Genomic DNA, 113,343 nt, shown 5'->3' with positions numbered 1-113,343 from the left:
ACACGGGCCTAGCCGGAGCGTCGCCCTGTTGCGACTGACCCGGGCTTTGCAGAACTCACATGTTGTCGGCGTCACCACCAATCTCGACTTCCTCGGCAGACTGAGCGTGCAGGAGGAATTTACTGCTGGCCATCCGGATACCGGGCTGATCGATCGTAATCTTCAATCGCTGACCGCCATCGAGCCGCCAGCGGACACCGTCGTTGCTCTCGCTGCCGTCCTGTCGTTGGGCGCGCTTGCGCCATCATCGGATGGCGATCCATGGCTGACGCTGGGGCACTGGCAGCTGTGGAGTGAAATGCAGCGTATCGTCGCCCTGACCTATGAAGGCGGGCACTCAACCCTGCGGGTTGCCGCCAAAGGGTTCGATTTTTTTGCCGTGCATGACGGCAGGAGGGTCATTCCGGTGAAGATCGTCAGCCGGCAGGATGACGGATGCAGGGCGGAGGTCGATGGCCGACAGGTCCAGGTCAAGGCAAGTGCGGCAGCACATCACTTGGTGGTCAGCGTCGACCACAGGACGCATGTGTTTCATCTTGGCAACCCGCTCGATTTCAGCGCGGCTGACGTGGCGGATGGCAACAGGCTGATCGCCCCGATGCCGGGTTTCGTGAAGATCGTGCGCACGAGGTCGGGGGCGGAAGTCTCCAAGGGCGATGCGCTTGTCGTCATGGAGGCCATGAAGATGGAACTCACGCTTGTCGCTGCCCGCGACGGCACGGTGGAGGCTGTCGAGGTGAGCGAAGGACAGCAGGTCGATGAAGGCGCGGTGCTTCTGACACTCCGGGTAGAGGAGACGTGATTATGCAGCCCGGAGAATCCACACTGCTGCCGCGGGATGTCTCGATCGTCGAGATGGCGCCGCGCGATGGCCTCCAGAACGAGAAGGACCTGATACCGACGGCGACGAAGATCGCCCTGATAGATATGATCTCGGAATGCGGTTTCGAGCGAATCGAAGCGACGAGCTTTGTCAGCCCGAAGTGGGTGCCACAGCTTGCCGACGCCGCCGAGGTGATGGCTGGTATCAAGCGCAGGCCAGGGGTGCGCTATGCAGTTCTGACGCCGAATATGAAAGGGTTCGAGGCTGCAATGGCCGCGGGCGCGGACGAAGTCGCGATCTTCGCTTCCGCCTCGGAGAGCTTCTCGCAACAGAATATCAACTGTTCCATCGCCGAGAGCATCGAACGCTTTAAGCCGGTTGCCGAAGCAAGCCGTGCGCGCGCCATCCCGATGCGTGGCTATGTCAGCTGCGTCGTCGAATGTCCCTACGAGGGAGCCGTTTCGCCCGATGCGGCGGCACGCGTCGTCGAGAGCTTGCATGCATTGGGTTGCTACGAGATCAGCCTGGGCGATACGATTGGTAAAGGACGACCGGAAGAGGTCGATCAGATGCTGGTGACCGTCCTCTCGTATGCACCCGCGACGATGCTCGCCGGTCACTTCCACGATACCGATGGCTGGGCCCTCGACAATATCGATGTTTCCTTGAAGCACGGACTGCGGGTTTTCGATGCGTCGGTTGGCGGATTGGGCGGTTGCCCTTATGCACCGGGCGCAAAAGGCAATGTCGATACGCTGGAAGTCGCACAGTTCCTTTCCCGAAAGGGGTACCGAACCGGGCTCTCTCCGGAGAAGCTCGAAGAGGCTGCGCGTTTTGCCCAAAGCCTTAGGAGCGCAGGATAATGCCGGAAACGCTGATGATTTCGATCGACGAACGGGGTGTTGCTCGGCTTACGCTGAGCCGCGAAGACAAGCACAACGCAATGTCCGCCGAGATGATCGACGAATTGACCGAAGCTGCAAGCACTCTCGGGTCGGACAGGAATGTGCGCGTCATCGTGCTTGCCGGGGCGGGAAAGAGCTTCTGTGCCGGCGGCGATCTCGAGTGGATGAGAGTCCAGTTCAAGGCAAGCCGGGCGGAGAGAATCGCCGAAGCCCGACGACTGGCGATGATGTTCAAGGCATTGAACGAGGTTCCGAAGCCGCTCATTGGCAGCGTCCAGGGGAACGCTTTCGGCGGTGGGGTCGGGCTGATCAGTGTCTGTGACACGGTTATCGCTTCGGAGGCCGCACGTTTCGGTTTGACAGAGGTCCGGCTTGGCCTGATACCGGCAACGATCAGCCCTTATGTCGTGGCGCGGATCGGCAGCCCAGCCGCTAGATCCCTGTTCGTATCAGGGCGAACGTTTGATGCTGCCTACGCCAAGTCGATCGGTCTTGTCGTTTCCGTTGTTGCGCCCGCCGGTCTCGATCGCGCGGTCGACAAGGAAATCGATGAATTCATCGCGGCCTCGCCACAAGCTGCTGCACGCGCCAAGGCCCTCGCGCGTTCTCTCGCCTCGCCTATCACGGACGAGATCATCGACAGCGTGATTACTCAACTAGCAGACAGTTGGGAGACGGAAGAGGCACAGGCGGGCATTGCCGCCTTCTTCGAAAAGCGTCGATCGAATTCTTAAGCGGCAGCTCGGACTGTGGGAAGAGCTTGGGATCAAATTGAAAGCGACGCATTCTGTCCAATGGTTGAGAGGGGATTGCCGGCAAGGCCGACACAGGAGAAGCGAGATGATCAGGTCCGCACGTGACTTCGGAACTGCCGTCACAAAAAAACGCAAGGGACTCGGCAGGACTCAAGCCGAGCTTGCAACCCGCTCCGAGACGGGGGAGCGTTTCATCGTCAAACGTGAACCCGGCAAGCCGAGCTGCCGGCTTGAAAATGCTTTGATCGCCGCGCACACCGTCGGGATCGAGATTGGAGATCTCAACGCGACGCCACCGTCGCCGGTCGCTGCTTAAGGATGATCTCCGTTTCCTGTATAAAACTCCAAGCGAGCAACTTGTCTCGCCTCCATCCATCGTCAGCTTACCAAAAGTTCAATGGTGATCAAGTTCAGGATTTTAGCCTTCCCGATCGGGAGGATTCCCCAGATGGATGCGATTCCTTCCTCTTCGGTAAGTTTTCATGGATTCTTGAAAATTCTTCCTGTACGGTAAGCTCTACATAAGGAGAGCGTATCATGATCCGTTCGGCCGCGGAGTTCGGCGCACTTGTTCGAGAAAATAGGAAAAAACAGGGATGGACTCAAACCCAGCTAGCGGAACGCTGCGGGACCGGTGAACGCTTCATCGTCGATCTGGAAAACGGCAAGCCCAGTTGCCAACTCGAGAAATCCCTCATCGCGGCCCGAACGGTCGGCATCGATCTCGGCGACCTGAAAACCGCAGCACCGCCTGCTGCAACGGATGCCGATGACGATCTCGGCTATCTGCCCCGTTTCTCCTGATCAGGCGTCGCCGTGACCGCGATCTTCTACGAGACATTGCCCGTTGCCAATCTCATCGACCGCGATGGGATTTCGCTCACCTACGAGCCAAGCTGGGAACAACGCGCTTCGGCCTTCCCGATCTCGCTGACCATGCCCTTGCGATCCGGCACGTACGGTGCTGAGCGGGTTATGCCCTGGCTTGCCAATCTTCTTCCGGAAACACACCTCTCCGAGATCGGTCAGCAGTTGAAGGTCTCGCCTCAGGACATTGTCGGTCTTCTCATGCGTCTTGGCCGCGATACCGCAGGAGCCTTTTCGATCGGAGAACCACGCCGAGACGGAAATAATTTCCGCGTCGTGCCGGACGAGGCAGCGCTTGAGCGGATTCTGAATGAACTGCCCGAGCGACCTTTCCTGGTCGGAGAACAGGGCGTGTCGATGTCGCTCGCCGGAGTGCAGGATAAACTGCCTGTCTACCTTGCTGCAGATGGCAAGATCGCCATTCCCGTCGACGGCACGCCATCCACGCATATCCTGAAACCCGACATCAGACGCCTAACCTGCAGTGTTCAGAATGAAGCCTTCTGCATGACCCTCGCCAGGTTGTGTGAACTGGAGACCGCCGAGGTGACGACCGGTAGAGCCGGCAAGCGAGACTACCTGCTGGTCAAGCGCTATGACCGCATAGCCGACCCTCAAGGCACGATCCGCCGGATTCATCAGGAAGATTTCTGCCAGTTACTCGGCCTGTTCCCGTCGGAAAAATACGAGCGGACTGGACTTGGGCATCGGGGCGGTGCATCGCTCGTCCAGATGTTTGACGCGCTGGCGCGTTACGTGTCGCCCGCCGAACGACTGAAGCTCTTCGACGCCGTCATGTTCAACATCCTGATTTGCAACTCCGACTCCCACGCCAAGAACTATTCCGTTCTCGTCGGTGCCGCAGGGACAGCCAAACTCGCGCCGCTCTACGACCTGATGTGCGCGGCTGTCTATCAGCAGGTTGACCAGTCGCTTCCTCAGCAGATCGCGACAAAGAGCAATGCCAACGAACTTCACGGCAATGACTGGCGGCATTTCGCAACGGCCGTCGGCCTGAGTCCTGCTGTCGTGACAAAACGGATACGGGAGCTTTCCGACAGGGTTGCCTCAAAGCTCGAAGAGGCACTGGGGGAGACAGAGCGCTATCCCTCATTTCATCGAGATTTTGGGGCGAACATCGTGTTTCTCATTCGCAAGAGGTGCCAGCGGATCGGACGACAGGCTATCGGCTAGCCCGTATTCGCCCTGCCCCGAGCTTTGACGTCGATTGAGACAAGACAGAGGATGGACCTGATCTTGTTGGCTCCAAAAAGCTATTCCGCGCGTGTTGGGGTGGAACCGGATTTTCCGAAGCAGCGGTGACAAAAACAGGTTGTTTGGTCGTTGTCGATGAAAAGGTCTCGCGATCAATCGCGAGCTCGGCATTAGGGACGCGCTACCTGATTAGCGGAGGTGTCCGTGCATACTCACGAACACCCGACGGCAACTATGAAGTGCATCTGTCAGGAATTTACGAGGAAACCCAAGGGCTTGTGGGTAATTGGGGAAGAGTGACACCCAACGAATGGCGGAGAGGGTGGGATTTGAACCCACGATACCCTTGCAGGTATGCCGCATTTCGAGTGCGGTGCATTCGACCACTCTGCCACCTCTCCGCGGTTTGGTCGGCGCTTGTTCGGCGCGGTGGGCTACATAGCGACAGAATGACGGGCTGGCAAATTGTCTCTCCGGAACCGGCAGTGTGGCCGAGGCGTGCCGTCTCAAGAGATAGGAACGCCTCGAAGCTTTGCAGCCGAAATCAACCGCTCATGAACGCCACCAATCGCCGGCGAAATCATATAGCCATCCCGCAGGTCGCCGATCATCACCGATTGGTCTCGCGGAGCCACTAGCCAATGCAATCCGATCAGCCCGCAGATCAATGCATCGAGCTTGTCTTGATCCGACTTCCTTGGCGCTTCGTGGCTCGCCACAACCGAACACCATTCGTCAACATTCCGCAGTGAGTTCGACACGCCGAAGCGCCTGACGGCCTCCACGACTGCCTGCCAATCGTTAATTCTGAAACGCTTCCGGTTAGCCGGGTTGTATTTCGGAGCAGCCAACCTTGAGCAGAAAGCACGTTCGATAGATGCGAGCGCCAGCGCCGGAAAGACTTCGAGCAAAAACGTGCCACTCGATGCTATTCGTGCCAACTCGGGATCCTCCGCCGCACCCAAGGTCTGCTTAAAGCTCCAAATTGGTGCGACGTCATCGAACATACCTATTTTCGACCGGCTTGCAGGTTGGACGCCGCCTCCGATCCAAGAAATCAACGATCCCGCGACTTTGTCTACCGGGCGTGATCCGGTAAGATTCGGAACAATCGTCGGCTGATCGAGAGCGATCACGCACCTTTGCGCTTCATTGGCTTCGTCTTTGATGACAGAGAGCGCTTCCGCAAACGATGCAAGCCTAGGCGCAAGACGAAGGTGCGCGCTGCCATGATCCAGACGAATAACACATACCGCTCCGCGAGCTTTGGGATTATCGGTCCAGGCAGAATCAAAGCCGACGATGGATGTTTTCACAATCATAGCCTATGACCATCTAAGCTTGGGGGGAATCGATGGGGATACCACTACAATATAGCTTGGACATTCCGAGACGCTGCCTTGATCTGCTCGATGTGTGCGAACAGCAAATAGCACGAAACGAAGTGCATGCCCGCCGATACGGTGGTCCGCTCGACACAACCCTCCTTCTTGCACTCGCGTCCCAGATGATACTCTTGCCAATAGAGCGCATCACGAAGCACCTGGGCGGCGACGTGCTGGGCTATACAGATGATCGGCAGCTATTGCCAAAAGTGGGCGAGTCTCTGCGTGAGAAAATCCGCAAACGAAGTCTTCGTGACAATGCACAGCTCGCGGGATTCGATTGGTCATTCATAGCCAACAGTGAAGTGTTCCCAACGTCACAAGGCGTCCCCCACCGCATTGCGGAGGTGTTGGTCGAGGAGCGCGCGCATCAAGCTGCGCAGCACATGCCTATGGATCAGTTCATGTCCTGCCTGCGTAATTCACTGGCGCACGGAGGCGTTATGTATCTCGACGGAAACGGCTACACCTCGCACTCAACAGCTGAGATGTTGCTTTTTGTCAGCGCCAAACAATCACGCCCTGAGCCGTTTGTTGATGAAAGCACCGGGAAAATTGTGGTTCCGCAACCCGTCACCGAAGCGCTGCGGTTGTTGAGAATCTCGACCAAGGACTTCCGCAATTTTCTGTATGCCTGGAATGAATGGCTGGACGAAACAGGAGTCTCGCAGGAGATTGCCGCGTAACGTGTTCTCTACTGACTGCACAGATGTTTGGATTTAAATAATGGCTACACTCACTCTCTCGCAGCTGGAAACCCATCTCTGGCGGGCGGCGGATATTTTGCGGGGATCGATCGATTCTGGAGATTACAAGCATTACATCTTCGGTCTCCTCTTCTTCAAACGCCTGTCCGATGTTTGGGAGGAAGAGTATGAGGAGCGGCTGGCGCGTTACCACGATGCCGATCTTGCGGCCGATCCGGACGAGCACCGCTTCGATATTCCCAAGGGTCATTTCTGGAAGAATGTGCGCAAGCACACGACCGATATCGGCACGCATCTGAACGCTGCCTTCCGCGCCATTGAAGACGCGAACATGAAGCTGCGCGGCGTCTTCCAGGATGTCGATTTCAACAACAAGGAGCGCTTTCCGGATGCCATGCTGGAAAAGCTGCTGCAGCATTTCGAGACCTATCGGCTGCGGAATTCCGATGTCGAGCCGGATGTGTTGGGCCAGGCCTACGAATATCTGATCGCGCAGTTTGCCGATGACGCCGGCAAGAAGGGTGGCGAGTTCTACACGCCAAAAATGGTCGTGCGGCTGATCGTCGAGTGCCTGAAGCCGGACGAAGGCATGTCGATCTATGACCCGACCTGCGGCTCCGGCGGCATGCTGCTGGAGGCCGTGCATCATCTGGAACGGCAGGGCAAAAACCCCAAAAGCCTGTCGCTGTTCGGCCAGGAGCGCAACCTCAACACTTGGGCCATCTGCCAGATGAACCTGTTCCTGCATGATATCGATGACGCCGCTGTGGCGCGCGGCGATACACTGCTGGAGCCGAAACACCTGACGGGTGACAGTGTGAAGGCCATCCGCACTTTTGACCGGGTGCTGGCCAATCCGCCGTTTTCGCTGAAAAGCTGGGGCCATGATGTCTGGTCGAAGGGCGACGCCTATGGCCGTGACCGGTATGGCTGCCCGCCGAAATCCTACGGCGACCTCGCCTTCGTGCAGCATATGGTGGCGAGCCTGAAGGAGGACGGCGTCTGCGGCGTGGTGCTGCCGCATGGCGTGCTGTTTCGCGGCGGTGCCGAAGGCAAGATCCGCGAGGGGCTGATCAAGGATGATCTGGTGGAGGCGGTCATCGGCCTGGCGCCCAACCTGTTTTACGGCGCGGGCATTCCGGCTTGCGTCCTGATCCTGCGCAAGCAGAAACCGGCGGCGCGCAAGGGACAGATCCTAATCGTCAACGGCGCCGAGCATTTCATTGAAGGCAAGGCGCAGAACCATCTCTCGCAGGATAATGTCGCCACGCTGGCGAGGGCCTACAGCGACTTTGCCAATATCGAACGTCTGGCACGAGTGGTGCCATCAATGGAAATCGAGGCGAATGACTTCAACCTCAACATCAGCCGCTATGTGCATCTGGGCGAAGAGTCCGAGGAGGTCGACGTCGCGGCGGAAGTGGAAAAGCTGGTCGAGCTGCAGGCAGAGCGGGATGCGGTGGAAGCGCGCATGATGGGCTTTTTGCGGGAGCTTGGTTATGTCGCGTGAGGTGCCGGAGGGGTGGACACCAGCAAGGCTTGGCGAGATTTGTCGTCCGAGACAATGGCCAACTATTCCCAAGAGTTCGTTCACTGACGTTGGATACACCGTCTATGGAGCTAACGGCCCAATTGGAAAATATCACTCATTTACTCATGAGCGAGAGACAATAGCCGTCACTTGCCGTGGTGCTACTTGCGGGGTCGTGAATCTAGTTCCCGCGTATTCATATATCACCGGTAACGCTATGGCGTTGGACGATATCGACGCCTCGACGGCAGAGCAACGATACCTCTATCAACTGCTCATCTATATTGGTTTTGATGGCGTAATATCCGGTTCAGCGCAGCCACAGATCACCGGGCAAGCCATATCTGCGGTGGAGATCTTACTTCCCCCGCTCTACGAACAGCGTCGCATCGCCGAGATCCTTTCCTGCATCGATGACGCCATTGCGGCAACGCGGGCGGTGATCGAACAGATCAGAAAGGTCAAGCAGGGCGTGCTGGAACGCCTTCTCACGAAAGGCATCGGCCACACGCGCTTCAAGCAGACGGAGATCGGGGAGATCCCCGAGGGGTGGCGGATCGGAACTCTGGGTTCAATAGCGCTGGGACTGGAAGCCGGTGTCAGCGTCAATTCTGAAAATAGGCCGAAGCAGCCTGGCGAGATCGGGATTCTCAAAACGAGTTGCGTATCGGCAGGAATCTTCGATCCAGAAGAACATAAGACAGTTCTGCTCGGCGAGCGTGATCGCGTCAAAATTCCCGTTAGGGGCAACCGGATCATCATCAGTCGCATGAACACACCGAATCTTGTCGGAGCAAATGGCTATGTCGAGAACGATATCGATGATCTGTTCTTGCCGGATCGATTGTGGCAGTTGAGCACAAGCGAAAATGCCCGTTGGCTCGCATGCTTACTTGCCTCTGATCAAAGCCGCGAGAGACTTTCTGCGATCGCAACCGGCACCAGCGGGTCGATGAAAAATATCTCAAAATCCAAGCTTCTTGATCTTCCTTTTGCGATCCCGAGCCAAGCTGAGCAGCAGGAGATTGCGTCGATCATGCAGGAAATTGATGCCTCAATCGAGGCAGGCAACCGAACATTGGAAGGCCAAATCGCCACGAAATCCGCCCTCATGTCCGACCTCCTCACCGGTCGCAAGCGCGTCACCGACGCCCTGCCCATGGCAGCGGAGTAAGCGCCCCATGAGCCACGGTCCCGAATGGCATTTTGCCGAGCGCCCGACGATCGAACATCTGGAGGTCATGGGCTATGGCTTCGTGGCGCCGGTCGAGCACGCAGCTCTTCGCGAAGGCGAGAACCAGGTTCTGTTTCGCCCGCACCTCATCGAAGCGCTGATGCGCATCAACGGGATCGACCGCGCCTCTGCCGAGGCAGCCTATGGCGAGCTTGCAGCGATGAGCGACAACGAGGCCTGGCTGAAAGTGCTGCGCGGTGACTATGCCCGCAAAGTGACCGGCCAGGAAACCCGCCAGACGCTGCGGGTGATCGATTTTCTGGAGCCCAGCAACAACCAGTTTTTCGTCACGCATCAGCTGCGCGTGAAGGCGGAGAATACGCGTAAGCCCGATGTCGTGATCTATGTGAACGGCATTCCGCTGGTGGTGATTGAGGCGAAAAGCCCGCTGAATGTGAAGGACAAAACCGGCGAGGCCTTCGAGCAGATCAGGCAATATGAGCAGGACATTCCGCGCCTGTTCTTCTCCAACGTCTTCAACATCGTCACCGACGGTGCGCTGGTGCTCTATGGCACGACCGGCTCCGGCTCCAAATATTACGCAGAATGGCGGGATCCTTGGCCGAAGGTGGAGGGTGATTTTCCCGACACGCTGGCCAAGGGTCTCTGGTGCCTGCTGGAGCCCAGCCGACTGCTCGACCTCATCGCGCATTATGTCGTGTTCGAAAAGACAGAGACCGGCACGATCAAGAAAATCTGCCGCTACCAGCAATTCCGCGCCGTCAACCGCATCGTCGAACGCGTGATCGAGGGCAAGCATCGTCAGGGGCTGATCTGGCACACCCAGGGCAGCGGCAAATCGCTGACCATGGTGTTTGCCGCGCTTAAGCTGAAGACGCACCGGACAATCCAGTCCGAGGCGCTGACGAACCCGAACATTCTGGTGCTGACCGACCGGGTGGATCTGCACAGCCAGATCAGCGGCACCTTTGTCGCCTGCGGCTTACCGAACCCGGCAGCGATCGAGAGCATTAGGGATCTGCACGCGCTGATCCGAAGCGGCAAGGACGGGCACACGGCGCTTTCCACCATCTTCAAGTTCCAGGGTTCGAAGGAGGCGATTGCCGACTCTGAAAACTGGATCGTGATGGTGGACGAGGCTCACCGGACCCAGGAAAAGGATCTCGGCGCCTATCTACGCGCCACACTGCCGAACGCCCGCTTCTTCGGCTTTACCGGCACGCCGGTGAAAAAGGACGACAAAGACACCTACCGGAATTTCGGCGTGGTCGGCGAAGGCTATCTCGACAAATACGGCATCGATGACGCCGTGGCCGATGGCGCGACGGTGCCGATCTATTATACCGGCCGCAAGACCGACTGGCACATCGACGAGGCAAAGATCGACATCCTGTTCGACACCTGGTTTGCCGAGCTGGACGACAACAAGCTGAACGAGATCAAGAAGCGCGGCGTGCAGATCGAGGATCTGGTCAAGCATCCGCGCCGCATCGAACTGATCGCCTACGATATCTGGACACATTTCAAGCAATATGCCCGGCCTGACGGTTTCAAGGCACAGATCGTCGCCATCGATCGCGAGGCGGTGATCCTCTACAAACAGGCGCTGACCAAGGTCATTGCCGAGGATCTTCAAGCCGAAGGCATGGAGCCCGCCGAGGCATTGGTCCGGGCCGATGCCATGTCGGCCTGCGTCTATTCGATCAACCAGGAAGACAGCAAGCCGAGCGAGGACGCCCACAAGCAGGCGATCCGCACCGAACTGAAGGCGCACTACCTGGATGCCGAAGCGGAAAAGCTGACGAAGAAGGCCTTTGGCCGCAAGGGCGATGACCCGCAATTCCTGATCGTCTGCGACAAGCTGCTGACCGGTTTCGACTGCCCGATCGAAAGCGTGATGTATCTCGACAAGCCGCTGAAGGAACACGGGTTGTTGCAGGCGATCGCCCGCACCAACCGCGTTTCCGACGCCAGGAAGCGCAACGGGTTGATCGTCGATTACATCGGTGTCTCCGGTCATCTGGAGGCGGCACTCTCCTCTTACCGCGCCGATGACGTGAAGAACGCCATGCGCGATCTGGATGACCTGCGCAACCAGCTGCGCGCCGCCCACTCCGCCGTCGCGGCTCTCATGAAGCCTCTCAAACGCAAGGCGAGCGACAAGGATGCGCTGAAGGCGGAATATGATGCCTTCGTGAAGCTGCTAGGCACCGAGGACAAGTGGTTCGACTTCAAGGCGAAGGCCCGCAGCTTCATCACGCTCTATGAGACGCTGAGCCCGGATCCGAGCGTTCTGGAGTTCACCGCCGATCTGAAATGGGTCGCGAACTTCCTGCTCTATGGCACGCAGCACTTCGAGAAGCGTCAGGCCTTAGACCAGATGAATTACAGCGAGAAGATCCGCGAGATGCTGGAGAAGCATCTGGAGGCGACGGGTCTCAGCGTGACGGTCAAGCTGCGCCACATCACCGATCCGGAGTTCTGGGAGGATTTCGATCCCACGGCCAAGACCGAGGAAGACCTGATGACGGCGGCGATCCGCAAGACGACGGAGCTGCGCAAGACCGTCACCGAGCGAATCGACGACAGCCCGCATCAATATGGCAAGTTCTCCGAGCGCCTGCGTCAGCTCTTGGAAAAGCTGGAAAGCGCGCAGCTCTCCTGGTCGGAAAAGCTGAAGGCAGCGGAAGAGCTGGCGAAGGACATCACGGCTGAGGACGCCGCCCATGTCGAAGCGGGTCTTTCTCCCGGCGCCTATGGCATCCTGCAGATCCTCAAAGGCTTCACCTCCGGGCCGGAGGGCGAGGCTCTGGCGATCCGCCTGGAAGGGCTCTACACAGACCCCGTCACCGCTCCATCAGGCTGGTGGGAGAAGGACGGACTGCGCAAGAGCCTGCGCCAGCAGGTGCGCTCAATGGCGCATCTGGCGGGTCTTACGCAGCTCAGGGAGATCCCGGAGGAAGTCGAGGCTTACGCGCTCAAGCATTTTGCGGAGCTGTGACATGGCCGTCTACCGCATCGGCGCCCAAGAGATCGAATACACCGTGCGGCGATCGCCCAAGGCCCGCAAGGCGAGCCTCAGCGTCACACCAAAATCCTTCGAACTCCTGGTGCCTGACAGCGCCACCGACGAACAGATCAGCGCCGTGCTGGACCGCCGGCGCGCCTGGATCATTGAAACCATTCAACACATGGCAGAACGCGCCAAGGCGCAAACGCGCGTCTACCACTTCGTCACCGGCGCCAAGATCCCCTATCGTGGTCGGATGACGAGGCTCACGATCGATCCCTTCGACGGCTCCCTCGTCGAGGTCAACTTCCGCAACGGCTTCCAGATCCGCAAGCCCGTCGACTTGTCGCCGGAGTCATCCGACACGATCATCGAGAGCGCGCTCAGGCTATGGCTGAAGCGCCGCGTGCGCGACGACGCCCGCGATTTTGTCCGCAAGCATGGCGAACGCCACGGATTGAAGCCACGCGGTGTGCAGATTAAGGACCAGAAGCACATGTGGGGCAGCTGCGGCCAGGATCGGCAGATCAACCTCAATTGGCACCTGATCTTCGCCCCGAAGCCCGTCTTGGAATACGCCGTGGTCCACGAGATGTGCCATCTGACGCACCGCAACCACGAGCCGGAGTTCTGGGATCTCGTCGGGCGCGTTCTGCCGGACTGGCAGGAGCGCAAGGCCTGGCTCGACAAGAACGAGCACATGCTGGGGTGGGAGAAGGTGGAGCCATCGGTATAACAGGCAGTATGCATTCTGTGACTCGAGGATGGTCACTGGCTGGCTCGGCGGTCGTAAGTGCTGCTTCGCAGCTCTCGACATGCCGAACGCTCAGGTGAGTCTCTCTGTCGATCCCGACCTACTATTCGATCCGGGCACTCCGCAGAACACGAGCCAGTGTTTTTGGATGGACCTGATACCTTGCAGCGACCTCAGAGATGGGCTCCAGGTCGATCTCGACAGCATGCCTTGCAGCGTCGGTCTGCACTTCGGTCATCGACGGGCGGCGTCCTATACGAGATCCTCGTGCTCTTGCCGCTTCCATCCCAGCCTTGGTGCGCTCGCTTATGATGGCTCGTTCAAATTCTGCCATCGCAGCCATCATGTGAAAAACCAACCGCCCGCCCGACGACGACGTATCAATACTCTCGGTCAGCGATCGGAAATCACATCCCCGCTTCGATAGCCCGTTCACGGTCTGAATTAGGTCGACAAGGGATCGTCCGAGCCGGTCAAGGCGCCAAACGACAAGCATATCACCGCGCTCGATTTGTCTGAGAGCCTTGCGAAGGCCAGGACGCTGGAAGTCAGCACCGGACAGTCCGTGATCGGTGAAGATCTCTGAGCAACCCGCCGCCTTCAACGCAGCAATCTGCATATCGAGGTTCTGCTCGACCGTTGAAACACGGGCGTAACCGACCAGCTTCATTTCCAATATCCTCACGCTCCGATCGCTGCTAAGCAATTGACATAAAGGAACCTTTTCGCTCTGTCGGTCATTAAATGGAGCTACTCCGGAAGCCCTTGAAACCGTAGGATGCGACCGGATCAGCAGTTACAGCTGATCTCTATCGGACAAAGGTTCCCTTTCGTTCTATCGGCTCGTCACCACTTGTCTGATAGGAAGAATCCCTTTGCTGCTGATCATTGGAGTTACCGGCGTCATATTAGGAGGCGCATGCGCCATTATCGCATCGAACAAGAACCGCGATGTCTTCGGCTGGTTCGTCCTCGGTTTCCTTTTCAACTTGATCGCCTTGATCGTCATCGCGGCGCTGACGCCATTGGACATAGCTAAGGCAGCGAAGGACGCTAGCTACAATCGTCGCTACGACAATGAGGTGTTGGAAAAGGATGAGCTTCGCAGAAAATCGGCCGACCTAGCTGCTTCGCTTGCACAGTCGCGCGCGAAGCTCAACAGCTGAAGCAAGCGGAGCATCAACACCTAACAACCATCAAGGACCAGATGGATCAAATACGCTCGACCAACTGGCCAACCCGTTCGAGCTCTATCTCCCTTTCGGTCGGGGACATAGACTTGGTTCGTTCGAGACCATCAGCGATCATAACCATCGCCTGACGGGCGGCACGATATGGCGGCCATTCGTTCGTTCGACATTGCTCCCATTCGCCGTCGTCGCCGATCCGGTAGAAAATATGGCTTTGTTCGTCGTCGCGTTGCATCAGGTCGAATCCTCTATCGATCTTCCAATTGCCGATAGATAGTCTGTAAGACGGAGGTTTGCGTGCTTTTTTTCGGCAGGAACTACAGAGACCATTGCGCAGGAATTCTACAAGTTTTTCCTACTGAACAGCATCATGTCTGCTCGCCATCGTGCCAGGCGCTGTTCCTGAGAATTCGATATTTGCTGGTCGCGCAAAGTGTATCAATCCTAATAACTTCTATATAGGTTATTTAATCTAGCAACTCTCAACCTGCTGCTTACCCTTTCCGACGATGTAAGCCGAAAAGCCGGCGGCCGCGCGTTCTCCGAGGTGTCTCAATGCAACGGTGACGCGGTCGTTTAGTTCATCGTAGGCGACGAGAGTTCCCCATTGCCCGCCGGCTACACGTGGAATTGGACGCAGGTTCAATCCACGTGCTTTCAGATCCAACCGTGCTTTCTTACGCACCTCTCTGAACCTGCGTGCAAGCATGTCATCCATAGTCTTCAATCCGATGACGCCCGCATTGGAAAACTTAGCTGTTCGTTGCCGGTCTTGCCACATGGCGATAGCTGCGCGCCTCCCCGGTCCCATCCTGGTTGCGTCTTCAAACGTAGGCAGCATGAAGCGAAAATAGCGTCCCTGGAGACGCGAGAAGTTTAAACGTTCCAGATCTCCGAGAGAGTGCACGCCCAGAGCCACCAATTCGGGCTGATCCAACGTCACCTCGATCCGCACGCGCTTTTTCTGCTCCTCCAACCGGTCAGCTGTCCCAGCGGCGATGTTTTGGGTGTCGATGACTTTGTCCATGATCCTCCACCGCGCCGCCGCCTCTTTTGCTCCCACGTAGTAGTTCGAGTCCACAAAGGGCGCGCGGTCTCGGTCATCGGAGACTAGAAAGTGCTCATTGATGCGATCAGGGACCCCAATCCGGCTATAGATCACGGACCTGGTAGCTTTAGGACCTCGACCAAAAGCAAAGCGAGGTCGGTCCCTGAGATTCATGATCACATCCCGACCGGTGACGAAATGCCTGGTCAGCGCGGTGAAAAGCTTAGCCCGCAAGACTTCGTCTGGTGTCTTCGGGGTGAAATCCACGCTGATCTCTATGGCACCGATGAGAACTGTCTCGCTGAGCGTGAATTTCTCATCCAGTTTCCTGCACACCTCGAGAAGGGTCTCTATGTCCGGCTCTTGGATGCGCACGTCGAAGCGATCTGACACTCCGCCCGGCTGTTCATTCGTTGGCTCGACGTGGGGCAAGCGGTTCAGGACGGCTGCTGCTTCCTTCTGCACCCATTGGAACTGGGTCTTCCGGGCGAATACGAAGCTGAGTTGCATCCAGTCGATGACTGCGGAAGTTGTGAACTGGGCAAACGAGATGACTGGGGCGAGCGCATATCTGCCCACCAGGCGCCGCTGAGTGTTCGCCAACGCGGTGCGTTGATAGTCCAGATGACCGACTAGCCGTTGTGATTTTACCGCGACGAGTGGGATCGAGAGCGCAGGATGGGTGTTTTCTTGAAGGTTCATTTCGATTTTGCCAGACGATTGGTCGGTGCAGGCGAGTGCCGGCGCTCTCTGTAGCATCGCCGCCGCATGGGTGGGAATGCCGATCTTTGTCGGACAGCAGTCTGCTGCAAGTAGCTGCTCGTGGCAGCACCCTCCGACATGTCACAGCACACTAGGACACACATGCGTCGCCTTTGACTCGAGGAGCGTTGCCAGCGCGCTCCGTTGGCTCGGTGCAAGTTCCATCTGCTTTTTCAACGGTGAGCGCTGGTGACGTTCTATGCCATCTTCTGACCGAGCGAGGTGACGAGAGCCCAACACGCCGGCATGGGTAGTCAGTGCCTTTGCTAGTCGTCAAATATGAGTCGCGCCGACCCTGGAGTAGAAGCTAACTGGTTTCCAGCGATGGGCTCGTCATTTACAAGTGCCCAGATCGTTACAACGCCACGGTGATTGCGCCGCTAAGGGTGCTCTTCCGTGCCATTGAGGAAAGATCTCATCGATCGCACGCTCGTGGTTGGACGACCAGCTGCTCGACTGTGTTTTTCGTGTTGCTCAGCAAGGCCTTCAGCGAGCCGAAGCGGGGCGCACGACACGGATCTTGTGAGATTGGTCTGAAGATCAAGTTGATCTGGTTGCGAGTGATACGCGCTCTCTGGTGTTACCTGCCGACGTCGTCAACGACTTCGCGGGAACACTCCCGGCTATGTTGACAGCTCAGAAAAATCTGAATTTCGAGAGATTTTTGTCAACGTAGCGTTAACTTACGTCAACATCAGTGTCCTTATTAGGATGGTCATTAGACAAAAAGCGGGGTTTTCGGCCGGGTTATGTTGACGGCTGTCAACATTGAGACTGTGTATGTTGACAGGCGTCAACATATTCGCGTGCAGAGGATGGGTAGTTTTGGAGGCGGATTGCTCAGCCAGCAGGCGGCATCATGTAGAGCGTCCAACGTATTTTCTAGGACTTCAATTTGCTGCTGACTGAGCGGAGAGGTGAGTATTACGCGAGCCGGGCGACCAGGTTATCAGCACTCAGGTGTGTATATCGCTTCAGCATTCGAAGTTCTTTGTGTCCCGAGATGCTACTGACTTCGATCACGTTCAGCCCGCGTTCGAATAGGCGGCTGACGCCCTCGTGGCGAAGATCATGAAACCTCAGTCCGGTTATATGTGCGCGTTTCAGAAGACGACGCCAAACCTGTTCAAATGAACCGGGAGCGATAGGAAAGACCGTAGTTTTATCTACCAGCGCGTTTTCCTTCCACCGAGACAGCGCGTCGAACGCACGCTGCGACATCGGCACCTCTCGATCCGTCCCATTCTTCGTCATCTCCAGTGTGATGACGCGTCGGTTGTGAGAAATGTCGGTCCACTTCAGACCGAGAATCTCGCTGCGGCGCATCCCAGTCTCGATGGCGACGATTAGCAAAGTCTTCATAAACGCTATCTTGCCACTGTCGCATCCGTCGAGGAGACGCTGCTCCTCGTCACCTTCCAAGCGGCGCTTACGTTCGTTCCGGATGATGGGGCGTCGAACCAGCTTGACCACGTTGCGGCTGAGAGGAAAGCCCCAGTCCCGCATTGCGACTTCGATGACGTGACTAAGAATTGCCATTTCGCGAACCGCGGTAGATGGAGCTACGCTGCTGAGGCGCTCGTCGCGGAACGATGCGACATCCGGTTGTGAAAGCCCCACAAGCGTCCGGTGTGTGATCTCGTGACGCTCAAGCACGTCGATGCGCTGGATCTCTTGCAGGCACCCACGCTTTGTTGGCGATACTTCGATCTTGTAACGTTTGAGCAAGTCGCCCAGTGTTGTGGTCTCCAGGATCTTAGTATCGGGTGCGGCTCCGAAGCGATCAACCTGGCTTTCTAGCTCACGTGCCCATTTCTCGGCTTCAGTTTTGCTGTCAAAGCTTTTTGCCCGGGGCTTCATACCGCGTCGCCGAACCTGTGCTTGCCAGCGGCCTCTAAGTTTTCTGATCGTCGCCATTTTGGTCCTCATGTGATGCTGTCGACCAATGCGTAGGACGCCCCGCAAGGGGTGCCAAGGATCATTCCGGCAACGCGAAGGCGCGGCGATGAACCGCTACCCGAGATCGAGATCGCCTGTGCCTTGCTCCCGTGAAGCCAATATCGTCTGATGTCGCGCAGGTGCCGGGCGTTTCATTCAGTTTGAGCTAGTAACAGCAGGAGCTTCAAGACGTGCTAACTCTACTTTCAAGGCTACAGGCTGGAACACTCGGCGAACTGCTCACCGTAGCAAAGCTGAACAGTCTCGGACACGCCGCCTATATCAGCCCTGAAGGCGCACCCGGTCACGACGTCATCGTAGTTATTGCTGGCCTGGCTAAGTCAATCGAGGTGAAGACCAGGCAATTCAGAACAAGCCCAGCGCAGGACATCACCCGCTGGCCAGTGAACATGACAACGAAGGGTGGCGCGGACTTCTTCATCTTCATCGAGCTGGATCTCAGAACTCTCACACCAACGTTCTACGTGCTGACTAACGCCCAGGCGCGCGCCACGTTTCGAGACTACATAGGCGGTGGGAATTGCTACCCGCCGGAAGTCAGGCGTCTGATCACGCCAAACGACTTCTCGGCCGTCCTTTGAGCCTTCTGAACGTCGCCATGTGATCTCGGGTGATTTCGATCAAGCGTAGGATCCAACGGGGAGCCAAGGATTATCTCGGCATCCGGACAGCGCGCCGGCAAAGATCCGCTTTAGGCGAACAGTCGTTCTGCTGCGAGCCAGCAAATTGTTGCACCTTCGCGAAGCACGAAGGCGCAAAGTTTGCGGTTCGCGGAACTTCAGCACTTCGAGTTCCATCGGTCGCGCTTTGAGTGTAAAGCGAAGCGACACAATTGCTGAATATTCGGAGACATAATGGCCAGAGCACCACAATACTACCTGGAAGGCGAAGAACTTACAGCTTCCCAGTTTCGGCGTCTGTCCAGAGCAAGAAAGATCCAGTCGATGGTCGAGTGGTTTTTCGACAACTTTGAAGATCCCGCAGAAAAGACGCCACACGTTTCGGCCGATGGCGGCTATCAATACATCTGGGGTGGCCCATACGAAGCGTCGGAAGAGCTTTATAGCCATTTTGGCGATGTCGCGAGCGAGGAACTGATCCAAGCGGCGGTAGACGAGGTGCAGAAGGATGGCCTTTTTGATTGGGCGCCAAAGCATATCGGTGACGATCTGCCGCCTGAGGACGAGGATCTGAACGGTCCGGGTGAAGACGAGGACTACAACAGGCCAGACGACGAAACTGCGGCGTTCCAGCTCGACGCTTTCCAGGATGATTTCGTCAATCCCACCCAGGTGGTAGCCACGCCCGAGCAGGCGGAAGCGCTGCGGCGCGAAATGCTTGCCCGGTTCGACCACCTGGAAGTGCTCGTGCGGGGCGAGAGAGAGCGTGCGCATCGATCGCATAATCACCCACCCGAACTGCTGGAGCGAGATCCACCGCTAACGGAAGGGCAGCAGCAGCAAGTGCTGGATCTGATCGCCGAGGCACGCCAGGAAGCGAACGCGGTGACACCCGATCCAGCAGTGGTTGTCCAAAAGGCGTCCATACTCCGCCACCTCGCTGGTATGTTTGCGAAGGGAATCGCATGGGCGATCGGCGGAAGCATTACGACCTTCGTCGGCAATCACGGTGCCGAGATCCTCGACAATGCGACAGCCTATGTGTCAACTCATCGCGGCGAGATTATCCATGCTCTACATGCGGCGGCTGATGCAGCAATCGCTTGGGCACAGCAGCTTCCAGCGCCCTTTTGAGGAAGGGAAGGATAGAAATCCGGCAGCGTTTTCCAGATTTCGAAATATACAGATTCCAGAGCGGAGATTTTTCTGGCATTGCAGGTCGGCAGAACGGCATACACGTCTCACCAACGTTCATGATCGACGGTCTGGTGGACAATCGGACATGAGAGTAGCGACGAAGTCGCAACCTGGGTAGAGCGATTATCGTAGTGCCACAACGCCACCACCCATACCATATATGGTAGTTGCTTGACTCTTGTCTCAAAAAGAGTCCGTCAGATTGATTCGCTCTTTACTTTCTGTAAGCAAATCACATATAGATTGCTGATTAATCCCGTCGTGGCTACGGCCGCGACGCTTCCCCCGGGCCACGGCTCGGGGGTTCGCATTTTAGGGGTCCTGATGGGGGAAAGAGCGCGAATTCAGTGCTTTGTCGATGGGTTCAACCTTTATCACGCAATCGATAATCTCAAATTGCCGCACCTAAAATGGCTGGATTTGAGAAAACTCATCGAAGGATTCACCGACCCCACATTGCAAGAAGTGCAGTCGATATTCTATTTCTCCGCTTTTGCAACCTGGCGACCTGATGCTCACCGACGACATCAGCAGTATGTTGAAGCGCTGAAAACAGTCGCTGTGACGCCGGTAATGGGGCGCTTCAAGGAAAAAGACGCATACTGCCGCATTTGCAAAACACCTTATAAAACACACGAGGAAAAAGAGACGGACGTCAACATCGCTTTATGGCTGCTCAACGAAGCCTATAAGGACAACTTCGATGAGGCCTTTATCATCAGCCGCGACAGTGATCTGACGCCAGCGATTCGGATGGTGCTGAACGAATTCCCCCACAAGAAAATCAAAGTCATCTCGCCGCCGAACGCAGGACACAGCAAAGAAATCGGTCAACTTGTCGGGTCGAAAAAGCTCGCTTCGATTAAACAGATCCACCTCGAACGGACACTATTCCCGGCGACTGTCACTGACCCCGATAGCGGGCTTGTGGTAGCGAGACGCCCGGCAGCTTACGATCCTCCCGCCTGATTCGAAAGCGACAGCCAGAGCACAGAAGCCACCGCCGCAATCGAGCGTTAACGGACGCACTTTTAGATATGCAAGCTTGTGACGTCGCAGGCGTCGATCCGCCGGAGCTCCTAGACCGAGCCGCACGGGAAGCGTTTCAGTAGTTCGCCGAGCGTTGTAGTTTCAAGGATCTTGGCATCGGGTGCGGCACCGAAGCGATCGACCTGGATCCCCAGTTGCGTGCCCACTTCTCGGCTTCGAGCTTGCTGTCGAACGACTGTAGCGAGGCTTCATACCGTGCCGACGCACTTGGCTTGCCAGCGTCCTCTGAGCTTTCTGATCGTCGCCACGTGATCTCCCTTTATATCGAAGATCAGGGGTAGGATGCCCTGGAGGTGCCACGAAAGCGATTTGCTCGCCTCCACAACAGAAATTTAGGATCCCGGCACTACGTTCCCGTTCATAAAAAAGACGGAGACAGTAGTGCGTAAACGCGTTCACCAAGGTCACGCAGTCCCAGACTTCGTGGATCGATTCGGAATAGCAATAGCTCATTTCTCTCTAAGGATTCGCGAGACAAAGAATATTAAACATCGCGGCGCTAAAGGGACGGAGCGCGAAACGGATATCAGACACTTCTTAAAAGAACTCCTCCCTTCGCGATATGAAGTAGTTGTCGGCGAGGCCGTTGATCTATTCGGCAATAAAAGTCCGCAGATGGACGTAATTATCTTCGATAGAGACAAGAATTTCCCTTTTTACGCAGGCGATTACTTTGTAATTCCCGCGGAAGCGCTTCTTGTGAGCATAGAAGTTAAGTCGAAATTGACCGCCGCAGAAGCTGAAAAATGCATCAAGTCAGCTACAGACCTGAAGGATCTACGCCCAGGAAAACAGAGAATCGTTCGAAATGTCGGAACAGAAACCGACAAGTTCCGGTATTTCCACGTCGTATTTGCTTATGACACTGATATTGGCAAAACGGATTGGGCAACGAAGGAAGCAGATAGGCTTACCAACGGAGGCTCAACGGCTATCGATTTCGTATATGTCCTGGACCGAGGACTAATCAATCTAAAGGATCGGAAGGTGATGCCAGAAGACAACGAAACCGGTCAGGCACTGGTCGCTCTGCATTTCGCAATCAACAATTTCCTCGACCGAGAAAATGGCAGACGGGATCCGGCTCCGTATTTCAGCTACGCCACAGATCTGAATAGGTTTTGGAAAAAGACTTAGGCCGCCAGCAATGAATGCGCCTTCAGTGTGGCCCTAGCCAATTCGGCAACAGCATTCAAGGTCGACTGAAACCAGAGGACAGTGGGGAACGATTGGCAATCCAGGATTCAGTGGCGGAGAGGGTGGGATTTGAACCCACGATACCCTTGCAGGTATGCCGCATTTCGAGTGCGGTGCATTCGACCACTCTGCCACCTCTCCGCGGTCAGGTCGGCGCGTGTTCGGCGCGGGGGGCTACATAGCGACAGAATGGCGGGCTGGCAAGACGAAATCTCAAAGCTTTTCATCCTTTTGCCTTGACAGTGTTTTGGGCCTCGCGTATCTCGGCTTCGCAATAGGTGTGGATAAGTCCGTGCCTGCCCGTCTTGCGCTCGCGCGGGCGGATCACCGGCAGCGAGAGTTCTGGGCGAAAGCCTCTGAAATCCCTGCTTAACCTCGACTGATAAAAAGACGGCCACCTGCTTGTTTGGCGGGTATGAGCCGGAACGAACATGAAAGGATAAAAAATGTTCGCAGTCATCAAGACCGGCGGTAAGCAGTACCGTGTGGCGGCAAACGACGTGCTGACCATCGAGAAGCTTGAAGCAACCGCTGGCGACGCAATTGAATTCACCGAAGTCCTCGTAATCGGCGAAGGCGCCGACGCTGCGATTGGTGCTCCCTTTGTCAAGGGCGCTTCCGTCAAGGCTGAAGTGGTCGAGCATAACCGCGGCGAGAAGGTCATTGCCTTCAAGAAGCGCCGTCGTCAGAACTCGAAGCGTTCGCGCGGCCATCGTCAGCATCACACCGTTGTCCGCATCACGGACATCGTGGCTGCTAAGTAAGATCACGGGACTGAAGGTTTAAAGGAGAACACCAATGGCACACAAAAAAGCTGGCGGTTCGTCGCGCAACGGTCGTGATTCCGAATCCAAGCGCCTTGGCGTGAAGAAGTTTGGCGGCGAAGCCGTCATCGCAGGCAACATTATCGTGCGTCAGCGCGGTACGCAGTGGCATCCGGGTTCCAACGTCGGCCTCGGCAAGGATCACACGATCTTTGCTCTCACCGCCGGCAATGTGAACTACCGAACGAAGGCCAACGGTCGCGTATACGTGTCTGTAATGCCGAAAGCGGAAGCAGCGGAATAAGCCGGTAGCGCTCTAAAACAGCCGGCGTCTCATCGACCCGGCTGAGCGTATCAGGTTCAGTCCAGAAAACAGGGGAGATGGGGCGCCATCTCCCCTTTTTTCTTGTCCAACGAAGGAGGACTGAACATGCAAGGCGAATTGTTGAGGGAAGGCCAATCGTGGTCTCCCCGGGAAGACCAGCGGTCTCCCAAGGAACGGCTGAGGCCGGAGCGGTTAAGGACCGATTGCCCTGTCTTACTATCGGAGCGACTCGTTATGCGCGCGCCGCACGAAGAAGACATTGACGCCCTTGCCCATCTTGCCAACAATGCCAAAGTCGCCACCATGGTGTCGCGTATGCCGCACCCGTACACGGCCAATGATGCCGCCGACTTCGTGCGACGCACGAAAAACGGCGAGATTGGCAAGTGCGTCTATGCGATCACCAAGGCCGAGAACGGCGCCTTTATCGGGTGCTGTGGGGTCGAACCACATCTCGACGGGCGGACCGTCGAGATCGGTTACTGGCTTGGAGAACATTACTGGAATCAAGGCTTTATGACCGAGGCATGCCATGCTCTGGTCGATATGGTCTTCCGCACGCGGCAGGATGTCGACCAGATCGATGCCCGGTGCCGGGTGATGAACGTCGCTTCGCGGCGAGTCATCCAGAAGTGCGGTTTCCAGTTCCAGGGATCGGGGCTGGCGGCATCGCTTGCGCTTGGAAGCAACGTGCCAGTCGAGTGGTACAGACTCGACCGCAAGACCTGGATGTCGCTGAGAAGCTGGGGGAGCGTCTTATGAACGCTATCAGTCTTCAAAGAGCCAGGAGCCAGTCGATGACGCCCGGTCCGTTGCCGGTCATTACAACGGACCGGCTGGTGCTGCGCCCGCACAGACTGAGCGATGCAGATGCGATCGCCGACACGCTGTCCGACTTCGCCGTTACCCGCATGCTCGCGCGTGTCCCTGCGCCTTACGACAGGCAGGACGCGCTCGACTGGCTGGTGCCGGTGACGGCGGGCGGCATGCCCGACTGGCAGTTTGCCATCACCGCCGGTGACGACGCCCATATCGGCGTCGTCGCCATCGAGCTTCGCCATGGTCTTTGGCACCTCGGTTACTGGCTGAACCGCTACTACTGGCGGCGCGGCTATATGAGCGAGGCGGTATTGGCTGTGCTTGAGCGGTTTTCGCGCCGTATGCCTGAGACGGTGGTTCATTCCGGCGTCTTCGCCGATAACCCGGCTTCGCTGAAACTGCAGGAAAAGCTCGGCTTCCGCATGATCGGCTGCAGCGAAATCTACAGCTACGCACGCAACACCATGGTTACACATGTCGAGACGATGCTGAAGCCGGGCGCCCTACAACAGGCCAGGATCGCTTGAGATGAAAAGGAGGCGTCCCGATGTGTCGGGACGCCTCAACCCTAGCCATCGATCTCTGCCCAGACAGGGAAGTGATCGGAGCCGACCGAATTTGTGTCGATCTTCACGGATTTCAGGCGGCCCGTGAGGCCGCAGCTGACGAAACAGTAGTCGAGATGCATGCGTTTGCCGTGGTCCTTGGGATCCATCCAGCTGTAGCTGCCGGGCGTGTAGGCCTTCAACACGGCAAATGCGTCAACCGGCGTGCCGATACGCTGGACACGGCCGTAATAGCCGTCGCTGGCGCCGGCAAAAATGCAATATTCCGGCGATTCCGGCGTCATGTTGAAGTCGCCCATCACGACGTAATCCTCGGTCAACGGCGGATCGCTGATATCGAACTCTTCGCCACCCGTAAGCGATCCGCCTTCGGACACGAAGGCGTTGATACGCTCGTTCAGATGAGAAAGCTGCCGGCTGCGCTCGTCGATGGAGACATGATCGAGATGCACCGAATAGACGCGCAGCGCGCCGGCAGGCGTCTCGATAACGGCCTCGGTCGCGCCACGCTGGAGATTGATCTTGGAGATCGTTCGGCTGCGCGGCAGATGCAGCGTTCGGGTCGAGAGGATCGGCCAACGCGAGAGCACCATGTTTCCGAACTGGAAGCGGGTTCCGCGCAGCGGCCAGCCTTCCGAGGCTTCCTCGACATGCAGGTCGCAAGCCGGTCCATAGACCCAGAAGTGGTTGGGAAAAAGCGCTGCGAGATCCGCGGCCATGTCGGCATAATCGTTGCGGACGAAGCCCCGGGTCACCTCCTGGAGTGCGATGATGTCGGCGCCCTTAAGGCTCGCAGCGATTCGGTCGAGGTCGTAGATGCCATCAAGACCGAAGCCGTACTGTATGTTATAGCTCGCAAACTTCACGATAATCCTTTGACCTCCGATTGAACCGCCTATATCGAAAGCGGCAAGAGGGGCGATGAACTGCCACCGCACAATGGAAGTAAGATGAAATTTCTCGACGAAGCAAAGGTCTATATCAAGTCCGGAGACGGCGGCGCGGGCAGTGTCTCGTTCCGGCGCGAGAAGTTCATCGAGTTCGGCGGCCCTGACGGTGGCGACGGCGGACGCGGCGGTGATGTCTGGGTCGAGGCGGTCAATGGTCTCAATACGCTGATCGACTTCCGCTATCAGCAGCACTTCAAGGCCAAGATCGGCATGCATGGCATGGGCAAGAACCGCACCGGCGCGAACGGCGACGACGTGGCGCTCAAGGTGCCTGTCGGCACGCAGATCTTCGAGGAAGACAGGGAGACGTTGATCTGCGATCTGACCGAAGAAGGACAGCGCTTCCGGCTCGCCGCAGGCGGCAATGGCGGCTTCGGCAATGCGCACTTTAAATCCTCGGTCAATCAGGCGCCGGACTGGGCCAATCCCGGTCTCCCCGGCGAGGAAAAGACGATCTGGCTGCATCTGAAGTTGATTGCCGATGCGGGCCTTGTTGGATTGCCGAATGCCGGTAAGTCCACGTTCCTCGCAGCCGTCACCCGCGCCCGACCGAAGATTGCGAACTATCCTTTTACGACGCTGCACCCGAACCTCGGTGTCGCGACCGTCGACGGGCAGGAATTCGTCCTTGCCGATATTCCGGGGCTGATCGAAGGCGCACATGAGGGTGTCGGCATCGGGGACCGCTTCCTCGGCCACGTCGAGCGCACACGCGTACTGCTGCATCTCGTGTCCTCGCAGGAGGAAAAGGTTGGCAAAGCCTACACGACCGTCCGCCGCGAACTCGAGGCATATGGCGGCGACCTTGGCGACAAGGTTGAGATTGTCGCTCTGTCGCAGATCGATGTTCTCGATGACGTCACGTTGAAGAAGAAGACGAAGGAACTTGCCAAGGCCTGCGGCAGGGCGCCGTTCCAGATTTCCGCGGCGACGGGCAAGGGCATGACGGAAGTGTTGCGTGCCCTGCGCGATATCATCGTCGAGGCGAATGCCGGCGCGGCGGAAAAGCTCGCCAAGGCACCAAAACTTCGTCACCGCGACATGGTGTCGGAAGATGAAGGCGAGGCCAATGACGACGCGTAAGTCGCTTGGGCGTTATCGCCGCGTCGTTATCAAGATTGGCTCGGCTCTCCTTGTCGATCGCAAGACGGGTCTGAAAAAGGCATGGCTGGATGCAATGTGCCGCGATATTGCGGCGCTGAAAGCCAAGGGCGTTGACGTCCTCGTCGTTTCCTCGGGTGCCATCGCACTTGGTCGTTCGGTCCTCGACCTGCCTTCTGGCGCGCTGAAGCTGGAGGAAAGCCAGGCGTCGGCGGCCGTCGGCCAGATCGCCTTGGCGCGCGCCTGGTCAGAAAGCTTGTCGCGCGACGAGATCGTCGCGGGCCAGATTCTGCTGACGCTCGGCGACACCGAAGAGCGTCGCCGCTATCTGAACGCGCGCGCCACCATCAACCAACTTTTGAAGATCGGTGCCGTGCCGATCATCAACGAGAACGACACTGTTGCTACCAGCGAAATCCGCTATGGCGACAATGATCGCCTGGCTGCGCGTGTCGCGACGATGGCCGGCGCCGATCTGCTGATTCTGCTGTCGGACATTGATGGCCTCTATACGGCGCCGCCGCACCTCGATCCGCAGGCGGAGTTTCTGGCCACGATTGCTGAGATCACGCCTGAAATTGAAGCCATGGCTGGCGGTGCCGCGTCCGAGCTGTCGCGTGGCGGCATGCGCACCAAGATCGATGCCGGCAAGATTGCGACGACGGCCGGCTGCGCAATGATCATTGCCTCCGGCAAGGCAGGTAGCCCGCTCTCGGCAATCGAGAATGGGGCACGGTCCTCATGGTTCGCCCCTTCAAGGACGCCCGTTACGGCACGAAAGACTTGGATTGCCGGACAGTTGCAGCCGGCAGGCGAACTTCACGTCGATGAGGGCGCTGCTGCTGCGCTCGGCGCCGGCAAGAGCCTGCTGCCAGCCGGTGTTCGCAAGGTTATCGGGCTTTTCAGCCGTGGCGATACGGTGGCGATTGTGGGCCCTCAGGGCCGCGAAATCGCGCGCGGGCTTGCTGGCTATGATGCCGAAGAGGCCCGGCAGATTACTGGTCGCAAATCGACCGAGATCGAGGCAATCCTCGGTTACGCGGGACGCGCGGCAATGATCCATCGCGACGACATGGTGATGACGTCGCAGATCGGTTCGAAATCGGAAAGGCAGAAGAAGGACACAAGCTATGCTTGATACTGTTGCGCAGAGCCCTGACATTGACGCGCTGATGAATGACATCGGCCGCAAGGCCAAGGCTGCGGCGCGACCGTTGGGCTTCGCGTCCACCGAAGCTAAGAACAGGGCATTGAATGCTATGGCCGATGCGATCCTCGCCAACAAGGATCATATCCTCTCCGAAAATGCCAAGGATCTGAAGGATGTTGCCGGCACGGAGATGCTCGCGTCCTTCGTCGATCGTCTGACACTGACCGACAAGCGCATCGCCGAGATGGCTGATGGCATCCGCGCAATTGCTGCTCTGAGGGACCCGGTCGGCGAGGTAATCGCGGCGTGGGAACGGCCGAATGGCCTGAAGATCGAGCGCGTCCGCACGCCGCTCGGCGTGATCGGCGTGATCTTCGAGAGCCGTCCGAACGTCACGGCAGATGCCGGTGCGCTCTGCTTGAAAGCCGGCAATGCGGTCATTTTGCGGTGCGGTTCGGATTCCCGGCGTTCATCGCAGGCAATCCATGCCTGCCTTGTGCAGGGCCTGAAGGCTGCCGGACTTCCGGAGCATGCAATTCAGCTCGTGCCGGTGACCGATCGCGCTGCTGTTGGCGCTATGTTGCGCGGATTGGATGGTACGATCGACGTTATCGTTCCGCGTGGCGGCAAAAGTCTTGTTGCACGAGTTCAGAACGAGGCGAGGGTACCCGTTTTCGCGCACCTTGAAGGACTTTGCCATATCTATGTGGACGCGTCGGCCGATCTCGGCATGGCCAAGGAGATCGTCGTCAACGCCAAGATGCGGCGCACCGGTATCTGCGGTGCGGTGGAAACGATTCTCGTAGACCGGGCTGTTGCCAAGACCCATCTTCGCCCGCTGCTGGAGGCCCTAGCAGGAGCCGGTTGCGAGATTCGCGGTTCGGCTGAGGTTGTTCAGGCAATGCCTGGCGCGAAGGCGGCCACCGAGGAGGATTGGTCGACGGAATATCTGGATGCGATCGTTTCGGTTGGCGTTGTCGACGGCATTTCCGGGGCGATCCAGCATATCCAGACTTATTCCTCCAACCACACCGAGGCAGTGATTGCCGACGATCCTGATGTAGTGGAGCGGTTCTTCACCGAGGTCGATTCCGCGATCCTGTTGCACAACGCATCGACCCAGTTTGCTGATGGCGGCGAGTTCGGAATGGGGGCCGAGATCGGCATCGCGACCGGCAAGATGCACGCCCGCGGCCCCGTCGGCGTCGAGCAGTTGACATCATTCAAGTATCGGGTGCACGGCACCGGACAGACCCGGCCCTGACGTGATCAACGACGAAGTCGATCGACGTTATCTTCGCATGCCGCATACGGAGCGCGGCATGGTCGTCGGTCTTTTCGGCGGCTCCTTCAATCCGCCGCATGACGGACACGCGCTAGTGGCCGAAATCGCGATCAAGCGGCTCGGCCTCGATCAGTTGTGGTGGATTGTCACGCCGGGCAATCCGCTCAAGGATCGACGCCATCTGTTGCCGCTTTCCGAACGCATAGCGCTGAGCGAGCGGCTTGCTCGCCATCCCTCGATCAAGATCACAGCATTCGAGCGCGATTTCGCGACAAGCTTCACGGCAAACACGCTGGCTCGTGTGAAGGCGCGCAATCCACATGTCCATTTTATCTGGATCATGGGGGCGGACAGCTTGAAGACTTTACATCAGTGGCAACGCTGGCAGGACATCGTCAACACATTCCCGATTGCGGTGATTGACCGCCCCGGTTCCACTTTGTCGTTCCTTTCATCGAAGATGGCGAGGACGTTTGATTTCGCCCGCGTTGACGAGGACGATTCCCGCGCGCTCTGGAAGCGCCAGGCGCCAGCCTGGACCTTCATACACGGTCCGCGCTCCGGCCACAGCTCGACCGCCATTCGCGCCACGAACGGTGCCATCAGATAATTCGATTTTTCCGGGGTTTGACAAATGAAAAGCCCGACGGGGGAGGAGATCCGTCGGGCTTTATAAACTTGATCGACAACTGGGAGGAGGAGTGTTGCCGATCCATATCCAACGGCTTTGGGAGGAGGAGATCGCCGTTCGATGAGTGTGTTGTATCATAGTCGCCGAATTTTTGAACCGGGTTCATTGCATTGCAGCAATGCGACACAAGCATGGCTCCGGGCCGAGACCTCTCCGTTCTTGCCTAATTATTTCGCAATCTTTGGCTACTTTTGCAGAAATTTCAAACCTTTGGATAATCTTACCCTAAAATCATAGGGCCATTTCTGCGATTTTGTGAGTCGATGGTGCTTAGATATGCGATTCACGAATGCGTGAAGTCTGAGATTGATGGGCGACTCGAAGGGTTATGCTTGGGAAAATATAGCGCTAGCCAAGGCACTGGCGACGTTATATCTCTACGAATATTTCGAACTCGGGGAGATATCAATGCAAAGTCGCCGCCAATGGATCAAATTCACTGCCGCCGCCATTTCGGCCGCCTTTCTGGGTGTTGCCGCGACACCTGCCGCGGCTGTGGAGAAGGTTACTGTTTTCGCAGCCGCCAGCCTGAAGAATGCTCTCGACGCGGCGAATGCCGCTTGGGCGAAAGAGGGCGGTAAGGAGGCTGTTGCTTCGTACGCTGCGAGCTCTGCACTTGCTAAGCAGATCGAAGGCGGCGCACCTGCGGACATCTTCATCTCCGCCGACCTGGACTGGATGGACTACCTTGCGAAAAAGAATCTGATCAAGTCCGACAGCCGGTCCAATCTGCTGGGTAACAAGATCGTGCTTGTCGCAGCCAAGGATCACGCCAAACCGGTCGAGATATTGAAGGGCTTCGATCTTGCCGCGTTGCTCGGAGACGGCAAGCTTGCCATGGGTGAGGTGAAGTCGGTTCCGGCCGGCAAGTACGGCAAGGCTGCGCTTGAAGCGCTTGGCGTGTGGCCCTCGGTTGAAGCCAAGGTCGCCGGCGCTGAAAGCGTTCGTGCCGCGCTCGCGTTGGTATCGCGCGGTGAGGCTCCCTATGGCATCGTCTATCAGACCGATGCCTCCGCGGACGCGGGCGTTGCCGTTGTCGGCACTTTCCCGGCCGATTCGCATCCGCCGATCATTTATCCGATCGCCATTCTCTCAGAGAGCAAGAATCCGGATGCTGCGGCCTACCTCAACTTCCTGAAGTCGGAAAAAGCCGCTCATTTCTTTACTGAGAAGGGCTTCACCATCTTGAAATGATTGCGATTTTTCGCATGAAGACATAGCGTGAGAAGGCCCGCTCGGACGGGCCTTATATTTTGGAGAGATGGCTTGGATGCACTCGGCCTGAGCAACGATGAATGGACGGCGATCTTGCTCAGCCTGCGCGTGTCAGTGGTCGCGATGCTGGCGAGTTTGCCATTCGGCATCGGAGTAGCCCTGTTGCTGGCGCGCGGACGGTTTTGGGGTAGGTCGATCCTGAATGTGGTCGTTCACTTGCCGTTGATCCTTCCTCCTGTCGTCACCGGTTTCATCTTGCTGATCCTCTTTGGACGTCGCGGACCGATCGGCAGTTTTCTCGACCAGCATTTCGGCGTCGTCTTTTCTTTTCGATGGACAGGTGCGGCGCTTGCCTGTGCCGTCATGGCCTTCCCCTTGATGGTGCGTAGCATCCGGCTCTCGATCGAAGCGGTCGATCGAAAACTGGAGGAGGCAGCTGGCACGCTGGGAGCCGCCCCACTCTGGGTTTTCATGACGATCACGTTGCCGCTGACGCTGCCCGGGATCATCGCCGGAATGATCCTTTCCTTCGCCAAGGCGATGGGGGAGTTCGGGGCAACCATCACGTTCGTCTCCAACATCCCCGGGGAAACACAGACCATTTCTTCGGCGATCTACTCCTTCACGCAGGTCCCGGGCGGTGATGCCGGTGCCCTGCGGCTGACGCTCGTCGCTGTCGCCATTTCGATGGTCGCTTTGCTTGCCTCGGAATTCCTCTCGCGCATCGCCGGCAGGAGGATTGATCCGGAATGACACTCGTCGTGAAAGCAAAGCAGCAGCTTGGCACCTTTTCCCTCGATGCCAGCTTCACCTCTGAGCGGGGGATCACTGCCCTTTTCGGTCGTTCGGGCTCCGGCAAGACATCGATCATTCGTATCATCGCTGGGCTAGCGAGGCCCGACAACGGGCAAGTGATCCTGGATGGCGATGTCATGACGGATACCGACAGGCGGATCTTTGTCCCTAAGCACCGCCGAAGATTCGGCTATGTGTTTCAGGAGGCGCGATTGTTTCCGCACCTCAGTGTCCGTCACAACCTGTCATACGGTCGGTGGTTTGGCAAAGTCGTCGGTCCGGCGGAGAGCCTGGATCGAATTGTCGCGCTGCTCGGTATCGAAAGCCTGCTCGAGCGCAGGCCGGAAAAACTCTCCGGTGGCGAGAAGCAACGCGTAGCAATCGGCCGGGCCCTACTCTCGACTCCCCGCCTCTTGCTGATGGACGAACCCTTAGCGGCATTGGATGATGCGCGAAAAGCAGAAGTCATGCCCTACCTCGAGTGCTTGCGCGACGAGATGGATATTCCGATCGTCTATGTCAGCCACTCGATCGCCGAAGTGGCGCGCCTCGCCAATCAGGTCGTGGTCATGCGGGATGGCGCGGTGGAGGCGGTCGGCCCAGCCGTGGATGTGTTGAACCATCCGCCTGCCTCGTTCGAGCGGCGTGATGCGGGTGCGCTCCTTGAGGGAAAGGTCGAAAGCGTCGATGCGCAGCATCGCATTGCCACGATTACACTGAAATCAACGCAGCTTCATGTCCCGGGCGCGGCGCTGACGCCTGGGAAGGCAGTTCGGGTCCGGATCCCCTCTCGCGATGTGATGCTCGCAATGAGAAGGCCCGAGGCGTTGAGCGCGCTGAACGTGCTTGAAGGCACTGTTCAGGACATGACGCAGGCCGATGACGCCACGATCGATGTGCTCGTCGATTGCGGTGGGGATATAATTCTCTCGCGGATCACGAGTTTTTCGGCGGAGCGGCTAGGTGTGTGCATCGGAGCCCCCGTTTTTGCCGTCATAAAGACCGTCGCGCTGGAACAGTGATCAACGACCGGTTTGGGGCGACCGGTTGGCCTCGAGCCAGGCCAGATCCTCCGCAAGGGTGAACTTCACCATCCGCTCCATCTTTCGAAAGCGGGCAAGGAGTTCATCACCGAACGGTGTCAGCGCTGCGCCCCCGCCCTTCTGGCCACCGCGCTGAGACTCGACCACCGGATCCCGGAACATCCGATTCAAGTCGCTGACAAGTAACCAGGCGCGACGATAGGACATGTCCATCGCCCTGCCTGCGGCGGAAATCGATCCGGTTTCTCTGATGTGTTCGAGCAGTTCCATCTTGCCGCGGCCGAGCCGGTCCTCGTGAGGAAAGCTGATGCGGAGTACAGGAATGAGCGTGTCTTCGGCGGGGTTTTTCATCGGACGGATCTTTGCGGTCGGAACGGAACTTACTTTACGTGTGGTGATAAGGACTGTACACAGCAGGCCGCATGCGCAGTCCTCCATTCAACAATGGTTTGTGATCAAGACGGACATTCACGCTTTGTGATTGCACACGTCTTGAAACGTTAATGGTTTGGTGCCTATCTTAATTATGATTTGGTCACCAAATCAGTGATGTGCATGTTTTGTCATTCCGAGAAAGGGAAAGCACTGACAACAGTACACGCCAAGGGAAAAACGCTTGCCGTTGTCCCGAAGAGCCCGGAACGTGGCGCCGATGCTGCCGCCCGCGCCCTGCACGCCGTCCTCACAAGCCTTGAGGACTCTAAGGCTGAAGATATCGTTACCATCGACATTGCTGGAAAATCGGCACTGGGAGACTTCATGGTCGTCGTCTCCGGGCGCTCGAACAGGCATGTCATGGCGATCTCCGACCACCTGCTGACTGATCTCAAAGACGAAGGGCTTGGAAGCGCCCGTGTCGAAGGTCAGGAAGGCGGTGATTGGATCCTGATCGACACCGGCGATGTCATCGTCCATGTCTTCCGTCCTGAAATACGCGAGTTCTACAACATCGAAAAGATGTGGGCCGCGCCCGATATGGACGAAGAAACGGTGCACTAACAGGCTGCTGGACGCTAGGTCCGCCGCCTGATAGACGGCATTTTATTGGCCGGACGAATCCGGCCGGCGGTAGGTGTGTGCCGCCCTATGCCGAACTGCAGGGAGCGGATGATGCGTGTTGGTCTTTTTGCAGTGGGGCGGCTGAAGTCCGGCCCCGAGAAGGATCTTGCGGCCCGCTATTTCGATCGTTTTGCCAAGGCCGGCCCGGCGGTCGGCCTCGAATTCTCCCGCGTGGCCGAAGTTGCCGAAAGTCGTGCGTCGAACGCCGATACCCGCAAGCGTGACGAAGCGGCGATGCTGCAGAAGTCGCTGGCGGACGGGAGTGTTCTCATTTTGTTGGACGAGCGAGGCAAGGCGCTGGACAGCGAAGGGTTTGCCAGTCTCCTCGGAAACTATCGCGACCAGGGCAAGCGCGACCTAATGATTGCCATCGGCGGCGCCGACGGTCTCGATCCGTCTTTGTACAACCTTGCCGATGCAACCCTTTGTCTCGGCAAGATGACTTGGCCGCATCAGTTGGTTCGTACGCTGATCGCCGAACAGCTTTATCGAGCCGTGACGATCCTTTCCGGCCATCCCTATCATCGCGTATGATGGGCTTTGCTGCTCACGCAGGCGTGTCTGTTGCGACGTGCGCTAACCCTCAATCGATCTGGCAAAGAACGCCAAATCAGCCTAATCTCCGCGCGATTTGAAAGGATTTCAAGGTTCGTATGCCGCCACGTGCGTTCAAGCCAAAATACGTCATTCTGACGGCCCTGGCCGTAGGCTTGGGTGTGTCTGTGGCAGCAGTTGAGAACCGCGCCGTCGCCCAGGATGCGCCGGAAGCTGCGCAGATGCCGCCGGCCGAAACACCTGCCGCCACGACTGGCACGGCCGCTGAGGAGCGGCCCGATCCGGCAGCTGATCTGGCAAGGAAGCGGGACGAGACGCGGGCTGTACTCGAAGCCTTGTCTAAAACGATCGACCTTTCATCAGATAAGGTTGCCGAGCTTCAGAAGAGCATTGCGGATCTGGACAAGAACAGCAGCAGTGTTCGTCAGGCGCTGATCGATTCAGCGACGCGGCGCAAGGCGCTTGAGAAACAAATCCTGGAAAGCGAGAAGAAGCTCGCCGATCTCGGCGTCAAGGAAGACGCGGTTCGCCGGTCGCTGCATGAACGGCGCGGCTTGCTGGCCGAGGTGCTGGGTGCCCTGCAGCGCATGGGCCGCAATCCGCCGCCGGCCCTCCTCGTGACACCCGACGATGCGCTCGCTTCGGTCCGAAGCGCAATCCTGCTTGGCGCAGTGGTTCCCGGTATCCGAAGGGAGACCGACAAGCTAGCCGCCGATCTTGCCAACCTGTCTTCGTTGCAGGCAGCCAGTGCTGCGGAGAAATCAGCCTTCACCGCAACGATGACGAACAGTATCGAGGAAGAGCGACGGATGGATTTGCTTCTCGCCGAGAACGAGAAGCTGAGCCGCAGCAGCACCGCGGAACTGGATGCACAAAAGAAGCGCTCGGAAGATCTTGCCAGCAAGGCGACAAGCCTGGAGGGGCTGGTCGCATCGATGGAAACCGAGATCGCATCGGTTCGCGACGCCGCCGCTGCAGCCCGCCAGGCCGAGGAGAACCGCAAGCTTCTCACCGACGAGCAGCGCGCCCACGCCAAGGCGCTCGCGGAAAGCGGTGTGCCTGATAAAAACCGCATTGCGCCCGCATATCCCTTCGGAGACTTGAAGGCGAAGCTGGAATTGCCTGTGGCAGGCGATGTGCTGCGCCAGTTCGGCGATGCCGACGGAACCGGCCATGAGGCGATGGGAATGACGCTTGCCACCAATCCGGAAACGGTGGTTACCGCTCCCGCTGACGGCCTTGTCGTCTATGCAGGTGCATTCCGCAGCTACGGCCAGATGATCATCCTCGACGCAGGCGACGGCTACCACCTTGTCCTTTCTGGAATGGAGACGATCAGCACGCGTCAGGGCAAGTTCGTTTTCGCCGGCGAGCCGCTTGCCGCCATGGGTGCAAAAAGAGTAGCGAGCGCGACTGCATTGGCGCTGGAAACCAACCGTCCAACGCTTTACATTGAATTTCGAAAAGATGGAAAACCGGTCGATTCCCGACCATGGTGGACCGCTAAAGACACTGGAAAGGCACGCAATGATTCGTAGGGCTTCTTTTGTTCTGGTCGGCGCATTGATGGGTGCGACCGCGATGAGCGTCATCTATTCGGCGGGCGTGCCTGCAGAAGCAGCCGGAGCCTCCACTTACAAGGAGCTTTCCGTTTTTGGTGACGTTTTTGAGCGTGTGCGCGCACAGTATGTGACGCCGCCGGCCGAAGACAAACTCATCGAAAACGCCATCAATGGCATGCTTTCTTCGCTGGATCCGCATTCGAGCTATATGAATGCCAAGGATGCAGCTGACATGCAGACCCAGACGAAGGGCGAATTCGGCGGCCTCGGTATCGAGGTCACCATGGAAGACGAGCTCGTCAAGGTCATTACGCCGATCGATGATACGCCTGCAGCCAAGGCCGGCGTTCTTGCTGGTGACTATATCTCCGAGATCGATGGTCAATCGGTTCGCGGCCTGAAGCTGGAAGACGCGGTCGAAAAGATGCGTGGTCCGGTCAACACACCGATCAAGCTGACGCTGATCCGCAAGGGTGCCGACAAGCCGATCGAGCTGACAATCGTCCGCGACGTCGTCGCGGTTCAGGCCGTGAAGTCGCGCGTCGAGGATGATGTCGGCTATCTGCGCGTCATCTCCTTTACCGAGAAGACTTACCCTGATCTCGAGAAGGCGATCGAGAAGATCAAGAAGACGGTCCCGGCTGACAAGCTGAAGGGCTACGTCCTCGATCTTCGTCTGAACCCGGGCGGTCTGCTCGATCAGGCAATCCAGGTTTCCGACGCGCTGCTGCAGCGTGGCGAAGTGGTATCCACCCGCGGTCGTAATCCGGACGAGACCCGCCGCTTCAATGCTGGTCCGGGTGATCTGACGGATGGCAAGCCGGTGATCGTGTTGATCAACGGCGGTTCGGCATCGGCCTCGGAGATCGTTGCTGGCGCGCTGCAGGATCTGCGTCGTGCAACTGTTCTCGGCACGCGTTCGTTCGGCAAGGGCTCGGTCCAGACGATCATACCGCTCGGCGAAAACGGCGCGTTGCGACTGACGACAGCGCTCTACTACACGCCGTCTGGCCGCTCCATCCAGGGCACGGGCATCACGCCTGACATCAAGGTCGATGAGCCGCTTCCCGATGACCTGAAAGGGAAGATGACCACGGAAGGCGAGTCGAGCCTGCGCGGGCACATCAAGGGCCAGAGCGAGACAGACGAAGGCTCCGGTTCGGTTGCCTATGTTCCGCCGGATCCCAAGGACGACGTCCAGCTCAACTACGCGCTTGACCTGCTTCGCGGCAAGAAGACCGATCCGGCCTTCCCGCCCAATCCGGACAAGGCCGTCAGCGCCAAGTAATTGCAATTTGAGGCGTCAGGCCGGATGGTATGTCCGGCCTGACGCCTTTTTGCTGTCCTGATTGTGAAGCGGAAAAGAAGTTTGAATACCGATCTGCACGCCCCCCTCGGACAGAGCCGCAAGGCCAAGCGGCAACGGCCGGGTATTTTGCGCACCGGGCGTGTTGTCGCCGGGATCTGCCTCGTGCTGATCGGGGCGACGTCGCTCTATACGGCGTTTCGCGGCGACGGATTGAAGCGAGAGAAGCCGCTGGCGCAGGACCAGACGGCTGTGCCACCTTCCGACACCGTCCAAAATCAGGCGCCGTCGCAGACTTCATCGGCTGCCGCTCCCAATGGCATGGTGCCATCCGATCCGAGATCGGGCGCAAATGTGGAGCGGATGGTTACCGGCGACGGATCTGTCGTCACGAAATACTCCCCCAGACAACGCGACGGAAATGGACCGGTGTTGGTCGATGCCTCGCAGGTCGGGCAGGATCCACGGATGGCGGCGCTACCGAACGACGCGCTTCTGGAAGACACGCCGTTGGGACGGCTACCGATCGTCGGGCCGGACGGACGTCGCCCGATGGACCAGTATGCGCGACCATGGTCCGGCGCTCACGGGACTCGTATCGCGATCGTCGTCAGCGGGCTCGGGCTTAGCCAGACGGGCACACAACGGGCCATCCAGCAGTTGCCGGAGGAAGTCACCTTCGCCTTTGCCGCCAGCGGCAACAGCTTGCAGCGCTGGATGCAGGAAGCGCGCCGTGGCGGCCACGAAATCCTGCTGCAGGTTCCGTTCGAGCCTTTTGATTACCCGGCAAATGATCCCGCCCCGGACACGCTGCTTACGTCAACGTCGGTTGCGAAGAATATCGAAAACCTGCACAGGGCGATGGGCGAGATCACGAATTATACCGGCATCATGAACTATCAGGGTGGGCGCTTCCTTTCCGACCCCAACGCTATGGAGCCGGTCATGCGGGATATCGGAAAACGCGGGCTGCTGTTCCTTGATGACGGAACGTCGGCCCAATCCAAGACCGCCGCGATCGCAAAGGGAACAGAGGCGCCCTACGCCTTCGCAGATGTGCAGTTGGACAAGCAGCTTGACGTGAACGCCATCATCCAGAAACTGGACGAACTGGAACGCGTCGCGAAGCGTAACGGCCAGGCGATCGGCGTCGCTGCCGCCTTCGATGAGAGCATTGACGCCATCGCGCAATGGACGCAGGAAGCGGCAATGCGAGGCATTGAGATTGTCGGTGTAGCAGCGCTGACCAATGATCCGAAAAGACCTTGAACAGAGAGAGCCTATGAGCAAGCCGATCGTCAAAGCCGAAGACCTGCCGTATCGCCCCTGCGTCGGTGTCATGATTCTCAACCGCCAGGGCCTTGTATGGGCAGGGCGACGGATTCCTGAAGAAAATTCCGAGTATGACGGATCGCCGCAGCTTTGGCAGATGCCGCAGGGCGGCATCGACAAGGGCGAGGATCCTCTTGAGGCGGCCTACCGCGAGCTTTACGAGGAGACAGGCATTCGCACCGTGACGCTGCTGGCCGAGGCGCATAATTGGATCAACTATGATTTACCGCCCCAGCTGATCGGCATCGGATTGAAGGGCAGGTTCCGCGGCCAGACGCAGCGCTGGTTTGCGTTCCGTTTCGATGGTGACGAGAGCGAGGTCGCGATCAATCCGCCGCCCGGTGGCCATGCGCCTGAGTTCGATGCCTGGGATTGGAAGCCGATGGAAAGCCTGCCCGGTCTCATCGTGCCCTTCAAGCGGGCCGTCTATGAGCAGGTGGTCGACGAGTTCAGGCATCTGGTTGGCCTGAGTGCCGCAGGGTAAATGACCGGCGGCTTTAGGGCTGCCGATCATGACAATCATTACTCGGCCTCGTTGGCGGAGTCGGCGTTGAGCTGGCCGTACTTCGATTCGCCGATCTTGCCGAGCAGCTCCAGCTGCGTTTCGAGGAAGTCGATGTGGCCCTCCTCGTCCGCCAGGAGTTCCTCAAAAAGCTTCATCGAGACATAGTCGCCGGCCTCGTGACAGATGTCGCGTGACTTCTTGTAAGCGGTGCGCGCATCGTATTCGCCGGCAAGATCGGCTTCCAGAACTTCCTTGACGTTCTGGCCGATGCGAAGCGGAGCAAGGGTCTGGAGGTTGGGGTGACCTTCGAGGAAGATGATGCGTGCGACCAAGCGGTCGGCGTGATGCATTTCCTCAATGGATTCTGCCCGTTCCTTCTTGGCGAGCTTGGTATAGCCCCAGTCTTCAAGAAGTCGGTAATGGACCCAGTATTGGTTTACGGCGCCGAGCTCGAGAAAGAGGGCCTCGTTAAGCCGCTCGATGACTTTTTTGTCGCCTTTCAATGTCCGCTCTCCTGTTTTCTTCATGGAATTTTCTCAGGCGGGACATGAAATCAAATATTTCGGCTTCCGTCGAGTGGTGACGGGCGTGATATTCCTCGGTCGTCTGGATGATAATATCGACCACGTTTGGGAAGCAGCCACAGCAGCGGCCGCGCTTTCCCATGGCGTGGTATACCTTTGCAGGCACGATCAGCTGCCAACAATCTTGCTCGAGAAGCTCGGTGATAACTTCCCGGATTTCATGATCAGTTATGTAATTGCAGCTGCAGACAAGCACGGCGTCATTCCAAACATGACATTCACTATCGTCTTTTCTGCAAAAGGAGACGGCGAGTGTCAAGAAAAATCGAGTGATGGACGAGGCCATTCATTGCATGTTGAAACGTAAGAGGCTCTTCGTGGGTGCTGCGATCCAGCAGGTCACGACCTGATGATCTCTCCTCAATGAAAATTACGACCTTTCGGCATGACTTGAGTTGTTTCTATCGCTCCGACATGGCTGCTTGAAATCAGCCTTTTCTCCATGACTGCCTTCTCAAGTGAATTTGCGAGTTTCCCTTGGCGCGGATCCATCGTTGGATTGAGCGCTTCATCCGAACGATCACTAACGCCGAAACGACGGGCTTCCTTCTGCAGGATGCCAAGTGCGGGCGTCATATCCTCGATATGATCGACGACTGTGTGGATCACGCCGCTCTGGCTTTGAAGCTTGCCATATATCTTCACGAGCCGTGCTCCCATGACGATCGGGCGGTACTTCTCGAATACCTTCTTCCAGACAATGGCATTGGCAACACCCGTCTCGTCTTCCAATGTCATGAAGATGACGCCCTTGGCCGAGCCGGGGCGCTGACGCACCAAAACCAGGCCGGCAATCGTCACCCTTCTGCCGTTCGGGACGGTGAGAAGATCGACATTCCGAACGACTCCTGCCTTGTGGAATTCTTTGCGCAGGAATGAAACCGGATGGCCCTTCAAGGAGAGCGAAAGGTAGCGGTAATCCTCAACGACTTGTTCACCAGCCAACATTTCCGGTAACCGTGTCTCAGGCTCGACCTGCAGGTCGATGTGGCTCACCTGGTCGAACAGAGGTAGCTTTTCCGCAGCGCTCTTCGCATCAAGCGCCCGCACAGCCCAGAGCGCATCCCGTCGCGACAGTTTTATGGAATGAAAAGCATCCGCATCAGCGAGCCGTTCTATATCCGCTTTCTGCAGGCCTGAACGCAGCCAGAGATCGCGGATGGAAGAATAGCCCTTGCCTCTATTGGCAACGAGCTGCTCCATGCTTGTTTCCGAAAGGCCCTTTATCTGCCTGAAGCCAAGCCGAACGGCTCGCTTTGTCTTGATGATATCCCGCATGCTGGCATGCCGGAAATCGACTGCGCGCTTGTTGAATTCGGCCTCCTCAAGCAAGCAGTCCCAGTTCGATTCATTGATGTCGACGGGCCTGATCTCAACACCATGCTCCCGGGCATCCCTGACAAGCTGCGCGGGGGCATAGAAGCCCATTGGCTGCGAATTCAGCATCGCAGCACAGAAAACGTCGGGATAGTAAGCCTTTACCCAGGAGGAGGCGTAGACGAGCAAGGCGAAAGAGGCGGCGTGGCTTTCCGGGAAGCCGTATTCGCCAAAACCTTTGATCTGGTTGAAGCATTGCTGGGCAAAATCGCGGGGGTAGTTCTTCGCGACCATGCCTTCGATGAACCGCGTTTCGAAATTGCCGATGGTGCCTGTTCGTTTGAAGGTCGCCATGGCGCGTCTAAGCTGATCCGCTTCAGCCGGCTTAAAACCCGCGGCTGTGATTGCGATCTGCATGGCCTGTTCCTGAAACAGCGGCACGCCGAGCGTTCGTTTGAGGACCTCTTTAAGCTCAGGGCTCGGGTATGTCGTCGGGATGCCACGTGCTTTTTCCTCCCTACGTTTCAGGTATGGGTGGACCATGTCACCCTGAATGGGGCCGGGCCTGACGATGGCAACCTCGATGACAAGGTCATAGAACGCCTTCGGCTTCAGACGCGGTAGCATGCTCATCTGCGCCCGGCTCTCGATCTGGAAGACGCCAAGCGTGTCGGCCCGGCACATCATCGCATAGACCGGTTCCTCGTCTTCATGCGTGGCGTTGCCAAGATCGGCGAGCGTCTTCTTGACGTCGTAGTGCAGGAGAAGCAGATCGAATGCCCGCCTCAATGCGGTCAGCATTCCGAGCGCCAGGATGTCGACCTTGAGGATCTTCAGATTGTCGAGGTCATCCTTGTCCCACTCGACCATGTAGCGCCCGGGCATTGCCGTCTTCATGATCGGAACGACTTCATCCAGCCTGTCCCTGGTGATGACGAAGCCGCCGACATGCTGGGTGAGGTGCCGGGGAAAACCGAGAAGCTCGGATGCATATTTCAGCACGTTCCTGGTCATGGGATCGGAAGTTTCGAGCCCGGCGGCCCTCGCTTCACGCTCGGACAGCTTTTCGTCCGACCAGCCCCAGACCAGGCTGCCGATCGCAGATTGGACGTCCTCGGAAAGACCGAAGGCCTTCGAGACTTCGCGCCCGGCGGACCTGGTGCGGTAGGTCGTTACCCCTGCCGTCAAGCCGGCATGTTCCTTGCCGTATTTTTCGTAGATATGCTGGATGACCTCCTCGCGCCTCTCGTGTTCGAAATCGACATCGATATCCGGCGGCTCGTCACGGTCCATCGAGAGGAAGCGGTCGAAGAGCAGGGTGCTCTTCTCCGGATTGACCTCGGTTATCTCGAGGCAATAGCAAATGACCGAGTTTGCCGCAGAGCCGCGACCCTGGCAGAGGATTTTCTTCTCGTGCCGGGCATGCTGGATGATCCTGTGGACCGTCAGGAAGTACGGTTCATATTGCTTCTGACGAACAAGGCTCAACTCGTACTCAATGTTCTTCCGAACTTTCTCAGGCACGCCGTCGGGGAAGCGCTTTGCGGCACCTGATCTGGTAAGACGTTCCAGTGTTTCATATGGCGTTTCCCCCTCGTCATTCTCGGGGGGGTAGTTGTGCTCCAGTTCGTCGAGTGAAAAGGAAAGGCTTCCAAAGAACTTGCCTGTGTTTGTTACGGCGTGCGGATAGTCTCTGAAAAGTCGCAGAATTTCGCTGCCACTCTTGAGATAGCGTTCGGCATTCGGAGCCAGGAGAAAGCCAGCCTCGGGAACGGGAACATGCTCCCTGATAGATGTCACGATATCGGCGAGAGGGCGGCGGGTCGTATCGTGATAGAGCGGCTGGTTGGTGGCGATCAGCCGGATACGGCTGCGGTCAGCCAGCATGGAGACGGTTGCAAACATGCGCTTATCGCGGCCGTCATAGGCGGGAGCGAGCGCCATGTGGATGTTTTTCTGGAAGCGCTTTCTGAAACGCTCCAGACAGGTTTCGAACGCGGCGTGATTGTTATCATCAGCAATGGAAGGGTGCGGAATGATCGCAAGCATCATGTCGTCGCCCCATTCCATTAGATCCGCTTCCGACAGAATGCATTTTCCCTTCTCGGCTCTCAGGTTTCCGGCGCTCAGCAACCGGCAAAGATACGCCCAACCTTGACGATTTCGGGGGTAGGCAAGGATGTCAGGGGTTCCATCCGAAAAGACTAGGCGGGCGCCCGGCTGGAAACGGATCGGATCGAGAATGACGTCACTCTTTTCGTGCTCCTCCAAAAGTCCGGCTCTCATTCGTTCGAACTTCTTTTGGATCGCCTTTGACTGGGCATGCGCCCGAACGACACCCGCAACCGAATTACGGTCAGCAATGCCAAGTCCTCCAAGCTTCAGAACGGCAGCCTGGACGATCATTTCCTCAGGCTTGGAGGCACCCTCCAGAAACGAGAAATTGCTCTTCGCGCCGATTTCGAAGAAGGCGGACATCAGGCGATGACCCCATGCATGTACCAGTTCTGTGCTGCGTCACGCTCATAATGGCCATGGCGATAGATCCAGAAGCGGCGTCCCTGATCGTCTTCGATCCGGAAGTAGTCTCGATCCTCAGCATCCGATCCATCGAGCCACCATTCCATTGCCAGCCGTTCCGGCCCCTCGCTCTTCAGGACACGGTGCTGCATTCGCCGCCAATGAAAGCTCGCCGGTGCGCCATCGGGGACTTCGACGGCAAAGGCGTCCATCGGCTCCGGTTTCCGCAATAGCCGGATGGGTCGCTCGTTCCTGGCCGGCGGCGGATGTCCTTCCCGGGTCTTCTGGGAGGATAGCTGATCGATTGCAGGCAGGGCAATGACGGCTCTTTCGGGTATGTGGCTCTCCCGCAATTGGAAGGTTTGCAAGCAGTCCTCCCCAAGGCGGGCGGAAACCCGATCCACGAAGGCAGCAAGCGACGCATCCTTCTGCTGGCGGTGTTCGAAATCACCCTGTGACGTCACGAAATCTTCGTGCAGGAGCACGTTGAGACGAAGGATCTCGAATCCGTAACCGGCATCGAAATCGTCGTGAATTGCCTGCAGGCGTTCGGCAAAGAGAGCGGCGATGCGCTTGGGCTCTCGCAAGGGCTGCGCGGTCCCGGCAGAAATCCGGAACACCTTGCCATCGACACGGAACAGGACCAGTTCGAAGATGCGGCCGCCGACGCCACGCGCTTCCAATGAGGGCTTCAGGGAGACGGCAATCTGATCGGTGAGCGCAAGGATATCGTCTTCGGCTCCGATCGGCTCAATCAGGCGACGTTCGACCGAGAGGCTCGCGACCGGAAGGCGTGGAGAGACTGGCTCCTCATCTGTTCCAAGCGCCTGATCGAGCCTCAAGAGCAATGCTCCTCCAAAGCGACGGGCAAGCGGGGCGCGTGGCGCACTCAGTAAATCGCCGACATATTTGAGTCCCATCTTATGCAGGGCGCTTACGGTTTCTTCTTCGAGACGCAGGGCCGCGACGGGCAAGGGCGCAAGCGCCTGCTCGGCCTCCCCATGTTCGATAATGCCGCCTTGGCCGAAACGGCTGATGGCCCAAGACAATCCCGGCGACGAGGAGATGGCGCCACGGGCGTCAATTCCCATCTGGAAGAGCCTTGCGAGAATATCCTTGAGAAGGGACGTCTCACCGCCGAACAGATGGGCGCAGCCGGTAATGTCGAGAAACAGGCCATCCACGCCGTCGAGAGCGACAAGCGGGGTATAGCGATCGCACCAGTCGGCGATCGCTTCCAGAAAGCGCCGGTTGGCGGCTGGGTCGTCCTCGATCACATCAAGCGTGGGGTAGATGGCGCGGGCTTCGGCGACGCCCATATGCTTTCGGAGATTGAGGGTTTCGGCTGCCTCGTCCAGCGCTGTCAGCCGCATCGTATTGTTGAGGCGGCTGGAACAGACGATTGGTGCGGCCTCAGGACGTCCGTGCGAACGCCAGGAGAGCCCCCATTTCTTTCTTGCGATCCGGTCGGTTGGAAGATGCGGAAAGTGGAGTGCCAGAATGCGCTGCGCGTTCGTCTGGAAGGCGAGGGTCGACTGATTGGGAGACGGCGAAAAAACGGCGGTCATGAGGGTTCCACTCCAGTAGAAAGGAGAGGGGAGCCGGGTTGCGGCTCTTCTCCAGGGTGAGATGAAAAATCGGATTGCCGATGCTACCGCCCAGCATCGTGCCATCCGGCAAGGGGCGCGCCTGTGCCGGCGCGGGTGCCGCAAGGAAGCGGAAATAAGCGCTGCTGGCCTCTTCCTCTCCAGCCTGCCGCAACAGCAAAAGCGGGCGTTTCGATGCTTTCGCCCGCAAGCTCAACCGGCGGCTTTCCGTCAGGCCGAAGGGCTTCGGATTGCCGCGAACCTCCAGAATTGTCGCAGGAAAGACGCCGCTTTCGACTGCGGCCTCGGCAAGCCACAGAGCGTCCTCAAGCTTGCGTGGACTGGCATAGAAGAACTGGTCCGACTTCAGACCGAAATCGCGCAGGCCCACCGCGTAAGGGGCGCCTGCTTCCATCGTGGAAACCATGTCCGCGATCCACAGGATCGGCAGCGATGCACTGGGGCTCTCTTCCACTTGGCGCTGCAGCATGGCGGCAAGTGCCAGCACAAAGCCGCTGCCGGCACCGGCTTCGCGCAAAAGATCGGAGCGAACCTCGGTGACCCCATCGAGCGGTAGACCGCCATCAATCGCCTCGTCAAGCGCGGGTATTCCAAGCGGAAGACGCAGGACGCTCTCGTTCTTCGCGGAGAGTCCCTTATCGACCAAGGCTTCGCTTTCCGCGGCAGCCAAGGCCGGCGCGGGCTTTCCTTCAAGCTTTGCAATGGTTTCGCGGAGCGCAAAAAGCCGCTCGCGCGTCACGGCCGACTGTGCCATGACGTTCTCCAAGTCTCATATGTTCCTGTTATGTTCTTATGGATTCCAGAGGTGGACGGAAGAGTCAACAGCCATTTGATGTGAATTTATTCCTGCCTTTGATTCCGCTCTCGAAAATCGTACGCAAAGGTTCTATATGGGCCGCAAAGGAAGGAATATTCATGGCCCGCATAGACCAGAGCGAGGATTGGCGGGATCGCCACGCGCCGACGATCAGCACTTTCGAGTCGTTGGCAATGGAGGCGTATAGCCACCTGCCGGAAGAGTTCCGCTCACTGACCACCAATCTGACGATCGAGATCGAGGATTTCCCCGACGACGACGTGTTCGAGGACATGGCTCTGGAAACGCCGTTCGATCTTCTCGGCCTCTTTGAGGGCCGAGGCATCTCGGAGCGTTTCACGATGGAAACCGGCGAATTGCCGAACCGTATCCGCCTCTACCGGCGGCCGATCCTCGATTACTGGGCAGAGAACGACGAGACGCTGGGCGATATCATCACTCACGTCCTCATCCATGAGATCGGCCACCATTTCGGTCTCAGCGACGACGACATGGAACGGATAGAGGCGAGCGCCGAAGAAGCGGGCGAACGCTAAGCTTTCGCTTACTGTTCGGACAGCTTCATGTCCGGTTGGTAGTCCTTGCCTTCGACTTCCTTGACGATCGCCTGAGCGCACATCACTTGGCCGGTCTGGGTGTTGAAGGTCAGCGACGGCGAGCCGTTCAGCGACCAGCCCTTGTTGAGGGCGTCGGTCACGCGGTGACAGAAAGCGGCATCATCCTGGCCGGTCAGAAGGCGATAAAGCTTCATCTAAAGTCGTCTTTCACTTCGCCGTTTGGCGTTCTGCAATCAGGCGGGCTTTATGAACCAGACTTTCCGCCTGGACAAGGTGCAGCCGCTCGATCATCCGACCGTTGACATTGATGACATTCAGGCCCTCGGCGGCAGGATCGGCAAAGGCGGCGATGATCGCCTCCGCCTCGGCAATTGCCGCCTCATCGGGGCCGAAATGCAGATTGGCGGCTTCGATCTGAGCCGGGTGGATCAGCATCTTGCCGTCGAAGCCCATGGCACGGGCATGTGCGCATTCGGCATCAAAGGCATCGGCATCCTTGAAATCGTTGAAGACGCTGTCGATCGCGTCGAGGCCATAGGCGCGCACGGCAAGTACCACCTGCATCAGCCAGGGCACGAGATAGGTGCGGCCCGGTTGCGGCAGGACGCCTGTTTCCTTGCGCAGGTCGTTGAGGCCGACGACGAAACAATCGAGTCTTGAGCCCGGTGTGCGCCCGGCTTCGGCAATCGCTGCCGCGTTCAGAATGCCGCGGGGCGTTTCGATCATCGCCCAGATGCGGAGGCTTTCCGGCGCGTCGGCATCGGCGAGCCGGTCGCTGATGGACATCACATCCTGAGGCTCGTCCACTTTCGGCAGGAGCACGGCATCCGGCTCCAGTGCCAGGACCAGTTCCATGTCCGCATTGCCGAATATGGAGTCAAGCGCATTGATGCGGATGATGCGCTCCTTGTTCAGAAGAGGAGCGCCTGAAAAAAAGGCCTTCAGATTTTCGCGGGCTTCCGCCTTTCGCTCCGGTGCCACGGAGTCCTCGAGATCGAAGATCACGGCGTCGCAATCGAGCGCACAGGTCTTTTCCAGTGCGCGTGCATTGATGGCCGGAACGCTCAGCACCGAACGGCGGAGATTCAAGGAGCGAGTCGGAGAATTGCGAGTCATCACAAATGTGTGCCAAGCTTTGTGATGGGTGGCAAGACAACAAAAAGCCATGCTCACCTTGCAGAGAAAGAAATGAAGGACCACATTCCTTTCCGAAGAAAGGTCTAAACTCATGCAAAGCATCCGTTCCGTCTTCCTCCTGCTCGCAGGCATCACCGCCTTCGTTGCGCTGGCGTTCGTCACCTTTTCCGTGACGCTCGCAGTCGGCGGTATTCTGACGGTACTCATGGTTGGCCGCGCGCTTTCGTTGAAGATGAAGCCGGCCCCGGTCCGCGCCACAGCGAAGGCGAAATCACATTCCGGCGAAAACATGCGCATCTGGAACGACGGGCGCGGTACGATCATCGACCTGTGACTTTCGCGTCGACTCCAGAAAAATTTCGACATTGCTGTCGGCTCGACTGATCTTCCCGCGTCTTTGAGAGGCCAGGGCTTCTGCCCGAACCAATCAAACGATGGAGGACAGTATGGATACCGCAACGGGAACCGGCACGATGAAGATGCCGCCGGTCAAGAATGGCTTGCTGCCGTATGTCACGGTCGATGGTGCGTTAAAGGCCGCGGAATTTTACGGGCGTGCGTTTGGCGCCGAGGAGGGGTTTGTTGTCCCTCCGGATGAAAACGGGCGCACGATGCATGTCCACCTTTACATCAACGGAAGCTCGTTGATGCTATGCGATGCCTATCCCGAGCATGGTCACCCGTTCGAAAAGCACCAGGGCTTCACCCTTCAGCTTGTTATCGACGATATCGATTTCTGGTGGGATCGTGCGGTTGCTGCCGGCGCAGAGGTGATCATGCCTGTTCAGCTGATGTTCTGGGGTGATCGATACGGCCAGCTCCGGGACCCGTTCGGGGTTCTCTGGGCGATGAATGCGCCAGCGAATGCAAACTGATCCCATGTCGACCATAGCCGGCTGCGCGTCGAATCCGCGCGCAGTCGCACCTACGATATAAATTTTCCTTCATTTCGGCGGCAATCTGGACTAAACGCTGATCAACAAAACTACGTCTGCTGATATTGGAGCCAGGCCATGGACAAATTCGTAAAGCTGACGGGCGTCGCAGCCCCTCTGCCGGTTGTCAACATCGATACCGACATGATCATCCCGAAGGACTACCTGAAGACGATCAAGCGCACCGGTCTTGGCAAGGGTCTTTTCGCCGAGGCTCGTTACAATGAAGATGGCTCGCCGAACCCGGATTTCGTGCTGAACAAGCCGGCCTATCAGAATGCGAAGATCCTCGTTGCCGGCGACAATTTCGGTTGCGGCTCCTCGCGCGAGCATGCGCCGTGGGCGCTCCTCGACTTCGGTATCCGTTGCGTCATCTCGACCAGCTTCGCCGACATCTTCTACAACAACTGTTTCAAGAACGGCATTCTGCCGATCAAGGTCAGCCAGGAAAACCTCGACAAGCTGATGGACGACGCTTCGCGCGGCTCCAACGCGATCCTGACGGTCGACCTGGAAAACCTCGAAATCACTGGACCGGACGGCGGTTCGATCAAGTTCGATCTCGATGAGTTCAAGCGCCACTGCCTGCTGAACGGCCTCGACGATATCGGCCTGACGCTCGAGAAGGGCAAGGCGATCGACAGCTTCGAAGCCAAGAACGCGGCATCCCGTCCTTGGGCTGCGTAAGTCTGACAAAACACAGCATTTCGTCAAAGCCGGGTTTTCGCCCGGCTTTTTCTTTGGCGGCTCACAACAGCCGTTCTTTCCAGACCTTGAGCTTCTCCAGTGAAACCCCGATGCCGCCGCAGACTTCGATCAGCGGATTGTTGAAGCGGGCGAGGATATCGGGATGCACGTCGGCCACCGCCAGGGCAGCCCCGCAGGCGGGTTCGACCAGAATACGATAGGCATCGGCGAACTTCAGGCAGGCGGTGACTGCCTGTGCGTCGGTAACCGTCACGCTCTCGATCGGGTGGTGCTTTGGCAGGTCGAAGACGTGCTGCGCCACCTGGCGCGCGCCGAGCGAGCTGGCGATGGAGGTAATACCAGGCAAGGTGATGCGCTTTCCTGCGGCAAGGCTGGCATGGAGGGACGCGGCCCCTTCGGTTTCGACGGTAATGACGGGCACATCAGACAAGCCGTTTCGCTGAAGGCCGGCAACAATGCCCGCAAGCAAACCGCCGCCGCCGACGCTCGTGATGACGCAATCGAAGTCGGCACCTTTGGCGACAACCTCGTCGATCAATGTGCCATGCCCTTCCCACAGAAGCGGATGGTCGAACGGGTGCACATAGGCCGCCTTGCTGGCTTTCGCCTGCTCGATCGCGAAAGCGTTGGCTTCATCAAAGACCGATCCGTGCACCAGAACAGTGGCGCCGGTTGCTTCGATCGATTGGCGCACTTCCAGCGACGTCGTCTCCGGTACGACGATCGTCACCGGAATGCCGAGTGCCCGTCCCGTATAAGCGGCGGCGATCCCGGCATTACCACCGGAGGCGCAGAAGATTTCCCGGGCGCCGTTCTCGATCTCGTGCTGACAAAGCCTGCCAACACCGCGAAGCTTGAAGCTTCCAGAGGGCTGCAGTGCGTCGAGCTTCAGCCAAAGCGGCTTGTTGCTTGCGCTGTAATCGGCGGAGGTACGGAAAAGCGGGGTGTCGAGGTGGAGCGGTGCAGATGACATGGCGGTATCCGATGAGCTTGGCGATGCTCTCCTTGTGGACCCGCTTGCGTTGACCGGTCAACGAGCGATCTCACAGTAATTCCGCAACCGTACCGAATCGGCCTTCCACTCGCTTGAAATGCCGTTTTTGCGGGTCTAATAAGCCGCAACTTGTTTTTCCGCGGAGGGTTTCATGACAGCGCGCAATCTTTTCCTGCTGCCGGGCGACGGCATCGGCCCAGAAGCCATGGGTGAGGTCCGCAAGATCATTGCCTATATGAACGAGGCGATGAATGCCGGCTTTGTCACCGACGAAGGCTTGGTCGGCGGCAGCGCCTATGACGCGCATGGTGCCGCGATCTCTGAAGCCGACATGCAGAAGGCGCTTGCCGCTGATGCGGTTCTCTTCGGCGCCGTCGGTGGCCCGAAGTGGGATGACGTTCCCTATGAAGTGCGCCCCGAAGCCGGCCTGCTGCGCCTGCGCAAGGATCTGGAGCTCTTCGCCAACCTGCGTCCGGCCATCTGCTACCCGGCGCTCGCTTCCGCTTCCTCACTGAAGCCGGAGCTGGTCGAAGGCCTCGATATCCTGATCATCCGCGAACTCACCGGCGGCGTCTATTTCGGCGAGCCGAAGACCATTACCGATCTCGGCAATGGCCAGAAACGTGCAATCGACACGCAGGTCTACGATACATACGAAATCGAACGCATCTCGGCCGTGGCCTTCGAAATGGCGCGCACGCGCCAGAATCGCGTCTGCTCGATGGAAAAGCGCAACGTCATGAAGTCGGGCGTGTTGTGGAACCAGGTCGTCACCGCGACGCACAAGGACAAGTATTCCGACGTCAAGCTCGAGCACATGCTAGCGGATGCCGGTGGCATGCAGCTGGTGCGCGCGCCGAAGCAGTTCGACGTCATCGTCACCGACAACTTGTTTGGCGACATGCTGTCCGACGTTGCAGCCATGCTGACGGGCTCGCTCGGCATGCTGCCGTCCGCTTCGCTCGGCGCCCCGGACGCCAAGACCGGCAAGCGCAAGGCACTCTACGAGCCGGTGCACGGTTCGGCTCCTGACATCGCCGGCAAGGGCATTGCCAATCCGATCGCGATGATCGCTTCGTTCGCCATGTGCCTGCGCTATTCCTTCAACCTCGTGAAGGAAGCCGACAACCTCGAGAAGGCGATCGCCAATGTGCTCGACAAGGGCATTCGCACCGGCGACATCATGGCCGAAGGCTGCACGAAGGTTGGAACCACGGAGATGGGCGACGCGATCCTCGCCGAGTTCAAGGCGCTTTCTGCCTGATATTTCACGTGAAACATGCTTTGGGCCTCTCGCATCGATCGATGCGGGAGGCCTTTGCTTGAAGGCAGTTGTTACCGCTCCTATCTCCCTTCTGCATTGAGGAAAGAGCGGAGTGGAATGAGCGAGACGGTCGATCGTAAGCCAAGTTTCTGGAGTTATCTGCGAAAGCGCTACGAGGCGCGGCGCACGATCCATCGGCGGGTTGCCTGGAAGGGATTTGCGTTTTCGGCAGTCAATGCCATTGCCATCGCCTTCTTCGTTTTCGATCGCCCGCTCGGCCTGGCAGCTAAGGATCTGGCGCCGCCACTGATCTCGATTGCCGGCGATGTTACCGATGTCGGCAGACTCGCCTGGATTCTTGCCGGCCTCTCTACGATCTTCGCCACGGGCTATCTTGTCCGTCGTCGACTTTGGAAGGTCCGGAGACGGTTTCGCATGGTCTATTTTGGGCAGATGACGGCCTATGTCGCTCTGAGCGTGCTATTCACCAGCATCGCCGCCAACCTCCTGAAGGTCGCGATCGGCCGGGCGCGACCATTGCTCTATGATCAGGAGGGGATTTTCAGCTTCGCGCCCTTCAACATGGATTTCCTGCACCAGAGCTTTCCCTCCGGACATTCGGCCAACATTGGTGCGCTGTTCGTGGCGCTCGCGCTTCTCTTCCCGCGTTTTCGTCTTGGTTTCATCGGTATAGGGCTCTGGCTCGGCGCCACGCGCATTATCATCGGCGTGCATTATCCAAGCGATGTTGTGGCTGGCCTTGCGCTGGGTGCCTGGTTTGCCTTTGCCACTTCCGTCCTCTTCGCGCGCTTCGGCTTGGTCTTCTCCATCGATCGCGATGGCGGCTGGCCGACACCCCGGCTAAGCCGCCTTCTCTGAGTCCCAGAAATGAAAAACCCGGCGCCTTGTGAGCGCCGGGTTCGCGTTTGCAACCTTCCCTCGTCTCAATCCATCGCGTGGATATCGCGGTCCTTGGTTTCCGGCAGGAAGATCAGGCCGATGACCAGCGTGATCGCCGCGAAGACGATCGGATACCAGAGGCCGAAGTAGATATCGCCGGTAGCGGCACTCATTGCGAAGGCCGTTGCCGGCAGCAGGCCACCGAACCAACCGTTGCCGATATGGTAAGGCAGCGACATGCCGGTGTAGCGGATGCGGGTCGGGAAGAGTTCGACCAGCAGGGCGGCGATGGGACCGTAGACCATTGTCACATAGAGAACGAGCACGAACAGAATGGCGATCGTGCCGATCCAATTGACGCGGGCCGGGTCAGCCGTCATCGCAAAGCTGCCGCCATTGGCGATGGTGTAGACCGCCATGTCGGTGGCGCTCTTAGCTTCGTCGGCCGTCAGAAGCTTGTCGGCGACAAGCTTGTCAGCAGGGACCGTCTGCTTGTCGCCGGCGCGTACCGCATCGGCGTTGAGGGCAAGTTCCGGGTTGGCCGCGATGAAGGCGTCCAGCTTTGCATCCGGAACTTTGACGGCGCCGCGTTTCAGCGGATAACCGGCATCATGCAGGGCGATATTGACGCTCTTTTCGAAAGCGCCGGTCATTGCCTTTGCCTTGTCGCCGGCTGCAACGGCATCTAAGCTGGTGATTGTCTCGTCGTTGATCTTGACTGTCGCAGGCTGTCCCGCCGGGCCTGGCACAACATCGTAAGGTACCGAGTTCTTGGTCAGGAAGGCCGTCGCCACGTCGCAGGAGCTGGTGAATTTCGATGTTCCTGTCGGGTTGAACTGGAATTTGCAGTCAGCAGCGTCGGCCGTCACGGTTGCTCGGACCGAGGCCTGGGCTTCAGCAAGCGCCGGATTGGCGGTCCAGGTCATTGCCTTGAACAGCGGGGTGTAGGTGACGGCCGCAATCAAGAGGCCGGCCATGAGGATCGGTTTGCGGCCGATCCTGTCGGACAGGCCGCCGAAGACGATGAAGAAGGGCGTGCCAAGGAAGAGTGCAATGGCGACCATGATGTTTGCCGCCTGCAGGTCGACCTTGAGCACGTTCTGCAGGAAGAACAACGCATAGAATTGGCCGCCGTACCAGACGACTGCCTGACCCATCGTCGCGCCGAGAAGCGCGATCAGCGCGATCTTGGCATTCTTCCACTGCCCGAAAGCTTCCGTCAGCGGTGCCTTAGACCCCTTGCCTTCGGCCTTCATACGCTGGAAAGCCGGAGATTCGTTCATCTTCAGTCGAATCCAGACGGAAACGCCGAGGAGCACGACGGATACGAGGAACGGAATGCGCCAGCCCCATGCCGCAAAGGCTTCCTTGCCCATCAAGAACTGGACGCCGACGATGACGAGAAGCGACAGGAAGAGGCCGAGCGTTGCCGTTGTCTGAATCCATGAGGTGAAGTAGCCACGGCGCCCATTTGGCGCATGCTCGGCCACGTATGTTGCCGCGCCGCCATATTCACCGCCGAGCGCAAGACCTTGCAGCAGGCGAAGTCCGATCAGGATGATGGGTGCTGCGATTCCGATCGTCGCTGCACCGGGAAGAACGCCGACGAGGAACGTCGAGAGGCCCATGATGAGGATCGTCACCAGGAACGTATACTTGCGCCCGACGAGATCGCCGAGGCGGCCGAAGACGAGCGCGCCGAACGGGCGCACCAGGAAGCCGGCGGCAAAGGCCAAAAGCGTGAAGATGTTTCGTGTTGCTTCCGGATACTGCGTGAAATAGGTCGCGCCAATATAGGTGGCGAGCGAACCGTAAAGATAGAAGTCGTACCATTCGAAAACGGTACCGAGCGACGAGGCGAAGATAACCTTCTTCTCTTCGCCCGTCATCGGGCCGGCTTTTGTGCCGTCGACGCTTGCGACATTTGCCATTTTCTGTCCTCCACAGAGCGATGTGAAACGCGGCGCGCGACCATACTCTCCTCAAAGCATACCCCGAGGTCGCGGTTCGCCTGACGAGAGTGTGACAGAAAAGCTCCCTCATACAGAGAGCGGCTTTGGGATTATGACTTTAGTCTAACGCCATCGCGCAGATTGTCGCAGGCAAGAACCGTCGAGCGCTTGCCGCGATGCAGGGAGCATTCAGGCCTTGTGGGAAAGGATATTCACCAGGGTTCCGAAGGGGTCGCGAACATAGAAGCGGCGTACGCCCCACGGCTCGTCGGTCGGGCCGTAGCAAATTTCGAAACCGGCAGTACGCATGGCTGCGTGTGCCTCATCGACGTCATCGACCTCGATCGACAGGCTTGGAACCGGCGTTCCAGCGCCGCCTTCGCTTGCGAAGCTGACCTGAACTGACATCTGCTGGCTCGAGCCGTAAGTTGCGATCCAGCCGTGATCCATCAGGAGATCCAGGCCGAGGATATCCCGATAGAATGCGCTTGCGACGGCCGGGCTGGGAGTTTGAAGATTGGCGACAATTCGTCTGACTTGCATACGACCTCCCCGCGGTTTCGTTTCCGATATTTAGAAAATGATCGCCGGTGGGCAAGAAAAAAGCCGGATGGCAGGACCATCCGGCTTCGATCAATCGATTTGCCTGCTTCCGATCAGGCGGCTTCTGTCGTGTGTGCCTTGCGAACTTCCTCATCCGTCAGGATGCCGCTCGCACGGAGCAACGCAGCGAAGCGACCGTTGCTCTGGCTGAGTTCTTCGAAGCTGCCTTCTTCGACGACACGGCCGCCATCCAAAAACAGGACCTTGTCTGCCTCACGAACCGTCGAAAGGCGGTGCGCAATAATGAAGGTCGTGCGGTTCTGGCGCAGGTTGTCGATTGCGGCCTTCACGCGGTTTTCCGTTTCGACGTCAAGCGCGCTCGTCGCTTCGTCCAGCACCAGGATCGGCGCATCCTTGAGGATGGCGCGGGCGATCGCAACACGCTGACGTTCACCGCCCGAAAGCTTGTTGCCGCGCTCGCCGACATGGGTGTCGTACTGATCTTCGCGTGTCTCGATAAAGTCGGCTGCGGCAGCAGCCTCGGCTGCGCGACGCATGTCTTCATCCGAAGCGCCTTCCCGGCCGAGGCGAATGTTGTCGCTGATCGAGCGGTTGAGCAGGCCGGCATCCTGGAAGACGGTTGCGATATAGCGGCGAAGCGACTTGCGGGTGATCTTCGTGGTATCGTGGCCATCGACCAGGATCTGGCCGCTGTCCGGATCGTAGACGCGTTGCAGCAGGTTGATCATCGTCGTCTTGCCCGAGCCGGTCGGGCCAACGATCGCAACCGTCTGGCCAGCCTTGGCGGTGAACGACACGTTGTGCAGGCCTTGTGCGGTATTGCCGAAGCGGAACGATACGTTGCGGAATTCGACTTCGCCCTTCACATCGGCGATATCGGCATTGCCGGCTGGCTCTTCGCGTTCACGGACCGAGTCTTCGAGCGAGTAGAAATCTTCGAGTTTCGAGCGGGCCTCGAAAATCTGCGTGGCGAATTGACGCATCTGGTCGAGACGCGAGATCAGCAGGTTCGCAAAGCCGATAAAGGCAATGACGTCACCGATGCGGAGTTCGCCGGACTGAACCATCAGCGTACCGATCACCAGGATGATCATCATGGCGATGGTCGATGCCATGCGGTTCATTGCGCCGGCCAGCGCCCACCAGTCGAGAACCGGATACTGAGCCTGCAGCAGGCGGTCGGCAAAGGACTTCAGCGCCTTGGTCTCCGCCTCGATGCGGTTGTAGCTGTGCAGAACCGACACGTTGCTGATCGAGTCGCTGACGTGCGAAAATACCGTATGGTAGTGGTTCTCGACCGACGCCTGGCCATCCTTGGTGCGGCTCATGACGAGACGGCCGATCAGCCAGTAGGCCACGCCAAGCACGACAAGCACGCCCGAAAGACGCAGGTCCATCGACATCGCGGTCGGCACCAGAAGCGCGATCGCTACGGCGGTCGCCAGGTGGTTGCGCATGAACTCGAGCCAAAGGCCGAAGAGCGTCTCGCATGCACGCAGCAGCGTATGCAGCGCATTCGACGTGCCGCGCTGATGATGCCAGGACAGCGGCATCGAGATGATGCGGCCGAACGCTTCCGTCAGCAGCGTGGCGCGGCGGCCATGAGCCAGCCGGTCCGCCTCACGCGCGACCAGAACAAATGCTATGGTGTTGAAGACAGCAAAACCGGCCCACATGAAAAGGATGGGTTTCACGTCGCCCTTGCCCGAGATCGCATCGATGATGCGGCCGAACAAAATGGGTTCGGCGATTGTGATCGCGGCAAGCACGATATTCGCGATAACGACCAGGGATACGCGGAGCTTGTAAGCGCCAAGATAGCGCAAAGCTCTTGCATAGACCTTGAATAGCGACACAGCGATACCTCTTGTGCATCTGCGAAATAGTGGATGTTGCGACGCTACAGAAAGATACCTGAACCGGCGATTAACGAAGCGTTCAGGGAGCTCTCGCAATGAAGATTCTTTGGGTCTCGAAGCGCAGGTAAATGCCTTGGTTCTAAAATTTTTTGGGGCGGTTTGGAAATTTCGCAATTTTCGCTTGCGTTGAACGACTACACTGGCACACGATAATACATATTCTAGATTGATGTTTTGATTGCATCGAAAGGCGTCCCACCATCGGGGCATGGCCTGCTATTCGATGTGAAGCCCAGTTGGGGTGGGGGCGCCTTGGTGAATATTCATTCGTTAATTCAATTGCTTGTGGTTCTAGAGGAGTGCCGGAAGGCGGAGGGCGTCATCGCGGAGCTCGAGGATGTCGTCCACTCCTATGGCTTCCAGTATTATGGTCTTATGCGGCACCTCAGAGCGACTGAAGATCCGGTCAGCCTTATGTTTGCTGGCCATTGGCCCGAGAAGTGGGCACAAATCTATCTTTCGAAGAAGTACGTTCTGACCGACCCGACGGTGCGCTATCTCGCATATGCGCAAAGACCGTTTCGTTGGAAAGACAGCCTGACGGCTTTCCGCAAGGATCCGCATCACCGGCGCATGGAGCAGATGATGGCTGACGCCCATAGCCATGGTCTGAAGGACGGTTACATTTTTCCTATCCATGGTCGAAACGGTATCCTCGGCAACATGAGCATGGGGGGAATGCCCGTGGATCTTTCTCCCGTCGAGATCTCGCTCTTTGGCGCCGTCGCTCGAAAGGCTTTCTGGCGTCTCCTTGATCTCAAGGGAGAGGCTCCGGCACTGGAGGAAGTTTCCGGCATCGACACGCGCTTGACGCGCCGAGAGATGGAGATCCTTCAGTATCTTGCCGAAGGGATGACCTCCGTCGAGATCGGGAAACGTCTGAAGATTTCGAACCACACCGTCGACTGGTACATGAATGGCCTCCAAGACAAGCTGAAGGCAAAAAACAGGCAGCACGCGGTTGCGGTTGCTTTCCGGCATGGTCTCATCACCTAGTTTTCGAGTCTTAGAGAAATTCTATTTAGGTCGGTTCCAGAAATTGAACTTTCCGTGACAGCGCGTTAAGACTTCTCTTCGCGGGTGCAGCATTGCCCGTTTCGATGCCGTGAGGAGACAGCATTGCCCATTTCCAAGATACTTGTTGCCAACCGTTCGGAAATTGCCATCCGCGTGTTTCGCGCGGCCAATGAGCTCGGGATAAAAACGGTCGCGATATGGGCGGAAGAAGACAAACTGGCACTGCACAGGTTTAAGGCCGACGAGAGCTATCAGGTTGGCCGCGGCCCGCATCTTGCTCGCGATCTCGGCCCGATCGAAAGCTATCTCTCTATCGACGAAGTGATCCGCGTCGCCAAGCTTTCGGGAGCCGACGCGATCCATCCCGGCTACGGCCTGCTGTCGGAAAGCCCGGAATTCGTCGATGCCTGCAACAAGGCCGGCATCATCTTTATCGGTCCGACGGCCGACACCATGCGCCAGCTCGGCAACAAGGTCGCCGCCCGCAATCTGGCAATCTCCGTCGGCGTCCCTGTCGTGCCGGCAACGGAGCCGCTGCCGGACGATATGGCTGAGGTCGCCAAGATGGCCGCAGCGATCGGCTACCCCGTGATGCTGAAGGCCTCCTGGGGCGGCGGCGGTCGCGGCATGCGCGTCATCCGCTCGGAAGCCGATCTTGCGCGCGAAGTGACGGAAGCCAAGCGCGAGGCGATGGCAGCCTTCGGCAAGGACGAGGTCTATCTCGAAAAGCTCGTTGAGCGCGCCCGCCACGTCGAAAGCCAGATTCTTGGCGATACGCATGGCAACGTCGTTCACCTCTTCGAGCGCGACTGCTCGATCCAGCGCCGTAACCAGAAAGTCGTCGAGCGTGCGCCGGCTCCCTATCTGACGGAGGCGCAGCGCCAGGAACTGGCGGCCTATTCGCTGAAGATCGCAGGTGCTACCAATTACATCGGCGCCGGCACCGTCGAATATCTGATGGATGCCGATACCGGCAAATTCTACTTCATCGAAGTCAATCCGCGCATCCAGGTCGAGCACACCGTCACCGAAGTCGTCACCGGCATCGACATCGTCAAGGCGCAGATCCATATCCTCGATGGCTTTGCGATCGGCACGCCGGGCTCGGGTGTGCCCGAGCAGAAGGACATCCGCCTCAACGGCCACGCCCTGCAGTGCCGCATCACGACGGAGGATCCCGAGCACAACTTCATTCCGGACTACGGCCGCATCACCGCTTACCGCTCGGCCTCCGGCTTCGGCATTCGCCTCGATGGCGGCACCTCCTATTCCGGCGCCATCATCACCCGCTACTACGATCCGCTGCTGGTCAAGGTCACGGCCTGGGCGCCGAGCCCGTCTGAAGCGATCTCGCGCATGGACCGGGCGCTGCGCGAGTTCCGCATCCGCGGCGTCGCCACCAACCTGACCTTCCTGGAAGCGATCATCGGCCATCCGAAGTTCAAAGATAATAGCTACACCACGCGCTTCATCGACTCGACGCCGGAGCTCTTCCAGCAAGTCAAGCGACAGGACCGCGCGACCAAGCTTCTGACCTATCTCGCCGACGTCACCGTCAACGGTCATCCGGAAGCCAAGGATCGTCCGAAGCCGTCAGCTGACATCGCCGAGCCGATCGTCCCTTATACGAACGGCAGCGGCACCCCTGATGGTACCAAGCAGCTTCTCGACAAGCTTGGCCCTAAGAAGTTCGGCGAGTGGATGCGCAACGAAAAGCGCATCCTGATGACCGACACGACGATGCGCGACGGTCATCAGTCGCTGCTTGCGACGCGCATGCGCACCTACGATATCGCCCGGATCGCCGGTACTTATGCGCACGCCCTGCCGAACCTCTTGTCGCTCGAATGCTGGGGTGGTGCGACCTTCGACGTCTCGATGCGCTTCCTGACGGAAGATCCGTGGGAGCGTCTGTCGCTTGTGCGCGAAGCTGCGCCCAACCTGCTTTTGCAGATGCTGCTGCGCGGGGCAAACGGCGTCGGTTACAAGAACTACCCTGATAACGTCGTCAAATACTTCGTCCGGCAGGCGGCAGCCGGCGGCATCGATCTCTTCCGCGTCTTCGACTGCCTGAACTGGGTCGAGAACATGCGTGTCTCGATGGATGCGGTGGCTGAAGAGAACAAGCTCTGTGAAGCAGCGATCTGCTATACCGGCGATATCCTGAACTCCGCGCGCCCGAAGTATGATCTCAAGTACTACACCGACCTCGCCGTTGAACTGGAAAAGGCCGGCGCGCATATCATCGCGCTCAAGGATATGGCAGGTCTCCTGAAGCCGGCTGCCGCAAAGGTCCTGTTCAAGGCGTTGCGCGACGCGACCAGCCTGCCGATCCACTTCCACACGCATGATACGTCGGGCATTGCAGCGGCAACGGTTCTTGCTGCCGTTGATGCTGGTGTCGACGCCGTCGATGCGGCAATGGATGCGCTTTCCGGCAATACCTCGCAGCCCTGCCTCGGCTCGATTGTCGAGGCGCTGCGCGGGTCCGAACGCGATCCTGGCCTCGATCCGGAGTGGATCCGCCGCATTTCCTTCTATTGGGAAGCGGTGCGCCATCAGTATGCGGCCTTCGAAAGCGACCTCAAGGGACCGGCGTCGGAAGTCTATCTGCACGAAATGCCGGGTGGCCAGTTCACCAACCTCAAGGAACAGGCCCGTTCACTGGGTCTCGAGACTCGCTGGCACGCGGTGGCGCAGGCCTATGCCGACGCCAACCAAATGTTCGGCGATATCGTCAAGGTGACGCCATCCTCCAAGGTTGTCGGCGATATGGCGCTGATGATGGTCAGCCAAGACCTGACGGTTGCCGATGTCGTCAGCGCCGACAAGGAAGTCTCCTTCCCGGAATCGGTTGTCTCGATGCTGAAGGGGGACCTCGGACAGCCGCCGTCCGGCTGGCCGGAAGCGCTGCAGAAGAAGGCACTGAAGGGTGATGCGCCTTATACGGTCCGCCCGGGGTCGCTGCTTGTCGACGCCGATCTCGATGCCGAGCGCAAGGTTATCGAGACCAAGCTGGAGCGCGTTGTCAGCGACTTCGAATTCGCATCCTATCTCATGTATCCGAAGGTCTTCACCGACTTTGCGCTGGCTTCCGACACCTACGGCCCGGTCTCCGTTCTGCCGACGCCGGCCTATTTCTATGGCCTAGGCGACGGTGAAGAACTGTTTGCCGACATCGAGAAGGGCAAGACGCTCGTCGTCGTCAACCAGGCGATGAGCGGCACGGACAGTCAAGGTATGGTCACGGTGTTCTTCGAGCTCAATGGACAGCCGCGTCGCATCAAGGTTCCGGATCGTGCGCATGGCGCGACCGGTGCCGCCGCCCGCCGCAAGGCAGAGCCGGGCAATGCTGCGCATGTCGGTGCGCCGATGCCGGGCGTCATTTCCCGCGTCTTCGTTTCGCCGGGTCAGGCGGTCAACGCCGGTGACGTGCTTGTTTCCATCGAGGCCATGAAGATGGAAACGGCAATCCATGCCGAGAAGGATGGTGCGATCGCCGAAGTGCTCGTCAAGGCCGGCGATCAGATCGACGCCAAGGACCTGTTGGTCAGTTATACCGGCTGATGGAGACTGGAACGACACGACGGGGCGGCCTTTGGGCCGCCCCGTCATTTTTTTTACGAAAGGGATTGATATGAGCAAGCTCAAGATTGCCGTCATCGTCGGGAGCACGCGTATCGGACGCTTTGCGGATCATCCGGCCAAGTGGATCGCCGAGATTGCCGCAAGCCGTCCGGAACTCGAGGTCGAAGTCCTCGATCTCCTGGACTACCCGATGTCCTTCCTCGGACAGGCAAACGCGACTGACGCCCAGAACGAAACGGCGGAGCGCTGGAAGAAGAAGCTGCGCGAATTCGACGGCTACATCTTCACGGCCGCCGAGTACAACCATGCCCCGACCGCGGTCCTCAAGAATGCGATCGACCTTGGCGATTTCATCCATAAGCCAGTCGCTTTCGTCGGCTACGGCGGCGTCGGCGGCGCACGCGCGGTCGAGCAATTGCGGCTGATCTTCGTCGAAATGAGCGCCGTCTCTGTAAAGACCGGCGTCCATATTTCCTTCCCGGAATATCTCTCGGTCGCCAAGGATGGAAGGAGCCTGAACGACTACGCGCATCTCATCGAGGCCGCCAAGAACCAGCTCGATCAGCTTGTTTGGTGGGGCAAGGCACTGAAGGCGGCGCGCGCGATCTAACGCTCCACCCGCCGCCCTTGCCTAAATGTCGTAGGTATGGGCGGCGTTGATCGTCGAGATGAAGCGCTTGGTGCGCTCGCGCTCCGGCGCCGTGAAGATGTTCCTTGCACTTCCCGTTTCGACCACGCTGCCGGCCTCGAGGAAGACGACGTCGTTGGCGATCTTGGAGGCAAGACGCAGGTCATGCGTCGCCATCACCATGGTCGTCCCCTCGCTGGCGAGGCGACCGAGAACATCGACGACTTCGGCCGAAAGTTCGGGATCGAGCGCCGATGTCGGTTCATCGCAGAGAAGAACACGCGGAGACGGGGCGAGCGCGCGGGCGATCGCGACACGCTGCTGCTGGCCACCCGAGAGTGTCGACGGCCAGGCGTCGGCCTTGTGGGCCATGCCGACTTTCGTCAGCAATTCTATCGCCCGTTCTCTCGCCTTCTCCTTCGGCCACCTCAGGACGGTGACAAGGCCTTCCATCACATTCTCGATAGCGGTCTGATGCGGAAAGAGCTGGAAATTCTGGAATACCATGCCGGTTTGTCGGCGGATCTTCTGGATTGCCTGCCAGCCGGTCTTCTGGCCCGGCGCAAAGTTCAGCTTTTCTTCGCCGAGGCGGATCATGCCTGCTGTCGGAATCTCCAGCAGGTTGATGCAACGCAGCAGCGTGCTTTTGCCGCCACCGGACGGACCAACGAGTGCCGTAACGCTGCCTTCCGGAATACGGATGCTGATATCTTTCAGGATGACGGCGTCGCCAAAGCGCTTTTCGATGTGGGAAAGCTCGATCATGCGTTTGCCTCCAGCATGCCGCCATAGCGCGCGAAGCGACGCTCGAGGCGGACTTGTAGCGCTGACAGAACGGAGCTCAGGGCAAGGTATATCAATGCGGCCTCGATGTAGAGGATGAGTGGCTCGTAAGTCGTTGCAACGATGCGCTGCGCTGCCTGGAACAGCTCCGGCACCGTAATGGCGGCGGCAAGCGACGTGTCCTTCACCAGCGAAATAAACGTGTTGGAGAGTGGTGGCACCGCGACACGCCCCGCCTGCGGCAGGATCGTGCGGCTCATTGCCTGACGCCAGCTCATGCCGATCGAGTAGGCCGCTTCCCACTGCCCCTTCGGTACGGATGAGATGACGGCGCGGATGATTTCGGAGCTGTAGGCACCGATGTTGAGGGTGAAGCCGATCAGCGCTGCCGGAAAGGCATCGAGCAGGATGCCGATGCTCGGCAGCCCGTAGAAGATCACGAAGAGCTGCACCAGAAGCGGCGTGCCTCTGATAACCCAGACGTAGAAGCGCGCGATCGCGGCAGCTGGCGCTGGTGCGAAGAGCCGTGCGATTGCCGTAATCAATCCAAGAATGAGGCCGAATGTGAATGACAGGAGCGTCAGCGGGATCGTGAAGATCAGGCCGGCCCAGAGGAGCGGACCAAGCGACTCCGCCATCAGTTGAAGCCAGTGCTGCAAGGTGAAACCCTCAAAGAAAGATGCGTCCAGCGAGGCTTCGCTGGACGCTTTTCACGCACATATAAAGGATGTAGCGGCGGCAGCAAGCCGCCTGTGGTGGCGACTTACTTCGAAACGTCCTGGCCGAAGTACTTGTCGGAAATCTTCTTATAGGTGCCGTCAGCCTTGATGTCGGCCAGCGCCTTGTTGATCGCTTCCAGCAGTTCCGGCTCGCCCTTGCGGATGATGATGCCGGAATAGTCGGCATTTTCCTGCTGGGCGACGATCTTCACCGGAGCGTCCGGCTTGTGCTTCTTGAAGTCGAGGAAGGAGAGGCTGTCATTGATCGTTGCGTCCGCGCGCTTGGTCAGCACAAGCTGGATCGACTGGTCGAAGCCGTCGGTGCCGACGAGTTCGGCGCCGGACTGTTCAGCAAGCTTGCCGAAGTTGCTGGTCAGCGACTGCGCCGACTTCTTGCCCTTGAGGTCTGCAAAGCCCCTGATGCTGTCGTCACCATCGCGAATGATGAGTACAGCCTTTGAAGCGATGTAGGGCTCGGAGAAATCATACTTCTGCTTGCGCGCGTCGGTGATGCCGACCTGGTTGATGACCGTGTCGTAGCGCTTCGCATCGAGACCGGCGATCAGGCCGTCCCATTTGCCTTCGACAAATTCCGGCTTGACGCCAAGCTTGGCGGCAACCGCTTCGCCGATCTCCACGTCGAAGCCTACCAGCTTGCCGCTGTCGTCATGAAAGGTGAACGGCGCATAGGTTCCCTCGGTGCCGATCTTGAAGACACCTGATGACTTGATGGCGGCGAGGTTCTCGCCGGCAACAGCGGGAAGAAGCGCGGCGGCCTGGATCAGTGCTGCTGCGGCGATGGTCTTCAGAATGTTCATTTTTTTATCCAATTCACGGGGTGTTCGATGCTCAGAAAGTCGCAGAAAAGCCGGCGATGCGAAGCGTAGAAAACTGCAAAGAAAATCGGCATCTGCGAATATTTTTCTCATTTATCACGGATTTGGCGCGGCATGTTTCAGTTTGTGAAGACCGACAGGGGGGTGTGCACTTGCTTGCACGTTTGCATCGGTTTATGCATGTTTATATCAATTCTGTATCAATCGGGCTCAAATCGGCATGAACACGAACGAACTCCTTCTGCAGGAGCGCCAGAGCGTAATCCTGCGGAAGCTGCGGAGCGATGGTCGGGTGCTTGCTGCAGACCTTGCAGTTGAATTTGGTGTATCCGAAGACACGGTGCGCAGAGATCTGCGTGAGATGGCGGCTGCAGGCCTATGCGAGCGCGTCTATGGCGGCGCGTTGCCGCTCTCCCCCGCTGGCGGAAGCCTCAATCATCGTACGGGTATCGCGCGGGATCGCAAGCAGGCGCTTGCCGTGGCCGCGGTCTCGGAGATCGTTCCCGGTTCAGTGGTCTTTTTTGATGCGGGCAGCACCAATCTTGCAATTGCGATGGCCCTGCCAATGGATTTGTCACTGACGGCTGCAACAAACGCTCCAGCGATCGCCGGCGCCCTGATCGAGAGGCCTGCCGTCAACGTGATCCTGATTGGCGGCCTGATTGACCGGCAGGTCGGCGGCGCGCTCGGTGCGAAGGCTCTGCGCGACATGGAATCCCTGTCACCCGATCTCTGCATCCTCGGTGCTTGCGGCATCGATCTGACGGCCGGCGTAACAACCTTCGGCTTCGAAGATGCCGAATTCAAGCGTTTTGCGGCATCGCGAAGCAGGAAGGTCCTTGTCGCCGCGACGTCCGACAAATTCGGCACGGCCGCGCCTCATAGCGTGCTTCCGGTGGCGCAATGCGGATGTCTGGTGGTCGAGCGTGATGCAGACCCGGTCATGCTGGCTCGCTATCGCGACAGCGGCTGCAGGACGATCGTGGCTGGCGGATCGACGTAAGTATCATTCATGAACGCGTCGTGCGCGAGTGCCGGCGTTGAGACATTGTGGGAAGAGAAATGGACAACCGCGTTAACACAGCGCCGATGGTCAGAAGCGGCTTCATAACGAAGAACAGGATTGCGGTTTCGCTGCTGTTCCTCATCAATGGCTTCATAGTCGGCTGCTGGGCGCCGAAAATTCCCGAATTCGCGGAGCGCTTGCAACTGAGCAAGTTTCAGTTGGGTCTGATGATCCTGGTTCTTGGCGTCGGTTCGCTTACCCTCATGCCAATCGCCGGATCGCAAATTGCGCGCTATGGCTCGAAGCTTGTCGCGCAGATCGCTGCGGTTTGCCTTATGCCGGCGCTTCTCGCGCTGACGCTTGCGCCCAACGTTGTGACGGGGGCGGTTTCGATCTTCCTGTTTGGCGGCTTTATGGGCGCCATGGACGTTGCCATGAATGCGAACGCGGTTGCGGTCGAGCAATCGATGCGGCGGTCGATCATGTCTTCATGCCATGCCTTCTGGAGTTTGGGCGGTCTGATCGGTGCCGGTCTCGGTGGCCTGCTGATCGCCAAGGTCGGCGTGCTCTGGCATGCGCAGATTGCGACTGCGCTTGCAGCGATTGTTCTGGGCATCGCCTGGAGGATGATCCTTGCCGACCCTCCCCATCCGGACGAGAAGAAGGAAAAGCTCCGGCTGCCATTGGTTCCGCTGCCGTGGCTGATTGGCTTGATGGCGCTGTTTTCCATGGTTCCCGAGGGTGCTGTGCTGGATTGGGGCGCGCTCTACTTGCGCCAGGAACTGGGGGCGTCGGTGGCACTTTCCGGTTTCGGTTTTGCGGCATTTTCATTGACGATGGCAGTCATGCGCTTTGGCGGCGATCTTGTTCGTGATCGGCTTGGCGGCGTGATGACGCTTCGGATCTGCACGCTGTTTGCAATATCAGGCATGCTGCTGGCCGCCTTCGCGCCCAATGCGGAAATTGCGATCTTAGGCTTTGCACTTTGCGGCATCGGGATCTCGAACATGGTTCCGATTGCTTTCTCCGCTGCCGGCAACATTCCCGGTCTCCGTGCCGGCATTGGTCTCTCGGTTGTCACCACGATGGGCTATTCCGGCATGCTGGTAGCGCCATCGGCGATCGGCTTCGTGGCGGAGCATATCGGCTTCAGCGTTGTCTTTATGGCTTTGCCGGTCTTGCTGGTGGTCGTGCTGCTGTTCTCGAACCTTGCACGCTATGCCGACGGCATATCGGGCGGCGGCCACTGAAACGGCTCCAAGCAAAAGTGATGCGCGGGCGGTTGACAACAAAGCAGGCATGATCCACCTGAAAGACACGAAATTCAGGGGTTCAAGAACTCTATATGTCTTCTGCTGCAGATTTTGATCCGAAACCACGCCGCGCATCTGTCGCCGTCGACGTTGGCGGCGTCATCGTGGGCGGAGGTGCGCCCGTTGTCGTCCAGTCGATGACGAACACCGATACGGCGGATATTGACTCCACTGTTGCGCAGGTGGCGGCTCTCTTCAAGGCGGGGTCCGAGCTCGTTCGCATCACCGTCGACCGCGACGAGAGCGCGGCCGCGGTTCCGAAGATTCGCGAGCGACTGCTGCGGCTTGGCATGGACGTCCCGCTTGTCGGCGATTTTCACTACATCGGCCACAAGCTTCTTGCCGATCATCCGGCCTGCGCCGAGGCACTGGCGAAGTATCGCATCAATCCTGGCAACGTCGGCTTCAAGGACAAGAAGGACAAGCAGTTCGGCGACATCATTGAGATGGCGATCCGATACGATAAGCCTGTCCGCATCGGTGTGAACTGGGGCTCACTGGATCAGGAGTTGCTGACGGCGCTGATGGACCAGAACGCCGAGGCTGGCTCACCGCTTTCGGCACGCCAAGTGACCCGCGAAGCGATCGTCCAGTCCGCGTTGATTTCAGCCAATCTGGCCGAAGAAATCGGTCTGCCGCGCAACCGCATCATCCTGTCGGCCAAGGTCAGCCAGGTACAGGATCTGATTGCCGTCTATTCGATGCTCTCCGAACGCTCTGACCACGCCCTGCATCTCGGCCTTACCGAAGCTGGTATGGGCAGCAAGGGGATTGTCGCCTCGTCGGCTGCCATGGGCTATGTGCTGCAGCAGGGCATCGGCGATACGATCCGCGTGTCGCTGACGCCGGAGCCGAATGGCGACCGGACGCGCGAAGTACAGGTTGCCCAGGAGCTGCTGCAGGTGATGGGCTTCCGCCAGTTTGTGCCTGTCGTTGCGGCCTGTCCCGGCTGCGGCCGCACGACCTCGACCGTATTCCAGGAATTGGCGCAAAACATTCAGAACGACATTCGCAAGAACATGCCGGTTTGGCGCGAAAAATATCCTGGTGTCGAAGCATTGAACGTTGCGGTCATGGGCTGCATCGTCAATGGGCCGGGTGAAAGCAAGCACGCCGATATCGGCATTTCCTTGCCCGGCACCGGCGAAACGCCGGCTGCGCCCGTGTTCATCGACGGCAAGAAGGCGTTGACCCTGCGCGGCCCGAACATCGCTTCGGACTTTGAGGCGCTCGTGGTCGACTACATCGAAAAGCGTTTCGGGCAGAAGACGGCCGCCGAATAAGCGCCAGCCGGAAGCGTTCAGATTCGGCTGGTCAGCAGCTTCAGCCCTGCGACACAGTAGAAGGCAGCCATAGCCCCTTCGATCCAGCGGCGTAGCCCGCGGTAAATCTTCAAGGCATGTGGTGTCGAGAACAACATGGCGTATCCCATGAAGACGGTTAGGCCTGTCACCATGCATACTCCGATGATCAGACCGGCGACGGATGCCGGTGCGCCCTGCGGCATGCCGAGCGCGATGATCGCTAGCCAGGCGAAGATGGCCTTCGGGTTGGTGACGTGGATACCGTAGCCGCGCAGCAACAGGGCGCGTGTCGTAAGGTTTTTCTGCACGACAGCTGTCGGCAGCTCATTGTTGGCGCGCACTGCCCTGAAAGCCTTATAGGCGAGATAGAGCAGATAGAGGCCGCCGAAGATTTTCAGGATCTCCAGCGCCATGGCATAGGTCTGGAGGATGGTCGCAAGGCCGAGAGCGGCAGCACAGGCCCAGGTGAACGAGCCTGCGAAGATGCCGAGCGAAATGGTCAGGCCTGCCTTTCGACCATGTGTCATCGAAGTGGACACGATTGCCATGATCGCAGGGCCAGGGCTGATGACGGCGATCAGATAGGCGACGTAGGCCGGCAGAATCTGCGGGAGGTAGGTCAGGATCTCATGCATCATGCGTCTCTTGTTTGGCCGGCGACTGTCCATCGTTCTTAGGCGTGGTTCCCCGCGATAGACAAGAGACTGCATGGAGTCTGTTAGCGGAAACATTGTCCCGGTGACGCTTTTCAGTTCCTGCGACCGGCGATGAAGCGAGCCGCTTCCGCAAGAATGATGCTCCGCTCGGCGTAAGGCGCCAGCAATGCTTCTGCCTCGCGCACCTGCTCGGCAAGCTTGGCTTCTGCCCAAGCCATACCATGCATTGCCACCAGCGTGCCCTTGCCGCGGCCGGTATCCTTGCCTGTCGCCTTGCCCATCGTGGCAGCATCGGAGGTGAGATCGAGAATGTCGTCCGCGAGTTGGAAGGCGAGGCCGATCCGCTCGCCGAACTGACGCAATCGCTCGCGATCGTCCGGCGAAGCGCCGGCGATGATGGCGCCCGCCTCGCAGGCGAAGCGGATAAGGGCGCCGGTCTTCATCGCCTGTAGCGTGACGATGCCCTGCTCGTCGGGCGCCTGTTTCTCGGCGGCAAGGTCGAGAGCCTGCCCGCCTGCCATGCCTCCGATGCCCGCAGCGCGGGCCAGCGCCAGCGTCAACGCCAGTTTGGCTGCGTCAGGCAATTTCGTTTCGGGCGCGGCGATGATGTCAAAGGCATAGGTGAGCAGACTGTCACCAGCGAGGATGGCAGTCGCTTCATCATAGGCGATGTGCACGGTCGGTTTGCCTCGGCGCAGGTCGTCGTCGTCCATTGCCGGAAGGTCGTCGTGAACGAGCGAGTAACAGTGTACGCATTCGAGTGCCGCACCCACCCTCAGTGCCGCGTCCCTGTTTCCACCGAGCAACGATGCCGCCTCCACGACAAGGAAGGGCCGCAACCGCTTGCCGCCGTTCAGGGTGGCATAGTTCATGGCTGAACGCAGCCGTTCCGGCCGGGTGATTTCGTCGTTCAGCGCAGGTGACGACAGTAAAACGCCGAGCACAGCCTCGACCTCGCGTGCGGTGGTCGTCAATCTGGCTTCGAATGTTTCAGAGCTTGCGTCCATGGCGCGCTGTTTGGCATGAGCCGCCTTCTGCTTGCAACGGAATTGTCGATGGTGCGGTGAAGATTTCCTTTGTCTCTGGCAATGCCAGTTCGCAAACGGTATGGAGGAGAAGGGCAAGAGACTGGGTCGGGGAATTGGACATAACGCCGGAGAGAGAGGAAAGCATGACCGTGCCGTTTCACAGGCACGTGTTGTTTTGGCTTAAGAGCCGGCCCGTGATCATGCGCATCGTCCTTGCATTGGTGGCGCTCGTCATTCTTCCCTATGTCCTGATTGTCCTTTATCTGCTGCCCTTCGTTCACCCCGTTTCCACGCTCATGCTCCGCGATCTGGTGTTGCTGCGCGGCTACGACCGGCAATGGGTATCACTCGATGATATTTCGCCGGTTCTCGTTCAGTCGGTGATGATGTCCGAGGATGGGCAGTACTGCTTCCACGGCGGCGTCGATTGGGGTGAGATGCGGATGCTGTTGGAGGATACGCTGAGCGGCCAGGCGACCCGCGGCGGCAGCACGATCCCGATGCAGACGGTGAAGAACCTGTTCCTGTGGAACAGCCGGTCCTTCGTTCGCAAGGCGCTGGAACTGCCATTGGCTGTGACGGCGGATTTCATCTGGTCCAAGCGGCGCCTGATGGAGATCTACCTCAACATTGCAGAATGGGGACCGGGGATCTACGGCATCGAGGCTGCGGCCCGTCACCACTTCAAGGTGCCGGCATCGAAATTGACCAGCCGGCAGGCCGCTCTTCTCGCCGTGTCGCTTCCCAATCCCTTCGATCGCAACGCCGGCAAGCCCGGGCGTGGATTGCGACGGCTCGCCGGCCTCATCGAGCGGCGCGCGCGCGGGTCAGGTGATTACATCAGATGCATTTATGATTGATATCGCAATAAGTCGTTGGTGTTCATGAGTGTCATCTGGCATTCGTGCTTCAAACGTATGGACGGAAATCCCGCCACCAATGACTGGACTGCCAGCGATGATTTCTGCCTTTTCGCCTAGCCTTCTCACGTATTCCGCCGTTCATAACCCGGCGCCGCCGAACCATCTCGGGACCCGCTATGACGCAACCGGCACGTTTCTGCGCGAGCCTGGCAATACCGTCGTTTGCCATCTGGTCGAGGGATCGCCATCGCAGCAGGCAATCATTGAGGCGCGCCAGAGTTTTCTGGCGATGCCGGAGGCATCTCAGTTCGCCTTTACGCCGATCTCCAGTCTGCACATGACCCTGTTTCAGGGTGTTATCGAGTATCGTCGCAGGCTGCCTTACTGGCCGCAGGATGTGACGCTTGATACCGCGATCGAGCGGATGAGCGAGATCTATCTGGATCGGTTTCAATCCTTCGGGCCGCTCGGCCCCTTCGATGTTGAAGTTACCGACGTAACGCCGGTAGGGCTTACCGTGAACGGTGTTACGGCTGCGGATCGGCGTATTATGAAGGAATGGCGTGACGCGTTCGCACACGTGTTCGGCTACCGGCATCCGGATCATGACACCTATGAATTCCATATCACATTCTGCTACCCGATCGCGCGGTTACAGGAAGCAGCGCTACCCGTATGGCAGGCCATGCTCGACCGCGCGCTCGTCACGCTGCGCGAAACCACTCCGGTGATAGCATTGAGGCCGCCCGCCTTCTGCACTTTCGAGGACATGAACCATTTCGTGGAGCGGCTTGCGTTCGCGCCCGAAGCGTAAAAGGAAGATCCTGTTGGACAAGCTCACGCTCTACATCGGTAACAAGAACTATTCGTCCTGGTCGTTTCGGCCATGGATTGCCATGACAGCCGCCGGCATTCCTTTTGAGGAGGTGCTGGTTCCCTTCGATTTCGCCGCCGGCAATCCGCGCTTCAGGGAGTTTTCGCCGACCGGTCAGGTTCCTGTGCTCCAGCACGGCGATACTCGGGTCTGGCAGTCGCTGGCGATTATCGAATACGTTGCCGAGCTTTTCCCGGAAGCCGGGATATGGCCAAGTGAGCATAAGAAGCGAGCGGTCGCGCGCGCTGTTTCCATGGAGATGCTTGCGGGCTTCAGGACCTTGCGGAATGCTTGCCCGATGAATGTCCGGCGGCCGAAGGGGAAGATTGCGCTTGCCGACGGCGTGATGGCTGATGTCGCCCGGATCGAGACGATCTGGCGTGACCTGCGCGCCCACTCCGGCGGGCCGTTCCTTTTCGGCAATTTTTCCGGTGCCGATGCGATGTTCGCACCCGTTGTCAGTCGTTTCGACGTCTATGACCTGGTATCCGCCGGCGACACGCTAAGTTATATTGCAGCCGTCAAGGCGCATCCTGCCTGGAAGAAGTGGGAAGAGGCGGCGCGATCCGAGCCCTGGATTGTCGAAGAAGACGAGGTCTGACCTATGAATCGCAGGAATCTCAAAAAATAAGCTTGGGGACTGGTCAAGTACCCTCAAGGCATGTATAAGCGCGCAAAATTTCCGAAATCGCGATACGTCGTTTCGGCCGCCAGTCTGGCCGTAGGATGTGTTTGCCCGTGAAGTGGAGTAAGAGAAATGGCTGTACCGAAGAGAAAAACGAGCCCGTCCAAGCGCGGTATGCGCCGCTCTGCAGACGCACTGAAGGCTCCGACCTACGTTGAAGACAAGAACTCCGGCGAACTGCGCCGCCCGCACCATATCGATCTGAAGACCGGTATGTATCGCGGCCGTCAGGTTTTGACGCCAAAGGAAAGCGCATAATACTTTTGCGCTTGCTTGAGCGAGAGTTGCAAGGTCGGCCATGTGCCGGCCTTTTGCTTTTCCCCCGGCACAAAAACATTCTTCTGATATCTTGAAGTGATGCGGTTGTTTACGGCACTATTCTCCGGCTGAGGGGGGAGCTGTGCCATATGTTCAATGCCGTGCCATTGATGATTATCCCATTCATTCTTTACAATATGTCGATGCTGGGCTTGATGGGCAGCGATGGGCTTCCCTCGCTGCAGAACGACATCATCGTTTTGTCGATGATGTCGGGAGCTATGTGGAGCATGTCGCTCGGTGACCTCTTCATCGTCGTCGCGCTCGGTGTCCTGTTCTTCGAGATCCTGAAGGCGACGCGCAATGACGGCAGCCTGACCAACCACATGCTATCGATGCTCGTCTTCATTGCCTTCCTGGTCGAGTTTCTTCTCGTCCAGGATGCGGCCACTCAGGTTTTCTTCATCCTGCTGACGATTGCATTGATCGACGTGATTGGCGGCTTTGCCGTATCTATTCGCACCGCCGGGCGCGATGTATCGATTGGGCTCTGAAGCTCAGAGGTTATCGAGTTTGTTCTGAAGCGCGCGCAGCTGTTCCTTCAGCTCGTCGATATCCTTTGCTTCCGCTTTGCGGCTTTCCTTGGCCGGTGGGGTCATGAATGGCGAGAACATCTGCATGGCTTGCTGGAACATCTCGGTATTGCGACGCACCTGATCTTCCACCATCTGCATCGGCAGTTGCAGATTCTTGCCGATCGGCGTTTCGCCGAAAGCACGCGTGACTTGCTCGCGCATCTGTGCCTGCTGCTCGGTAAAGGCGCGCATGGAGTGTTCCAGGAAGCTCGGAACAACCATCTGCATCTGGTCACCGTAGTAGGTAATAAGCTGGCGAAGGAACGAGATCGGCAGCAGTGTGTTGCCCGTCTTGGATTCCTGTTCGAAAATAATCTGCGTCAGCACAGAGTGGGTAATATCGTCGCCGCTCTTTGCGTCCTGAACTGTAAAATCCTCTCCCTTCTTCACCATCTCCGCCAGATCTTCCAGCGTCACATAGGTGCTGGTGCCTGTGTTGTAGAGGCGGCGATTGGCGTATTTCTTGATTACGATCTGCCCGTCATTCTTCGCCATATCAGTCTCCCGAAGCCCGTCTGATTGTTATGGAAATTCCTCCACCTAGGAATGTAGACGCAAACGAAGCCCAGTGACAATCTCTTTGTGCGATGCGGCAACCCCTTTTGCGGCAGAGATAATTTGTCTCAACGTAAGCAATCCCTAAAATTAAAGGGCATACTCTTGTCGTTTGACTTGACGGTGAAGCTTTGTCAGTTTCCTCTAATCCGGTCGAGTTAACGAGGAGATCGTAATGTCGAGTTCATCCATCGTCATCGCTAGTGCAGGTCGCACTGCCGTTGGCTCATTCAATGGGGCCTTCGCCACCGTCCCTGCCCATGAACTGGGTGCGGCCGCAGTCAAGGGCGTGCTACAACGTGCGGGTGTCGACGCCAGCGAGGTCGACGAGGTCATTCTCGGTCAGGTTCTCCCGGCTGGCGAGGGCCAGAACCCGGCCCGGCAGGCGGCCATGAAGGCAGGCGTTCCCAAGGAAGCAACGGCGTGGGGCGTCAACCAGCTCTGCGGTTCTGGCCTGCGCGCCGTGGCGCTCGGCATGCAACAGATCGCGCTCGGTGACGCGAAGATCATCGTCGCCGGCGGCCAGGAATCGATGTCGATGGCACCGCATGCTGCGCATCTGCGCGGCGGCGTCAAAATGGGCGACATGAAAATGGTCGACACCATGATCAAGGACGGCCTGACGGATGCCTTCTATGGCTACCACATGGGCATCACCGCCGAGAACATTGCCCGCCAGTGGCAGCTCTCCCGCGAGGAGCAGGACCGATTCGCGGTTGCATCGCAGAACAAGGCGGAAGCCGCGCAGAAGGCCGGGCGTTTCGCCGATGAAATCATTCCCTACGTCATCCCGACACGAAAGGGCGACGTGACGGTTGATGCCGATGAATACATCCGTCACGGAGCGACGTTGGACTCGATGGCCAAACTGCGTCCGGCTTTCGATAAGGAGGGCACGGTCACCGCAGCGAATGCCTCCGGCCTCAACGATGGCGCTGCCGCAGCCGTCCTCATGACGGAAGCCGAGGCGTCCCGCCGGGGCATCCAGCCGCTCGCCCGGATCGTTTCCTGGGCGACCGCAGGTGTTGATCCGCAGGTGATGGGAACGGGTCCTATCCCGGCATCGCGGAAGGCGTTGGAAAAGGCGGGGTGGTCCGTCGGCGATCTCGATCTCGTCGAAGCGAACGAAGCCTTTGCCGCACAGGCTTGCGCGGTCAACAGGGACCTCGGCTGGGACCCATCGATCGTCAACGTCAACGGTGGCGCGATTGCAATCGGCCATCCGATCGGCGCATCCGGCGCACGCGTGCTCAACACGCTCCTCTTCGAGATGAAGCGCCGCGGCGCGAAGAAGGGGCTGGCGACGCTGTGCATCGGTGGCGGCATGGGTGTCGCAATGTGCTTTGAAGCTCTTTGAACAGCAGGCAATCCAACTATAACCTGAGCCCCGCAGGATAGCGGGGCCTTCAAATGAGGGAGCGGAACATGAGCAGAGTGGCTGTTGTCACTGGTGGTACCCGCGGCATTGGCGCCGCAATTTCCGTCGCACTGAAGAATGCAGGCTATGCGGTTGCCGCGAATTACGCGGGCAACGATGAGAAGGCGAACGCCTTTAACAACGCGACAGGCATTCCCGTCTTCAAATGGGATGTTTCCGACTACGCCTCATGCGGCGAGGGTATCGCGAAGGTTGAAGCTGAACTTGGTCCGATCGATGTCCTCGTTAACAACGCCGGCATCACGCGGGACGCAATGTTCCACAAGATGACGCCGCAGCAGTGGCACGAGGTCGTCAACACCAACCTCACCGGTCTCTTCAACATGACGCACCAGGTTTGGGGCGGCATGCGCGACCGGAGCTATGGGCGGATCGTCAACATATCCTCGATTAACGGCCAGAAGGGCCAGATGGGCCAGGCGAACTACTCCGCTGCCAAGGCAGGTGACCTCGGCTTTACCAAGGCGCTTGCGCAGGAAGGTGCTGCCAAGAACATCACCGTCAACGCGATCTGCCCAGGTTACATCGGGACAGAAATGGTTCTTGCGGTTCCGGAGAAAGTCTTGAACGAAAGAATCATTCCGCAGATACCGGTTGGTCGTCTCGGCGAACCTGAGGAGGTGGCGCGCTGTGTCGTCTTTCTAGTTTCCGACGACGCAGGCTTCATTACCGGATCGACGCTTAGCGCCAATGGCGGTCAGTTGTTCGTTTAACGGATGGACGCTGTAAGGCCGTTATCGTGGCTCTCGATCTGCTGCGAATAGCGGCCTTGCTGGCTGCGCGTATCGTACGGATTCAAGTATGCCGCATAGGCCGCCATGGCGATGGTCAACAATGCGGCTGCGCCGATAATTCTGGTCATTGCCCTGCACTCCAAATTCCCCACGATGCATTGGTCGTCCAACCCGGTGTCGATATTGGGGCCGATTTGAGGAATTATTTGGCTGTCTTTCAGCCCTTTGGGTGGCGCCTTGCTTTGGCCCTGACCGGCACCTTCTGCATAGCGCGGTTCTCGCCACGAAGAGCGGCGGCGGTCGTTGTCGCGAAGGCGACCGCAACGAGGATGGCGACGGCTGAATTTAAGATGATCTGGGTCATGGGACCATTCCTTTCCAAGCCCGCGAGACATTGGCCTCGCCGCTGTTCTTGAAAGAAATATGCGCCCGACCCTCACGGTCCGGTAGATTGAACTTTGGCGACCGACTGTCGGCGTGGCGTTGACAATCGGGTGCCGAGCGCTCTTAGAGATGAGGATTGCGTGGCCGATACTTCTTGACCAGTCGCTGGTTGACTGACGCGGCTCCGGGCATATTGGCGCTGAGATAAATTGGTGCGTCGCCGCCTTTCGACAGTTCTGACGCCACTTCCGCCAAGATGGCGTTGAGAATCGTTGCACCAATAGCGGTCGAAACCGGACCAACCTTCAGTTCCGTGCCCGGGAGTTCGATCACCGCATCGCCGGGCGGGAGGCCGTTGTCCAGGACGATGTCGGCGATGTCCGCAAGACGGCGCCGCCCGTTCGCAACCGCACTCGAGTAGGAGACCGAGGTGAGCGCGATCACCTTGGCGCCGATCTCGCGGCCGTAATCGGCAGCCTCGATCGGCGCTGCATTCACGCCGGAGTTCGACGCGATGATGATGACGTCACCCGGTTGCATTCCATAGCGTTCCAACACCGGCCGCACCAATCCTTCCGTACGCTCGTAAACGGAGCTGATCACCGCGCCCTCGTGCAGCATCGCGGAGCCGACGAGAACCGGAACGGTAAGAGCGAGGCCGCCTGCCCGATAGTGGACCTCTTCCGCCAGCATGTGAGAGTGTCCCGTACCGAACACATAAACCCGCTTGTCATTGCGGGCGGCTTCCAGGATCGCATCGGCCGCCAGGGTCATCGGTCCGGCGAGTTCCGCCTTCAAGGTCTCGAGTCGGTCGATCAGGTTGGAAAAATAGGCATCGGTGATCGCTGTCATCACGTCCTCGCGTTCTAGGCTGCTTCGCCGCTGATGAACGTTCTTGTGACCTCAAGGGCGTCGGTCAGATGCGCCAGATCGGCTCGGGCACCCGGCGAAAGATGGCCGCGATCCTCAAGGCGCAGGAAGCGCGCCGGGTAGAGCGTCGCCATGCGAAGGGCCTCCGCGAGGGTCAACTCCAGATAGGTGACACCATAGCGGACGGTGGACGCCATATCGACGTCGGAGCCGGCGAGCGTGCCATCGGAGAGCACCAGTTTGGAGCAGAAGCCACCTCTCTCGCGTCGGACGGTCCGGCCATTCAACGTGAAGGAGTCTTGTTCCGATCCAACCAGCGACATCGCGTCGGTGACGAAGAAGAGCTTACCTTCGCCCCGTTTGGCGCGAAGAGCGGTTCGCAGCGCCTTCGGGTCGACGTGGTGGCCATCCGCAATGATGCCGCACCAGACTGAAGGATGGTCGATGGCCGCACCGACAAGGCCGGGGGCCCGGTGGCCGAGTTGGCTCATGGCGTTGAAGAGATGTGTCACGCCACGCGCGCCGGCGTCGAAGCGCGCCTCTGCCGCCTCGCTGGAGCAATCGGAATGGCCTATGCTGACGGTGACGCCGGCTTCGCTGAGTTCACGCACCTGCTTCGCCGTGACCTGCTCGGCCGCCATCGTTACCAGCAGTGTGCCGATCGCCTCCTTTGCCGCAATGAAAGCTTTCACGTCCTTGTCTTCGACCGGGCGCATGAGTTCGGCAAGATGGGCTCCCTTGCGCGCCGGCGCCAGATGCGGGCCTTCAAGGTGGAGGCCCGCGACCCCCCGGTTCGTCTTGACGGCTTCCTTGGCTGCTTCGATCGCCGCAGTGGTCGCGTCTGACGTATCGGTGATCAGCGTCGGCAGCAGTGCGGTCGTGCCGTAGGGCCGATGACCGTCGGCAATCATGTACATGGAGGCTGCGGATGCCTCGTCGTTGAGCATCCGGCCACCGCCGCCATTCACCTGCGCATCGATGAAGCCTGCCGAGAGGACACCGCCCTCAAAGCGCGTGTGCTCGCCCTCCGGCAGTTCGCCTGCTGCTGCAATGGCCTCGACGCGCCCGTCCGAGACGATGAGCGCTTTGTCGTCGTGGAAGCGCTGACCATCGAAGATCCGCGCGCCGGAGAAGATCTTGCGAACCATCACATCGTCTCCGTGACCTTGAGCAGGTTGGCCGGCTTGTCCGGGTCGAAACCCTTGCGGCGCGTCACCGACTCAATCAGGCGGTAGTAGACCAGCAGCGAAGCGAGCGGATCAAGTAGGCCGCTGCCGGTCGTCGGCACTTGCAGGTTGATACCGGAGACTGGCTGCGCCGAGAACGGCACGGTGGTCGCGCCGAGTTTCCGCAGTCGCTCGAGCGCCTGGACGTTGTTGCTGAATGCCGGATCATCAGGCGTAAAGGCGACAATCGGGAAGCCTGGCTGAACAAGACGCATCGGGCCATGCATCAGTTCGGCAAGCGAGAAGGCCTCCGCATGCAAGCTAGCCGTCTCCTTGGCCTTCAAAGCGGCCTCGAGCGCAATAGCGAAAGCGGGGCCGCGGCCGGCCGTATAGAGCGAGCTGGCCTCGAAAAGTACATCCTCGGCTGCCTTCGTATCGATCCCGCTGGTCGCCTGCAGGGCTTCCGGCAGCTTTTCCAGCGAGGCATGCAGGTCGCGTTTGCCGCTGATGGCTGCCGTGACACCGGAAAGCGCGGCGACTGAAGCGATGAAGGACTTGGTTGCCGCTACGCTCTTCTCCGGGCCTGCATTGAGGCCGAGAACGATGTCGGCCTGCTTGGCGAGCGGGCTGTCGGTGACGTTGACGACGGCGATCGTTGTTGCGCCGCCGTGCTTTGCCGCATCCTGCAAGGCAATGATGTCGGGGCTCGCACCAGATTGCGAGACGGTGAAGTGGATGCCGCCTTTGAGATGCAGGGACGCGCCATAAACCGACGCGATCGACGGACCAACCGATGCGACCGGCACGCCGCAGGTGATCTCGAACAGGTATTTGAAGAAGGTCGCTGCGTGGTCCGAGGATCCGCGGGCTGCTGTTGTCACCACAGTCGGCGCACCTGATGCAAACAGCTTCGCAATTTCGTCGAAGACGGGCTTTTCTTTCTGAAGCAGCGTTGCGACGACCTCCGGCGACTGGCCGGCTTCCTGCAACATCAGCGAATGGCTTTCACTCATAGGTCATCTCCGATTCTTAATTCCGCAACAAAATCATATGCATCACCACGATAGTGGGAGCGGGTGTATTCAACGACACGCTGGTCTTCCAGGCGCGACACACGTTCGATCAGCAGCGCGGGTGCACCGGCTTTCACGTCCAGCGCCGCAGCCGATGACGGATCGAGCGTGACCGCCGTCAATCTCTGCAGCGCTCGAACGGGGCGGTGACCGCTTGCCGTAAGCGCTTCGTAAAGAGATCCTTCCCCGCCGGCATTTTCTCCCAGGAACTTCACCGGTACGACAGCGCGTTCGATCGCAAGCGGGAGGCCGTCGGCAAGGCGCAGGCGATCCAAACGAAGGACAGGTTCATCAAGGCCGAGCCCAAGCAAAAAGGCTTCGTCGGGAGATGGCGTATTGACGGTTCGAGACAAGATCCTCGCAGCAGGCGCACGACCGCGTGAGCGCATATCGGCGGAGAACGAAGAAAGCCGCCATAGCGACTGCTCCATCCGCTCGACCTTGCTCGAGACGAAGGTGCCGCTTCCATGCCGGGATTCAAGCGTGCCTGAATTCATTAGGTCGCGATAGGCGGTCCGAACGGTCACGCGTCCGACCTTCAGGGCTTCAGCAAGGTCGCGCTCGCCGGGAAGCGCCGTGCCGGGCTTCAGCAATCCTTCTTGGATCAGGCCGGTCAGGGCCTGCGCCAACCGCTTGTAAAGCGGCCCGCTAAGCGCCACGCCGCGCAGGCCACGGCTGTTCAGCTCCGCTATCAGACTGGTTCTATTCATGTTTCAATAATAGAACCTATTTAGAACCAATCGCAAGCGGGAAAATCAGTCGGAAAAGAAAAACCCTCGCAGGCGACCTGCAAGGGTTTGTTTCTTCGAGCCGAACGAAGGCGTTAGCTCTTCGAGAAAATGTAGTCCGTTTCCTGACGCAGCACTTCGCCAGGACGCAGAACCGCATTGGGGAAGCCCTCGTGGTTGATTGCATCCGGCCAAACCTGCGTTTCCAGGCAGAAGCCGGCGAACGGACCGTACTTGCGTCCGTCCAGGCCGGGTACAGGCACGTCGAGCTTGAAGCCGGCGTAGAACTGTATGCCGGGCTCCGTCGTGCGGACTTCCAGCGAAACGCCTGAGCTCAGGCTGCGGGCAAGCGCGACGGATCGTTTTGCAATGCGTTCGGTGGAGAGGCAGAAATTGTGATCGTAGAGCGCCTGCTCACTCCCGTCGAACCGCTTCATCGGCGACATCTCACGGAAGTCGAAGACCGTTCCGGCGACGGGCCGCACCTCTCCGGTCGGGATCTGCAACTCGTTTGTCACGAGGTAGCCCTCGGCTGCAATCATGATGTCGTGGCCGAGCGCATCTTCGCGGCCGTCGAGGTTGAAGTAGGCATGTTGGCAGACGTTGGCGATCGTCGGCTGATCACTCGTCGATTCGTAGATGACAGAAAATTCGCCGTCACCATGCACCCAGTAAGTTGCCTGGATGGTGCAGTTGCCGGGATAACCGCCGCGACCGTCCGGATCGACGATCTTCAGCACGACGCGGTCGAGATCATGCTCGACGATTGTCCAGTTCCGCTTGGCGATGTTGTCCTTGCCGCCATGAAGGTGGGTCACGCCCTTCTCATTGAGATCGAGCTGATAACTCTTGCCATCCAGCGTGAACTTGCCGCCGCCGATGCGGTTTGCGCAGCGCCCGGGCGTCGCGCCAAAGTAGGAGGAGTGGGCGGGGTAGCTGTCAAAATCATCGAAGCCGAGCAGCAGCGGCGCATCGTGACCGTCAAGGCGAAGATCCTGAATGACGGCACCCCAGGTGATGATTTTGGCCGTGAGCCCGCCACCCTTGATCTCAACACGATAGACGGTCTCGCCCGACTGGGTCTGCCCAAAAACTTCCCGTTTCAACATTTCCGCCATAGCGACCATCCAGATATATCTTCGATTGAGGCAGGGAACCTGCCCCTATTTGCCACAAACCGCAACGGTGTCGTCGAAAAGAAACGCGGCCGGACCCGGCATTCGTTCCGCCAGCCGCCTTGCATCAGCTCGTGTCAGTCGCTCTTGCCGATATCGTTGAGATCGTAGGGTGTGGTCTGGTAGATCTCGTTGATCCAGTTGCCGAACAACAGGTGTGCGTGGCTGCGCCAGCGGTTTTGCGGCGTCAGCGACGGATCGTTGTGCGGGAAGTAGTTGTGCGGCATCTTGATCGGCACGCCGGCGTTCACGTCGCGGAAATATTCGTCGGAAAGCGACGTTGAATCATATTCCACGTGATTGAACATATAGAGCCGCTTGCCCTTGCGTTCGTGCACGAGGCAGACGCCCATTTCGCTGGATTCCATCAGGATCTCCAGGCTTCCCGATTTCTCGATGTCGCTGCGGCGGACCTCCGTCCAGCGCGAAACAGGGACCTCGAAATTGTCGGAGAAGCCGTTCAGGTAGACCGACGACGGCTTCAGGTTCCGGTGCCGGTAAACACCGAAGGCCTTCTCCTTGAGTTCGTACTTGGGAACACCGTGGAAGTGATAGATCGCGGCCATCGCGCCCCAGCAAACGTTCATCGACGAATGGACGTTGGTCTCTGTCCAGTCGAAAATCTGCTGCATTTCGCCCCAATAGTTCACGTCTTCGTAAGGCAGCGTCTCGATCGGCGCGCCTGTCGTGATGAAACCATCGAATTTGCGGTGCTTCACTTCCTCCCACGTCTGGTAGAAGGCGAGAAGATGGCCCTCCGAGGTGTTTTTTGCTTTGTGGTTGCCGACGCGGATGAGCGAAAGCTCGACCTGCAGCGGAGAGGCGCCGACCAGACGGGCCATCTGCAATTCCGTTTTGATCTTGTTCGGCATGAGATTGAGCAGCCCGATCTGCAGCGGACGGATGTCCTGACGGATTGCCGCCGTCTCGGTCATCACGCGCACGCCTTCGTGAACCAGGGTCTCAAACGCAGGCAAGGTATCGGGGATCTTGATGGGCATTGCGGTCACTCGATCAAAACAACGAATACATTGCTATCGGTCCGCACGCGGCCCTTTAGCAACTTCTTTAACGTGGCTGCAAGCCGGCCGGCCAAATCACCACGGAGCGTCTTAAATAGCGTCACTCGATCCGCGAATCAATTGCTCAAACGAAAGGTCGGGGCGATATGAAGTCACCGCAGCGTTAATGACTGCTAGAATCTGTTGGTGGACACAGCGAAACACCATGTTTATTGAAGTAGAATGATGGCTAGGGACGCGTAATGGCAGATGACCTCGAAGGCAGGCCAAGCATTCAAGGGCAGGACAGAGTAGGATACGATCTGAGCCTGGGCTATCGCTTGAGGGTCATGTTCTCGGCCTTCTGGCATTCGCCCGTGCGGGGAAGGGTCTTGGTGATCGCGACCGCGCTGATCGCCATCATTCTCGCCACTGCCTATGCGACCGTCATCCTTAACCAGTGGAATGCGCCGTTCTACGATAGCATCGCTCGGCGCGATCTGCCTGGTTTCTTCCATCAGCTGAAGGTCTTTGCCCTGATCGCAGGCATGCTGCTGCTGCTCAATGTCGTACAGGCTTGGCTAAACCAGATGACCGCGCTTTATATGCGCGAAGGCCTGACACGCGATCTGGTCAACCAATGGCTCCAACGCAAGCGCGCGCTGCGGCTTTCGGCCAGCGGCCTCATCGGTGTCAATCCCGATCAGCGCCTGCACGAAGATGCCCGCAATCTCGCCGAGAGCACAACCAGCCTGATGATCGGGCTGGTACAGGCGACGATTCTGCTTATCAGCTTTATCGGCGTGTTATGGGACCTTTCCAGCGGATTTGTCTTCCATTTCGGCACACGCTCCTTTTCCATTCCGGGCTATATGGTTTGGGCGGCAATCTTCTATGCGGCGTCCGCATCGATTCTCAGTCAGCTGGTTGGCCGCAAGCTGGTGAAGCTCAATGCCGACCGTTTTTCGAAGGAAGCGGAACTTCGCTTCGCGCTGATGCATGCCAATGAGAACATGCCGGCGATTACTGTGGCTCGCGGCGAGGAGAATGAGCAGCAGCGTATCAATACCGACATCAGTGCGGTACTTGCTGTTATCAAGCGGGTGGCGATGGCCAACGTCAACCTCACCTGGGTATCGGCCGGCTACGGCTGGCTTGTCGTGGTTATCCCGATCATCGTTGCTGCGCCCGCCTACTTCTCCGGTGGACTGACGTTCGGGCAGCTGATGGTGTCGGTCGGCGCCTTCAACCAAGTCAATACCGCCCTTCGCTGGTATGTCGCGAACTTTGGCCCCATTGCCGAATGGCGCGCCACGCTGATGCGCGTCACCGATTTCCGGCAGGCGCTCACCAGCATGAGCGATGAGATCAATCTGAAGGGCACGATCAAGTACGAACGGAATCCTCCCGGAATCCTGACGCTGGACCATGTCCGGATTGCCGCCAAGATCGGCGAAGATATTGATCAGTGCGGTGGCTTTCGTGTGCAGGAAAGCGCGGTGACGATCAAGGCCGGCGAAAATGTCATGATCAACGGCGATCACAACGTGAACCGCAAACTGCTTTTCCTTGCACTCTCCGAGCTGTGGCCGTGCGGTGGCGGCAGGATCGGTTTACCGCCCACGGACGATATGCTTTTCATCCCGCAATCGGCCTACATCCCGGGTGGTTCGCTTCGCGAAGCATTGGCGTTTCCGGAACCTGTGGACGCCTATCAGAATGCCGATGTCGTTGCGGCATTGGAAAAGGCAGGTCTCCAAAATCTGGTTTCTCGACTTGATACCCGAGCCCGCTGGGACAAGCTGCTTGACTCAGACGAGCAGCGGGCGATCGGGTTCGCTCGCCTGCTGCTCGTGCGGCCGAAATGGATTGTTTTCGACGAAGTGCTGGAGGGCATGGAGCCGGAATGGCAATCCACAATGATGCAGGTCCTCGCCTCCATGCCAGAGGCGACGATGATCTACATCGGCCGGTCAGACACTTACGTCGAGACTTTCAAGCCGCGCGTGCTGCATCTCGAAGCCCTGCACGCGAAGCCTGAAGCGAAGGTTGTGGTAAAAGCCCCGAACGCGCCGGCACCAGCACTCTGATCACTTACATCGGAGGTATGGCGCCGTTTGTGCCGACCGTGACATTTGTTGCGGACACAGTACCGTCGGCAGCTTTTTCACCCATTACGATCACGCGCGCTCCTGCGATAAGGTCCTTCTTTCCCGCAGGGGCGATGGTAACGATGGGTGTATCGTCGGCAATGGATATCGTCTTTTCCTTGCCCTGGTAGGTGAGCGTGATGGTGTGGCCGTCGATTGCCTTGACAGCCTTAGCGACGGTTGCGTTGGTCATCGTGCTGTTTGGCTTCAGGTCCCAGGGGCGACTGCCTTCTCCGGTGCCCTTCATGGCTGCTGGAAAGATCAGCACCTCAAGAGCGCTGTCGCCGCCGTCAACTTTCGGCAGCGATGCAACGCCAACGAAGTCGCCCGGTTTGATGTCGTCAACAGAGGCCTTCTTGATGCCGCGGACCTTCCAGTCCGGCTTCAATGTTATCGTCTGATCGGTGCCTTCCCGTGTTTTGACCACCAACGTGTTGCCATTCAGGCTTTCAATGGCTCCACGCACACGCTGCGCTTCTTGGGCAAGCGCGCCGTGCGATGCAATAGTGAGGAAACCCGCGACCCAGAGGAGCGCGGTAGATACTTTGAGATTTTGTGGCATGGTCTGCTTCCTTGCCGTCGTGCAAGCTGCGAATACGGGTGCAGCTTAGTCCGGCCGATCGAAGGCTGACGAATCAATGAAACGTGAAAGCCAGGTTGCGTAGCAAACAGACGGATGGATTAGCGGGCGAGAGATGCCTCAGCCTTCCAATTCCTCCCGGAGCATCTCAAGCTCCAGCCATTCCTCTTCCATCTTTGTCAGACTGTCCCGGAGCTTCTCCATTTCTGCTGCTAAGCGGTTGAATGTGGTAGGGTCCTTGGTGAACAGGCTGGGGTCTGCCATCCGCTCCTCGCGTTTGGTGATCTCGGCTTCGGCTTTGGCCATTTCCTTTGGAAGATTATCGAGAGCGAACTTCTGCTTGTAGGAAAGCTTGCCCTTTCCTTTCGCCGTATCGGAGGAAGCTGCTGCTTCCTGCGGCTTTGATCGTTCCGCCGCCTTTTCAGCCTTCTTCCGCTCTTCGACCGCGCCCTTTCGCTGCGCAAGCATGTCCGAATAGCCGCCTGCGTATTCTATCCAGCGCCCATCAGGTGCATCTGGAACTGCCGGCGCGATCGTCGATGTCACGGTGCGGTCGAGGAAGTCGCGGTCGTGGCTGACAAGGATTACAGTACCCGGGAAGCCTGCGACGATTTCTTGCAGCAGATCCAGCGTCTCGATATCAAGGTCGTTGGTCGGTTCGTCGAGGATCAGCAGGTTTGCCGGACGCGACATAATGCGGGCCAGCATGAGCCGCGCTCGCTCGCCGCCGGAAAGGTTCCTGATCGGCGTACGCGCCTGTTCGGGCTGGAACAGGAACTCCTTCATATAGCCCGTCACATGTCGCTGCTCGCCGTTGACGAGGAGGTTCTCACCGCGCCCATCCGTCAGGTAGTGGGCGAGCGTTTCTTCCGGATTGAGGTCTTCGCGTTTCTGATCCAGCGTCGCGATTTCCAGATTGGTTCCAAGCTTGACGGTGCCGCTATCCGGCGCAATCTGTCCGGTCAGCATCTTCAGCAGTGTGGTCTTCCCGGCCCCGTTCGGGCCGACGAGACCGATGCAATCACCGCGATGCACGCGAATGGAGAAGGGAGCGACGATCGGCCGATCACCGAACGTCTTCGTGATCTTGTCGGCCTCGATGACGAGCTTGCCGGACTCCTGCGCGTCGGAAACCGTTGCCTGTACGGTGCCCTGCGGGCCTTTGTGGCCGCGATACTGCGAGCGCATCGTCTGTAGTTCGCCGAGGCGGCGCATATTGCGCTTGCGTCGGGCAGTGACGCCGTAGCGCAGCCAATGCTCTTCGCGCTCGATCGCCTTGCCGAGCTTGTGTTGCTCGAGCTCTTCCGCTTCCAGAACCTGGTCACGCCAGGCTTCGAAATGGGCAAAGCCCCTGTCGAGCCGCCGCGATGTGCCGCGGTCTAGCCAGACAGTCGCCGTCGAGACCTTCTCGAGGAAACGGCGGTCGTGGGAGATCAGGACGAGTGCGCTGCGGCTTTTCTGCAGTTCTCCTTCAAGCCATTCGATGGTCGGAAGGTCGAGATGGTTGGTCGGCTCATCAAGGAGAAGGATGTCGGGTTCCGGCGCGAGAACGCGCGCAAGCGCGGCGCGGCGCGCCTCGCCGCCTGACAGGTTTTTGGGATCTTCCTCGCCGGTCAGCCCGAGGTGCGATAGGAGATAGGTCACGCGGTAGTGGTCGTCACCAGGACCAAGCCCCGCTTCGGCATAGGCCTGTACGGTATTGAAGCCTGCGAAATCTGGGGCCTGTTCCAGATAGCGGACAGTCGAGGAGGGATGGCGGAAGACCTCACCCGATTGCGCTTCGACGAGGCCGGCGGCGATTTTCAGCAGCGTCGACTTCCCGGAGCCGTTGCGGCCGACGAGGCAGATCTTGTCTCCGGGCTCCACCTGCAGAGCCGCGCCGGCAAGCAATGGCGTGCCACCGAAGCTGAGGAAGATGTCATCGAGTTTCAGAATGGGAGGCGCCAAAGATCAGACTCCGGAAAGGTCATAGGGGCGGGCGAGCACAATGGCGCGGCCGCTCTCAAGCGAAAAGCGCACCTTGCCCTTCGCGACATTGGAAATGGTACGCGACGAGCCGAAGGGCAAATGGAAATCGGCCAGCGGGTAGCGCGCGTTTTCGATCGTCAGGCCGCGCAGTTCGCTGAAGCCAGGAACCGAAAAGAGGCTGTCAGGCGGCAGGTCCAGTTCGATTGCGCCGCCAACTAGCGGCACTGCCTCCTCGCTGCCGGACGTCAGGAGCACGTCATAACCCTGTTCTGCGAGGCTGACCGCATAGAGCAGGTGCTGAATGGCATGATCGGAACGCTCACCCGCAAGGGCTCCCGCCAAGACGAGACGTTTTGCACCGCGCGCAATCGCTTCCGAGACGGCAATCTCGCCATCAGTGGACGCCTTCACGGCGGGATAAGGTTGCCTGGGCACGCCGGGAAAAGCCCCCTCGAGATCCGCAGGCGTCGAGTCGAAATCACCGACCCACAACTCCGGAACGACACCGAGTGCTGCCGCATGACGCATTCCCCCGTCGGCGGCAATGAAACGGCTGCCCGAGATGGCATTTCGCAGGCGATCGGTTATCTGCAGCTCGCCGCCAAGGAGAATGGTGAAGGTGGATTGGTTCATGCGCACTGCCCTTAGCGCAAAGCAGGGGGGAAGGGAAAGGGCCGCAGCTCAGCCTTCGTCGGCGATATCCTTGATGCGGGCCTCAAAAACACTCTCGAAGCCGGAAATGAACTTCTCGAACAGCTCCCCGAACGCCTCGATCTCTTCAGGCTTCCAGTCCTTGACCACCTCGGAAACGAATGCGAGCTTTTGCGCGCGTATCTCTGATAACAGCCTCTGTCCAAGTGGCGTCGTGACGACGATAATCCGCCGCGCATCCGCTTGAGATGCCTTTCGCCGCAGAATGTTCCGCCCCACCATCTCCGCGACGATGCGGCTTGCGCGCGACGGGTCGATCCGCATCATTTCGGCAATCGTTCCAACCGTTACGTCGCCAACCTCATGTGCGCGCCGCACCGCGTCCAGCACGTCGAGGTGGGACAGTTCAAGCCCGGGCGCCACACTTTGAATGGCGAGCCTCCCGATCAGTCTGCGCCCGGTCATCAAGCGCATGCGGGTCATGCTTTGACCAATGCGCAGGATGTCCGGTTCGTGGGTCTCGGCCTCGGTGTCGGTCAGGTTCGTCAAGCTCTCGTTCATTGCGGAAACATAGCATCTCAGGTGGCAAATGAGAATATGCCGATGTCAAACAGGTGACATTGACAAGTATATGCTAACAGCACATAAATGGCCACTCCCTAATCTGGAACGACGCTTTCATGGACACTCAAATTGCTGCAGCGCCACTTGTGACGGATCATCGCCGGCGGTTCATCCTCTTCCTTTTCCTGATGGCCGCCATGTTCATGGCGACACTCGACAACCAGATTGTCGCAACGGCTCTGCCGACGATCGTCGGAGAGTTCGGCCACCTCGAGCGGTTCAGTTGGGTTGGCTCGGCCTATCTGCTCGCCGTGAGCGCGGTGATGCCGCTTTACGGCAAGCTCGGCGACCTCTTCGGCCGCAAGTACGTGATGATGGCCGCGATCATGATCTTCACGGTCGGCTCCGCCGTCTGCGGACTGGCCGTGTCGATGAACACGCTGATTGCGGCCCGCGTGCTGCAGGGACTTGGCGGCGGCGGCATCATGGTGTCGATCTTCGCCGTCAACGCGGACCTGTTCGAGCCGCGCGAACGTGCGCGGTACCAGAGCTATTCCAGCCTTGTGTTGATGGCATCCGGTGCGATCGGGCCTGTTCTCGGTGGTGCGATGAGCGATCTTTTCGGCTGGCGCTCGATCTTCCTCGTCAATGTTCCGATCGGTTTCGTCGTCCTTGTCGGTCTGGCTTTGATGCTGCCTTACCGGAAGCCCAACCGCCGTCCGAAGATCGATTACGCCGGCGCCCTGCTGCTCGCCTTGACGACGGCAAGCATCGTTCTGGCCACCGATGGCGCACAGGTCTTCGGCTCGCTGATTGCTCCTCAAAACCTGGCCATCATGGCGCTTGGCGTAGCGGCGGTCGTTGGTTGGATTTTCGTCGAGCGTCGCGCTGCAGAACCGATCGTTCCCTTGTCTCTGTTTCGCAATTCCACGTTCAGCCTGTTGCTTGTGATGTCTGTCATGAGTGGCGCGATCGGCATTGGCATGGTCAATTATTTCGCGTTGTTCCTGCAAACGACGACCGGTCTTTCACCGTCGGCGGCTGGAGCGTTCTTTATTCTTCTGACCGGCGGCATCGTTTGCGGGTCGCTCTCCGCGGGCCGCATCATTTCCATGACCGGACGCTACAAGCCGTTCGCGATCGCAAGCCTGACCTGCAGTGCTATCGCATTCGTGCTGCTCACGCAGGTTCATGTCGGGACACCGGTGATGCTGATCGGGGCGGTGATGGCTCTCCACGGCTTCGGCGTCGGCCTCGCACAGCAGGTGCCGGTGATCGGTGTTCAAAATGCCGCCCCGGCGCGCGACGTCGGCGCCGCAACGGGATCGGTGACGCTGTCGCGCATGGGCGGCGCATCGATCGCCATCTCCATTTACGGGGCGATCGTCGGTTGGCAGCTCGGCAAGACGGGTGCTTCCATTCCGGGGGTAACCGACATCGAGCAACTGACTCCAAAGATACTGGCCGCTTTGCCGGAGCAGGCGCACCACGCCGTTGCCGAGGCCTATGCCAATGCGTTCACGCCGCTTTTCATGGCGTCCTGCGCGATCGCTCTCATTGGCCTCTGCGCAGCGGTGATGCTGAAGCCGACGCAGTTGCCGCGGGTGGCAGAGGTGCGGCGGGCGGCAAGTGCCGAAGCCGCCGAGTAAATGCCGAGCGCGGCCTAAGGCCGCCACTTGCAAGACGCCAAGCGTGGCGATACATCTCAAACGCTCTAACGGGGTGCCCGTGCCATCAGGCATGCGGCTGAGAGGCTGAAAGCCAACCCGCGGAACCTGATCCGGCTAACACCGGCGGAGGGATTAGACGCGTGACATCTGGCACCGCCCTTTTCCCCTTCAAGCAAAAACCAGAGGAGAGGTGCCATGTTCAAAATCAAGTTCAAGAGCCGTTCGCTGCTTGCTACGGCTTTGGTCGCGACTGTCGGCCTGGCCGGTGCAGGCGCGCAGGCGGCAGACAAGACGCTCACCATTTACACCTACGAAAGCTTCACATCCGAATGGGGTCCGGGTCCGAAGGTTAAGGAAGCATTCGAGAGGACCTGCGGCTGCAGCGTCAATTTCGTCAGCGTGGCCGATGGCGTGGCCTTGTTGTCGCGCCTCAAACTCGAAGGCGCCGGCACGAAGGCCGATGTGGTGCTCGGCTTGGATACGAATCTGACCACGGAAGCGAAAGCAACCGGCCTGTTCGATGCGAGCGGTGTCGATGTTGGCGCGCTTAAAGTGCCTGGGAACTATAAAGACGACGTATTCGTGCCTTACGACTACGGCCACTTCGCCGTCATCTACGACACTCAGACGATCAAAAATCCTCCGAAAAGCATGAAGGATCTGGTTGAGGGCGATCCATCGCAAAAGATCGTCATAGAGGATCCGCGCACCTCGACACCAGGGCTCGGTCTCTTGCTGTGGGTGAAGTCTGTTTACGGCGATAAGGCGCCTGAGGCTTGGGCAAAACTCAAGAAGCGGGTGCTGACGGTGACCCCCGGCTGGTCCGAAGCTTACGGGCTTTTCACCAAGGGTGAGGCGCCGATGGTGCTCTCCTACACGACCTCACCTGCCTACCACATGGTCGCGGAAAATACGGACCGTTATCAGGCGGCCGCATTTTCAGAAGGCCATTACATACAGATCGAGGTGGCAGGCCTGCTTAAGAATGCGCCCGACAAGGAGCTTGCGCGTGAGTTCCTGAAGTTCATGGTGACGCCGGGCTTCCAGGATACCATTCCGACCAACAACTGGATGATGCCAGTTTCGGCGACGTCACAGCCGCTGCCGGATGCGTTCGGCAAGCTCGTGAATCCGTCAAAGACCTTTCTGATGAGCTCGGACGAGGTCGCCGAAAACCGCAAGGCCTGGGTCGATGAGTGGCTGGCTGCCATGAGCATGAATTGATGCTTCTGACTAAGGCGGAGATGCGACATGCGATGCTGGGCGGGGCTGCGAGCCTCGCCGGCATTGCCGTTTTCGTCGGCCTTGCAATCTTTGCCTTACTTCTCTCGAACGATACCTCGTCCACTCTGACGGCGGTGTTCGAACCATACGTCCTGCGGGTCCTTCGTTTCACATTGTTGCAGGCCCTACTCTCGACGCTGCTCTCCATCGCTTTCGCCATTCCGGTCGCACAAGCCCTGGCGCGTCAGCGGCATTTCCCCGGCCGTATCTGGATCATTCGCCTCATGGCGGTGCCGATGGGGCTCCCTGTTCTGATCGGGGCCCTTGGGTTGATCGGAATCTGGGGACGACAGGGCATCCTGAACTTGGTGCTGCTCAAGCTTGGTATGGCGGAACCGATCAGCATATACGGGCTTTCTGGGATCCTGCTGGCGCATGTTTTTTTCAACATGCCGCTCGCTTGCCGCCTGATGCTGGCAGCACTGGAACGCGTGCCAGCCGAATATTGGCTGATGGCGAGCGGTCTCGGCATGCGGCCTGGCTCGATTTTCCGCTTCGTTGAATGGCCGGTTCTGCGCTCTGTCATTCCCGGTATCGCCGGCCTGATCTTCATGCTCTGCGCCACAAGTTTCACGTTGGTGCTGACGTTGGGTGGTGGACCAGCCGCGACGACCGTCGAGGTCGCTATCTATCAATCGCTGCGCTTCGATTTTGATCCAGGCAGGGCTGTCGCGCTCTCCCTGCTTCAGATCGTCCTTACAGCTGTGATCCTTGGGGCGCTGTCGCTTCTTCCGGCGCCGAAGGATGAGGGGACGACGGCCGGTAAGGCCGTCAGGCGCCCGGATGGGGGACTGCCGGGTGCGCGGCTTTTGGATGGCAGCGTCCTGCTGCTTGCTACTCTGTTTCTGGGCTTGCCTCTGATGTCAGTGGTTTTCGCAGGCCTTCGGTCTGATCTTATGAAGCTGTTGCGCGAACCCATTTTCTGGCAGTCGGCTGGCACCAGCCTTGCCATCTCAGTGTCCGCAGCGGTCCTCGCTTTGCTGATCTCGATGATGCTGGTGAGTGCACGCCGGGCGGTGCTTCTCCGACGTCCAGGGGTCTCGGGTGCGGGAGCATTCTTTGCCGCCATGGGTGGCGCGTCGTCGCTGGTCTTGCTCGTGCCACCGATCGTCCTTGCGACGGGCTGGTTTCTCGCGCTGAGAAGCTTCAGTGATGTGAGCGCAGCCACTCCTCTGCTGATCGTCGCGATTAACGCTTTGATGTCTCTGCCCTTTGTGATGCGCGTTCTCGAGCCCGCTTTCATCGTTCACAAACGCCGGACGCAGAAACTTGCGGCGAGCCTCGGTGTCACAGGTTGGGTGCAACTACGTCTCATCGACATGCCCGCCCTGTTCAAGCCTATGCTCACGGCATTTTCATTTGCGATGGCGCTGTCGCTCGGCGACCTCGGCGCCGTCGCGCTGTTCGGTTCGGATAGTTTCGTCACGCTGCCTTGGCTCGTATATAGCCGCATGGGGAGCTACCGGACGAACGATGCGGATGGGTTGGCGCTGATCCTTGGTATCGTCTGCCTGCTGCTGACGATCGCCGGCACCATGGGGCCTGCGCGGCGAGAGGTGGCTCTCCATGGGTGATCCGCAGTTCTCGGTCGAGATGCGCGATGTCGGTCTCCAACTTGGCGCGCAAGAGTTTCACTTCGATTGCCGGCTTCCCGCCGGTGCGGTGATTGCAGTGACGGGCGCATCGGGGGCTGGCAAGTCGACGTTCCTGAACCTGCTTGCCGGCTTCGACACGGCCATTCGAGGGCGGATACTGATCGCGGGAAAGGATGTAACCGGCGAGCATCCGGCCCGACGCGCCGTCTCGCTCGTATTCCAGGACAATAATCTGTTCGCGCATCTCGATGTTTTTACTAACATCGGCCTTGGCATTAACCCGGCAATGAAACTCAGGGCTGCTGATCGGCAATCGATCATGTCTTCGCTTGAAAAGGCGGGGCTCGCCGGTTTTGAGCGGCGAATGCCGGGGACGCTCTCCGGCGGGGAGCGGCAGCGCGTGGCCTTCGCGCGTGCTCTTGTTCGTAATCGCCCAGTGCTTCTGCTTGACGAGCCCTTCGCGGCGCTTGATCCCGGCTTGAGAAATGGAATGGCGGCGCTGCTGCTCGACATGCATCGCGAGACCGGCAATACCGTCGTCGTCGTGTCGCATGATCCTGACGAGGTCAGACGCATCGCAGACTTCGGCCTTTTTATCGAAGACGGCAGGATTGTCGTGGCCGCTCCGATGGATGAATTTCTGGGCCACGAGGATCATCCCGGATTGGCGCAATTTCTCCGCAGTTGACGAATCTGGCAGCTGTAACGGCACTTTCGCCATAATTTGAGGCGACCGAGGGAACTCGAAAGCACGTTAGGCTTGCTAAAATACAACGGCGCCACATTTAGTCAGAGTCTCGCTATGCAACCGATGCGGAAATCAGTTACAGCAAAGACTTGTGTCCCCGATTGTGCAGTGCAAGAACGGGGACGGACGCCTGTTGAATCACCATGAGACCGACCGGGTCGCGGAAGCGGACCGGCCGACAAGCAAAATGACTTGGAGAGCCAGACTGGACAGTATGCCGACGTGGAAATTCCCCGCGCCTTCCAGTGATGTGCTCTCGTCTGCGTGCCGCTTGGTACGACGGGTGTCGTTTGTGTGTGCGACAAGCGTTGCGTTGTACGGCTGCCAATCCATTCTCGAGCAGTCCTATCAGCCAAGCGTTGCACCCTCCTCCAATCCGCAGATCGTCGATGAAGTGCAGAAGAACGATCCGCGCGCTGCCATGGGCGCCCGCGAGCATCCGCGCATCGTCGCGAGCTATGGCGGTGAATACAAGGACGCTAAGACCGAGCGCTTGGTTGCCCGTATCGCGGGCGCACTGACGGCGGTCTCGGAGAATCCGAGTCAGTCCTATCGCATCACCATCCTGAACTCGCCGGCTATCAACGCGTTTGCCTTGCCCGGCGGCTATCTCTATGTGACGCGTGGCTTGCTGGCGCTTGCCAACGATGCCTCCGAGGTCGCTGCTGTTCTTTCGCATGAGATGGGCCACGTTACCGCAAATCATGGCATCGAACGGCAGAAGCGCGAGGAAGCGGAAGTTATCGCCAGCCGTGTCGTTGCCGAAGTGTTGTCGAGCGACATTGCCGGAAAGCAGGCGCTGGCGCGTGGCAAGCTGCGACTGGCAGCGTTCTCGCGGCAGCAGGAACTGCAGGCAGACGTGATCGGCGTCCGCATGCTCGGCGAGGCAGGCTACGATCCCTATGCTGCTGCGCGGTTCTTGGATTCCATGGCTGCCTATAGCCGTTTCATGTCGGTCGATCCTGAGGCGGATCAGAGCCTCGACTTCCTGTCCAGCCATCCGAACTCGGCACAGCGTATCGAACTTGCGCGCGACCATGCGCGTGCTTTCGGTCAGGAAGGCAAGGTTGGCGACACGGGCAGGGACTACTATCTCGACGGAATCGACGGCCTACTTTACGGCGACAGTCCGGAGGAAGGGTATGTGCGCGGTCAGACCTTCCTGCACGGTGGTCTCGGTATTCGCTTCGACGTGCCTCCTGATTTCAAGATCGACAACAAGGTCGAGGCGGTCATGGCGACCGGTCCCGGCGATGTTGCGATCCGTTTTGACGGCGTTGCTGATAATCAGAACCAGAGCCTGACGAACTACATCTCGAGCGGTTGGGTTACCGGCCTTGATCCGTCGACCATTCAGCAGATCACGGTCAATGGAATGGAGGCCGCGACGGCGCGGGCGAGCGCAGATCGCTGGGACTTCGACGTCACCGTCATCCGCAACAACGCACAGATCTTCCGGTTCCTGACGGCCGTGCCGAAGGGTAGCGCGACGCTGCAGCAGACCGCCGATGTGTTGCGGGCAAGCTTCCGCCGCATGACCCCGGAAGAAACGGCTTCCTTGAAGCCCTTGCGGGTCAGGGTCGTCAAAGTACGGCCGGGCGAGAACATCACGACGCTTGCTGCGCGGATGATGGGCACGGATCGCAAGCTCGATCTCTTCAAGCTTATCAATGCTTTGCCGACGGGTGCCTCCGTTTCCCCGGGCGACCGCGTCAAGATTATCGCGGAATAAAAAGGGGCCCGGCTTTCACCGGGCCAGTTCCATCGCTGGGAGTAAGCTCTTTTAGGCGGATGCGGCCATATAGGGGTCCGCGCTGACGAGCGCGCTGCGCAGTTTCTCCATCGCCCGGCTTTCAATCTGCCGGACGCGTTCCTTGGAAATGCCGAGATCCGCGCCGAGTTCCTCAAGCGTAGCGCCGTCTTCCGCGAGCCGCCGGGCGCTGATGATCTTCATTTCACGCTCATTGAGGTGCTTTAGGGCAGAAGCGAGCCAGTTGCGGCGACGCTCGCCGTCGATCATGTTCGATACCTGCTCATCAGGCAGAGGCTCATCGCTGACGAGGAAGTCCATCTTCTCGGCGCTGTCGGCATCGCCGGAAACCGAGGGTGCCTGCAGCGAGGCGTCATTGCTTGAAAGTCTGGCATCCATCGTCTGGACGTCTGAAAGGCTGACGCCGAGTGCGGCCGCGATCTCCTGGTGGATGGATTGGAGCGTGAGCTGCGTGTCGCCCCTGGCGAGCTTGGCGCGCAGACGACGAAGATTGAAAAACAGGGCCTTCTGGGCAGAACTCGTGCCACCGCGAACAATCGACCAGTTGCGAAGGATGTAATCCTGGATGGAGGCTCGGATCCACCAGCTTGCATAAGTGGAGAAGCGGACATCACGCTCCGGCTCGAAGCGCGCTGCGGCCTCCAGCAGACCGACGTAGCCCTCCTGCACAAGGTCGCTCATCGGCAGGCCAAAGTTACGAAATTTACCCGCCATGGAGATGACGAGGCGCATATGGGCCATGGCGATCTGATTGCGGGCGCCACGGTCGTCATTGTTCTTCCAGCGGATTGCGAGATCGTGTTCCTCTTCGCGGGCAAGGTAGGGAGCCGCCATGGCGATTTTAATCATGCGCCGGTCTGCTGACATGTTCTTCATATCGGTCTCCTGAATTCAGGCGTGACGCCAAAAAAGGGCAAAGAATCCTTGCTTCCGGACATTGCTGCCCAGACCAAATTCATGTCTTGAACGTATAAAGGCCCCGAACTCTGGACGTTTCCAGATGGGGCCCTAGCTTAGGGTTATGCGCCGGTAATACGGCCGGGTAGGACCAGTTTCTTCAAGTTGCCGGATAGGCAGAACGTGGAAGGCATGATCCGCTCCTCATCGAACGTTTACAAGGATGCGAGCGTTCGAGGGTGATGTCAGTTCCCGACGCGGTCCGCAGCTACATTCTTGAAACGCGCGAGCACTGAAAAAGTTCCAATAAAAAACCCGGCACTAGGCCGGGTTTTTTGCAGAAAAAACAGAGAGCTTACGCAGCTTCATCCTGAGATTCGTCTTCTTCGATTGCCTTGCCGCGTTTCGGACCCTTGTTAAGGTTGGTCTCTACGAGGCGGACAGCTTCGGTTTCCGACATCTTGTTCACGGCAGCGATTTCACGTGCCATGCGGTCAAGCGCAGCTTCATAAAGCTGACGTTCGGAATAGGACTGTTCCGGCTGGTTCTCGGCGCGATAGAGGTCGCGGACAACTTCAGCGATGGAAATGAGGTCGCCGGAATTGATCTTGGCATCATATTCCTGGGCGCGACGGGACCACATGGTACGCTTGACGCGCGCCTTGCCCTGCACAACCTTCAACGCACGCTCGACGAAATCGGTTTCGGAGAGCTTACGCATGCCGATGCTCATAGCCTTCGCGACCGGCACTTTCAGGCGCATCTTGTCCTTCTCAAAATCGATAACGAAAAGTTCAAGCTTCATGCCTGCTACTTCTTGCTCTTCGATGGCGCTGATGGTACCGACGCCATGTGCGGGGTACACGATCGATTCACCGGTCTTGAAGCCGTGACGTGCGGAAGAAGGTTTTTTCTGCTGGGTCGTCATTCTATTCAAACACTCCCTGTTACGCTTCCGGCTGCAGCCGGAGCCGGGTCAGTCAGGCCCGGATGAGACGGTCAGATCCGTCGGGTGACTTACTTCTGGTCCCACTGGACAAAAACAAACACATCCATGCGCACAAGCTTAGAACCTCACGGCTCAAGGCGTTGATATGTCACGGAAACCGCGTTTTTGGATTTGTTTTGCTTTCGTGGTGGTTTGGGCATGCTTCATGCCGCAAATGGATCAGTGTGAGGAAGCTATCACAAAAATATGAGGAAATCAATAATTTACTGCGGCTGAGTCATGCGCGCAACACATGACACCCATATGCCGCAGGCACACTTCAGCTATTTTTCTTGGTCACTGAACCCGGTTTCAGGCCTAAGCTTGGAACTTTAGTATCAGTCGCCGGCTCCGGGATTCTTCGAGAAGTACTTCTCGAACTTGCCGCTTTCGCCGTCCATTTCCTTCGCTTCGGGCATGGCATCCTTCTTGACCGTGATGTTCGGCCAGATGCTGGCATACTCGGCGTTGATCTTGAGCCACTTGTCGAGGCCTGGCTCCGTGTCCGGCTTGATCGCCTCGGCGGGACATTCCGGCTCGCAAACACCACAGTCGATGCACTCGTCAGGATGAATGACGAGGAAGTTTTCGCCTTCATAGAAGCAGTCAACGGGGCAGACTTCCACGCAGTCGGTATATTTGCAGCGAATGCAATTGTCGGTCACGACATAGGTCATGAAGAACTCCAGGACTTCCATACAATGGGGCCGGGCAACCTGGAACGTCGCGCCTTTCCCCCAACCGGAAAGGAAGCAGTGAGATGCTTGGGAGGCAGTCACGCTATCCGGCAAGTTGATTGTCACGTATCGGCTTTATCTGCGGATTTCAAGAATAAAGAAATCGCAAAACCCCACAGTTCGGACAGAGTTTTCTAATCCTCGTCCGACATCAGCTTGTCGATTGCACGGCGTTCCTTTTTTGTGGGTCGCCCTGCTCCCGTTGCCCGCATTGCCTGCTCGTAAGGTGTGAGGCGCTTCGCCTCGTCGGGTGGCGGCGTCAGATCCTCATAAAGCAGCCGGGCTTCCTCATAGGGGCCGCGTCGCTCACCGCCTGATTTGACGATGAGGACAACATCGCGCCGCTCGAGCGCCAGTTCGACCCTGTCGCCCACCTTGACCGTCTGACTCGGCTGAAGGGCACGCTCGCCGTTAATCCTGACATGTCCGGATTGAATATGGCCTTGTGCCAGCGAGCGCGATTTAACCATGCGCGTGAAGAACAGCCACTTGTCGATGCGTTGCCGCGAACCGCTTCCTGGCTGTGTCTCCCCGCCCATCCGCTTACTTCTTCATTTGCTCCTTCAAGGCAGCGAGCTTCGCGAAAGGAGAATCCGGATCGATCGGCTTTTCCTTACGCGGCGGCTTTGCCTCGAAGCGCAACGGCTGCGGGCCGCCACGGTTGTTGTTGCGATCCTTGCGATCGCCACGGTCCTGACGGTCGCCGCGCTGCTCGCTGCGGTCGCCGCGTCCCTGATGTGGCTTGCCGCCATCCTTGCCGTGATGCTGGCGATTGCCGTCGCGGCCTTCTCCACCTGCACCACCCTGACGACGATGGTCGGATCCGCGGTCCTGGCCGCGATTGTTGCCACCACGGCGTTCGCCCGGGTTGCGAGCCTGACGCTGATTGTCCGTACGGCCACCAAGGCGCCAGAGAAGAACCGGCTTCGGCTCCTCCGCTTCTTCGGAGTTTGCGGCGATCGGTTGTTCGGTAGCCACCGCTTCAACAACAGCGGGGGCTTCCGAAGCGGTTTCTTCCGATGCGCTGTCGGCATCGTCGTGATCCGCCTTCTCTGCATTGTCCTCAACCGTAGTCTCGGTTGCGGGCGTTGCTGCAACGTCTTGGGCCGACAGATGGGCGGCCGCCTCCTCTGCCTTAACAGCATCGGCGCGATAGCCGAGTCCCTTCAGGATCTCTTCCATGTCCTCCAGCGTTGCGCCAAGGATCGAAAGCATGGCGGTCGTCGTCGTGAAACGGCGGCCGTCATATGCGCCTTCCGGACGATTGGCCTGGCCCGGCTTCCACTGGAGCAGAGGGCGAATGATATCGGCCAGACGCTCCAGGATGTCGATGCGCACTGCACGTTTGCCAAGGAACCGGAAGCCGGCCAGCTTGTAGAAGGTGCGCTCGAATCCTGGATCGGTGACAACCGACGTGCGGCCTGCGGCCAGCACGGGAATGAGATCGCCGTAGCCGGGCTTGTCGAGACCGTCGTTCTTCAGTGCCCAGAGGAGCGTGATGAGCTCTGCCGGGGCGGGCTTCAGAAGGGCGGGGACGAAGATGTGGTAGGCGCCGAAGCGGACACCGTAGCGGCGCATCGAAGCGCGTGCATCCTGATCCAGCGACTTTACCTCTTCAGTCACATCACGCCGGAACAACACGCCGAGGTTCTCGACGAGCTGAAATGCCAGGCCCTTTGCCAGGCCCTGCAAATCCTCCGCGCGAGACAGGTCGTCAAGCGGTTTCAGAACGGTGCTGATGTGATGATTTACGAAGCGCTCGATACGAGCGGCCACGTGGTCGCGGGCATTGCCGGTCAACTGCTCATCGGCGAGGATGATGACGCGCGGGCGCATGACATGATCACTGCCTGCCAGGCGCGCCACCGGGTCGCCCAACCAGCGGATCGAACCGTCGGAGCCGATCGCGAGATCGCCATTGCCGGCTGCATGGAGGCGAGCCGCGCGTGCCTCGAATTCCAGAGCGAGCGCCTTCTGCGAAGCAGACTGAACGGCCTTAGCGTCCGGTCCCTCCGCTCCCGAAATGGGCGTGAACCGGAATCCCGACAGTTGCCCCACATGATGTCCTTCAACGAAGACATCGCCATTTACACTGATTTCAGCTTCCAGCATCGCATTCTCTCTCAGGCGCTTCATGAGCACAGATGTCCTGCGATCAACAAAGCGTTTCGTCAACCTTTCATGTAACGCATCGGACAATCGATCTTCGATTTCCCGCGTCTTTTCCTGCCAGTGTGTCGGATCGGCAAGCCAATTGGGCCGATTCGATACATAGGTCCAAGTCCTTATCTGCGCGATTCGCGCCGAAAGCGTGTCAATCTCACCGTCTGTTCGATCCGCGCGATGCACCTGCTCGGCAAGGAAGTCCTCGTTTACCGTGCCATAGCGGACGAGATCGGAAAAGAGGGTGGAAATCAGATCGGCGTGTTGAGCCGGTGCGATGCGTCGATAGTCCGGAAGTGCACAGGCCTCCCACAACTTCTCGACGCGCGCCGGGTTATCGGCAAGATCGATGATTTCGGGGTAGCGCGACAGGTGCTCCAGCGCTTGCTGGTCGACGGCGGGCAGAGCACGTGTCAGGCCGGAGACCGTCGGACCGTTCTCAAGGCTCGCGCGCAACGCGTGAAGCGAGCCGAAGTCGAGGTTCTTGGTGCGCCACTGCAGCACCTTCACATTGTCGAACTCGTGGCCTTCGATGCGTTCGACCAGTTCCTCATCAAAGGGATCGACCTGGCCCGTGACACCAAACGTCCCGTCGCGAACATGCCGTCCGGCGCGGCCGGCAATCTGCCCGAGCTCGGCGGGATTGAGATTGCGAAACTGATAGCCGTCGAATTTGCGATCTTGCGCGAAGGCGACATGATCGACGTCAAGATTGAGACCCATGCCGATCGCGTCCGTTGCGACCAGATATTCCACGTCTCCGGCTTGATAGAGCGCTACCTGCGCATTGCGGGTGCGTGGACTGAGAGCTCCGAGAACGACTGCCGCTCCGCCGCGCTGTCTGCGGATCAACTCGGCAATCGCATAGACTTCGTCCGCGGAGAAGGCGACGATCGCCGAGCGTTGCGGCAGGCGGGTGATCTTCTTCTGGCCCGCATAGAACAGGTGGGAAAGGCGCGGCCGTTCGACGACGGTGATTCCGGGGAGCAGTTGCTGCAGGATCGGGCGCATGGTACCGGCGCCGAGCAACAGCGTTTCGTCGCGGCCGCGCAAGTGAAGAATACGGTCCGTGAAGATGTGTCCTCGCTCGAGGTCGCCGGCGAGTTGAACTTCATCGATCGCGACGAAAGCGGCTTTGGTCTCGCGTGGCATTGCCTCGACAGTACAGACCGAAAAGCGGGCGTTGGGAGGCGATATCTTCTCTTCGCCCGTCACCAATGCAACGTTTTGAACCCCGACCTTTTCGGCGACACGTGTATAGACCTCACGCGCCAGCAGCCGTAGCGGCAGCCCGATCACGCCGGTGCCATGAGCAACCATGCGCTCAATGGCATAATGCGTCTTGCCGGTATTGGTTGGTCCGAGCACCGCGGTTACTCCGCGCCCGCTCAGTATCATCGGCTGCGATGTCAGTGTCATAGTCCTGCAGATGAGGCGAGGGTGCCCCAGGTCAAGTCAGCTCCTCTCCGAAGCAGACAACACATGGACAGCCGTTGCCCCAAACGCAAGGGCTGATTTGAATTTACTCTGCGGTTTCTGTTGCGCGAAAAGCTTGCAGATTGCTCGTTTTGCGATTCGGAACAGCTTGAGAACGAATCGGAGACGAATCGCTGACTCCGGCTGATTCAGTGTTTGTTCACGGCTAAGTATTGATTTTGAATCGCTTTTTCCCACAAGATGCTGAATCGCAAGATTCTCGCTATACGTGCGGCTCGCTTTGCATCCGGGCTGTCAACAGCCCTTCGCGGAAAATCGACGATCCATTTCGGCTCGAGTCTCGCCTGATGATGTCAACATTACTCACCGGAAGCGAAAACGGGGCCTGATTGAGTGGTTTTTCCGCCAAAGTGGAACGGTTGATACATTTGGAACAAAAAACGGTGATGTGTGTTTCTTGTCCATTCCAGGTGTAATGAGGCTGAGGACTTGAACCATGCTTGGCACGATACTTCTGATTATCCTTATTCTGCTTTTGATCGGCGCCCTACCGAATTGGGGCTATAGCCGCGGATGGGGCTATGGACCTTCGGGCGGTTTGGGGCTAGTTCTCCTGATTATTATTATTCTTGTGCTGCTCGGTCGTATCTAAACGACGGAAAAAACTGGGAGATATGTCATGATGAAGAAAATTGTACTCATTGGCGCCCTCGTTGGCGCACTTGCTTCCTGTACGGCGACCGAGCAGGGCACCGCAATCGGTGCCGGCACAGGCGCTATTATCGGTGGTGCTGTTAGCAACAGTTGGGGTGGCGCTGCAGTGGGTGCTGTTGCCGGTGGTCTTGCTGGCGCATTGATCGGCCAGTCCGTTGAGCGCCGTGGCTATTGCGTCTACCGGGATCGGTATGGCCGTCGCTACGAGGCACGTTGCCCGCGCTACTAAAACCTAGGCCGGCGTTCGGCGGCATTATCATTTTTGAAATCGAAAGCGCCGTCTTGAGCCGGCGCTTTTTGTTTGAACGGTGGTCGCGATACGAATGTAGCCACTGACAAGAAAAAGGCCGCGTCGTTTCCGAAGCGGCCGTAGTTTCTCAGCGTTGAAGCGGACGATCAGTCCTTTGCGCGCTCGACGTAGGAATTGTCTTCCGTCGCGATAACGACGCGCGTGCCGGCGTTGATGTGCGGAGGCACCATGGTGCGCACGCCGTTCGACAGCATTGCCGGCTTGTAGGAGGACGAAGCCGTCTGGCCCTTAACAACCGGCTCGGTTTCCGTGATTTCGAGGGTTACGTGGCGCGGCAGTTCGAGCGCAAGCGGAACGCCTTCATGGATCGACAGGATGCAGGTCATGCCTTCCTGCAGATAGGCCTTCTGATCGCCCATCGTTTCATCGTTCACGACCACCTGGTCATAGGTCGCCGGGTTCATGAAGTGGAACCCTTCGCCATCCTCATAAAGATACTGGAAGTTCACGTCTTCGACGAAGGCGCGCTCGACCTGTTCGGTCGTACGCCAGCGCTCGGAGACCTTGACGCCGTCAACGATACGACGCATGTCGACCTGCGTAACCGGCGTGCCCTTGCCCGGATGAAAGTTCTGGGCCGTCAGAACGACGTAGAGCTTGCCATCCACGTCGAGAACGTTGCCCTTGCGGACGGAAGAGGCGATGACCTTGACCATTAAGACTTCCTTGTAACTCGGCTTTTGGCGTCGTAGAGGACTGTCGATACAGCCCCGGAGACGCGATTGATTGTTCTTTGGGGGCGCAACTAACCTAAAATCCGGCAAATAGCCAGCCCCAGCGTTGGACAGGTCGGTCAGGATGATGCCAATGAATCCCTCGATCGCCAAAGTCTCGCCGTGGTGGACGCCGAGCGTGCATTTGGACCGCCGCCCGTTCCTGATTGGACGCAATGCGATCCAGTCTTCACTGCGCGGCTACTTCCTGAGCGAGAATTTTCTTGAGGTCGACACCGCCACGCTACAGGTGTCGCCGGGCAACGAGGCACATCTTCACGCATTTGCCACCGAGGCTTTGACGACGGACGGCCAGACGGCGGCACCGCTTTACCTGCACACCTCGCCTGAGTTCGCCTGCAAGAAACTGCTCTCGGCCGGCGAGCACCGCATCGCCTGTTTTGCGCACGTTTATCGCAACCGCGAACGTGGACCCTTGCATCATCCGGAATTCACGATGCTTGAGTGGTATCGCGTGGGTGAAAGCTATGAGAGCCTGATGATGGACTGCGTTCGGATTCTGGCACTTGCCGCGGAAACCATGAAGACGGCGCGGCTCACCTATAAGGGCCGGGACTGCGATCCGTTTGCCGGGCCGGACCGGATAAGCGTTGCCGCAGCCTTCGAACGCTACGCGGGCATCGATCTGCTGGCCTCCGTTTCCGCCGATGGTGCGACGGATCGGGCGCATCTCGCTGACCAGGTGAAGCGGATCGGCATGCGTGTCGCCGGCGACGATGGCTGGGCGGATTTGTTCAGCCGCGTACTTGTCGAAAAGGTCGAGCCGCATCTGGGTTTCGGTCGAGTGACCATTCTTGACGAATATCCGGTGTCGGAAGCAGCATTGGCGCGCCCCTCCGCGCGTGATCCCCGTGTTGCGGAGCGTTTTGAGGTCTATGCCTGCGGCGTCGAGCTTGCAAACGGCTTCGGCGAGCTTACCAATCCGGCCGAACAGCGTCGCCGCTTCGAGATCGAGATGTCTGAGAAGGCCTGCATCTACGGCGAAAGCTATCCTCTCGACGAGGATTTTCTGGACGCACTTGCAATCATGCCCGAGGCAAGCGGCATCGCTCTGGGCTTCGATCGGTTGGTGATGTTGGCAACCGGGGCGTCGCGGATCGATCAGGTGATGTGGACGCCGGTCGCGGAGTACAGCAGATGAGCAGTATCGGGCCGATCAAGACTGTCGAGGGACTGGAACGCGCGGGGCTGGGTCAGAGAGACCGGGACGCGTTGGCTGACGTCGCCGCACGCTACGCTATTGCATTGACTCCGACCGTCGCCGGTTTGATCGACCGTGCTGATGATGCGGACCCGATTGCGCGTCAATTCGTGCCTGACGCGGCAGAGCTTATCGTCGCGCCCGCAGAGCGCGCCGACCCCATCGGTGACGAAGCTCATAGTCCCGTACCGGGGATCGTTCATCGCTATCCTGATCGGCTGCTGTTGAAGGCCGTGCATGTATGCCCGGTCTACTGTCGCTTTTGCTTTCGCCGTGAGATGGTTGGTCCGCAAGGCTTGGGCACGCTTGACCCCAAGGCAATGTCGGCAGCCTTTGCTTATATCCGCGAGCATAAGGAAATCTGGGAAGTGATCCTGACGGGTGGTGATCCGCTCGTGTTGTCACCGCGTCGGCTGGAAGAAATCCTTCGCGAACTGGCATCGATCGACCACGTGAAGATCGTGCGGTTCCACACACGCGTTCCCGTGGTGGATCCCTCAAAGGTAGATGCGGCCTTGATTGCTGCTCTGAGAGCGAGCGGCAAGACCGTCTACGTGGCGCTGCATGCCAATCATCCGCGCGAACTGAGCGATGAGGCGCGCGCGGCATGTGCCCGCCTGATTGATGCCGGAATGGTCATGGTCAGCCAGTCGGTGCTTCTGAAGGGCGTCAATGATGATCCGACTGTACTTGCAGAGTTGATGAAGGCCTTCGTTGAGACGCGTGTAAAACCTTACTACCTGCACCATCCGGACCTGGCTCCCGGCACAAGCCATTTTCGACTGACGATCGAAGAAGGACAGAAGATAGTCGCCGCTCTGCGCGGCCGGATTTCCGGCCTCTGCCAACCCACCTACATACTCGATATCCCCGGTGGCCATGGAAAGGCCGTGATAGGCGAACGGTCGATCAGAGAGATGGGTGAAGGTTGCTATTCTGTTTCGGACTATCGCGGTGTCGAGCACTTATATCCGCCGGTAGCTTAGTAAGAAAGGTGCGAGCGAAGTGTTGTTCTTGGACACTGTGTTGCCAGACCTCTGATGGCGCGAAAATATATAACTCAGTCAAGATTTTGAAATCCAACGTAAGTTCCGCTTCATACCGTTTTTCTTCTAAGAATTTAGCTGAGGTGATTAGCTCACTTTAACTACGTCATTTAGGAGAATTTTGTCTTTTCCAGACTACGCCTATCGCGAGAACAAGGCAGTTTCGCCACTCGAGATATGATCATCTTGGAGAAGTCATAATGAATACTACGATCCGTGAGCTCCTGGTCAAATTCGGAAAGCTTCCCGTTCCTGTTGACCAGGTCGCCGACGATGCCGACCTCTATGCGGTGGGCCTCACTTCCTTCGCTTCGGTGCAGCTTATGCTTGGCATCGAAGAAGCCTTTGACATCGAATTTCCTGACAATCTCCTGAATCGCAAGTCTTTTGCCAGCATTTCGGCGATCGCGAAGACCGTCGACCAGATCAAAGATAGCCGGAAGGTCGCCTAAATGAACTTTCCGGTCAAAATCACGGAAGAAGATCTTGCCGCCAGAGTCGCCCGCGTGTCCGCGATCGCGGCAAGGCATGCGGACTCCGTCGATTTTGACGGGAGGTTCCCACACGAAGCAGTGGAGGCCATGAGGGCCGAGCGGTTGCTCGGAATTCAGATTCCACGCCACTTCGGTGGCGAAGGCGCGACGATCGCAGGGATCGCCGAACTGTGCTCGATGCTTGGGCAGGCGTGTTCTGCGGCTGCCATGGTTTTCGCCATGCATCACATCAAGCTTTGCAGCCTGGTCGAGCACGGCGCCGAGAGCGAATGGCATCGGGCCTTTATGCAACGCGTGGCCGCCGAGCAATTGCTGATTGGGTCGGCGACGACCGAAGGTGGCATTGGCGGCAACCTCAGGAACAGCATCTGCGCGATCGAGGTGGACGGCGATACCTGCCGTCTGGAGAAAGACGCCACCGTCATATCCTACGGCTCCTACGCCGATGCGATCATGATTACGTCGCGCGCCCATGCCAATGCGGCTTCTTCCGATCAGGCTCTGACCGTTTTTCTCAAGGAGCAGTACACGCTGGAAAAAACCCACGCATGGGATACGCTCGGCATGCGGGGCACGTGCTCGGATGGCTTCCTCTTCAAAGGCGAGGCGCCCGCAGCACAAATCCTTCCGAAGCCCTTCGCGGAGATCGCGGCCCAATCGATGCTGGCGTCGTCGCACCTTCTTTGGAGCGGCGTGTGGTATGGCATCGCCGTCGACGCTGTGGGTCGCGCCCAGGCGTTCGTGCGAGCAGCTGCGCGCAAGTCACCGGGGGCGCCACCGCCCGGAGCCCTGCGGTTGGCCGAGGTCTCCAACCTTCTGCAGATGGTTCGCGCGAACGTCGTTGCCGGCCTGAAGGCCTACGAAGATGCCAAGAGCGACGCGGACAAGCTTTCCTCGATGGGCTTTGCCGTCACGATGAACAACGTGAAGATTGCCTCGTCGGAGACGATTCTCGAGATCGTCAATCACGCGATGCTGATTTGTGGGATCATGGGCTACAAGAACGGCACGCCATTCAGCGTCGGCCGGCATCTGCGCGACGCCCATTCCGCACAACTCATGATCTCGAACGACCGCATCCTCGGCAACACGTCGAGCATGCTTCTTGTCCACAAGCAGGACACTAGCTTACTGGGGTGACGACATGGACGTGCAGACAACGTTTCTGGACAGGCTTTTTGAATCGGGTCTCTTGATCGATACGGGCGTTGACGGTCTTTACGGACGCAGCGGACAGTTTGAAGACGTGATTGCCGCCTTCGAGCGCCTGATCGACAAGTTCGGCGGCGCCGATGGCGCTGAAGCGATGCGTTTTCCGCCCGGAATGAACCGTGCCTTCTTCGAGAAGAGCGGTTACATGAAGAGCTTCCCGCAGCTCGCGGGCACGGTTCACAGTTTCTGCGGCAGTGAACTCGACCACATCAGCCTCCTTCAGTGCATGGAGGTGGGCGATGACTGGACGAAGGATCAGCAGGCAACCGACATCGTTTTGACTCCTGCTGCGTGCTATCCGCTCTATCCGACTGTTGCTCGCCGCGGCAAACTGCCGATGGGCGGCGGTCTCTTCGATCTGCAATCCTATTGCTTCCGCCACGAGCCTTCGCGGGATCCCGCGCGCCAGCAGCTTTTCCGCATGCGTGAATACATTTGCATGGGTACGGAGCAGCATGTCACGGATTTCCGGCAACGCTGGATGGACCGCGGCGTCGAAATGATGAAGGCAGTCGGCCTGGATGTGACGATTGATGTCGCGAACGACCCGTTCTTTGGCCGCGCCGGCAAAATGCTGGCCAATAATCAGCGCGATCAGAACCTGAAATTTGAACTGCTCATTCCGATCACTTCGGTTGCCAAGCCGACGGCCTGCATGAGCTTCAACTACCATCAGGATGCGTTTGGCACGAAATGGGAGCTATATCTCGAAGACGGCAGCGTTGCGCACACGGCTTGCGTTGGCTTCGGCCTTGAGCGCATCGCGCTCGCGCTGTTCCATCACCACGGGCTCGAGGTCAAGCATTGGCCTTCCAAGGTGCGTCAAGCGCTGTGGAGCTGAGCGAAGCGATGAGAGCCGTCTTTGCGTGGGTCCACCCGGACGGCTATCAGCCGCATCCGCTGCATTCCAGTGAGCGGATGTGGCCTGAAACCAATTGCTATGTCGACCTCTGGATCGAAGTGCTGAACGCCGTCGGCACCGCGCCGGAGGCGATGCTTGGCTTCACGCTCACGCAGGACTTCGAGGGCGATCAATTCACCTTCTTCAAGGTGCCCCTCGAGGATCTTGAGGCACTCTACGACATCCGTGTCACCGAACTTGCCATCTTCGACCGCGTCGAACGGCACATCGAGGTGCAGATTGCACGCGGGCGCCTTTGCCTGATCGAGATGGACTCGTTTTATATGCCCGACACACAGGGCACTGCCTATCGGACCGAGCATGGCAAGACCACCGTGGCAATCAACAGGCTCGATCTTGCCGGAAAGCGCGTCGAGTACTTTCATAACGGTGGTTATTTTCATCTCGAGGGCGAAGACTTCGACGGGCTGTTCCAGCTTCATCTGACGCCAGAAGATCCGCCGTTCCTTCCGTACACGGAATTTGCAAAGCTTCCCGCCCGTATTCCTGATGCTGCGCATGTCAGCGCCACGGCGCGCAAACTCCTCGGACTTCACTTCGGTCGTCGGCCGGTCTCGAATCCTATCCGAGCTTTCGCCGAAGTGTTTCCGCAGCAGGTGGAAGCAGTGGCAGAGCGACCGTTTGGTTTCTTTCACAAGTATGCGTTCAACACGCTACGCCAGTTTGGCGCCAATTTCGAACTTGCCGGTAATCATCTTGCCTGGCTCTCTGCCAATGAATTCTCGTCCGCCATCGCTGATGCGCGCCGGATTTCCGAAGTTGCAAAGTCAGTGCAGTTCCAGCTCGCCCGGGCCGTGACGCGGAAGAAGTATGATCCACTGCGCACAGCGCTTGATCCGGCAGCCGATGCATGGGATTCCATGATGGCTTCGCTCAAGGAGCGCTTGTGAAGCCGGGAGTCTAGCATGCGGGGACGGTTGGCGAGTGTCGGTGCAGAGGAAACTCTGCTCGCCGAAGGCTGGAATCTGGTTCTTACGGAGCCGGGCGCGTGCGCAACGCCTCATGATATTCCCTTGTCCGCTCAGTTCATCGCTGCCGAAGTGCCGGGGACTGTCGCTTCGGCATTGGAAAAGGCGGGACGCTTCGATCGTGAAAATCCGGAGCCGCTCGATACCCGCGACGCGTGGTACCTCTGCCGCCTTTTTGACGCGCAGCCCGGCGATGTGATCCTGCGCTTCGAGGGCTTGGCTACGCTGTGCCATGTCTTTCTCAATGGCCAGGAGATACTGGCGTCGGAAAGCATGTTCACCATGCATGAGATACCGGTGACGCTCTCCGGCGGCGACGAGCTGGCGCTTTGCTTCCGAGCCTTGGCGCCGAAGCTGGCCGAACCCGGTCCACGCGCACGCTGGCGTCCGCAAATGATCACGCCGCAAGGCTTGAAGAATGTTCGCACGACCTTGCTTGGGCGGATGCCGGGCTGGTGTCCGGAAATTCATGCGGTTGGTCCGTGGCGTCCCATCACGCTCGTGCGCCGCGATGTCGTTTCGATCGACAATGTCGCCATTCGTGCCGTGCTTGAGGCGGACGGTACCGGGCGGTTGAGCGTTTCGCTTCACACGAATGTCGACAATCCGGATTTGACGCTTCGGTGTGGAGAGAGCGAGCAGGCCTTCGAAAAGATTGGAGAGAGCCACTACTCGGCAATCCTGAAGCTGAAGGACGTCGATCTCTGGTGGCCGCACACGCACGGCGCGCCTCAACTTTACGATTACTCGATTGTCGTTGACGGTGTTGCCCATCACGCAGGGCGAACAGGTTTTCGGCGGATCGACGTCGATCGTGGCGCCCACGGAGATGATTTTGCACTGTTGGTCAACGGCGAGCGCATCTTCTGCCGTGGTGCTGTTTGGACGACCGCCGATATCGTTCGGTTGCCGGGCGACAGAGCGGATTACGAGCCGTTCCTACGCCTTGCCGCGGAGGCGGGCATGAACATGATTCGTATCGGCGGGACGATGGTCTATGAGACGCCGGAGTTCTTTCAACTCTGCGACGAACTCGGCCTGCTTGTCTGGCAGGACTTCATGTTCGCCAATTTTGACTATCCGAAGAACGACAAAGCTCTGACGGCGCATGTCCACGCGGAGGTCGAGGAATTCCTGCATGCCGTCCAGGGATGCCCGTCGCTGGCGGTTTTGTGCGGCGGCAGCGAGATCTACCAGCAGGCGGCCATGCTTGGATTGCCGCAGGACTATTGGTCGGGTCCGATCACGGAGGAGATCATTCCGGCGATTGCCGGGCGCATGCGGCCCGACGTCCCGTATGTGCCAAATTCACCTTCGGGCGGCGCAATGCCGTTTTCTCCGAATGTTGGGGTCACCCACTACTACGGCGTTGGCGCCTACATGCGACCGCTTGATGACGCGCGCCGAGCAAACATTCGCTTCGCGGCCGAGAGCCTGGCTTTCGCCCACGTGCCGCAGCAGAGAACGCTGCAACGCCATCTGGACGTGCCGCCGGTCCACAGTCCGCTATGGAAATCGCGGGTTCCCCGCGATCGTGGCGCCTCGTGGGATTTCGAGGACGTCAGGGATTTCTATCTGGCAGAACTCTATGGCGAGGATCCGGCGCGCCTCCGTCGTGAGAATCGCGAGCGGTACCTCGACCTTTCCCGTGTCGTCACCGGCGAAGTGGCCGAGGCGACCTTTGCCGAATGGCGACGCAAGGAATCGACCTGCAACGGCGCACTGGTCTGGACACTGCAGGATTTGATGCCTGGCCCTGGTTGGGGTGTGATTGATTCGACCGGCGAGCCGAAACCCATCTGGTACGCGCTAGGTCGCGCGTTCCGGCCGGTGCAGGTTGTCGTCACGGACGAAGGCACGAATGGCCTCGATATCCACGTGCTGAACGAGACCGAGAACGCTCTTCAGCTTGATCTCGAGCTTGTTTGCTTGCGGCACGGCAGGCAGCACGCCGTCAGCGGCGGCCGTATTCTGGCTTTGGCCCCAAGGAGTTGCGAGACCTTTGCCGCCACCGATCTCTTTGGCGCGTTTTTCGACACGACTTACGCCTTCCGCTTCGGCCCGCCTTCCCATGACGTCACCGTTGCTCGCTTGCGCCTGCCGGATGGCGGTCCAGTGGTTGCCGACGCCTTCCATTTTCCGTTGGGGCGCTCTAAGGCCTTCCATGATGCTGAAATCCAGGTGGCGGTGACGCGACAGAACGATGCATGGGGGCTCGATATCGCAGCCGACAGGTTCGCGCAGTCCGTTCACGTCAGTGTCGATGGCTATCGACCCGACGACGACTGGTTTCATCTTGCCCCCGGCGCTGCCAAACGGGTCCGGTTGCTTCCACTATCGGGGTCGGCGGATGGAGAAGCGCCTTCCGGTGAGATTACAAGCCTCGGCAGTTCACGGGCCGTCTCGTTTTAGTGCCCTCGCGGGAGACCGGAAGGCGTTTCAAACGGCTGCTCAGAAGGCCTTGAAGGTCAGGGTTGTCAGCGAGCGCACAATGCCGGGGATGTTGGCGATGTTATCGTTTATGAACTTGCCAATGTCCTGCCCCTCTTCGATGTAGACCTTGAGCAGGAGGTCATAATCGCCGCTCGTCGAATAGAGTTCCGAAACGCGCTCGGTCTGATAGATGGCATCGGCGACTTCGTAGGTCTTGCCTGGCGCGCATTGGAGCTGAACGAAAATTGGCTTCATGGGGAGGTTCCTGCATCACATTCTGGTTCGGCGCATAATGCTCGAAAGCGCCCTGTCGGCGCAAGCTTCAGATCGCGGCTTCACGAACGATCCAGGCGCGAAATGCCTCCAGCGGGGCGTAATCGGCTCGTTCCGGCGGATAGGCAAGATAGTAGTGCTCACTGCTTTCCGTTTCGCGATCAATGGCTGCGACCAGGTCACCACGTTTCAGCTCATCCTGAATAAGGAAAGTCGGTAGCAGCGCAACGCCGAGACCGGCCACCGCCGCTTGGGCGACTGTCGCGAACTGATCAAAGAGCATACCGTGGACGCTTTGAAAGCTCACACCATTGTCTGCGAACCACCGCTCCCATGCATCCGGGCGCGTCGTCAGGTGCAGCAGTGGAGCTTCGAGCAGATCCTGCGCAGTGTTGATCGCGTGCCGGGTGCAAAACTCGGGGCTGCAGGCCGGGACGGTCTTCTCCGACATGAGAAACGTCAGCTCCGCGCCAGGCCAATGCGCGTGACCGAAGTGAATAGCCGCGTCGATCGAATCGAGGCGGAAGTCGAAGGGTGACAATCGGGTGATGAGATTGATCGTTACCCCGGGATTGGCGGCGAGGAAGCTACCCAGCCGGGGCGCCAACCATCGCGTCCCGAAGGTGGGGAGAATGGCCAGATTGAGCGTACCTCCATGCGGATTTGCGCGCAGGTTCAGCGACGCGCTTGAAATGCGTCGCAGTGCCTCGCGTATTTCGCGGGCGTAACCGTCGCCGGCGAGCGTCAGACGCACGGTCTGGCGCTCGCGCACGAACAGTTCGACGCCGAGTTGCTCCTCCAGCGCCTTGATCTGGCGGCTGACGGCGCTCTGCGTGAGGTCGAGTTCGCGCGCGGCTGCCGTCACGCTACCAGTGCGAGATGCCGCCTCGAAGGCAACAAGCAAGGACGTCGACGGAAGAAAGCGTCGTGATGGCAGCATCCATCATTCCATTTCAGAATAAGCTATTTCGCAAATGTCGATATTTACGGCTTATCCGGATTTGTAAAGTAATCCATCTGACGGAATCGGAATGAACTGGAATGCGATCGACCGGCCGGGTTTGCTGCTCCTGGCAGCGATCGGCAGCCTGTATCAGCGGTTTTACAAGCAATCGCACGGCGCTAGAATGTTGCCTGCCTAATGGATGGATTTTGATCGAATGCTGAACGATCCCCGTTCCCACGGCCTCTGGGAAAAAACCGCTCCCCAGCCACCTGTGACACCGTCGCTGGCTGGCGCCGTGAGCGCCGACGTCGTTGTTGTGGGGGGCGGCTATACCGGTCTTTCCTCCAGTCTCCATCTGGCGGAAGCGGGCTCGAAGGTCGTATTGCTTGACGCCAAGGAGATCGGGTTCGGCGGTGCGGGCCGCAACGTTGGCCTCATCAATGCCGGCATGTGGGTCATGCCGGACGACCTCCCGGGCGTTCTCGGCCCGGTCTACGGCGAACGGTTGCTCGACCTGTTGGGCAATGCACCAAAGCTCGTGATGGAGTTGATCGACAGACACGGCATTGCCTGTGAACTCGAACGGAACGGAACGCTTCACG

General features: G+C 58.7%; 112 protein-coding genes, 2 tRNA genes, 1 pseudogene and 2 riboswitches (2 of these 117 cut by a window edge). Of the genes and pseudogenes, 69 read left to right on the top strand and 46 right to left on the bottom strand.

All coding sequences use genetic code 11. The features are described 5' to 3' along the window. The 6 genes from ATY79_RS19050 to ATY79_RS19025 form a co-directional block, all read left to right on the top strand. Positions 1-802, top strand: the end of a protein-coding gene (locus tag ATY79_RS19050; protein ID WP_088693127.1) for an acetyl/propionyl/methylcrotonyl-CoA carboxylase subunit alpha. The gene continues 1,184 nt to the left of window position 1, outside the view; 802 of the gene's 1,986 nt are visible here — the last part of the coding sequence; its start codon lies beyond the left edge, outside the window; it ends in the stop codon at positions 800-802. 2 nt (positions 803-804) lie between these two features. Next, positions 805-1,686, top strand: a complete 882-nt coding sequence (locus tag ATY79_RS19045) for a hydroxymethylglutaryl-CoA lyase (RefSeq protein WP_189638042.1) — start codon at positions 805-807, stop codon at positions 1,684-1,686. Further along, positions 1,686-2,462, top strand: coding sequence for a crotonase/enoyl-CoA hydratase family protein (locus ATY79_RS19040; protein ID WP_088704591.1), 777 nt, complete (start codon positions 1,686-1,688; stop codon positions 2,460-2,462). Before ATY79_RS19045 ends, ATY79_RS19040 begins: the two co-directional genes overlap by 1 nt. A gap of 106 nt (positions 2,463-2,568) precedes the next feature. After that, positions 2,569-2,799 carry a transcriptional regulator gene (locus ATY79_RS19035; protein ID WP_088704590.1) on the top strand — a complete coding sequence of 77 codons (231 nt, stop codon included), beginning with the start codon at positions 2,569-2,571 and terminating at the stop codon, positions 2,797-2,799. Positions 2,800-3,020: 221 nt separating this feature from the next. Next, the gene (locus ATY79_RS19030) at positions 3,021-3,287 is read left to right on the top strand and encodes a helix-turn-helix domain-containing protein (RefSeq protein WP_088693124.1); all 267 of its coding nucleotides are present in this window, start codon (positions 3,021-3,023) and stop codon (positions 3,285-3,287) included. A gap of 12 nt (positions 3,288-3,299) precedes the next feature. Continuing rightward, the gene (locus ATY79_RS19025; protein ID WP_088704589.1) at positions 3,300-4,544 is read left to right on the top strand and encodes a type II toxin-antitoxin system HipA family toxin; all 1,245 of its coding nucleotides are present in this window, start codon (positions 3,300-3,302) and stop codon (positions 4,542-4,544) included. A gap of 332 nt (positions 4,545-4,876) precedes the next feature. Here ATY79_RS19025 and ATY79_RS19020 read toward each other — a convergent pair. Next, a tRNA-Ser gene (locus tag ATY79_RS19020) sits at positions 4,877-4,966 on the bottom strand. Positions 4,967-5,071: 105 nt separating this feature from the next. After that, positions 5,072-5,887: a DUF429 domain-containing protein gene (locus tag ATY79_RS19015; protein WP_088704588.1), complete on the bottom strand. Its 816-nt coding sequence runs from the start codon at positions 5,885-5,887 to the stop codon at positions 5,072-5,074. Positions 5,888-5,919: 32 nt separating this feature from the next. Between ATY79_RS19015 and ATY79_RS19010 the strand changes: the two genes are divergently transcribed. The 5 genes from ATY79_RS19010 to ATY79_RS18990 are packed head-to-tail and all read left to right on the top strand — an operon-like array spanning position 5,920 to position 13,129. Continuing rightward, a complete protein-coding gene (locus ATY79_RS19010; protein WP_088704587.1) occupies positions 5,920-6,636 on the top strand; it encodes a hypothetical protein in 717 nt (238 codons plus the stop codon). Positions 6,637-6,676: 40 nt separating this feature from the next. Beyond that, a complete protein-coding gene (locus tag ATY79_RS19005) occupies positions 6,677-8,167 on the top strand; it encodes a type I restriction-modification system subunit M (protein WP_088704586.1) in 1,491 nt (496 codons plus the stop codon). Then, positions 8,157-9,362, top strand: coding sequence for a restriction endonuclease subunit S (locus ATY79_RS19000; protein ID WP_088704585.1), 1,206 nt, complete (start codon positions 8,157-8,159; stop codon positions 9,360-9,362). The genes ATY79_RS19005 and ATY79_RS19000 overlap by 11 nt, the downstream gene beginning before the upstream one ends. Before the next feature lie 7 nt (positions 9,363-9,369). Then, entirely contained in the window at positions 9,370-12,384 is a 3,015-nt protein-coding gene (locus ATY79_RS18995; protein ID WP_088704584.1) for a type I restriction endonuclease subunit R, read from the top strand. Position 12,385: 1 nt separating this feature from the next. Next, positions 12,386-13,129: a SprT family zinc-dependent metalloprotease gene (locus tag ATY79_RS18990; RefSeq protein WP_088704583.1), complete on the top strand. Its 744-nt coding sequence runs from the start codon at positions 12,386-12,388 to the stop codon at positions 13,127-13,129. 121 nt (positions 13,130-13,250) lie between these two features. Here the strand turns inward: ATY79_RS18990 and ATY79_RS18985 are convergent, their stop codons facing one another. Next, positions 13,251-13,817, bottom strand: coding sequence for a recombinase family protein (locus ATY79_RS18985; protein WP_088704582.1), 567 nt, complete (start codon positions 13,815-13,817; stop codon positions 13,251-13,253). A 205-nt stretch (positions 13,818-14,022) separates the two neighbouring features. Here ATY79_RS18985 and ATY79_RS18980 point away from each other — a divergent pair, with 205 nt between their 5' ends. Next, complete coding sequence (locus tag ATY79_RS18980; RefSeq protein ID WP_088704581.1) at positions 14,023-14,313, top strand: hypothetical protein; 291 nt, start codon at positions 14,023-14,025, stop codon at positions 14,311-14,313. 46 nt (positions 14,314-14,359) lie between these two features. On the opposite strand, the gene ATY79_RS18975 is transcribed toward ATY79_RS18980, so the two are convergent. The 3 genes from ATY79_RS18975 to ATY79_RS18965 all read right to left on the bottom strand — a co-directional run bounded on the left by ATY79_RS18975 (position 14,360) and on the right by ATY79_RS18965 (position 18,064). Further along, complete coding sequence (locus ATY79_RS18975; RefSeq protein WP_088704580.1) at positions 14,360-14,572, bottom strand: hypothetical protein; 213 nt, start codon at positions 14,570-14,572, stop codon at positions 14,360-14,362. A gap of 237 nt (positions 14,573-14,809) precedes the next feature. After that, entirely contained in the window at positions 14,810-16,087 is a 1,278-nt protein-coding gene (locus ATY79_RS18970; RefSeq protein WP_088704579.1) for a hypothetical protein, read from the bottom strand. Between the two features lie 984 nt (positions 16,088-17,071). After that, complete coding sequence (locus tag ATY79_RS18965; RefSeq protein ID WP_088704578.1) at positions 17,072-18,064, bottom strand: site-specific integrase; 993 nt, start codon at positions 18,062-18,064, stop codon at positions 17,072-17,074. 212 nt (positions 18,065-18,276) lie between these two features. Between ATY79_RS18965 and ATY79_RS18960 the strand changes: the two genes are divergently transcribed. The 5 genes and pseudogenes from ATY79_RS18960 (at position 18,277) to ATY79_RS18945 (ending at position 22,110) form a co-directional block, all read left to right on the top strand. After that, a complete protein-coding gene (locus ATY79_RS18960; protein ID WP_088704577.1) occupies positions 18,277-18,687 on the top strand; it encodes a hypothetical protein in 411 nt (136 codons plus the stop codon). Between the two features lie 273 nt (positions 18,688-18,960). Beyond that, complete coding sequence (locus ATY79_RS18955; protein ID WP_088704576.1) at positions 18,961-19,860, top strand: hypothetical protein; 900 nt, start codon at positions 18,961-18,963, stop codon at positions 19,858-19,860. A gap of 73 nt (positions 19,861-19,933) precedes the next feature. Then, positions 19,934-20,055, top strand: a pseudogene (locus tag ATY79_RS31595) (thioredoxin); the annotation flags it as partial. 192 nt (positions 20,056-20,247) lie between these two features. After that, positions 20,248-20,892, top strand: coding sequence for an NYN domain-containing protein (locus ATY79_RS18950; RefSeq protein WP_141105738.1), 645 nt, complete (start codon positions 20,248-20,250; stop codon positions 20,890-20,892). Between the two features lie 462 nt (positions 20,893-21,354). Next, complete coding sequence (locus ATY79_RS18945; RefSeq protein ID WP_088704574.1) at positions 21,355-22,110, top strand: DUF6602 domain-containing protein; 756 nt, start codon at positions 21,355-21,357, stop codon at positions 22,108-22,110. 111 nt (positions 22,111-22,221) lie between these two features. Here ATY79_RS18945 and ATY79_RS18940 read toward each other — a convergent pair. Then, positions 22,222-22,311: transfer RNA gene (locus ATY79_RS18940), tRNA-Ser, on the bottom strand. 305 nt (positions 22,312-22,616) lie between these two features. Between ATY79_RS18940 and rplU the strand changes: the two genes are divergently transcribed. The 4 genes from rplU (at position 22,617) to ATY79_RS18920 (ending at position 24,605) form a co-directional block, all read left to right on the top strand. Further along, entirely contained in the window at positions 22,617-22,934 is a 318-nt protein-coding gene (gene rplU / locus ATY79_RS18935; protein WP_088704573.1) for a 50S ribosomal protein L21, read from the top strand. 34 nt (positions 22,935-22,968) lie between these two features. After that, positions 22,969-23,238, top strand: coding sequence for a 50S ribosomal protein L27 (rpmA, locus tag ATY79_RS18930; RefSeq protein ID WP_004127267.1), 270 nt, complete (start codon positions 22,969-22,971; stop codon positions 23,236-23,238). Positions 23,239-23,364: 126 nt separating this feature from the next. Then, positions 23,365-24,021, top strand: coding sequence for a GNAT family protein (locus ATY79_RS18925; RefSeq protein WP_088693110.1), 657 nt, complete (start codon positions 23,365-23,367; stop codon positions 24,019-24,021). Then, positions 24,018-24,605 (top strand): GNAT family N-acetyltransferase, encoded by a 588-nt coding sequence (locus ATY79_RS18920; protein WP_189637155.1) that lies wholly within the window; start codon positions 24,018-24,020, stop codon positions 24,603-24,605. Before ATY79_RS18925 ends, ATY79_RS18920 begins: the two co-directional genes overlap by 4 nt. 41 nt (positions 24,606-24,646) lie before the next feature. On the opposite strand, the gene ATY79_RS18915 is transcribed toward ATY79_RS18920, so the two are convergent. After that, positions 24,647-25,510: an endonuclease/exonuclease/phosphatase family protein gene (locus ATY79_RS18915; RefSeq protein ID WP_088704641.1), complete on the bottom strand. Its 864-nt coding sequence runs from the start codon at positions 25,508-25,510 to the stop codon at positions 24,647-24,649. Positions 25,511-25,594: 84 nt separating this feature from the next. Here ATY79_RS18915 and obgE point away from each other — a divergent pair, with 84 nt between their 5' ends. The 7 genes from obgE (at position 25,595) to modC (ending at position 32,853) form a co-directional block, all read left to right on the top strand. After that, entirely contained in the window at positions 25,595-26,677 is a 1,083-nt protein-coding gene (gene obgE, locus ATY79_RS18910) for a GTPase ObgE (RefSeq protein WP_088693108.1), read from the top strand. Further along, positions 26,664-27,833, top strand: coding sequence for a glutamate 5-kinase (gene proB, locus ATY79_RS18905; RefSeq protein WP_088693107.1), 1,170 nt, complete (start codon positions 26,664-26,666; stop codon positions 27,831-27,833). The genes obgE and proB overlap by 14 nt, the downstream gene beginning before the upstream one ends. Beyond that, positions 27,826-29,109 (top strand): glutamate-5-semialdehyde dehydrogenase, encoded by a 1,284-nt coding sequence (locus ATY79_RS18900; RefSeq protein WP_088693106.1) that lies wholly within the window; start codon positions 27,826-27,828, stop codon positions 29,107-29,109. Before proB ends, ATY79_RS18900 begins: the two co-directional genes overlap by 8 nt. Positions 29,110-29,146: 37 nt before the next feature. Next, complete coding sequence (locus ATY79_RS18895; protein ID WP_245312400.1) at positions 29,147-29,740, top strand: nicotinate-nucleotide adenylyltransferase; 594 nt, start codon at positions 29,147-29,149, stop codon at positions 29,738-29,740. Between the two features lie 489 nt (positions 29,741-30,229). Then, complete coding sequence (gene modA, locus ATY79_RS18890) at positions 30,230-31,015, top strand: molybdate ABC transporter substrate-binding protein (RefSeq protein WP_088704640.1); 786 nt, start codon at positions 30,230-30,232, stop codon at positions 31,013-31,015. 72 nt (positions 31,016-31,087) lie between these two features. Further along, complete coding sequence (gene modB / locus ATY79_RS18885) at positions 31,088-31,789, top strand: molybdate ABC transporter permease subunit (RefSeq protein ID WP_088693104.1); 702 nt, start codon at positions 31,088-31,090, stop codon at positions 31,787-31,789. Continuing rightward, positions 31,786-32,853, top strand: coding sequence for a molybdenum ABC transporter ATP-binding protein (gene modC, locus ATY79_RS18880; RefSeq protein WP_088693103.1), 1,068 nt, complete (start codon positions 31,786-31,788; stop codon positions 32,851-32,853). Before modB ends, modC begins: the two co-directional genes overlap by 4 nt. Here the strand turns inward: modC and ATY79_RS18875 are convergent, their stop codons facing one another. Next, entirely contained in the window at positions 32,854-33,225 is a 372-nt protein-coding gene (locus ATY79_RS18875) for a winged helix-turn-helix domain-containing protein (protein WP_088693102.1), read from the bottom strand. Between the two features lie 204 nt (positions 33,226-33,429). Between ATY79_RS18875 and rsfS the strand changes: the two genes are divergently transcribed. The 6 genes from rsfS to ATY79_RS18845 all read left to right on the top strand — a co-directional run bounded on the left by rsfS (position 33,430) and on the right by ATY79_RS18845 (position 39,172). Further along, positions 33,430-33,873 (top strand): ribosome silencing factor, encoded by a 444-nt coding sequence (rsfS, locus tag ATY79_RS18870; protein WP_007791018.1) that lies wholly within the window; start codon positions 33,430-33,432, stop codon positions 33,871-33,873. A 111-nt stretch (positions 33,874-33,984) separates the two neighbouring features. Further along, positions 33,985-34,467, top strand: a complete 483-nt coding sequence (gene rlmH, locus ATY79_RS18865; protein ID WP_088693101.1) for a 23S rRNA (pseudouridine(1915)-N(3))-methyltransferase RlmH — start codon at positions 33,985-33,987, stop codon at positions 34,465-34,467. 119 nt (positions 34,468-34,586) lie between these two features. Then, positions 34,587-36,026, top strand: a complete 1,440-nt coding sequence (locus ATY79_RS18860) for a murein hydrolase activator EnvC (RefSeq protein WP_088704571.1) — start codon at positions 34,587-34,589, stop codon at positions 36,024-36,026. After that, positions 36,016-37,338, top strand: coding sequence for a S41 family peptidase (locus ATY79_RS18855; RefSeq protein WP_088693099.1), 1,323 nt, complete (start codon positions 36,016-36,018; stop codon positions 37,336-37,338). The genes ATY79_RS18860 and ATY79_RS18855 overlap by 11 nt, the downstream gene beginning before the upstream one ends. 81 nt (positions 37,339-37,419) lie before the next feature. Continuing rightward, the gene (locus ATY79_RS18850) at positions 37,420-38,625 is read left to right on the top strand and encodes a divergent polysaccharide deacetylase family protein (RefSeq protein ID WP_088704570.1); all 1,206 of its coding nucleotides are present in this window, start codon (positions 37,420-37,422) and stop codon (positions 38,623-38,625) included. A 13-nt stretch (positions 38,626-38,638) separates the two neighbouring features. Beyond that, a complete protein-coding gene (locus tag ATY79_RS18845) occupies positions 38,639-39,172 on the top strand; it encodes an RNA pyrophosphohydrolase (protein ID WP_088693097.1) in 534 nt (177 codons plus the stop codon). Between the two features lie 38 nt (positions 39,173-39,210). On the opposite strand, the gene bfr is transcribed toward ATY79_RS18845, so the two are convergent. From bfr to ATY79_RS31590, 5 genes are all read right to left on the bottom strand, one after another. After that, on the bottom strand, positions 39,211-39,696 hold the full coding sequence (bfr, locus tag ATY79_RS18840) for a bacterioferritin (protein ID WP_007528518.1): 486 nt from the start codon (positions 39,694-39,696) through the stop codon (positions 39,211-39,213). After that, on the bottom strand, positions 39,662-40,063 hold the full coding sequence (locus tag ATY79_RS18835) for a (2Fe-2S)-binding protein (protein ID WP_088693096.1): 402 nt from the start codon (positions 40,061-40,063) through the stop codon (positions 39,662-39,664). Before ATY79_RS18835 ends, bfr begins: the two co-directional genes overlap by 35 nt. A gap of 74 nt (positions 40,064-40,137) precedes the next feature. Further along, the gene (locus tag ATY79_RS18830; RefSeq protein WP_088693095.1) at positions 40,138-43,572 is read right to left on the bottom strand and encodes an error-prone DNA polymerase; all 3,435 of its coding nucleotides are present in this window, start codon (positions 43,570-43,572) and stop codon (positions 40,138-40,140) included. Then, entirely contained in the window at positions 43,572-45,017 is a 1,446-nt protein-coding gene (locus ATY79_RS18825) for a DNA polymerase Y family protein (RefSeq protein WP_280950893.1), read from the bottom strand. The genes ATY79_RS18830 and ATY79_RS18825 overlap by 1 nt, the downstream gene beginning before the upstream one ends. Positions 45,018-45,027: 10 nt before the next feature. Next, positions 45,028-45,975 carry a hypothetical protein gene (locus ATY79_RS31590; protein WP_245306843.1) on the bottom strand — a complete coding sequence of 316 codons (948 nt, stop codon included), beginning with the start codon at positions 45,973-45,975 and terminating at the stop codon, positions 45,028-45,030. 161 nt (positions 45,976-46,136) lie between these two features. Here ATY79_RS31590 and ATY79_RS18820 point away from each other — a divergent pair, with 161 nt between their 5' ends. Then, positions 46,137-46,574, top strand: coding sequence for a metallopeptidase family protein (locus ATY79_RS18820; protein ID WP_088693093.1), 438 nt, complete (start codon positions 46,137-46,139; stop codon positions 46,572-46,574). A gap of 8 nt (positions 46,575-46,582) precedes the next feature. Here ATY79_RS18820 and ATY79_RS18815 read toward each other — a convergent pair whose 3' ends face one another. Further along, on the bottom strand, positions 46,583-46,789 hold the full coding sequence (locus tag ATY79_RS18815; RefSeq protein ID WP_088693092.1) for a DUF1737 domain-containing protein: 207 nt from the start codon (positions 46,787-46,789) through the stop codon (positions 46,583-46,585). Between the two features lie 13 nt (positions 46,790-46,802). Further along, positions 46,803-47,711 carry a CoA ester lyase gene (locus tag ATY79_RS18810; protein WP_088704639.1) on the bottom strand — a complete coding sequence of 303 codons (909 nt, stop codon included), beginning with the start codon at positions 47,709-47,711 and terminating at the stop codon, positions 46,803-46,805. Positions 47,712-47,823: 112 nt separating this feature from the next. On the opposite strand from ATY79_RS18810, the gene ATY79_RS18805 reads away from it, so the two are divergent. The 3 genes from ATY79_RS18805 to leuD all read left to right on the top strand — a co-directional run bounded on the left by ATY79_RS18805 (position 47,824) and on the right by leuD (position 49,354). Beyond that, positions 47,824-48,066, top strand: coding sequence for a hypothetical protein (locus tag ATY79_RS18805; protein ID WP_016556764.1), 243 nt, complete (start codon positions 47,824-47,826; stop codon positions 48,064-48,066). Between the two features lie 112 nt (positions 48,067-48,178). Beyond that, positions 48,179-48,607: a VOC family protein gene (locus ATY79_RS18800; protein ID WP_088693091.1), complete on the top strand. Its 429-nt coding sequence runs from the start codon at positions 48,179-48,181 to the stop codon at positions 48,605-48,607. Positions 48,608-48,745: 138 nt separating this feature from the next. Next, positions 48,746-49,354: a 3-isopropylmalate dehydratase small subunit gene (gene leuD / locus ATY79_RS18795; RefSeq protein ID WP_018855928.1), complete on the top strand. Its 609-nt coding sequence runs from the start codon at positions 48,746-48,748 to the stop codon at positions 49,352-49,354. A gap of 61 nt (positions 49,355-49,415) precedes the next feature. Here leuD and ATY79_RS18790 read toward each other — a convergent pair whose 3' ends face one another. Beyond that, complete coding sequence (locus ATY79_RS18790) at positions 49,416-50,348, bottom strand: pyridoxal-phosphate dependent enzyme (protein ID WP_088704568.1); 933 nt, start codon at positions 50,346-50,348, stop codon at positions 49,416-49,418. A gap of 172 nt (positions 50,349-50,520) precedes the next feature. Between ATY79_RS18790 and leuB the strand changes: the two genes are divergently transcribed. Together leuB and ATY79_RS18780 are read left to right on the top strand one after the other, a co-directional pair. Next, complete coding sequence (gene leuB / locus ATY79_RS18785; protein WP_088693089.1) at positions 50,521-51,633, top strand: 3-isopropylmalate dehydrogenase; 1,113 nt, start codon at positions 50,521-50,523, stop codon at positions 51,631-51,633. Positions 51,634-51,750: 117 nt separating this feature from the next. Next, positions 51,751-52,512 carry a phosphatase PAP2 family protein gene (locus ATY79_RS18780; protein WP_088693088.1) on the top strand — a complete coding sequence of 254 codons (762 nt, stop codon included), beginning with the start codon at positions 51,751-51,753 and terminating at the stop codon, positions 52,510-52,512. Positions 52,513-52,577: 65 nt separating this feature from the next. Here ATY79_RS18780 and ATY79_RS18775 read toward each other — a convergent pair whose 3' ends face one another. The 3 genes from ATY79_RS18775 to ATY79_RS18765 form a co-directional block, all read right to left on the bottom strand. Next, entirely contained in the window at positions 52,578-54,464 is a 1,887-nt protein-coding gene (locus ATY79_RS18775) for an MFS transporter (protein WP_088693087.1), read from the bottom strand. Between the two features lie 210 nt (positions 54,465-54,674). Then, complete coding sequence (locus ATY79_RS18770) at positions 54,675-55,028, bottom strand: VOC family protein (protein WP_088693086.1); 354 nt, start codon at positions 55,026-55,028, stop codon at positions 54,675-54,677. A gap of 113 nt (positions 55,029-55,141) precedes the next feature. Then, the gene (locus tag ATY79_RS18765; RefSeq protein ID WP_088693085.1) at positions 55,142-56,905 is read right to left on the bottom strand and encodes a glucan ABC transporter ATP-binding protein/ permease; all 1,764 of its coding nucleotides are present in this window, start codon (positions 56,903-56,905) and stop codon (positions 55,142-55,144) included. Positions 56,906-57,223: 318 nt separating this feature from the next. Between ATY79_RS18765 and ATY79_RS18760 the strand changes: the two genes are divergently transcribed. The 3 genes from ATY79_RS18760 to ATY79_RS18750 all read left to right on the top strand — a co-directional run bounded on the left by ATY79_RS18760 (position 57,224) and on the right by ATY79_RS18750 (position 62,183). Next, a complete protein-coding gene (locus tag ATY79_RS18760) occupies positions 57,224-57,964 on the top strand; it encodes a LuxR family transcriptional regulator (RefSeq protein ID WP_088693245.1) in 741 nt (246 codons plus the stop codon). 123 nt (positions 57,965-58,087) lie between these two features. Beyond that, on the top strand, positions 58,088-61,552 hold the full coding sequence (gene pyc / locus ATY79_RS18755; RefSeq protein ID WP_088704567.1) for a pyruvate carboxylase: 3,465 nt from the start codon (positions 58,088-58,090) through the stop codon (positions 61,550-61,552). Between the two features lie 70 nt (positions 61,553-61,622). Beyond that, positions 61,623-62,183: an NAD(P)H-dependent oxidoreductase gene (locus tag ATY79_RS18750; RefSeq protein ID WP_088704566.1), complete on the top strand. Its 561-nt coding sequence runs from the start codon at positions 61,623-61,625 to the stop codon at positions 62,181-62,183. A gap of 21 nt (positions 62,184-62,204) precedes the next feature. Here ATY79_RS18750 and ATY79_RS18745 read toward each other — a convergent pair whose 3' ends face one another. The 3 genes from ATY79_RS18745 to ATY79_RS18735 all read right to left on the bottom strand — a co-directional run bounded on the left by ATY79_RS18745 (position 62,205) and on the right by ATY79_RS18735 (position 64,521). Next, positions 62,205-62,966, bottom strand: coding sequence for an amino acid ABC transporter ATP-binding protein (locus tag ATY79_RS18745; protein ID WP_088693082.1), 762 nt, complete (start codon positions 62,964-62,966; stop codon positions 62,205-62,207). Next, positions 62,963-63,643: an amino acid ABC transporter permease gene (locus ATY79_RS18740; protein WP_088693081.1), complete on the bottom strand. Its 681-nt coding sequence runs from the start codon at positions 63,641-63,643 to the stop codon at positions 62,963-62,965. The genes ATY79_RS18745 and ATY79_RS18740 overlap by 4 nt, the downstream gene beginning before the upstream one ends. A gap of 104 nt (positions 63,644-63,747) precedes the next feature. Continuing rightward, complete coding sequence (locus tag ATY79_RS18735; protein WP_088693080.1) at positions 63,748-64,521, bottom strand: amino acid ABC transporter substrate-binding protein; 774 nt, start codon at positions 64,519-64,521, stop codon at positions 63,748-63,750. Positions 64,522-64,759: 238 nt separating this feature from the next. Here ATY79_RS18735 and ATY79_RS18730 point away from each other — a divergent pair, with 238 nt between their 5' ends. The 3 genes from ATY79_RS18730 (at position 64,760) to ispG (ending at position 68,141) form a co-directional block, all read left to right on the top strand. Then, entirely contained in the window at positions 64,760-65,542 is a 783-nt protein-coding gene (locus ATY79_RS18730) for a DeoR/GlpR family DNA-binding transcription regulator (protein ID WP_088693079.1), read from the top strand. Positions 65,543-65,601: 59 nt separating this feature from the next. Then, positions 65,602-66,795: an MFS transporter gene (locus ATY79_RS18725; protein WP_088693078.1), complete on the top strand. Its 1,194-nt coding sequence runs from the start codon at positions 65,602-65,604 to the stop codon at positions 66,793-66,795. 95 nt (positions 66,796-66,890) lie between these two features. Beyond that, positions 66,891-68,141 carry a flavodoxin-dependent (E)-4-hydroxy-3-methylbut-2-enyl-diphosphate synthase gene (gene ispG, locus ATY79_RS18720; RefSeq protein WP_088693077.1) on the top strand — a complete coding sequence of 417 codons (1,251 nt, stop codon included), beginning with the start codon at positions 66,891-66,893 and terminating at the stop codon, positions 68,139-68,141. A gap of 17 nt (positions 68,142-68,158) precedes the next feature. Here the strand turns inward: ispG and ATY79_RS18715 are convergent, their stop codons facing one another. After that, on the bottom strand, positions 68,159-68,797 hold the full coding sequence (locus ATY79_RS18715) for a LysE family translocator (protein WP_088704638.1): 639 nt from the start codon (positions 68,795-68,797) through the stop codon (positions 68,159-68,161). 113 nt (positions 68,798-68,910) lie between these two features. Continuing rightward, complete coding sequence (locus tag ATY79_RS18710; RefSeq protein ID WP_088693076.1) at positions 68,911-69,825, bottom strand: polyprenyl synthetase family protein; 915 nt, start codon at positions 69,823-69,825, stop codon at positions 68,911-68,913. A 134-nt stretch (positions 69,826-69,959) separates the two neighbouring features. Between ATY79_RS18710 and mtgA the strand changes: the two genes are divergently transcribed. The 5 genes from mtgA (at position 69,960) to ATY79_RS18685 (ending at position 73,080) form a co-directional block, all read left to right on the top strand. Next, entirely contained in the window at positions 69,960-70,706 is a 747-nt protein-coding gene (gene mtgA / locus ATY79_RS18705; protein ID WP_189637154.1) for a monofunctional biosynthetic peptidoglycan transglycosylase, read from the top strand. A 97-nt stretch (positions 70,707-70,803) separates the two neighbouring features. Beyond that, the gene (locus ATY79_RS18700) at positions 70,804-71,523 is read left to right on the top strand and encodes a DUF1868 domain-containing protein (RefSeq protein WP_088704637.1); all 720 of its coding nucleotides are present in this window, start codon (positions 70,804-70,806) and stop codon (positions 71,521-71,523) included. Between the two features lie 13 nt (positions 71,524-71,536). Continuing rightward, a complete protein-coding gene (locus ATY79_RS18695; protein ID WP_088693074.1) occupies positions 71,537-72,184 on the top strand; it encodes a glutathione S-transferase family protein in 648 nt (215 codons plus the stop codon). A gap of 156 nt (positions 72,185-72,340) precedes the next feature. Further along, a complete protein-coding gene (gene rpmF, locus ATY79_RS18690) occupies positions 72,341-72,526 on the top strand; it encodes a 50S ribosomal protein L32 (protein WP_003543812.1) in 186 nt (61 codons plus the stop codon). Between the two features lie 149 nt (positions 72,527-72,675). Continuing rightward, positions 72,676-73,080, top strand: coding sequence for a hypothetical protein (locus tag ATY79_RS18685; protein WP_088704565.1), 405 nt, complete (start codon positions 72,676-72,678; stop codon positions 73,078-73,080). Positions 73,081-73,083: 3 nt separating this feature from the next. Here ATY79_RS18685 and phaR read toward each other — a convergent pair whose 3' ends face one another. Then, complete coding sequence (gene phaR, locus ATY79_RS18680) at positions 73,084-73,656, bottom strand: polyhydroxyalkanoate synthesis repressor PhaR (protein WP_007528399.1); 573 nt, start codon at positions 73,654-73,656, stop codon at positions 73,084-73,086. 235 nt (positions 73,657-73,891) lie between these two features. Between phaR and ATY79_RS18675 the strand changes: the two genes are divergently transcribed. Beyond that, positions 73,892-75,073 carry an acetyl-CoA C-acetyltransferase gene (locus tag ATY79_RS18675; RefSeq protein ID WP_088693072.1) on the top strand — a complete coding sequence of 394 codons (1,182 nt, stop codon included), beginning with the start codon at positions 73,892-73,894 and terminating at the stop codon, positions 75,071-75,073. Between the two features lie 68 nt (positions 75,074-75,141). Continuing rightward, on the top strand, positions 75,142-75,867 hold the full coding sequence (locus ATY79_RS18670; RefSeq protein ID WP_088693071.1) for a beta-ketoacyl-ACP reductase: 726 nt from the start codon (positions 75,142-75,144) through the stop codon (positions 75,865-75,867). Here the strand turns inward: ATY79_RS18670 and ATY79_RS30945 are convergent. The 8 genes from ATY79_RS30945 to metA form a co-directional block, all read right to left on the bottom strand. Continuing rightward, positions 75,864-76,016, bottom strand: coding sequence for a hypothetical protein (locus ATY79_RS30945; protein WP_189637153.1), 153 nt, complete (start codon positions 76,014-76,016; stop codon positions 75,864-75,866). The two genes, ATY79_RS18670 and ATY79_RS30945, sit on opposite strands and share 4 nt — an antisense overlap. Positions 76,017-76,105: 89 nt before the next feature. Beyond that, positions 76,106-76,252, bottom strand: coding sequence for a hypothetical protein (locus tag ATY79_RS30940; RefSeq protein WP_189637152.1), 147 nt, complete (start codon positions 76,250-76,252; stop codon positions 76,106-76,108). A gap of 143 nt (positions 76,253-76,395) precedes the next feature. After that, entirely contained in the window at positions 76,396-77,124 is a 729-nt protein-coding gene (locus ATY79_RS18665) for an SIS domain-containing protein (RefSeq protein ID WP_088693070.1), read from the bottom strand. Positions 77,125-77,138: 14 nt separating this feature from the next. Then, complete coding sequence (gene nagA / locus ATY79_RS18660; protein WP_088693069.1) at positions 77,139-78,290, bottom strand: N-acetylglucosamine-6-phosphate deacetylase; 1,152 nt, start codon at positions 78,288-78,290, stop codon at positions 77,139-77,141. After that, complete coding sequence (locus ATY79_RS18655) at positions 78,290-79,321, bottom strand: SIS domain-containing protein (RefSeq protein ID WP_088693068.1); 1,032 nt, start codon at positions 79,319-79,321, stop codon at positions 78,290-78,292. The genes nagA and ATY79_RS18655 overlap by 1 nt, the downstream gene beginning before the upstream one ends. After that, positions 79,318-80,091, bottom strand: a complete 774-nt coding sequence (locus ATY79_RS18650) for a GntR family transcriptional regulator (protein WP_088693067.1) — start codon at positions 80,089-80,091, stop codon at positions 79,318-79,320. Before ATY79_RS18650 ends, ATY79_RS18655 begins: the two co-directional genes overlap by 4 nt. A gap of 113 nt (positions 80,092-80,204) precedes the next feature. Further along, a complete protein-coding gene (locus ATY79_RS18645) occupies positions 80,205-81,227 on the bottom strand; it encodes an aldose epimerase family protein (protein ID WP_088693242.1) in 1,023 nt (340 codons plus the stop codon). A gap of 134 nt (positions 81,228-81,361) precedes the next feature. Continuing rightward, complete coding sequence (metA, locus tag ATY79_RS18640) at positions 81,362-82,285, bottom strand: homoserine O-succinyltransferase (protein WP_088693066.1); 924 nt, start codon at positions 82,283-82,285, stop codon at positions 81,362-81,364. 35 nt (positions 82,286-82,320) lie between these two features. Beyond that, positions 82,321-82,398: riboswitch (SAM riboswitch) on the bottom strand. A gap of 150 nt (positions 82,399-82,548) precedes the next feature. Here metA and ATY79_RS18635 point away from each other — a divergent pair. Next, entirely contained in the window at positions 82,549-84,375 is a 1,827-nt protein-coding gene (locus ATY79_RS18635) for an ABC transporter ATP-binding protein/permease (RefSeq protein WP_088693065.1), read from the top strand. Positions 84,376-84,379: 4 nt separating this feature from the next. Here the strand turns inward: ATY79_RS18635 and ATY79_RS18630 are convergent, their stop codons facing one another. The 4 genes from ATY79_RS18630 to ATY79_RS18615 form a co-directional block, all read right to left on the bottom strand. Beyond that, complete coding sequence (locus ATY79_RS18630) at positions 84,380-84,997, bottom strand: DUF5666 domain-containing protein (RefSeq protein WP_088693064.1); 618 nt, start codon at positions 84,995-84,997, stop codon at positions 84,380-84,382. Between the two features lie 138 nt (positions 84,998-85,135). After that, positions 85,136-86,962, bottom strand: coding sequence for an ABC-F family ATP-binding cassette domain-containing protein (locus ATY79_RS18625; RefSeq protein ID WP_088693063.1), 1,827 nt, complete (start codon positions 86,960-86,962; stop codon positions 85,136-85,138). Between the two features lie 3 nt (positions 86,963-86,965). Then, entirely contained in the window at positions 86,966-87,616 is a 651-nt protein-coding gene (locus ATY79_RS18620) for a thiamine diphosphokinase (protein ID WP_088704564.1), read from the bottom strand. A gap of 48 nt (positions 87,617-87,664) precedes the next feature. Continuing rightward, positions 87,665-88,195 (bottom strand): MarR family winged helix-turn-helix transcriptional regulator, encoded by a 531-nt coding sequence (locus ATY79_RS18615; RefSeq protein WP_088693061.1) that lies wholly within the window; start codon positions 88,193-88,195, stop codon positions 87,665-87,667. A gap of 119 nt (positions 88,196-88,314) precedes the next feature. Here ATY79_RS18615 and ATY79_RS18610 point away from each other — a divergent pair, with 119 nt between their 5' ends. The 5 genes from ATY79_RS18610 (at position 88,315) to ATY79_RS18590 (ending at position 95,227) form a co-directional block, all read left to right on the top strand. Then, complete coding sequence (locus tag ATY79_RS18610) at positions 88,315-89,847, top strand: MDR family MFS transporter (protein WP_088704563.1); 1,533 nt, start codon at positions 88,315-88,317, stop codon at positions 89,845-89,847. Positions 89,848-89,906: 59 nt separating this feature from the next. After that, a riboswitch (TPP riboswitch) is annotated at positions 89,907-90,017 on the top strand. A gap of 46 nt (positions 90,018-90,063) precedes the next feature. Further along, positions 90,064-91,092 carry a thiamine ABC transporter substrate binding subunit gene (gene thiB / locus ATY79_RS18605; RefSeq protein ID WP_088704562.1) on the top strand — a complete coding sequence of 343 codons (1,029 nt, stop codon included), beginning with the start codon at positions 90,064-90,066 and terminating at the stop codon, positions 91,090-91,092. Then, a complete protein-coding gene (gene thiP / locus ATY79_RS18600) occupies positions 91,092-92,726 on the top strand; it encodes a thiamine/thiamine pyrophosphate ABC transporter permease ThiP (protein WP_088693058.1) in 1,635 nt (544 codons plus the stop codon). The genes thiB and thiP overlap by 1 nt, the downstream gene beginning before the upstream one ends. Then, positions 92,719-93,435 (top strand): ATP-binding cassette domain-containing protein, encoded by a 717-nt coding sequence (locus ATY79_RS18595; protein ID WP_088693057.1) that lies wholly within the window; start codon positions 92,719-92,721, stop codon positions 93,433-93,435. Before thiP ends, ATY79_RS18595 begins: the two co-directional genes overlap by 8 nt. A gap of 247 nt (positions 93,436-93,682) precedes the next feature. Further along, positions 93,683-95,227, top strand: coding sequence for a M48 family metalloprotease (locus ATY79_RS18590; RefSeq protein ID WP_088693241.1), 1,545 nt, complete (start codon positions 93,683-93,685; stop codon positions 95,225-95,227). Between the two features lie 51 nt (positions 95,228-95,278). Here the strand turns inward: ATY79_RS18590 and ATY79_RS18585 are convergent, their stop codons facing one another. From ATY79_RS18585 to ATY79_RS18565, 5 genes are all read right to left on the bottom strand, one after another. Further along, positions 95,279-96,142: an RNA polymerase factor sigma-32 gene (locus tag ATY79_RS18585; RefSeq protein WP_007528357.1), complete on the bottom strand. Its 864-nt coding sequence runs from the start codon at positions 96,140-96,142 to the stop codon at positions 95,279-95,281. A 376-nt stretch (positions 96,143-96,518) separates the two neighbouring features. Next, positions 96,519-97,091: a CarD family transcriptional regulator gene (locus ATY79_RS18580; RefSeq protein WP_007528356.1), complete on the bottom strand. Its 573-nt coding sequence runs from the start codon at positions 97,089-97,091 to the stop codon at positions 96,519-96,521. A gap of 398 nt (positions 97,092-97,489) precedes the next feature. Beyond that, entirely contained in the window at positions 97,490-97,828 is a 339-nt protein-coding gene (fdxA, locus tag ATY79_RS18575) for a ferredoxin FdxA (RefSeq protein ID WP_088693240.1), read from the bottom strand. A 194-nt stretch (positions 97,829-98,022) separates the two neighbouring features. Further along, positions 98,023-98,427, bottom strand: a complete 405-nt coding sequence (locus ATY79_RS18570; protein ID WP_088693056.1) for an RNA-binding S4 domain-containing protein — start codon at positions 98,425-98,427, stop codon at positions 98,023-98,025. Between the two features lie 4 nt (positions 98,428-98,431). Further along, entirely contained in the window at positions 98,432-101,470 is a 3,039-nt protein-coding gene (locus ATY79_RS18565) for a helicase-related protein (protein ID WP_088704561.1), read from the bottom strand. Between the two features lie 514 nt (positions 101,471-101,984). Between ATY79_RS18565 and ATY79_RS18560 the strand changes: the two genes are divergently transcribed. Further along, on the top strand, positions 101,985-102,140 hold the full coding sequence (locus ATY79_RS18560; protein ID WP_088693054.1) for a DUF3309 family protein: 156 nt from the start codon (positions 101,985-101,987) through the stop codon (positions 102,138-102,140). 27 nt (positions 102,141-102,167) lie between these two features. Then, positions 102,168-102,431: a YMGG-like glycine zipper-containing protein gene (locus ATY79_RS18555; RefSeq protein WP_007794616.1), complete on the top strand. Its 264-nt coding sequence runs from the start codon at positions 102,168-102,170 to the stop codon at positions 102,429-102,431. Positions 102,432-102,598: 167 nt separating this feature from the next. On the opposite strand, the gene efp is transcribed toward ATY79_RS18555, so the two are convergent. After that, entirely contained in the window at positions 102,599-103,168 is a 570-nt protein-coding gene (gene efp / locus ATY79_RS18550; RefSeq protein ID WP_018855880.1) for an elongation factor P, read from the bottom strand. Positions 103,169-103,319: 151 nt separating this feature from the next. Here efp and epmA point away from each other — a divergent pair, with 151 nt between their 5' ends. From epmA to ATY79_RS18515, 7 genes are all read left to right on the top strand, one after another. After that, positions 103,320-104,387 carry an EF-P lysine aminoacylase EpmA gene (gene epmA, locus ATY79_RS18545; RefSeq protein WP_088693239.1) on the top strand — a complete coding sequence of 356 codons (1,068 nt, stop codon included), beginning with the start codon at positions 103,320-103,322 and terminating at the stop codon, positions 104,385-104,387. Then, entirely contained in the window at positions 104,384-105,433 is a 1,050-nt protein-coding gene (locus ATY79_RS18540; protein WP_088704560.1) for a lysine-2,3-aminomutase-like protein, read from the top strand. Before epmA ends, ATY79_RS18540 begins: the two co-directional genes overlap by 4 nt. A gap of 260 nt (positions 105,434-105,693) precedes the next feature. After that, positions 105,694-105,945: an acyl carrier protein gene (locus ATY79_RS18535; RefSeq protein WP_088693052.1), complete on the top strand. Its 252-nt coding sequence runs from the start codon at positions 105,694-105,696 to the stop codon at positions 105,943-105,945. After that, the gene (locus tag ATY79_RS18530) at positions 105,946-107,127 is read left to right on the top strand and encodes an acyl-CoA dehydrogenase family protein (protein ID WP_088704559.1); all 1,182 of its coding nucleotides are present in this window, start codon (positions 105,946-105,948) and stop codon (positions 107,125-107,127) included. A gap of 4 nt (positions 107,128-107,131) precedes the next feature. Beyond that, complete coding sequence (locus ATY79_RS18525; RefSeq protein WP_088693050.1) at positions 107,132-108,040, top strand: amino acid--[acyl-carrier-protein] ligase; 909 nt, start codon at positions 107,132-107,134, stop codon at positions 108,038-108,040. Positions 108,041-108,048: 8 nt separating this feature from the next. After that, positions 108,049-109,011: a DUF1839 family protein gene (locus tag ATY79_RS18520; RefSeq protein ID WP_088704558.1), complete on the top strand. Its 963-nt coding sequence runs from the start codon at positions 108,049-108,051 to the stop codon at positions 109,009-109,011. Between the two features lie 15 nt (positions 109,012-109,026). Continuing rightward, on the top strand, positions 109,027-111,501 hold the full coding sequence (locus ATY79_RS18515) for a glycoside hydrolase family 2 protein (protein WP_088704557.1): 2,475 nt from the start codon (positions 109,027-109,029) through the stop codon (positions 111,499-111,501). Positions 111,502-111,540: 39 nt separating this feature from the next. Here the strand turns inward: ATY79_RS18515 and ATY79_RS18510 are convergent, their stop codons facing one another. Together ATY79_RS18510 and ATY79_RS18505 are read right to left on the bottom strand one after the other, a co-directional pair. Beyond that, entirely contained in the window at positions 111,541-111,777 is a 237-nt protein-coding gene (locus ATY79_RS18510; protein WP_016556708.1) for an Lrp/AsnC ligand binding domain-containing protein, read from the bottom strand. A 67-nt stretch (positions 111,778-111,844) separates the two neighbouring features. Further along, positions 111,845-112,735: a LysR family transcriptional regulator gene (locus tag ATY79_RS18505; RefSeq protein ID WP_088693047.1), complete on the bottom strand. Its 891-nt coding sequence runs from the start codon at positions 112,733-112,735 to the stop codon at positions 111,845-111,847. 220 nt (positions 112,736-112,955) lie between these two features. Between ATY79_RS18505 and ATY79_RS18500 the strand changes: the two genes are divergently transcribed. Then, positions 112,956-113,343: the 5' portion of an FAD-binding oxidoreductase gene (locus ATY79_RS18500; RefSeq protein ID WP_088704636.1), read on the top strand. The gene runs 896 nt beyond the window's last position; 388 of the gene's 1,284 nt are visible here — the first part of the coding sequence; the start codon lies at positions 112,956-112,958; the stop codon falls past the right edge of the window.

The organism is Rhizobium sp. R693, from assembly GCF_002211315.1.
In the GTDB taxonomy this organism is placed as follows: Bacteria; Pseudomonadota; Alphaproteobacteria; order Rhizobiales; family Rhizobiaceae; genus Rhizobium.
The sequence above is the reverse complement of the archived record's forward strand: the minus strand, read 5'-3'. Positions and strand labels throughout refer to the sequence as shown.

Bases quoted from the DNA above. Each gene is read 5' to 3' on its own strand.
- rplU (WP_088704573.1), top strand. From the start codon at position 22,617: ATGTTCGCAGTCATCAAGACCGGCGGTAAGCAGTACCGTGTGGCGGCA.
- ATY79_RS18710 (WP_088693076.1), bottom strand. From the start codon at position 69,825: ATGGACGCAAGCTCTGAAACATTCGAAGCCAGATTGACGACCACCGCA.
- ATY79_RS18595 (WP_088693057.1), top strand. From the start codon at position 92,719: ATGGGTGATCCGCAGTTCTCGGTCGAGATGCGCGATGTCGGTCTCCAA.
- ATY79_RS18655 (WP_088693068.1), bottom strand. From the start codon at position 79,321: ATGAGTGAAAGCCATTCGCTGATGTTGCAGGAAGCCGGCCAGTCGCCG.
- ispG (WP_088693077.1), top strand. From the start codon at position 66,891: ATGTCTTCTGCTGCAGATTTTGATCCGAAACCACGCCGCGCATCTGTC.
- ATY79_RS18925 (WP_088693110.1), top strand. From the start codon at position 23,365: ATGCAAGGCGAATTGTTGAGGGAAGGCCAATCGTGGTCTCCCCGGGAA.
- ATY79_RS19035 (WP_088704590.1), top strand. From the start codon at position 2,569: ATGATCAGGTCCGCACGTGACTTCGGAACTGCCGTCACAAAAAAACGC.
- ATY79_RS18635 (WP_088693065.1), top strand. From the start codon at position 82,549: ATGGCAGATGACCTCGAAGGCAGGCCAAGCATTCAAGGGCAGGACAGA.
- modC (WP_088693103.1), top strand. From the start codon at position 31,786: ATGACACTCGTCGTGAAAGCAAAGCAGCAGCTTGGCACCTTTTCCCTC.
- ATY79_RS18700 (WP_088704637.1), top strand. From the start codon at position 70,804: ATGATTTCTGCCTTTTCGCCTAGCCTTCTCACGTATTCCGCCGTTCAT.
- ATY79_RS18970 (WP_088704579.1), bottom strand. From the start codon at position 16,087: ATGAACCTTCAAGAAAACACCCATCCTGCGCTCTCGATCCCACTCGTC.
- ATY79_RS18685 (WP_088704565.1), top strand. From the start codon at position 72,676: ATGTTCAATGCCGTGCCATTGATGATTATCCCATTCATTCTTTACAAT.
- ATY79_RS18780 (WP_088693088.1), top strand. From the start codon at position 51,751: ATGAGCGAGACGGTCGATCGTAAGCCAAGTTTCTGGAGTTATCTGCGA.
- ATY79_RS18875 (WP_088693102.1), bottom strand. From the start codon at position 33,225: ATGAAAAACCCCGCCGAAGACACGCTCATTCCTGTACTCCGCATCAGC.
- ATY79_RS18630 (WP_088693064.1), bottom strand. From the start codon at position 84,997: ATGCCACAAAATCTCAAAGTATCTACCGCGCTCCTCTGGGTCGCGGGT.
- ATY79_RS19010 (WP_088704587.1), top strand. From the start codon at position 5,920: ATGGGGATACCACTACAATATAGCTTGGACATTCCGAGACGCTGCCTT.
- ATY79_RS18560 (WP_088693054.1), top strand. From the start codon at position 101,985: ATGCTTGGCACGATACTTCTGATTATCCTTATTCTGCTTTTGATCGGC.
- thiB (WP_088704562.1), top strand. From the start codon at position 90,064: ATGTTCAAAATCAAGTTCAAGAGCCGTTCGCTGCTTGCTACGGCTTTG.
- ATY79_RS18965 (WP_088704578.1), bottom strand. From the start codon at position 18,064: ATGGCGACGATCAGAAAACTTAGAGGCCGCTGGCAAGCACAGGTTCGG.
- ATY79_RS18920 (WP_189637155.1), top strand. From the start codon at position 24,018: ATGAACGCTATCAGTCTTCAAAGAGCCAGGAGCCAGTCGATGACGCCC.
- rpmF (WP_003543812.1), top strand. From the start codon at position 72,341: ATGGCTGTACCGAAGAGAAAAACGAGCCCGTCCAAGCGCGGTATGCGC.
- ATY79_RS18535 (WP_088693052.1), top strand. From the start codon at position 105,694: ATGAATACTACGATCCGTGAGCTCCTGGTCAAATTCGGAAAGCTTCCC.
- proB (WP_088693107.1), top strand. From the start codon at position 26,664: ATGACGACGCGTAAGTCGCTTGGGCGTTATCGCCGCGTCGTTATCAAG.
- nagA (WP_088693069.1), bottom strand. From the start codon at position 78,290: ATGGTTCGCAAGATCTTCTCCGGCGCGCGGATCTTCGATGGTCAGCGC.
- ATY79_RS18610 (WP_088704563.1), top strand. From the start codon at position 88,315: ATGGACACTCAAATTGCTGCAGCGCCACTTGTGACGGATCATCGCCGG.
- ATY79_RS18830 (WP_088693095.1), bottom strand. From the start codon at position 43,572: ATGTCCGCCTTCTTCGAAATCGGCGCGAAGAGCAATTTCTCGTTTCTG.
- efp (WP_018855880.1), bottom strand. From the start codon at position 103,168: ATGGTCAAGGTCATCGCCTCTTCCGTCCGCAAGGGCAACGTTCTCGAC.
- modA (WP_088704640.1), top strand. From the start codon at position 30,230: ATGCAAAGTCGCCGCCAATGGATCAAATTCACTGCCGCCGCCATTTCG.
- ATY79_RS18790 (WP_088704568.1), bottom strand. From the start codon at position 50,348: ATGTCATCTGCACCGCTCCACCTCGACACCCCGCTTTTCCGTACCTCC.
- ATY79_RS18570 (WP_088693056.1), bottom strand. From the start codon at position 98,427: ATGGGCGGGGAGACACAGCCAGGAAGCGGTTCGCGGCAACGCATCGAC.
- ATY79_RS18800 (WP_088693091.1), top strand. From the start codon at position 48,179: ATGGATACCGCAACGGGAACCGGCACGATGAAGATGCCGCCGGTCAAG.
- ATY79_RS18835 (WP_088693096.1), bottom strand. From the start codon at position 40,063: ATGGCCTCGTCCATCACTCGATTTTTCTTGACACTCGCCGTCTCCTTT.
- ATY79_RS18530 (WP_088704559.1), top strand. From the start codon at position 105,946: ATGAACTTTCCGGTCAAAATCACGGAAGAAGATCTTGCCGCCAGAGTC.
- epmA (WP_088693239.1), top strand. From the start codon at position 103,320: ATGAATCCCTCGATCGCCAAAGTCTCGCCGTGGTGGACGCCGAGCGTG.
- ATY79_RS18520 (WP_088704558.1), top strand. From the start codon at position 108,049: ATGAGAGCCGTCTTTGCGTGGGTCCACCCGGACGGCTATCAGCCGCAT.
- ATY79_RS18985 (WP_088704582.1), bottom strand. From the start codon at position 13,817: ATGAAGCTGGTCGGTTACGCCCGTGTTTCAACGGTCGAGCAGAACCTC.
- fdxA (WP_088693240.1), bottom strand. From the start codon at position 97,828: ATGACCTATGTCGTGACCGACAATTGCATTCGCTGCAAATATACCGAC.
- ATY79_RS18900 (WP_088693106.1), top strand. From the start codon at position 27,826: ATGCTTGATACTGTTGCGCAGAGCCCTGACATTGACGCGCTGATGAAT.
- ATY79_RS18675 (WP_088693072.1), top strand. From the start codon at position 73,892: ATGTCGAGTTCATCCATCGTCATCGCTAGTGCAGGTCGCACTGCCGTT.
- rlmH (WP_088693101.1), top strand. From the start codon at position 33,985: ATGCGTGTTGGTCTTTTTGCAGTGGGGCGGCTGAAGTCCGGCCCCGAG.
- ATY79_RS19015 (WP_088704588.1), bottom strand. From the start codon at position 5,887: ATGATTGTGAAAACATCCATCGTCGGCTTTGATTCTGCCTGGACCGAT.
- ATY79_RS18670 (WP_088693071.1), top strand. From the start codon at position 75,142: ATGAGCAGAGTGGCTGTTGTCACTGGTGGTACCCGCGGCATTGGCGCC.
- rsfS (WP_007791018.1), top strand. From the start codon at position 33,430: ATGTTTTGTCATTCCGAGAAAGGGAAAGCACTGACAACAGTACACGCC.
- leuD (WP_018855928.1), top strand. From the start codon at position 48,746: ATGGACAAATTCGTAAAGCTGACGGGCGTCGCAGCCCCTCTGCCGGTT.
- ATY79_RS19030 (WP_088693124.1), top strand. From the start codon at position 3,021: ATGATCCGTTCGGCCGCGGAGTTCGGCGCACTTGTTCGAGAAAATAGG.
- ATY79_RS18715 (WP_088704638.1), bottom strand. From the start codon at position 68,797: ATGCATGAGATCCTGACCTACCTCCCGCAGATTCTGCCGGCCTACGTC.
- ATY79_RS18645 (WP_088693242.1), bottom strand. From the start codon at position 81,227: ATGGCGGAAATGTTGAAACGGGAAGTTTTTGGGCAGACCCAGTCGGGC.
- ATY79_RS18895 (WP_245312400.1), top strand. From the start codon at position 29,147: ATGCCGCATACGGAGCGCGGCATGGTCGTCGGTCTTTTCGGCGGCTCC.
- leuB (WP_088693089.1), top strand. From the start codon at position 50,521: ATGACAGCGCGCAATCTTTTCCTGCTGCCGGGCGACGGCATCGGCCCA.
- ATY79_RS18845 (WP_088693097.1), top strand. From the start codon at position 38,639: ATGAGCAAGCCGATCGTCAAAGCCGAAGACCTGCCGTATCGCCCCTGC.
- ATY79_RS18745 (WP_088693082.1), bottom strand. From the start codon at position 62,966: ATGATCGAGCTTTCCCACATCGAAAAGCGCTTTGGCGACGCCGTCATC.
- ATY79_RS18650 (WP_088693067.1), bottom strand. From the start codon at position 80,091: ATGAATAGAACCAGTCTGATAGCGGAGCTGAACAGCCGTGGCCTGCGC.
- ATY79_RS18990 (WP_088704583.1), top strand. From the start codon at position 12,386: ATGGCCGTCTACCGCATCGGCGCCCAAGAGATCGAATACACCGTGCGG.
- ATY79_RS19040 (WP_088704591.1), top strand. From the start codon at position 1,686: ATGCCGGAAACGCTGATGATTTCGATCGACGAACGGGGTGTTGCTCGG.
- ATY79_RS18540 (WP_088704560.1), top strand. From the start codon at position 104,384: ATGAGCAGTATCGGGCCGATCAAGACTGTCGAGGGACTGGAACGCGCG.
- thiP (WP_088693058.1), top strand. From the start codon at position 91,092: ATGCTTCTGACTAAGGCGGAGATGCGACATGCGATGCTGGGCGGGGCT.
- ATY79_RS18730 (WP_088693079.1), top strand. From the start codon at position 64,760: ATGAACACGAACGAACTCCTTCTGCAGGAGCGCCAGAGCGTAATCCTG.
- ATY79_RS18950 (WP_141105738.1), top strand. From the start codon at position 20,248: ATGGGGGAAAGAGCGCGAATTCAGTGCTTTGTCGATGGGTTCAACCTT.
- ATY79_RS18505 (WP_088693047.1), bottom strand. From the start codon at position 112,735: ATGCTGCCATCACGACGCTTTCTTCCGTCGACGTCCTTGCTTGTTGCC.
- ATY79_RS18525 (WP_088693050.1), top strand. From the start codon at position 107,132: ATGGACGTGCAGACAACGTTTCTGGACAGGCTTTTTGAATCGGGTCTC.
- ATY79_RS18615 (WP_088693061.1), bottom strand. From the start codon at position 88,195: ATGAACGAGAGCTTGACGAACCTGACCGACACCGAGGCCGAGACCCAC.
- ATY79_RS18995 (WP_088704584.1), top strand. From the start codon at position 9,370: ATGAGCCACGGTCCCGAATGGCATTTTGCCGAGCGCCCGACGATCGAA.
- ATY79_RS18860 (WP_088704571.1), top strand. From the start codon at position 34,587: ATGCCGCCACGTGCGTTCAAGCCAAAATACGTCATTCTGACGGCCCTG.
- ATY79_RS18815 (WP_088693092.1), bottom strand. From the start codon at position 46,789: ATGAAGCTTTATCGCCTTCTGACCGGCCAGGATGATGCCGCTTTCTGT.
- ATY79_RS18590 (WP_088693241.1), top strand. From the start codon at position 93,683: ATGACTTGGAGAGCCAGACTGGACAGTATGCCGACGTGGAAATTCCCC.
- ATY79_RS18515 (WP_088704557.1), top strand. From the start codon at position 109,027: ATGCGGGGACGGTTGGCGAGTGTCGGTGCAGAGGAAACTCTGCTCGCC.
- ATY79_RS18775 (WP_088693087.1), bottom strand. From the start codon at position 54,464: ATGGCAAATGTCGCAAGCGTCGACGGCACAAAAGCCGGCCCGATGACG.
- phaR (WP_007528399.1), bottom strand. From the start codon at position 73,656: ATGGCGAAGAATGACGGGCAGATCGTAATCAAGAAATACGCCAATCGC.
- ATY79_RS18565 (WP_088704561.1), bottom strand. From the start codon at position 101,470: ATGACACTGACATCGCAGCCGATGATACTGAGCGGGCGCGGAGTAACC.
- ATY79_RS18955 (WP_088704576.1), top strand. From the start codon at position 18,961: ATGGCCAGAGCACCACAATACTACCTGGAAGGCGAAGAACTTACAGCT.
- ATY79_RS19045 (WP_189638042.1), top strand. From the start codon at position 805: ATGCAGCCCGGAGAATCCACACTGCTGCCGCGGGATGTCTCGATCGTC.
- ATY79_RS18750 (WP_088704566.1), top strand. From the start codon at position 61,623: ATGAGCAAGCTCAAGATTGCCGTCATCGTCGGGAGCACGCGTATCGGA.
- ATY79_RS18855 (WP_088693099.1), top strand. From the start codon at position 36,016: ATGATTCGTAGGGCTTCTTTTGTTCTGGTCGGCGCATTGATGGGTGCG.
- ATY79_RS18510 (WP_016556708.1), bottom strand. From the start codon at position 111,777: ATGAAGCCAATTTTCGTTCAGCTCCAATGCGCGCCAGGCAAGACCTAC.
- ATY79_RS19005 (WP_088704586.1), top strand. From the start codon at position 6,677: ATGGCTACACTCACTCTCTCGCAGCTGGAAACCCATCTCTGGCGGGCG.
- ATY79_RS18620 (WP_088704564.1), bottom strand. From the start codon at position 87,616: ATGAACCAATCCACCTTCACCATTCTCCTTGGCGGCGAGCTGCAGATA.
- ATY79_RS18555 (WP_007794616.1), top strand. From the start codon at position 102,168: ATGATGAAGAAAATTGTACTCATTGGCGCCCTCGTTGGCGCACTTGCT.
- ATY79_RS18805 (WP_016556764.1), top strand. From the start codon at position 47,824: ATGCAAAGCATCCGTTCCGTCTTCCTCCTGCTCGCAGGCATCACCGCC.
- ATY79_RS18725 (WP_088693078.1), top strand. From the start codon at position 65,602: ATGGACAACCGCGTTAACACAGCGCCGATGGTCAGAAGCGGCTTCATA.
- ATY79_RS30940 (WP_189637152.1), bottom strand. From the start codon at position 76,252: ATGACCCAGATCATCTTAAATTCAGCCGTCGCCATCCTCGTTGCGGTC.
- ATY79_RS31590 (WP_245306843.1), bottom strand. From the start codon at position 45,975: ATGGCACAGTCGGCCGTGACGCGCGAGCGGCTTTTTGCGCTCCGCGAA.
- ATY79_RS18580 (WP_007528356.1), bottom strand. From the start codon at position 97,091: ATGACGACCCAGCAGAAAAAACCTTCTTCCGCACGTCACGGCTTCAAG.
- ATY79_RS18585 (WP_007528357.1), bottom strand. From the start codon at position 96,142: ATGAAGAACATGTCAGCAGACCGGCGCATGATTAAAATCGCCATGGCG.
- rpmA (WP_004127267.1), top strand. From the start codon at position 22,969: ATGGCACACAAAAAAGCTGGCGGTTCGTCGCGCAACGGTCGTGATTCC.
- ATY79_RS18770 (WP_088693086.1), bottom strand. From the start codon at position 55,028: ATGCAAGTCAGACGAATTGTCGCCAATCTTCAAACTCCCAGCCCGGCC.
- obgE (WP_088693108.1), top strand. From the start codon at position 25,595: ATGAAATTTCTCGACGAAGCAAAGGTCTATATCAAGTCCGGAGACGGC.
- ATY79_RS18810 (WP_088704639.1), bottom strand. From the start codon at position 47,711: ATGACTCGCAATTCTCCGACTCGCTCCTTGAATCTCCGCCGTTCGGTG.
- ATY79_RS18665 (WP_088693070.1), bottom strand. From the start codon at position 77,124: ATGACAGCGATCACCGATGCCTATTTTTCCAACCTGATCGACCGACTC.
- ATY79_RS18735 (WP_088693080.1), bottom strand. From the start codon at position 64,521: ATGAACATTCTGAAGACCATCGCCGCAGCAGCACTGATCCAGGCCGCC.
- metA (WP_088693066.1), bottom strand. From the start codon at position 82,285: ATGCCCATCAAGATCCCCGATACCTTGCCTGCGTTTGAGACCCTGGTT.
- ATY79_RS18820 (WP_088693093.1), top strand. From the start codon at position 46,137: ATGGCCCGCATAGACCAGAGCGAGGATTGGCGGGATCGCCACGCGCCG.
- ATY79_RS19000 (WP_088704585.1), top strand. From the start codon at position 8,157: ATGTCGCGTGAGGTGCCGGAGGGGTGGACACCAGCAAGGCTTGGCGAG.
- ATY79_RS18975 (WP_088704580.1), bottom strand. From the start codon at position 14,572: ATGCAACGCGACGACGAACAAAGCCATATTTTCTACCGGATCGGCGAC.
- ATY79_RS30945 (WP_189637153.1), bottom strand. From the start codon at position 76,016: ATGACCAGAATTATCGGCGCAGCCGCATTGTTGACCATCGCCATGGCG.